The organism is Reyranella sp. CPCC 100927 (assembly GCF_007859315.1).
Taxonomy (GTDB): Bacteria; Pseudomonadota; Alphaproteobacteria; order Reyranellales; family Reyranellaceae; genus Vineibacter.
In genome coordinates, this window is the sequence record NZ_VOHA01000003.1 from 514,935 (window position 1) to 630,277 (window position 115,343).

Here is a 115,343-nt window from a genome sequence, read left to right on the forward strand (position 1 = left end):
TTGAAGCGCGGAACCTGCGCATCGCCTATGGCGATGCCACGGCGGTCTGGGACGCCTCGCTGGAGGTCGCGGAAGGCGAGATCGTATCGGTCATCGGCCCCAACGGTGCCGGCAAGACCACCCTCATCAGCGCGATCGCCGGGCTGCTGCGCTGGAATGGCGGCACGCTGCGCCTGGGAGGCGTCGATCTTGCCCGCGTGCCGGCACATCGGGTCTGTGCCCATGGCATCGCCCTGGTGCCGGAAGGACGGCGCCTGTTCACCCGCATGTCGGTCGAGGAGAACCTGGAGATCGGCTGCTACGTCCCGGCGGCGCGCGCCGCCCGGGACGCCACGCTCGAACGGGTCTATGGCCTGTTCCCGATCCTGCGGCAGAAGCGCGAGCAGATGGCCGGCCTGCTGTCGGGCGGCCAGCAGCAGATGGTCGCCATCGGCCGGGCGCTGATGGCACGTCCTCGCCTGATGTTGTTCGACGAACCGTCGCTGGGGCTGGCCCCGGCAATTGTCGACGACATGTTCGATATCGTGCGCCGGGTGCGGGAGGAGGGCGTGGCGGTCCTGCTGGTCGAGCAGAACGTGCTCAAGGCCATGGAGATCGCCGATCGTGCCTATGTCCTGGAACAGGGCCGTATCGTATCGTCCGGCGTGCCGTCCGATCTGCTGCAGCAGTCGCATATCCGCGAAGCCTATCTCGGCGTATGACCGTGGGAGGAAAGCCATGAAGGCCAATGGAAGCTACACCGTCGGCGGTGTGCGCTACCCGCGACCGTTCAAGATCCGCCGCCTGGGACATTTCGGGTTCAACCTGGGGGCTCTGGAGAAGGGCCTGGATTTCTACGGCCGGCTGCTCGGTTTTCGTGTCACCGACGAACTCGACTTCTCGAAGATCCCCGGCCTTGAGGATCAGGCGCGCAGCCTCGATGATCCGCGCCTGTTCTTCATGACGCACGGCCCGGACCATCACGCCTTGCTGCTGGCGCATCGGTCGCTGGGCGCGATGTTCGGCGATGATGCCGTATCGCGTGACGTCACGGTCAACCAGATCACCTGGCAGGTCGGCAGCATGGAGGAGGTGTTCCAGGCGGCCGACTATTTCCGCGGCAACGAGGTCGAGATTCGCCGGGTCGGCCGCGACATGCCCGGCAGCAACTGGCACACCTATATCCGTGATCCCGACGGCCACACGGTCGAACTGTACTACGGCATCGAGCAGATCGGCTGGGACGGCCGCAGCAAGCCGCACGCGATGTACGATCGCCGCTTCACCGAGGCCCCCGAGCTGCCGCAGATCGCCGAGCGAACAGAAGTGGCCGACGCTCTCGCGCGGGGTGTCGATATCCACTCGGGCTACGCCGTGCACGATATCGGGTCCGGCGATCACGTGGTTGCCGGTATCCGTCTGCCGCGGCCATTCAAGATCACGAAAATCGGTCCGATCGGCTTGTTTGTCGCCGACGTTGGCGCCGCACAGGCGTTTTATATCGACGTGATGGGCTTCATCCTGACCGAGGAGGTTACCTACAAAGGCCATCGCTGCGTGTTCCTGCGCTGCGGCACGGAGCATCACAGTCTGGCGCTCTATCCCCGCGCCCTGCGTCCGTTGCTGGGACTGAGCGAGCACACCAGCTGCATGTCGATGGGCTTTGAAGTCGGCAGCTACCAGCAGCTGCGCGATGCTGTCGCGTTTCTGGGGAAAGAGGGTGTCCGCAGCGCCGGCACGATTCCGCCGGAACTGTATCCCGGAGTCGACTACGCCGCGCACGTGCTCGATCCCGACGGACATTGCCTCATGCTCTACTATTACATGGAGCAGATCGGCTGGGACGGTAAGCCGCGGCCGGCGGCACTGCGGCGCCAGGTCCGGGGCGACTGGCCGGATGTGATCGATCCGCTGTCCGATACCTACGCCGACCAGACGTTCCAGGGGCCGCTGGGGTGATGGTGGTGGGACCGTTGCCGTTGCGGGAATGGCACGGCGAGAAGGGAGGCGGACGTGCGAGGATACCGGCGCTGTCGCGCTTTGCTCTGGGCCGGCGCTGTCCTGGTCGCCACGGTGTTCCAGGGTGCCGCCGCGCAAGAGGAGTTCCCATCGCGGACGATCCGGATCGTGCACGGCTATGATGCCGGCTCGAATCCCGATGTGATCGCGCGGCATCTGGCGCCGGCGCTGACGGCGCTGCTGGGACAGCAGGTCGCCGTCGATCCCAAGCCCGGCGCGGCCGAGCGCGTGGCGGCGGCCATGGTGGCGCGTGCGCCGGCCGACGGCCATACGCTCTACCTCATGACCGGTGGCCAGGCTGCCGTATCGGCCATCGATCCGGCACTGCCGTACGACGTGATGCGCGATTTCGCCTTCATTTCCACCGTGACCCGGTTTCCCTTCGTATTGCTGGTGGCGCCAGACTCTCGCTTCGCCACGCTGGCCGATTACCTGGCCGCAGCCCGACGCGAGCCGGGCAAGCTCAGCTACGGCAGCTCGGGCGTCGGCGGCACGCTGCACATGACGATGGAGCTGCTGTGCAGGCAGGCAGGGGTGGAATTGCTGCACGTTCCCTACAAGGGCAATCCGGCACAGCCGCTGGGCGACCTGACAGCCGGTCGTCTCGATTTGCTTGTCATCACCGTCACCGGCGCCCAACCGCTTCTGAAGGCGGACAAGGCGCGCGCCCTGGCCGTGACATCCAAGGAACGTTCCGCGCACTTTCCCGACGTGCCGACCATTGCCGAGACGGTCGCCGATTTCGATGTCATGTCGTGGCTGGGCTTCGTCGCGCCGGCTGGCGTGCCGGCACCGGTCACCGGCCGATGGGCGACGGCGATCCGGGCCGCCGCGGAAGAGCCGGCCGTGCGGGCGCGATTGGAAGACCTCGGCAACGAAGTGTATCCCGGCACGCCGGCGGCATTCCGCGCCCGCGTCGCCGCGGACATCGCCAAGTGGAAGCCGCTCACGCGCGTGCTCAGCAGTCCGTGACGGGTGGAGGTTGTGGTTATGGGTAAATACGGCATCGGACAGCCCGTCATGCGCTTCGAGGATCCGCATCTGCTGCGGGGCCAGGGGCGCTATGTCGACGACAGGAACCTCCCCGGGCAGGCCTATGCCGTCTTCCTGCGCTCACCCCACGCGCATGCCAGGATCCGATCGATCGATGTCGCGGCGGCGCAGCAGGCCCCCGGTGTCGTTGCGGTTCTGACCGGCGCCGATTACGCCGCCGATGGACTGGGCATGCCCAAGGCGACCATGCCGCGCAAGCGTCCGGATGGATCGCCGATGTTCGCACCGCAACGGCCGGCGCTGATCGTCGATCGCGTGCGCTATGTCGGTGATCCCGTGGCCATGGTGATCGCCGACTCGCTGGCACAGGCCAAGGATGCTGCTGATCTGGTCGTCGTCGACTACGAGCCCTTGCCATCGGTGACCGACACGGCCCAGGCCGTCGAGCCGGGCGCGCCGGCGGTGTGGGACGAGTGCCCCGACAACATCTCCAATGTGGTGGAGCGCGGCAACAAGGCGGCGACGGAGGCTGCGTTCCAGAAGGCGGCGCGCGTCGTCCGCCGCCGCTATGTCGTGACCCGCGTGCATGCCCAGTTCATGGAGCCGCGCGGCACCCTGGGCGTCTATGATCCTGGCGAGGATCGCCTGACGCTCTATGCCGATGTCCAGTATCCCCATCGCGTGCGCAACATGCTGGCCCAGCATGTCTTTCGCATCCCGGAGAGCAAGCTGCGCGTGATCGCAGGCGACATTGGCGGCGCCTTCGGCACCAAGGGATGGCAGTATGTCGAGCACCGCCTGACCCTGTGGGCGGCGCGCAAGTTGCGCCGGCCGGTCAAATGGACATGCGAGCGTTCCGAGGCCGTGATGGCCGACGAACACGGCCGGGACAATATCGGCGATATCGAACTGGCCCTGGACGCCGACAACACGTTCATCGGCCTGCGCCTGCACATGCTGGCCAACATCGGCGCTTATATCGGATCCGACCGCAACCTGTTGTCGCCGTTCGGCATGATCGGCACGGTCAACGGCGTCTACGCCATTCCGGCCGCCTACGTGCACATCACCGGGCTGCTGTCCAACACCAATCCCACGGCACCCTATCGCGGCGCCGGCCGGCCGGAGGCGATCTACCTGATCGAGCGCCTGATCGACGATGCGGCCCGCGAGCTGGGTATTGATCGCGTGGCATTGCGGCGCCAGAATATGTTGCCGCCGTCGGCGCTGCCGTACCAGAGCCCGCTGGGGCCGTACTACGACTGCGGCGCGTTCGAGGAAAATCTGGATATGGCGTTGTCGCTGGCCGACGTTGCCGGCTTCGCCGCTCGCCGCTCTGAATCGCGCCAGCGGGGACGCCTGCGCGGCCTGGGCATCGTTAACGCCATCGAGCAGGCAGCCGGAACCGCGCAGCCGGAATATGCCGAGATCCGCTTCAACCCCAGTGGCTCAGCCATGATGCTGATGGGCACCAAGGCCCAGGGGCAGGGGCATGAGACCATGTACAAGCAGATCCTGCACGAACGGCTCGGCATCGATCCGCACGACGTGCAGTTCATCGATGGCGATACTGATCGGGTCGCCTTCGGCATGGGTACGATGGGATCGCGATCGACCGTGCTGGGCGGCTCGGCGCTCTATCTTGCGGCCGACAAGGTGATCGAGAAGGGCAAGAAGATCGCTGCCTACATGCTTGAGGCTGCGGTCCAGGACATGGAATTCGCCGACGGCAAGTTCAAGGTCGCCGGCACCGACAAGGCGGTCGGCCTGAAACAGGTCGCCATGACGGCGTTCCAACCGGCGCGGTTGCCGCCGGGGTTCGAGGGCGGGCTGTACGAGAACGCCACCTACGTAGCGGCCAAGGATACCTTCCCCAACGGCTGCCACGTGTGCGAGGTCGAGGTCGATCCCGAGACCGGCGTCGTGAGCTTGCAGCGTTATGCCGTCGTCGACGACGTCGGCACCGTCATCAATCCGATCGGGTTGAAAGGCCAGATCCATGGCGGCGTCGCCCAGGGCGTCGGGCAGATCCTGATGGAGCAGGTCGTGTGGGATCGCGAGTCCGGGCAGCTGCTGACGGCGAGCTTCCTCGACTACGCCATGCCGCGTGCCGACTCCATGAGCGACGTCGTGATCAAGAGCAACCCCGTCCCGACGCAGTTCAACCCGCTGGGTGCCAAGGGCGCGGGCGAGGCGGGCACCGTCGGCGCCTTGCCCGTGGTGATGAATGCGATCATGGATGCGCTGGCGGAAGTCGGGGTGACGCAACTCGATATGCCAGCCACGCCCGACCGGGTCTGGCGTGCCATGCAACAGGCGAGAGCGGGCTAGCCGTCGTGACGATGGCTGTCATCCCGAGCGCAGCGAGGGATCAAGGAACGGCGCCTAGAGTGGTACTTCTTGATCGAAGCGGTTCACCGTCATCCTGAGCGCAGCGAAGGATCCTGCGGTGCTGGCTCCAGATCACCATTTGCCGGTGTTCTTCGGATGATCCAACGCAAGGTCCTTCGCTGCGCTCAGGACAACGATTCCACCAACGTATGGACTGCGTTGGATCCCTCGCTGCGCTCGGGATGACAGCTGTGCGGATGGACCGACCGGCCATCACCGCTGATAGGCGGCCTCCAGCCGCTTGGCGTGCTTGGAGCCCCACTCGGCCAGTGGCGTGAGCGCCTCGTCGAGCGAGGCGCCGAATTTGGTGATCGAGTATTCGACCTTCGGCGGGACCTGGTGGAAGATCTCGCGGCTGATGATGCCGTCGGTTTCCATCTCTCGCAGGTGCTGGATCAGCATCTTTTCGCTGATGCCGGGTATCAGTCGCTTCAGTTCGCCGAAGCGGCGCGGCTGCTGGTGGATCTCCCACAACAGTACCGCCTTCCACTTGCCGCCGATCACCGCCAGCGCCGGGCCGAGACCGCAGCTGTCCGGTTTCTGTCGCCGCATCTGCCGCTCCGCATACAGACCAAAAGGTTAGTACCTGACTTTATTGTAGGTACTTGTGAGTGATCAGGTAGTGCCTATTTTCGCCGGTAACAAGGCCATCATCCGCGCGACCGTGGCCTGGGTTCACTAGAAGACAGGGAGAAGGACATGAGGACGTCCGCGCCGTCGCAACCCGGCGGTGGCATCGCAGCCGACGATACCGTCGCGATCTCACTGCATATCAACGGTGAGCTGCGACACGTCCTGACCGACAGGCGTGCCACGCTGCTCGACACCTTGCGCGAGCGGCTGGCGCTGACCGGCACCAAGAAAGGCTGTGATCGCGGCGAATGCGGTGCCTGTACCGTGCATATCGATGGGCGTCGCGTGCTGGCGTGCCTGGCGCTGGCCGTGATGGCCGAGGGCCGCGAGGTCATCACGATCGAGGGCGTGACACCAGCCGATGGCCTGCATCCCGTGCAGGCATCGTTCATCGAGCATGATGCCTTGCAGTGCGGCTACTGCACGCCGGGGCAGGTGATGTCGGCCATCGCCTGTATCCGCGAGGGCCGCGCGACGTCCGACGACGAGATTCGCGAATTCATGAGCGGCAATCTCTGCCGCTGTTCCGCCTATCCGCAGATCGTGGCCGCCGTGCGGGCCGCCGCCGCGGGAGCCTGACATGCAGCACTTTGCGTACTCACGGGTGGCGACGCTTGCCGATGCGATCAACGCCATGCAGCAGCCAGACGCGATGGTGATCGCCGGCGGCACGGAACTGCTCAACTGGATGAAGGAGGGGATTGCCGCGCCGGCACGGCTGATCGACGTCAATGGCATTGCCGATCTGGCGCAGGTGACGGCCGACGACCGCGGCCTGCGGATCGGCGCGCTGGCCCGCCTCAGCGATGTCGCCGAACACCCGGTGGTGCGGACAGCCTATCCGGCCATCGCCCAGGCGCTGCTCGCCAGTGCGTCGCCGCAGATCCGCAATATGGCCACGATCGGCGGCAACCTGATGCAGCGCACGCGCTGCCCGTACTTCCGGGCGGAAGTCGAGGTGCCTTGCAACAAGCGACGCCCCGGCAGCGGCTGTGCGGCGATGAGCGGTAACGATCGTACCGCGGCCGTTCTGGGCGCCACGGCACAGTGCATCGCAACCCATCCGTCCGACCTCGCGGTGGCGCTGGCGGCACTCGACGCCACGGTACACGTGACGGGCGCCAGTGGGCCGCGGTCGATTCCACTGGTGTCGTTCTATCGACAACCCGACGGCACGACAGAGCGCGAAACCCGGCTCGACGCCGGTGAACTCATCACCGCCATCGAGGTGCCGGCTTCGGCGGTGGCGCGGCAGTCGCGGTATCTGAAACTGCGCGAGCGGGCTTCGTACGAGTTCGCGCTGGTTTCGGTCGCAGTCGGGCTCGACGTCGAGGAGGGGCGTATCCGTGCGGCGAGCATCGCGCTCGGCGGTGTCGCGCCCAAACCTTGGCGGTTGTGCGCGACCGAGGATGCATTGCAGCGCGTCACGCTGTCGGACGAAGCAGCGGTACGGAAAACATTGACGGCCGATTTCGCCGACGCGACGCCCGGGCGTCACAATGGCTTCAAGGTCGAGCTGGCCAAGCGTGCCGTCGTCAGGGCGCTGCAGATGGCGGGAGAGGGCGCATGAGCGGGATCGGGCAAGCGGTCAGCAGGCTGGACGGGCCGGGAAAGGTCTCGGGGCGGACGCTCTATATCGGGGATATCCCGCTGGACGATGTAACGTACGCGGTGATGGTGCCGGCAACGCGGCCGCATGCCCGGATCCGAACCATCGATCTGGCCGCCGCCACGGCGGCGCCGGGTGTGATCGGCATCTTTACGCACCACAACACACCGCGGTTCGGCCGGATCGACGTGCCGCTCAGCCAGCCGGTGATGCCGCTGCAGGATGACCGTGTCCTGTATGAAGGCCAACCGGTGGCATTGGTGGTGGCCGATACACTGGAACGCGCCACGCACGCCGCGCGGCTGGTGGCCGTCGCCTATGACGAAACGCCTTTCGATGCGGATTTTGCTGCTGACCTCAGCCGCACCGAGGTGGCGCCGGCGTTCTTCGGCATTCCGCCCGACAATGCGAAGGGTGATGTGAGCGCGGCATGGTCGGCGGCCGAGGTGCAACTGGAGGGCGTCTACCGTACGGCCGACCGCCATCACAGTGCGATGGAACCAGCGGCGACCTTGGCGATCTGGCGTGATGGAGAGCTGCGGATACACGACGCTACGCAGGGTGTCTTCGACGCCCGCGCCTGTGTCGCTCAGGCACTGCACCTGGACCCTGAGCAGGTCCGCGTCAGCAACACGTTCATCGGTGGCGGATTTGGCGGTAAGGGCTGGGGCTGGCCCTACCAGATCCTCGCTGCCATGGCAGCGAGAGAACTGGGGCGGCCCGTCAAGCTGGTGCTGACGCGGGCGCAGACCTTCACCAGCCATGGCTACCAGGCGGCAACGCACCAGACCGTGGCGCTGAGCGCGCAGCGTGACGGCACATTGAGCAGCATCCGCCACGACAGCATCGTGGCCGGTTCCTTTGCCGGAGACCATGTCGAGGGGGCGGGCTGGGACACGCACGCGCTCTATGCCAGCCCCGCGTTCAGCACGACGCATCGCCTGCGGCGGCTGCATCGCGGCAATCCGGCTGCGATGCGTGCGCCCTTCGGCGGGGTCGGTCTGGTGGCGGTCGAGATCGCCATGGACGAGCTGGCCTACAAGCTGGGCATGGATCCGCTGGCGCTGAGGCTGAAGAACCACACCGATGTCGATCCGTCGGACGGCAAGCCGTTCTCGGCCAAGAAGCTGCGCGCGTGTTACGAGATCGGCGCCCGGCGGTTCGGCTGGTCCGACCGTCGGGCCGCGCCGCGCTCGATGCGCGATGGCCGGGAGCTGGTGGGGTACGGCATGTCGAGTCTCGTCCTGCGAGCCTACCGCTTTGCCGCCAATGCACGGGTCAGCATCGATCGGGACGGCGCCGTGCGGATCGAGACCGCGACACAGGACGTCGGCCAGGGACTGAGCACGGTCATCCCTCAGATCGCTGCCGACGCGCTGGGCGTGCCGGTCGATCGCGTGAGCCTGGTGCTGGGCGATACGATCCTGCCGGTGGCGCCGTTCACCGGCGGCTCGTCGGCGACCATGAGCGTCGGGTCGGCGGTGCAGGATGCGGCGGTGAAGCTCCGGGAGCGCCTCATCGCGGCCGGCGCCAACGGGCCCGAGGGCTACGCCGGTGCGTTGGCTGCACTGAATGTCGAGAGCCTGTCGGCCGACGGCACGTGGGCGCCGGCCGATCCCGAAGCGTCACCGGCCATCTTCAGCTTCGGCGCCGTCTTCGCCGAGGTCGGCGTCGACGAGGACATCCCGATTCCGCGCGTGCGGCGGATCGTCGGCGTCTACGATGCCGGCAAGATCATGAACCCGAAGACGGCGCGCAGCCAGATGACGGGCGGTGTCGTCTGGGGCATCGGCCAGGCGCTGCTCGAGCGCTCCGAGACGGATCCGCGGTTGGGCCGCTTCGTGTCGAAGAACCTGGCGGGCTATCTCGTGCCGGTGAATGCCGATATTCCCGAGATCAACACCACCTTCGTCGAATCCTTCGATCCTCACGCCAGTCCGCTCGGCGCGCGCGGCATCGGTGAACTTGGTGCGTTGGGCGTGGCGCCGGCCATCGCCAACGCCGTCTTCCACGCGACCGGAGTACGCGTGCGCGAAGTGCCCATCCGGCCTGAGCACCTGCTGGTGGGCTGAGAGTGGGGCGCGCCTCGCCAGCTCAGGCCGAAGGCCCGACGGGTCGCCGTTTCGCCGCTTCGAACGCGGCCAGGCGCTCGGCAAACTTGCCGCCAAGGCCGGCGCTGGCGCGGGCGATGCCGACGTTGGGTGGCAAGGTCTCGAAGAAATGGCAGGCCACGCGATGGCCGTTGCCGGCATCGCGCAGCGGCGGTTCTTCAGTCTTGCAGCGTGGTTGGACATGCGGGCAGCGCGTATGGAAGCGGCAGCCTGACGGCGGATTGAGTGGGCTGGGCACGTCACCCGGCAGGATGACACGCTGCATCTCAAGCGTGGGGTCCGGCCGCGGGATCGCCGACAGCAGGGCCTGGGTGTAGGGGTGCAGCGGCTTGGCGTAGAGCGTGCGCTTGTCGGCGATCTCCACCAGCTTGCCCAGATACATCACGGCCACGCGGTCGCTGATGTGCTTCACGACGGCAAGGTCGTGGGCGATGAACAGATATGACAGGCCAAAGCGCTGCTGCAGGTTCTGCAGCAGGTTGACCACCTGGGCCTGAATCGACACGTCGAGCGCCGAGACCGGCTCGTCGCAGACGATCAGGTCGGGATTGACGGCCAGCGCGCGGGCGATGCCGATGCGCTGGCGCTGGCCGCCGGAGAACTGGTGCGGATAGCGCCTGAAGTGATCGGGGAGCAGGCCCACGACATCGAGCAGCTCCCGGACCCGCTTCGCGCGCTCCGCCTCGTCACCCAGGCCATGGACCGCCATGGGCTCGGCCAGGATCTCGCCCACCGTCATGCGCGGGTTGAGCGAGGCGTAAGGGTCCTGGAAGATGATCTGCATGTGCCGGCGCAGGCTGCGCATCGAGGCCTTATCGCGGCCGGCGATCTCCTCGCCCTTGAACCGCACGGACCCGCCGGTCATCGGCATGAGGCCGAGGATCAGGCGGCCGGTGGTGGACTTGCCGCAGCCCGATTCGCCAACCAGCGCCAAGGTCTCGCCGCGCGCGATATCGAAGCTCACGTCGTCGACGGCCCGTACGTTGCCGACCGTGCGGCTCACGATGACGCCGCGGTGAACCGGGAAGTGCTTGACCAGGCCGTCGACCTGCAACACCGGGGCCGTGGTCATGGTTTTGCTCCGGCATAGAGTTCGACAGGCGCGTTCCAGCAGGCGACGCGGTGTCCATCGGCGATGTCGCGCAAGGGTGGCGGTTCCTCGCGGCAGCGGCGGTCGGCGAAGGGACAGCGTGGCGAGAAGCGGCAGCCGGCAGGCTGCTTGTCTGGGCTGGGCACGGTACCTTCGATGGTCGCCAGGCGCTCGCGCTCGACGTCCAGGCGCGGGATCGAGCCCAGCAGGCCGACGGTGTAGGGGTGCTGCGGATCGGCGAACAGGTCGCCGACGGTGGCGCTTTCGACGATCTTGCCGGCGTACATCACCAGCACCTCATCGGCCACCTCGGCGATCACGCCGAGATCGTGGGTGATAATCAGCACCGCCATGCCCAGGCGCTGCTGCAGGTCGTGCAGCAGGTCCAGGATCTGCGCCTGGATCGTGACGTCGAGCGCCGTCGTCGGTTCGTCGGCGATCAGCAGGGCCGGCTCGCACGCCAGCGCCATGGCGATCATCACGCGCTGGCGCATGCCGCCGGACAGCCGGTGGGGAAACTCGTCGAAGCGCGCCGCCGGCGAGGGGATGCGCACAAGGTCCAGCACCTCGATCGCGCGGTCGCGGGCCGCCTTGGGCGACAGCGTCGTGTGAGCGAGAATCCCTTCGACGATCTGCCGGCCGATGGTGTGCACCGGGTTCAGCGATGTCATCGGTTCCTGGAAGATCATCGACATCTTGCTGCCGCGCAGCTGCCGGCGCTGGTCGGCCGGCAGGCGCAGCACGTCGCGGTTCTCGAACAGCACCGCCTCGCCGTCGACCTGGCCCGGCGGGCTGGGCACCAGGCCCATCACGGAGAGCGACGTCACGCTCTTGCCGCAGCCCGACTCGCCCACCAGGCCGACCGTCTTGCCGCGGTCGACCGAGAAGCTGATGCCATCGACGGCGCGGAACAAGCCGCGATCGGTGTGGAAGTAGGTCCGCAGATCGCGGACGTCGAGCAGCGGTTCGGCCATATCAAGCTCTCCGGTGCCCGTCAGAACGAATAGTCCAGGCCTTTGTAGAACGTGTTCTGGTAGAGCATGTGCGGCCGCACGCCCTTCAGCTTCTTGCTGCTGGTCGTGTACATGGCGACGTTCATCACCGGCATCCACAATTGCTGCTCCGTGATCCGTCGCTGCACCAGGCCGTAGTACTTGGCGCGGTCGGCGTCGGTCAGCGCCGCGCGGCCCAGCTTCAGCCACTCGTCGGTCTGCGCGTCCTTCCAGTTCATGCGATTGGGGGCGGGGATGTTCCTGGAGTCGAAGTAGAAATTCAGCAGGTCGCCCGACGACATGTAGGGAAACGTCACCGTCCACAGCTCATACTCCTGCTCGGCCATCTTGGCCGGTGCGATGGTCGAGTCGTAGCCGATGATCTTCCAGTCGACGCCGATCTTGCGCATATAGCCCTGGATCGCCTCGGAGACCCGGGGGAAGTAGGAGACCTGGGTGAACAGCACCTTGGGCGCCAGCTTGACGCCATCCTTCTCGCGGATGCCGTCGCTGCCCACTTTCCAGCCGGCCTCGTCGAGCAGCTTCTTGGCACGCTCGACATCCTCCTTGATCATGGTCTTGGTCGCCGGGTCGAAGTCCAAGGTTGCCGGGTCGATGAAGGTGTAGGCCGGGTCGGCATTGCCCAGCATGATGCCCTTGACGATCTCGGCCCGGTTGATGGCGATGTTCATGGCTTCGCGTACGCGCGGATCGGCCACCATCGGCCGGGTCGTCTTGTAGCCATAGTACATCAGCTGGAAGTTCGGTTTCGCTTCCTGGACCTGCAGCATCGGTGCTGCCTTGACCTGGGTGATGAACTGCAGCGGGATCTGGTGCGTGACATCGAACTGGCCGCCGATCATGGCGGCGACGCGCGCCGAATCCTCGGGAATGATCTTGATCGACAGGCGCTCGAACTTCACCGGCCCCTTGTTCTGGTACATCGAGGGGCCCCATTTGTAGGCATCGTGGCGCTTCAGCACGATCTCCGTGCGCGGCTGCCAGGACTCGAAGCACCACGGGCCGGTGCCATCGATCGCCTGCGTGCCGTAGTCCTTGCCCAGCTTGTCGACGCTCTCCTTGTTGTGGATCGCCATGGTGAAGCTGACCAGGTTCAGCATCAGATCGGCGTAGGGCTCGTTGAGCTCGTACTCGACCGTGTAGGGATCCGGTGCGCGCAGATCTTTCACGTTGCCGGCGCGCCACTTCAGGGGCGCCTTGGTCTCGGGGTCCAGCAGGCGCTTGACGCTGTAGACCACGTCGGCGGCGGTGAACTTCTTGCCGCTGCAGAACTGCACGTCGTCGCGCAGCTTGAACGTATAGAGCTTGCCGTCGGGGCTCACGGTCCAGGATTTGGCCAGGTACGGAATCACGGTCTTGCCGTCCCAGTCGAGCGCGACCAACGTATCCTGGAACATGTTGACGATGTCGGAGCTGGGCGACCAGGTGGTGCGCTGGCCATCGTAGTGCGGTGCGTCGAGCGACTTCATCATGCGCAAGGTTTGCGCCTGTGGCGTCGATGCCAGGCAGACTGAACCGGCCACGACGACCACGCTTTGCAACATCCTGCGCATTTCCACCCTCCGGCTATTGATCTCTGGTCTCTCAGAACGACAGGTCCAGGCCCTTGTAGAAAGTGTTCTGGTACAACATGTGCGGCCGGGCACCTTTGAGCTTCTTGTTGGTGACCTGGTACATGTTGGCGTTGATCACGGGGATCCACAGGAACTCGTCGGCCACGCGCTTCTGCACCAGACCGTAGTATTTGGCCCGGTCGGCGTCGCTGAGCGCGCCACGTCCGAGCTTGAGCCACGCGTCGGTCTGCGGATCCTGCCAGTTCATGCGATTGGGCGTCGGGATGTTCTTCGAATCGAAGTAGAGGTTCATCAGCTCGCCGGCGGACAGGTAGGGCACGGCGACGGTCCACAGCTCGTAGTCCTGTTCCGCCATCTTGGCCGGCGCGATGGTCGAGTCGTAGCCGACGATCCTCCAGTCGACGCCGATCTTGCGCAGGTAGCCCTGGATCGCTTCGCTGGTGCGGCCGAAATTGGCAACCTGCGTGTAGTAGACCTTGGGCGCGAGCTTGATGCCGTCCTTCTCTCGGATGCCGTCGGCGCCCATCTTCCAGCCGGCCTCGTCGAGCAGCCGCTTGGCGAGCTCGATATCCTCTTTCACGACGCTTTGGGTTTCCGGATTGAAGTCGGGTGCCGCCGGGTCGACGAACGTGATGGCGGGGACGGCGTTGCCCAGGTAGATGCCCTTGGCGATCTCGGCGCGATTGATGGCAATGCTCATGGCCTGGCGCACGCGCCGGTCGGATACCATGGGCCGGCTGATCTTGAATCCGTAATAGACCAGCTGGAACACAGGCTGGGCTTCCTGCACGAGCAGGTTGGGCGCTTTCTGGGCCTGCTGGATGAACTGCAGCGGAAACTGGTGGGTGAAATCGAACTGTCCGCCCTGCATGGCGGCGACGCGGGCGGAGTCCTCCGGCACGATCTTGATCGACAGCTTCTCGAATTTCACCGGCCCCTTGTTCTGGTACATCGACGGCCCCCAGCGGTAAGCCTCGTGCCGCTTCAGCACGATCTCGGTGCGCGGTTGCCAGGAGACAAAGCACCACGGGCCAGTGCCATCCAGACCCTTGATGCCGTAGTCCTTGCCCAGGGTCTCGACGTTTTCCTTGTTGTGGATCACGTTTGTGAACATGGTGAGCTGCAGCAGCAGCTCGGAGAACGGCTCCTTGAGTTCGTACTCGACGGTGTACGGATCCGGTGCGCGCAGTTCCTTGATATCACCGGCGCGCCAACCGAAGGGCGCCTTGATATCCGGGGACTTCAGCCGATTGAAGCTGTACACGACATCGTCGGCCGTGAGCTTCTTGCCGCTGCAGAAGGTGACGTCCTTGCGCAGTTTGAAGGTATAGAGGCGGCCGTCCTCGCTGACTTTCCAGGCTTCCGCCAGATAGGGAATCACGGTCTTGCCGTCCCAGTCGAGCGCCACCAGGGTGTCCTGCACCATGTTGACGATGTCGGCGGTCGGTGACCAGGTCGTGCGCTGCGCGTCATAGTGCGGCGCGTCCAGCGACTTCATCATGTTCAGCGTCTGGGCGTCGGCGGCCGACGCGAACCCGGCGACACCGAGCGCCACTGTCATACTCCGCAGACTCCCGCGCATCTCATCCTCCCTCAGAACGAGAAATCGAGGCCTTTGTAGAACGTGTTCTGATAGATCATGTGCGGCCGGCCGCTCTTGATGTTCTTGTTGGTCACCATGTGCATGTTGATGTTGAGGATGGGCATCCAGAGATGCTCCTCGGCCACCTTCTGCTGCACCAGGGCGTAGTACCGGGCGCGCTCCGCCTCGGAGAGCGCTGCCCGCCCCAGGCGCAGCCATTCGTCGGTCTCGGCGTCCTTCCAGTTCATCCGGTTGGGCGTCGGAACGTTCCTTGAGTCGAAATAGATGTTCATCAGGTCGCCGGCCGAGAGATAGGGCACGGTCACCGACCAGATCTCGTAGTCCTGCTCGGCCATCTTGGCGGCGGCGATGGTCGAGTCCCAGGGCTGCAGCTGCCAGTGCACGCCGATACGGCGCAGATAGCCTTGTATCGCCTCGGCGACCCGCGGCGTGTTGCCGGACTGCGTATAGTAGACCTTCGGCATCAGCTTGATGCCGTCCTTTTCACGGATGCCGTCGGCACCGACCTTCCAGCCGGCCTCGTCGAGCAGCCGCTTGGCATGCTCGATGTCCTCCTTGATCACGTCCCTGGTCCTGGGGGCGTGGTCCAGCGCGTCGGGGTCGACGAATGTAAATGCCGGATCGGCATTGCCGAGCAGGATCGCCTTGGCGATCTCGGCCCGGTTGATGGCAATGCTCATCGCCTGGCGCACGCGCCGGTCGGCCACCATCGGCCGGGTCACCTTGAAGCCGAAATAGAGCAACTGGAAATTGGGCTTGGCCTCCTGCACCCGCAGCATCGGTGCGTCCTTGGCCTGGGCGATGAACTGTGGCGGGAACTGATGCGTGATATCGAACTGCCCAGCCATCATCGCCGCCACGCGACTGGATTCTTCCGGCACGATCTTGATCGACAGCCGCTCGAACTTCACCGGCCCCTTGTTCTGGTACATCGACGGGCCCCAGCGATAGGCGTCGTGGCGTTTCAGCACGACCTCGGTGCGCGGCTGCCAGGAAACGAGGCACCACGGACCCGTGCCGTCGGCGCCCTTGACGCCATAGTCCTTGCCCAGCGCCTCGACACTGTCCTTGTTGTGAATGACGTTGGTGAACATGGTGAGCTGCAGCAGCAGCTCGGAATAGGGTTCCTCCAATTCGTAGATCACGGTGTGAGGATCGGGCGCGCGCAAATCCTTGATCTTGCCGGCGCGCCAGGCAAACGGTCCCTTCAGCGCCGGATCGGTCAGCCGCTTGAACGAAAAGATGACATCATCAGCCGTCAGCTTCTTGCCGCTGCAGAACTGCACGTCATCGCGCAGCTTGAAGGTATAGGTCTTGCCGTCGGCGCTGATCTCCCAGGATTTGGCGAGATAGGGAACCGGCGTCTTGCCGTCCCAGTCCAGTGCCACCAGCGTATCCTGGAACATGTTGACGACATCGGAGGTCGGGCCCCACGTCGTGCGCTGCGCATCGTAGTGGGGCGCATCAATCGACTTCATCATGTTCAAGGTCTGTGCTGCGCTGCCGCTGGCGATGCAGCTCGACATGAAGACAACGCCGAGACTAAGCAGGCTCCTCCTCATGATCGCCTCCCTGTGGCGATGGTGATGCGCTGGCGTCTTATGGTGACGCATCGAGCGCCTTGTAGATCATCGACGTGTAGACATGGTGCGCGCGGACGTTCTTCACCCGCTTGTTGACGACCAGCGCCAGGCCCTCGTGTACCAGGGGCACCCACAGTGCATTCTGATGCACGATCTTCTGAACCTGGGCGAAGGCATCGAAACGCGCCTTGGCATCCAGCGCGGTGACGCCGGCCTCCAGCCAGCGATCGGTCTGCGGATCCTTCCAGTTCATCCGGTTGGGTGTCGGGATGTTGGTGGAATGGAAATAGAGCCGCAATGCGTCGCCAGCGCTGGAGTAGGGGAAGGCGATCGACCAGAGGTCGTAGTCCTGCTGCGCCAGTTTGGAAAAGACGATGGTGCCATCCCACATCTGCAGCTGCAGGTCGACGCCGATCTTGCGCCAGAAGCCCTGGACTGCCTCGGCCATCTTGGGCGACCGGCCGCCCGCGAAGCCATACAGCAGCAAGGTCAGTTTCTTGCCGTCCTTGTAGCGGAAGCCGTCGCCGCTGAGTGTCCAGCCGGCCTCGTCCAGCAGGCGGCCCGCGGCAGCGGGGTCGTATGTGCCGAGGTGCGTGGACGTTGCCGGATCGAAGTCGGGCGTCTTGGGATGCAGATAGGTCGCCGCCGGCTCGCCATTGCCGAAGTAGATCGCATCGACCAGCTGCCGGCGGTCGATGGCCTGGCTGAGCGCGGTGCGTACGCGCGGGTCGGACACGTTCTCTCGACTGGCTTTGAAGCCGAAGTAGAACAGCCGCAGGTTCGCGGCCGGCCGCAGGATCTCGATCGACGGCATTTTCGCCAGCTGCGGCAGGTACTGATCGGGCATGCTGTACGTCATGTCGATCTGGCCGCTGGCCATGGCCGCCAGGCGCGCCGCTTCCTCTGGCACGATCCGCCAGACGACCCGTTCATATTTCGCCGGGCCAGGGTTCTTGTAGAGAGGCGGACCCCAGCGGTAGGCGGCGTGGCGGAGCGCCACGGTCTGGTTGCGCGGTTCCCACGACTGGAAGCAGAACGGTCCGGTGCCGTCGAAGCCCTTGACGCCGAAATCCTTGCCCAGCGCCGCCACGTTCTCGGGATTGAGCACCGTGGCCTGGAAATTGGTGAGCTGCAGCAGCAGCTCGCCGAAGGGTGCCTCGAGCTCGTACTCGACGGTGTGCGGGTCCGGTGCGCGGATGTCCTTCACTGGACCCATGCGCCAAACGAACGGCGACTTGATTTCCGGATCAAGCACGCGCTTGAAGCTGAACACGACGTCGGCGGCCGTCATCTTCCGGCCGGAGCAGAAGGTGACGTCGTCACGGAGCTTGAACGTATAGAGCTTGCCGTCCGGGCTCACGGTCCATGATTTCGCCAGCAGCGGCGTCACGGTCTTGAGATCGTAGTCGAGCCCGACCAGGGTATCGCCGATGATGAACACGATCTCGGCCGTGGCGCCGGCCGACGTGCGCGCCGGATCATAGTGCGGCGCATCGATATTGCGCAGCAGGGTCAAGGTCTGCGCCGCCGCCGGCAGGGCCAAGCATGCCGATGCGATGGCGGCGAGCAGCGATCGCATCATTGCTGCAGCCTTGGATCGAGCACGTCGCGCAGGACGTCGCCCAGCAGGTTGGCCGCTAGCACGATGACGAAGATCGCAAGGCTCGGGATGGTGGCGATGTGCGGCGCCATGAACAGGAAGTCGCGGCCTTGCGCTGCCATCATGCCCAGTTCGGCCGTCGGCGGCTGGGCGCCCATGCCGAGGAAGCCCAGCGCCGAGCCGATCAGGATGATCTGGCCGAAGCGCAAGGTCAGGAACACGAAGATGGTGGAGATGCAGTTCAGCGTCAGGTAGCGCCAGATCAGGGTGGCATCAGAGACGCCCACGGCGCGGCCGGCTTCCATGAATTCCTGGCCCATGACGCCGACGGCGGCACCGCGTGCGACGCGCGCGACATCGGGCACGGTGGCAACCACCAGCGCGATGATGACGGCCGTTAGCCCGGCCCCCGAGATCGCCGCCACGGCGAGCCCGATCAGGATCGCAGGGAACGCCAGCATGATGTCGACCAGCCGCATGATCCAGCCGTCGAGTCGGCGGTAGAAGGCGGCGAGGATGCCCAGCAATCCACCGAGGAAACCGCCGATGATGACGCCCACCAGGCCCAGCATCAGGGTGTTGCGCGTGCCGAAGATCACCCGGCTCAGAATGTCGCGCCCGGTGTTGTCGGTACCGAACCAATGGGCCTCGCTGGGCGCCTGCATCGCCTTGGAGAGATCGGTGTAGTAGGGGTCGTAGGGTGCCACCCAGGGGGCGAATACGGCGGCCAAGGCGATCGCGGTCAGCAGCACGGCGGCGGTGAGCGCCACGGGATCGCGCGCCAAGCGTCGCAGGACGCTGGCGCGGCCAGGCAGGCTGGGCTCGGTCTCGGCGGCGACGGACGATGGGGCGGGCAGGATATCGACGGTCATCCGCGCTGTACCCTCGGATCGAGATAGACGTAGAGGACATCGACGATCAGGTTGATCATCAGGAAGGCCATCGCCAGAATCATGATCGCGCCCTGGGCGGTCGGGAAATCGCTCGACACGATAGCGCCGACCGCCAGCCGCCCGACGCCGGGCCACGCGAACATGGTCTCGGTCACCACGGCGCCGCCCAGCAGGAACGCGGCCTGCAGGCCGATCAGGGTCACGACCGGAATCAGGGCGTTGCGCAGTGCGTGGTGCACGATGACCACCGTCTCACGCAGGCCCTTGGCGCGCGCCGTGCGCACGAAGTCGGCGCCCAGCACCTCCAGCACCGCCGTCCGGGTCAGCCGCGCGATCGGTCCGATCAGCACGCTGCCCAGGGTGACGGCAGGCAGTATCAGGCTGGGCAGCCCGCCGGCCCAGACCGGCCCCGTGCGACCGGTGAACGGCAGCAGCGCCATCTTGAAGCCGACGTACTGGATCAGGATCAGGCCGATGAAGAACACCGGCATGGAAACGCCGGCGACGGAGAACGCCATAATGATGCGGTCGGTGATGCTGCCGCGCTTGACGGCGGCCAACGTGCCCAGCGCCAGGCCACAGGGCACCGCCATCAGCATGGCGCCCAGCATCAGCTCGACCGTGGGGCCGATCGTGTGGCCGAGCTCCTCGATCACCATCTTGTTGGAGATGATGGAGCGGCCGAGATCGCCCTGTATCACGCGGCCGATATAGTCGACGAACTGGATGGGAATGGGACGGTCGAGGCCGAGTTCAAGGCGGATGGCGGCGATCGTTTCGGCCTTGGCGTCGGGGCCGGCGATGATCATGGCGGGGTCGGCAGGCACGACCTGCAGCAGGCAGAAACAGAGGAAGAGCACGCCGAGCAGGGCGGGAACAGAAATCAGCAGACGGTGAAGGATCTGTCGTCCCATGCATCGTCCTCCGGCATTCTCTACCAGGAGGACAAGCAGCCCCGTTCACGCCGAAGCGTGGCGCCCGTCCACCCCTGGCCGGCCGTTGCGCATGTCGTCACGCGCGGCCTTGTCATCGTAGCCGATGTGGGAGTCGTTGCTCCCAAGCGTTTCCTCACCTGTCGTCACGCTTACAGCTTTCGCGGGACGAGTCAAACATGCGGCGTTTCGCGATACGGGATCGGATGACGAATCCATGTGGCGCCAATAACAGGGCAGCGTTCACGGGTCGGTGACTAACCTGCAGCGACACGTGGCAGAGGACATTGGCCGGCGAGAATCCGGGCGCTCAGTACTTCCAAGGTCACACGCTGGGACATCGCGGCGCGTTGCAGAAGCCGGAAAGCCTCGGCTTCGCCAACCTGTGCTTGGTTCATCACCTGCAGCACGGCGGAGAAGAGAATGCGACGCGACTTCAAGCGCTCCTCAGCCGACGCCAGCTTGCGGCGCATGGCCTGGATCAGCGCGAACCGATGCAGGGCGATGGCCAGCGATGAATAGACGCCGGTCGAACGAATCGGCTTCATCAGGTAAGCCGACGGTTCGCGCGCCAGCATCGATTCGAGCCGCCCCGGTGTTTCGGATCCGATCAGCGCCACCGACGGCAGGTTGATTTCCGGTGGTGCTTCCTCGGGACCGCCGGCGTATCCGGCATCGGCATCGAAGAAAAAGATGTCGACGCCGTCCCACGGCGGCGCTGGCGCCGTTTCGAGAGCCGTCACTTTGAGGCCCAGCACGTCGAGCTGGGTGGCCAGGACCGTCCGGTCGCGGCCAGGACAGTGCTCGATCAGCGCGTGCAGCCCGCGAAACGATGCCAGGTGACGCCGCCTCATTTGACGAGCCGCAAGGGACTGCCGGGCCGGGCGCCGCCGCGCGCATTGCGCGTCAGGTCGTCGAGATCGAGCCAGGTCAGGTACGGATCCGGCTTCACGGCCGACGGCGCCGTGTCGAGGATGTCGAACGTGAAGCCGGTCCGCGACCGCGCCAGCCTGGGTGTCAGGTAGCAGTGATTGTTTTCCGGATCGATCTTCACCGGTCCCTGCGGCGCGTTCAGTTCGTCCTTGTAGACGGCCGCGCGCACGGCCTGCACATCGGTCGAGCCGGCACGTCGGATCGCGCGCGCCAGCAGGATGCCGCACAGGTAGGATGCCTCGGCATCGACGGACGGCAGATTGCTGCTGCCGAACATCTCGCGATAGCGCCGCACGAAGGTGCGATTCTCCGGTGTGTCGATGCTCGCGAAATAGACCGACGATGTGATGTGCCCGACCGACGCACGCGGACCGATCAGGCGCAGTTCCGGTTCGCACAGGCTGCAGCTCAGGATGGGCGGCCGCGGCGCATCACGATGGGCGCCATGCGATTGCGCACGATAGAGTTCGCGATGAAAGCGATAGCTCGCTTCACCGACCAGGGTGTTGAAGATGATGGGCGGCTTGCGTTCGATGATCTCGCTCACGACGTGGCTGATTTCAGGATCGCCCAGCGCGACAAGCCGCTTGGCGATGATCGTGCCGCCGGCCGCCGACACGATCTCCTGCAGGACGCGGTTGGTTTCCCACGTCCACAGGTAGTTGGCACCCACGCAGTAGACGCTGGTTCCCAGTGTTTCGATCATGTAGCGCGCCAGCGGCACGATGTGCTGGTTGGGGGCGGCGCCGACATAGATCACGTTGTCGCTGTTCTCGAAGCCTTCGTAGCGGGCCGAGTGCCACAGCAAGCGGTCGTACCGCTCGACCAGCGGCAGCACCTGCTTGCGCGACGCTGACGTGTAGCAGCCGACGATATGACGAACCGCCTTGTCGCGGATCAGGAGTTCGCAATGTTCCTGGTAGACCTCGAGCTCACCGCCGGGATCGAACACCAGGGGCGTGAACTGAAAGTCGAACTCGGCGCTGGCATTCACCTGCTCGACGGCAAGCGTCAGGCCGTTCAGCATCTCGCGCCCCACCAGTCCGTAAGGACCGGTGAGCGAGTAGAGAACACCGATATGGACAGTCTCGCGCCGACGTTTCGCCATCGTGCTCCACCCCGCGGGCAGCGTCGCAGCGATGGACGGCAGGCGTCAAGGCGCATTGCGACAGATGCATTGCTCAGCCGTGACAAACGGATTGACAGCCCAGACAGCGGATATGACTATCGCCGTGCATTGATCAAGGAACGTCGCCGCGCGCGGGACAAGAGTGTCCATCATCGCGTGTTCGCGGCGCCACAGACAGCAGACATGCGAGGCTGAGAGGCCTCGATCGGCAACAGAGCCTGGAGGTCCCGCAAGGTGCCTTCGGGTCTCTGTTGCTTGGCGTCTGGGCGTGAGGGGGAAACAGAATGCCGGTCAGATTGCCCAGCATCGAGCAGCTCGACGCGATCTCGCGCTCGTTCGGGTTGGCGCTCAGCGACGATGACCTGGGATCCTTTCGCGACCTCATGCGCGGGCCGATTGCCTCCTACGCCCGGCTCGACGAACTGGTCGAGCCGAAGCTCGCGGTAAAGTATCCGCGGGGACCCGGATACAGGCCGTCCGCCGCGGAGAATCCATTCAACGCCTGGTACTGGAAGACCGACATCGCGGGAGCGCCGTCGGGCCTGCTGGCTGGCAAGCGCGTCGCCATCAAGGACAACATCTGCGTTGCCGGCGTGCCGATGATGAACGGCTCGCAGCTTCTGGAAGGCTACGTGCCGGAGATCGACGCCACGGTCGTTACCCGCATCCTGGACGCCGGCGGCACGATCGCGGGCAAAGCCGCGTGCGAAGATCTTTGCTTTTCAGGCGCCAGTCACACCTGCGCCACGGGCGCGATCCGCAATCCGCACAACGTCAAACACAGCGCCGGCGGCTCGTCGGGCGGCAGTGCGGCGGTCGTGGCGGCGGGCGACGTGCCGATGGCATTGGGGGGTGATCAGGGTGGCTCCATCCGGACGCCGTCGAGTTGGTGCGGGATCTATGGCCTGAAACCGACCTGGGGCCTGGTGCCGACCACCGGATCGATGCCGATTTCCTATTCGATCGACCATTGCGGGCCGATGGGGGCCACGACCGAGGATGTTGCGCGGTTGCTGAGCGTGATTGCCGGTCACGATGGCTACGATCCGCGCACGCAGCTGGCGCGTACGGACGATTATCTCGGCGCGCTGGGCAAGGGGGCTGCCGGTTTGCGGATCGGCATCATGAAACAGGGCTTCGGCCACCCCGAAAGCGATCCCGAGGTCGATCGCATGGTGCGAGGCGCCATCGAAACGTTGGCCGGTGCGGGGGCGACGCTCAGCGAGGTCTCGATCCCCGTGCATTACGACGGACCGCATATCTGGAGCGGGATCATCCTGGAAGGCGCCGCCGAGATGATGCTGAAGGGCTACGGTGTCGGCAACAACGTGGCGGCGTATTATCCGTTGTCGATGCAGGAGGCTTTCGCTCGCGGCATGGCCTCGCGCATCAACGACGCCTCGGAGACGGTGAAGCTGGTGTTGCTGCTGGGGGAGTACCTCCACCGGCATTATCACAATCGCTACCACTCCAAGGCACAGAACTTGCGTGTGCTGTTGCGCGACGCCTACGACCAGGCGCTGCGCGATGTCGACATTCTGGCCATGCCCACGATTCCTTTCACCGCGACTCTCATCCCGGAACCGGACTGTCCGCGCGACGTCTACATCGATCGCGCGCTCAATATGCAGGCCAACACCTGTCCATTCGATGTCAGCGGCCATCCCGCGTTTACGATACCGTGTGGCCGGAAGGACGGCTTGCCGGTGGGACTGATGCTGGTCGGACGTCATTTCGAGGAGAGCCGGCTGATCCAGGCCGCGGCGGCGTTCGAGCGCAGCCATGGCCGCCGGTAGGGCGCACCGAATGAAGCAGGACGAGGACACGATGAGTGCTGACAACCTCCATTATCTTGAGCTGGTCGATGTCGCGCGACGTATCCGCAGCGGCGCCGTGTCGCCGGTCGCGTTGACCCGGGCCCTGCTGGCACGGATCGAGAGGCTCGACGGCAACCTCAAGAGCTATGCCACGGTGACGGCAGATCTTGCGGTCAAGCAGGCGCAGCAGGCGGAAGCCGAGATCGCGCGCGGCGTCTATCGTGGCCCGCTGCACGGCGTGCCGATCGCCGTGAAGGACCTCTGCTATACCAAGGGTGTCCCCACGGCGGCTGGCATGGCCATCCATGCCGCGTTCAAACCCGACCACGATTCGACCGTGGTCGAACGGCTGGCGGCGGCAGGGGCCGTCCTGCTGGGTAAGCTGCAGCTGACCGAAGGTGCCTTCGCCGACCACCACCCGTCCATCACGCCGCCGGTCAATCCGTGGGACAAGGACCATTGGTCGGGCGCGTCGTCGAGCGGATCGGGTGTGGCGACGGCGGCCGGCCTCTGCTTCGCCTCCCTTGGCTCCGACACCGGCGGTTCGATCCGGTTTCCGTCGGCAGCCAATGGTGTGACGGGGCTCAAGCCGACCTGGGGACGGGTGAGCCGCTACGGCGTCTTCGCACTGGCGGATTCGCTGGATCACATCGGCCCGATGACACGCAGCGCGGCGGATGCCGCTGCCATTCTGAGTGTCATTGCCGGTGCCGACGCCAACGATCCGACAGCCCGGCAGGAGGCGGTCCCCAACTATCTCGCCGGGCTCGAACGGGGCATCCGCGGCGTGCGGGTCGGGGTCGATCGCAGTCTCAATACGACCGGCGTCGACAAGGACATGGTGAAGGTGGTCGATGACGCCGTCGCGGTGCTGCAGAGCCTCGGCGCCGAGATCCGCGACGTGGCGTTTCCGTCGCCCGATGCCGTGGTGAAGGTCTGGGTGCCGCTGTGCGCGGTCGAGACCGCCGTGGCGCACGAAGCCACGTTCCCAGCGCAGGCCGACCAGTACGGCCCGGCGCTGCGCGGCCTCATCGAGGCCGGCCGCTCCCTGTCAGCTTTCGATCTGGACAAGATCCTGATCACGCGCGAGGCCTTCCGGGGGCGGGTCGCGGCGTTCTTCCAGGACGTCGACCTGCTGGTGATTCCGGCCCAGTACGCCGCGTCGCCGACCACGGCGACGATGGCCACGCTCGGCCAGGACGAGGGGGCGATCGAGAAGCTGCTGCGCTTCACCGCGCCGTTCGACATGACAGGCAGCCCGACGATCACCTTGCCCGGCGGCTTCACCGCCAAGGGCTTGCCGATCGCCTTCCAGCTGGTGTCGCGGCACATGGAAGAGGATCTGCTGCTGCGCGCCGGGCATGCCTACCAGCTGGCCACCGACTGGCACAAACGCCGGCCGCCGATGTGATGCGGTTCAACCCGGGACATTCGCCATGAGCATCAACGCCTGGATTTCACAGTCGATCATGAACCGCCGCGGCGAAGCGCGCGGCAAGGTCGGAGAAACACACCAGCTGACCGAGGAGCGGCAGGCTGAGTTCCACTTCACGATCGGCCCTTACTCGCAGCCGGTCATGACGGTGAATCCGGGCGATCGGATTGTCGTCGAGACACGCGATGCCTTCAGCGGCCGCATCAAGACCGAGGCTGACAAGCCCAGCGAGAAGATCAGGATGCCGTTCGCCAACCCGCAGAACGGACCGATCATGATCGCGGGCGCCGAGCCCGGCGATGCGCTGGCCGTGCACATCGAGGCGATGGCGCCGCGCGGCGAGCAGCCGCGCGGAACCTGCGCGCTCATTCCCGAATTCGGCGCGCTGACGGGGACGTACTACACGGCGACCCTCAATCAGCCATTGCCGGAAATCGTGCGCAAGATCCTGGTGGACGAGAAGACGGTCCACTGGAGCGACAAGGTGAAGTTGCCCTACAAGCCGCATATCGGCACCCTGAGCTGCTCGCCCGAGATCGATTCCATCAGTTCGCTGACGCCCGACAACCATGGCGGCAACATGGACCTGCCGGACATGGGGCCGGGCACCGTGACGTACCTGCCGGTGCGGGTGCCCGGTGCGCGCCTGTTCATCGGCGACGCCCATGCCTGCCAGGGTGACGGTGAGGTGTGTGGCGTTGCGGTCGAGCACGCCAGCCTCACCACCATCCGCGTCGACGTCGTCAAGAAGTGGACGATCGAGTGGCCACGCCTGGAGACCGATGAGCAGATCATGGCCATCGGCAGCGCGCGACCGCTGGAGGATGCAACCCGTATCGCCTATCGCGAGCTGATTCGCTGGATGGCGGCCGATTACGGCTTCGACCAGCTCGACGCCTACATGATGCTGAGCCAGTGCGGCAAGGTCCGGCTCGGCAACTTCGTCGATCCGAAATACACGGTCGGCGCCGGTGTGCTGAAGAAATACCTGCCGGCGGGGGCATAACGCCACGCGCCGGCCAACCTCGTGGGGCTGAGGAGGAGGTGACTATGGGCAAGACGAAGCGAACAGGGGTGCTGTGTAGCACGGCCATTGCCGCATCACTGGCGATGGTGGCGGCACCGGCGATGGCGCAACAGCCGATCAAGGTCGGCCTGCTGGAGGATGTCTCCGGCGACATCGCCCTGATGGGTAAGCCGAAGCTCAACGGATCGCAGCTGGCGGCGGAGGAGATCAACAAGGCCGGCGGCATCATGGGGCGCAAGATCGAGCTGATCCATCTCGACCCCCAGATGGACAATGCGCGCTACCAGGAATTCGCCCGCCGCCTGTTGCAGCGCGACAAGGTCGACGTGCTGATCGGCGGCATCACCAGCGCCTCGCGCGAGGCCGTGCGTCCGATCGTCAACCGCACCGATGTGCCGTACTTCTATACCAACCAGTACGAAGGCGGCGTGTGCGATGCCAGCACGATCAGCATCGGCGCCGTGCCCGAGCAGCAGTTCTCGACGCTTATTCCGTGGATGGTCGAGACGTTCGGCAAGAAGGTCTACACCATCGCTGCCGACTATAATTTCGGGCAGATCTCGGCCGAGTGGACGCGCGATCTGATGAAAAAGCTGGGCGGCCAGGTGGTGGGCGAGGAGTTCATTCCCCTGGGCGTCTCGCAGTTCGGCCAGACCATCCAGAACATCCAGCGGGCCAACCCGGACTGGATCATGACTCTGAATGTCGGCGCCTCGCAGGATTCCTTCTTCGAACAGGCGGCCGCGGCGAAGCTGACCATCCCGATGGGCAGCTCGATCAAGGTCATGCTGGGCTTCGAGCACAAGCGCTTCCCGCCGCCGGCCCTGGCCAAGATGCATGCCACGGCCAACTGGTTCGAGGAGATCGACACGCCGGCGGCCAACGATTTCAAGAAGCGGTGGCGGGCGAAGTTCCCCAACGAGACCTACATCAACGACATGGGCTACAACGCCTATACCGCGCTCTACATGTACAAGGGGCTGGTCGAGAAGGCGAAGTCGACCAAGAAGGCCGATCTGCGCAAGGTCATCGCCACCGGCGAGGCTTGCATCGATGCGCCTGAAGGCAAGATCTGCATCGACCCGAAGAGCCAGCACACCTCGCATCACATGCGGCTGATCGGCGTCAACCCCGATCACTCGGTGCGGGTGATCAAGGATTTCGGTCTCATCAAGCCGTACTGGTTGGGTGACATCGGCTGCGACCTGACCAAGAAGGATCCCAAGGAGCAGTACACGCCCACCAGCCTGCCGAAGAAGTGACGTGTATCTCCCTCTCCCCGCTCTCGCGGGGAGAGGGGTGACTAGCCGGATCCACCATGTTCGCTGAAATCTTCTCGATCGCGTTTCAGTTCGCTGACGTTTTTGCCTTCCTGATCCTCGCTGCGGCCGGCCTTGCCATCATTTTCGGCATGATGGGCATCATCAACATGGCCCACGGCGAGTTCATCACCTGCGGCATCTACGTCACGGTCATCTGCGTGCAGCACGGCGTGCCACTGCCGCTGGCGCAGCTGATCGGCGCGCTGTCGGCCGGCATGGTCGGCATCGTGCTGGAGCGCACCATCATCCGGCACCTTTATCACCGGCCGCTCGACTCCATCCTGGCGACCTGGGGCATCAGCCTGATGGTGACGCAGGGCATGCTGATCGTGCTCGGCTCGAGCTGGCAGGGCATCGGCACGCCGCTGGGCAGCTTCGCGGTGGGCGGCTACACGTTCTCGACCTATCGTCTGGTGCTGTTCGGCGCCGCGGTAGGCGTGCTTGTTGGGCTGTACCTGATCTACATGCGCACCAATTATGGCGTCATGGCGCGCGCGACGATGCAGAATGCCGAGATGGCCCGCGCCCTGGGTGTGCGCACGCAGCGCATGTATGCCGTCAGCTTCGGCCTGGGTGCGGCGCTCGCCGGTCTGTGCGGCGCGCTCTATGCACCGACCATGACGCTGATACCGACCATGGGCATCACCTTCATCATCGAGTCTTTCGTGACCGTCGTCGTGGGCGGCGCCAACGTGCTGCTGGGGACGGCGCCTGCCGGCATTCTGCTGGGCGTGGTGCGTACCATCCTCAATGCGTGGTACGGCCAGATCGCCGGCCAGATCGGCCTGCTGATCACGGTCATCATTGTCATCCGCATGCTGCCCGAAGGCGTGTCCGGCTGGCTGTCGCGCCGGGGAGGCTAGGACGCACGCATGGCGCCGATCGTGAATACGCTCAACGGACCGCAGACACTGGGCAACGGACGCTTCTTCTGGACCGGTTTCGCACTGGTTCTGATGATCGCCCTGGGTTACCCGGCGCTGTCGGATCCTTACGATGTCGGCAACATCGCCTATCTGCTGCTATCGACCTTCACGGCGCTCGGCCTGTCCCTGATGTGGGGCTACGCCGGCATGTTTTCCTTCGGCCAGACCGCGTTCTTCGGCGTCGCCGGCTACACCTATGGCGTGATCTCGATCAATCTGGGCGCGACCGGTGGGTTGACCTTCCTGTGCCTGCTCGGCGGCATTGCCGTGGCAGCCCTGTTCGCGGCATTGCTGGGTTACTTCCTGATCTACGGCCGGGTGGGCGGCGTCTTCTTCGGCATCGTGACGTTCGCCACGACCCTGGCGCTGGCGGCCTTCTTCGGCCAGACGGCGGGGCCGGAATGGGCCATCGGCAAGGCGCGCTTCAACGGGTTCAACGGCATGATCGGCATGCCGGCGCTGGAACTGCCGTGGTTCGACGAGAACATCACGCTGGAAGGCAACGCGCTCTATTATTTCGTGCTGGTCCTGCTGCTGGTGATCTATCTCGGCCTGCGCATCCTGGTGAACAGCCGCTTCGGCAATGTGCTGGTGGCGATCCGCGAGGATCCACTGCGGACCGAACTGCTGGGCTATGACGTGCGCAAATACCAGCTGGTGACCTTCGTCATCGGCAGTTCCCTGGCCGCCCTCAGCGGTGGGCTCTACACGGCGTGGGGCCAGTTCATCCCGCCGGCGTCGATGGGATTGCCGGCGGCGGCCATGCCGATCATCTGGGTTGCCTTCAGCGGCCGGCAGGACCTCACCGCGACCCTTGTCGGCACCTTCCTGCTGCTGCTGGTGTTCCAGACCATCACCGTCTACAGCCAGCAATACGCCCTGATCCTCATGGGCTTCCTGCTGCTGGTCACGGTCCTGCTGATCCCATCGGGCTTCGTGATCGGCGTCGGCCGCCTGCTGGGCCGGCTGGGACGAGGGGCTGCGTCGTGACGGCAATCCTGGAGACGCGCCAGCTGAACAAGCGCTTTGGCGGCCTGTCTGCCGTGGCCGACGTGAGCATTGCGGTGGCCACCGGCGAGATCCATTGCCTGATCGGCCCCAATGGCGCCGGCAAGAGCACGCTGTTCAAGCTGATCGCCGGAACCTATGCCCCGTCCCAGGGCGAGGTCCTGTTCCGCGGCGAGAACGTGACGCACCGCAAACCTTATGAGCGGGTCGGGCGCGGCATGAGCATCAAGCTGCAGGTGCCCAGCGTGTTCCGCGACCTGCCGGTGGCCCAGAACCTGGAGATCTCCCTGCAGCGAACCTTGTCTGGGCCGGCCATGGAAACGGAGAAGGGGCGGCTGCTGGAGTTCCTGCAGTTGAAGGACGATGCCGACAGGCCGGCCGGTGTTCTGGCTCATGGCCAGCAGCAATGGCTGGAGATCGGCATGGCGCTGGCCCTCAAACCCGCGCTGCTGCTGCTGGATGAACCGACGGCGGGAATGTCGCCACAGGAGACCGAGCGCACCGGTGATATGATCAAGAGCCTGAACGCGCAGGGCATGACGGTGCTGGTCGTCGAGCATGACATGACCTTTGTGCGCCAGATCGCGCAGCAGGTCACGGTCCTGCATCTGGGGCGCGTCTTCGCCCAGGGCAACATCGATGCAGTGATTGCCGATCCGCGCGTCGAGGAGATCTACCTGGGTAAGGGCCATGGTCACTGACGCCGTCCTCCAGGTCGTCGACCTGAAAGCAGGCTACGGCAGCACGCCGGTGCTGCGTGGCATCGACATGAAGATCCACAAGGGCGAGATCGTCAGCCTGATCGGCCGCAACGGCGTGGGGAAGACCACCACGATGCGATGCCTCATCGGGCTCTTGCCGGCGACGTCAGGGGAAATCCGCTTCCAGGGCGCACCGATCACCGAGTTGCCGGCCGATGCCCGCGCGCGGTTGGGGATCGGCTACATTCCGCAGGGTCGCCAGGTCTTTCCCCGCATGACGGTCGAGGAAAATCTGTGGGTGAGCCGCCTGGTGGGTCGTGGTGATGGCCGTCGGCTCACCGATCTCGTCTACCAACACTTCCCGATCCTGAAAGAGCGGCGTCGACAATCGGCCGGGACGCTGAGCGGCGGTGAGCAGCAGCAGTTGGCCATTGGCCGAGCCATGGTCGGCAATCCATTGTTGATGCTGTTGGATGAACCGTCCGAGGGCATTCAGCCGTCGATCGTCCAGATGATCTGCGAGGTCCTGCGCTCGATACGCGATCAACTGGGAACGACCATTCTGTTCGTGGAGCAGAATCTCGATACCATCATGGCGATCAGCGAACGTTGCTATGTGGCGGACAAAGGGAGCATCATCGCCGAGATCGACCGCGATCAATTGCAAACGCGCGATGCCGTTCGCCAGCATCTTCTGATTTGAAGACTGAGCGCCGTGAGGCTGTTGCGCGAAACGAGAATGAGGGAGACGATCCATGGACCTGAATCTCAAGGGGCTCAACGCGCTGGTCACCGGCGGCACGAAGGGCATCGGCCGGGCGATCGCCAATCTGTTCGCCAGCGAAGGCAGCAACGTCTCGATCTGCGGCCGCGGTGCCGAGGCGGTTGATCAGGCGGTCAAGGATCTGGGCGCCAAGCGCGTCAAGGTTCACGGGCAGGCGCTTGATGTCGCTGACCCGGCGATGCTGAAGGCGTGGGTCGAAGGCTCGGCGGCGGCGCTGGGCGGCATCGACATCCTGATCTGCAACGTCAGCGCGCTGGCCGTCGGCGACACCCCCGACAGCTGGGAGAAATCGTACCGTACCGACATGATGCATACGGTCAATGCCGTGTCGGCGGCGTTGCCGCATCTTGAGAAATCCAAGGCCGCGTCGATCGCCATCGTGTCGAGCGTTTCAGGCTTCGAGGTCGATTTCGCGGCCGGTTCCTACGGCGCGACCAAGGCGGCGCTGATCCACTACGCCAAGGGGCTGAGCCAGCAGCTGGCGGCCAAGAACATCCGCGTCAACGCCGTGTCGCCCGGTAACACGTACTTCGATGGCGGCATCTGGCAGAACATCGAGAAGGGGATGCCGGACCTCTTCAAGTCGACGCTGTCGGTCAACCCGTCAGGCCGTTTTGGTACTGCCGAGGAAGTCGCCTATGGCGTGGTGATGATCTCAAGCCCGCTGGCCAGCCGCATCTCCGGCACCAACCTGGTGATCGACGGCGCGCTGACGAAGGCGGTGTAACAGTATCTTCCCTTCCCCACGTGCAGCGTGGGGGAAGGTGGCCGAAGGCCGGATGGGGAGCCGACGTGTCTCAGTTGCCAAGACCACGTTGGCTCCCCTCCGCCCCTTCGGGGCACCTCCCCACTGCGTGGGGAGGGATTTTTCTGAGCGCGCTCCCGGCGAGAACTAGAGTGTCGCCTCCAGCCGGGTGTTGATCGGCAGCTCCGCCACGGACGCATTGTCCGGCAGTGACAGCAGGAAGCTCACGGTGTGCGCGATGGTTTCGGGCTTCATGCGGCCAGCCGATGGCGTGACGCCGGGCAGGCCGGCGATGAGCTCGGTGTCCACCGCGCCGGGACACAGCGCGGTGACCCGCACGCCGTCATCCCAGCCGGCAAACTTCGCGGCATGGCTCATCGCCACCACGGCATGCTTGGTCATGGCGTAGCCCACCGACGAGGAGGCATCGCGGTAGCGCTTGCCGTCGGTCGAGGCGATGTTGATCACGCGACCGTGGCCTGCCTTGCGCAGATACGGCAGGGCCAGCCGCAACAGCCGGAACGGCGCCATGACGTTGACGGTCCACATCTCGCTCAGCGCCGCCTCATCACCGTCATCGAAGCGGATCATGCGCAGGACGCCGGCATTGTTGATCAGGCCGTCAATGCGGCCGAAGCGGGCAACGCTGTCGTCGATCCAGGCCTGTGCCGTCGCGGGATCGCCGGCGTCGAAGCGCGCCGTCATCACGCGCGTCGCGTCGTGTAGGTTGATCGCCGATGGCGTGCGCGCGCCGAGCGACAGGTTGTAGCCGTCGGCATAGAGGCGCTGCGCGATGGCGGCACCGATCCCGCGCGCGGCGCCCGAGATCATGATGACGCGGCCGGTCGCCGCGATCAGGGCATCGCTCATCAGAACAGCCCCTGGTAGACGCCGCCGTCGTTCACGATGTTCTGGCCGGTCATGAATCCCGCCTGGGCGCTGCAGATATAGGCGATGAGATCGCCGCACTCGCTGGGATCGGCAAAGCGGCCGGCCGGGCAGGTCTTCAGGCGGTCCTCGACGATCGCCTCGTAGGTGGTGTTGCCGCGCTGGGCGTGGCCGTGCAGGTTGGTGTGCAGGGCATCGGTGTCGAACAGCCCGGGGCACACGGTGTTGATGGTCACGTTGTGCGCGATCAGCTCGCGCACCATCGAGGCGACCGCCCCGGACAAGGCCAGACGCGCCGCGTGGCTGTGGGCAAAGCCGACCTGCGGGAACTTGATGAAGCTCACCGACATGTTGACGATGCGGCCGAATTTGCGGGCGCACATCCCCGGCACGACAGCCTGGATGAACTGCACTGAAGACAGGAAGTGCACATCGAGCCAGCGCTGCCACTCTTCCTTGGGCCAGGTCCGGAAGTCGCCCGGTACCTGGCGCACGCCCGGGTTGTTCACCAGGATGTCGGGCTCGGGGCAGGCGGCCAGCGCTGCCTCGCGGCCGGCGTCGGTGTTGACGTCGGCCGCCACCGCCCTGACCGGCATATCAGTCTCGCGGCGCAAATCTTCCGCCGTGCGCGCCAGCGTCTCTTCCGTGCGGGCGATCAGCGTCACCGCCGCGCCTTCGCGTGCCAGCGAGAACGCCGCCGCACGCCCCAGGCCGCGGCTGGCGGCGCACACGATGGCCTTGCGGCCGCGAAGTCCAAGATCCATGGGTTTGCTGTGTTCCTTTGCCCTTCCCCCGACGGGGCAGGGCTGTGGCATACGGTACGGAGCGCCGGTGTTTGTTTACCTTCCCCCGCTTGCGGGGGAAGGTGGCGCGTAGCGCCGGATGGGGGGCGCTTCAACGGAAATGGTGTTCGCCATTAAACGTTGAACCGTTACTACAACCCCCATCCGCCCTTCGGGCACCTTCCCCCGCAAGCGGGGGAAGGTAAAAGACGTAACGAACTCTCTTACTCCGCCGCGACGGCCGACGGTGTCTCGGCCGGTGCGAATGAGCCGGCCAGAAGCCGCGGCGGCACGCGGAAGCGGCCGGCGATGTCCTTGAGCTGCTCGCGCTCGGTGATGATCTCGGCACGATGGCCGCTCACCAGCACCGTGGCCGGCAGCAGCTGGGCGTTGTAGCGTGCGGCGCAGGACTCGGTGTAGCCGCCGGCGTCGAGGAAGGCGACATAGTCGCCGCGTGCCAGCGGCGCCATCTTGCGATGGGCGCCGACCTCGTCGGAGTTGCACAGCGGGCCGACTAGATCGACGGTTTCCGTCGCCGCCCGATCGGCGCCGACGACCGGCACGGCGTGATAGTACCAGTTCAGCGCCGCCGCCCAGGACAGGTGGTTGGTGGACAGGTCCATGTTCACCCACGTCTTGCGCGCGCCCTCCTTGACGGCGCCGACCTGGCCGATGGCGATGCCGGCGGGCCCGGAGAGCGCGCGGCCCGGCTCGAGCCGCAGCTTGGGCAGCGGCAGGCCATGCTTCTTGGCCTCGTCCTTGATCGCCGCGCAGCACAGCCGGGCGTAGTCCTGCGCGGTGGGGGCGGAGTCATCATCGAGCTGGTCGCGCGGGCCGGTGCCGTACCATTTGCCGAAGGTCCAGCCGCCGCCGATATCGATGGTGGGCGGCGTCCAGCCCGCATTGTCGCGCAGGTAGGCCGACCAGGTCAGCATCTCGCCGGCCATGACGGCAAAGCTCTTGGGATCGTTCGACATGCGGCTGAGATGGAAATGGGTCTCCTTCAGCCGGATGTGCGGCATGCCCTGCGCCCGCTTGATGATGGCGGCCGTCTGCTCGCGGCTCATGCCCCACTTGGTGCTGTCGCTCTGCTCCTTGAGCGTGCCGGGGCCGTGCATGGCAACGCCGGTGAGCTTGGCCAGCGGCTCGAGGTCGAGCTTCAGGCGGATGCCGATATCGGCATTCGTGCCCAGTCGCTTGCAGACCGCGTCGATGCGATCGAGTTCGTCCATGGCGTCGATGTTGATGCAGAGCCCGTTCTGCACCGCCATCTCGAGTTCTTCGGTCTGCTTGTTCGAGCCGTTGAGCACCAGGGTCTTGGGATTGGTGCCGGCAAGCAGCGCGAGATACATCTCATTGACGCCGAAGCAGTCACCGCCGGCGCCTTCCTGGTTCATGATATGGCGGATGGCGAGCCCATTGCTCGACTTGTTGGCGAAGAGGATTTCGACATCCGGGTAGTGGGCACGGAAGGCGTCGCGGAACTGCCGGTAGGTATAGCGGAACTGCGATTCGGAGATGATGAACAGCGGCGTGCCGAAGCGGTCGGCGAGATCCTTGGCATCGCAATCCTCGACCCACAGATTGCCGTTGGGGCCGATGCCGTAGAATTCGCCGTAGTTCACCTTGTATTTGCGGGGCGTGAGCTGGACGGGCATGGTTTCCTCCCTTCAGGCGGCGACGGATGAACGGGCGGCAGCGGACTCGCCCGCCAGCAACCCGAGTTCGACCAGGCCGCGGCGCAGGCCGGCCAGCGGCTCGCCGGCGAGTGGCTGCAGCGGCGGGCGTAGTCGACCGCCCGGCAGGCCCATCATGTCCATGGCGGCCTTGGTCGCCGGGTAGAGCGTGCGTCCGCCCGTGGTGAACAGCGTCGTGAGGCGAACGCCGATCTCCTGCAGGCGGCGCGCATCGTCGAGTCGGCCATCGCGTGCGGCATAGAACAGGTCGAGGCAGCCCGGCGCCCACATGTTGGGGAAGCAGTCGATGACGCCGTCGGCGCCGGCCTGCACGGCGGGCACGCCGAACACCGACGAGGGGCCACAGAACACGCGCAGGCGGTCCTGCACGGCGATCGCGGTGGCGTAGTAGTTGTTCCAGTCGCCCGAGCTTTCCTTGACGGCGACGATGCGGTCGAGGTCGGCCAGGCGCCGCACCAGCGCTGGGCTCAGCGCGTTCACGGCATTGCCGGGGATGTTATAGAGCATCACCGGGCCGTCCACGCCGCGCGAGACCGCTTCGTAGTGGGCGAAGATCTCGTCATCCGTGAGCTTTACGAAGTAGGGCGGCAGGACCAGGCCGCCGTCGCAGCCTGCGTCATGCGCCGCCCGGGTCAGCGCGATCGTGTCGTGAACGCCGATGGCGCCGGTGCCGGCAATGACGAAGCCGCGGCCGGCCATCGCCTTGACGCCGAGCCTGAAGAGGGTGCGGCGCTCGTCCATGGACATGGCCCAGAACTCGCCGGTGCAGCCGCCGATCACGATGCCCGTGGCGCCCTTGGCCATCAGGATGTCGATGTTCTGCTTCAGCAGGTTCTCATCGATTGCGCCGCGATCGTCAAACGGCGTCACGATCGCCGGGATCGGGCCCCACCAGTTCACGCTGTTACGATCCATGACCGTCGTGCTCCGCATGTTGAAGGGTTAGGCGACGCGACCCGGTGCCGCCGTCGCAGCGATCGGCTCCAGGTCGGTGTTGAGCCGGTGGCCGGTTCCGGCATGGAAGAAATGAAGCTTGTTGCTGTTGAGCGTGAGGCGCACGGCGTCGCCCGCTTTCAGGCGGATGTCGGGCCCGACCCGGCCCACCATCTTGTGGCCGCTGAGGTCGTAGAACACGATGCTTTCGTGGCCGGTCGGCTCGACCACCTTGGCGATCGCCGGCAAGCCATCGGCCGTCAATCCGACATCCTCGGGGCGGACACCCAGGGTTATCGCCGTGTCGCCGGCTGCGAGCGCCTCCTCGCGCACGAGATGACGCGGCAGACTGAGCGAGAGCGAGCCGGACTCGAACAGCAGGCGGGCGGACTCCGCTCGCAGCGTTCCGCTGATGAAGTTCATGGCCGGCGTGCCGATGAAGCCGGCGACCACGGCGTTGACCGGGCGATGGTAGATCTCGTGCGGCGTGTCGCACTGCTGCAGGGTGCCCTTGTCGAGCACGGCGATGCGGTCCGACATGGTCATCGCCTCGAGCTGGTCGTGCGTGACATAGACCATCGTCTTGCCGATGCGCTGGTGCAGCTCGATCAGCTCGGCGCGCATGTGGGCGCGCAGCTTGGCATCGAGGTTCGACAGCGGTTCGTCGAGCAGGAAGGCGGCCGGATTGCGCACCAGGGCGCGGCCCAGCGCCACGCGCTGCTGCTGGCCGCCGGAGAGCTGGCGCGGCTTGCGGTCGAGCAGCGGCTCGATCTGCAGCAGCGCCGCGGCGCGCTGGACCTGCTGGCGGCGCTCGGCGCGCGCAACGCCGCGCTTTTTCAGCGGGTATTCGATGTTCTGCGCCACCGTCATGTGCGGGTAGAGCGCGTAGGACTGGAACACCATGGCGATATCGCGCTTGCCGGGCGGCAAGTCGTTCACCACCCGGTCGCCGACGCTGATGGTGCCGCTGGTCGGGTGCTCCAGGCCGGCCAGCATGCGCAGCGTCGTGGTCTTGCCGCAGCCCGAGGGCCCCAGCAGGCTGACGAACTCGCCGGCGGCGATATGCAGGTTGAAGTCCTCGATGGCCACGAAGCTGCCGAAGGCCTTGTGGATGTGCTCGAAGGTCACGCTTGCCATGGCACCACTCAACCCTTGACGCCGCCGGCGCCGAAGCCGCGGGTCAGATGCTTTTGCAGGAAGGCGAAGACGATGATGATCGGCACGCTCATCATCACCGAGGCGGCCATCAGCAGCGACCACTCGATGTGGAACGACGTCACCAGCATGTTGATGACGCCTGTCGTGAGCGTGCGCGCGGTGTCCTGATTCACCAGGACCAGGGCGAAGAGATATTCATTCCACGCCAGGATGAAGGTGAACACCGCGGTCGAGATGATGCCGGGCAGCGCCTGCGGCAGGATCACGTCGACGAACGCCCCCATGCGCGAGGCACCGTCGACCATGGCGGCCGCCTCGAGGTCCTGCGGGATGCCGGCCATGAACGAGCGCAGCAGCCACAGCGCGAAGGGCAGCGCGAAGGTCGTGTAGGCGATCGTCAGGCTGAACAGCGTGTTGGCGACGCCGACCTCGACCAGCAGCAGGTAGAGCGGGATGACCAGCACGACTGATGGCAGCAGGTAGGTGAACAGCACCAGCTGTGCCAACCGCTCGCGGCCGGGATAGGCGAAGCGCGTCAGGCTGTGGGCGCCCAGCAGCGCCACGACGATCACGACCACGGTCGTGCCGACAGCCACCACCACCGAATTCGCGAAGTAGGTGGGGAAGCGCGTCTCGCGCAGCAGGCGCCGGTAGTGCTCGAACGTGATCTCGCCGGGCAGCAGGCTGGGCGGGATGCGGAACAGTTCGGTCTGCGGCTTCAGTGAGGTCACGATGGTCCACAGCAGCGGGAAGGCGACCAGCCCGACGACCGTCCAGGCGAAAAGGTTGAACAGGAAGCGCCGCATCGCTCAGTTCTCCGCCGTCCGGCCGGTGCGGAAATAGAGGACCATGAAGCCCAGCATCACGATCATCATCAGGACCGCGACGGCCGAGGCGCCGCCCATTTCGTTGAGCGCAAAGGCCTGCTTGTAGACCAGCAGCGGCAGGGTCATGGTCGATGTCACCGGGCCACCGCCGGTCATCAGGTAGATCAGGTCGAATTCCTTGAAGTCCCAGATCGCGCGCAGCAGGATCACGATGAACAGCACCTCGCGCAGCTGCGGCAGGGTGATGTCGGTGAAGCGAGCCCAGCGACCGGCGCCATCCATGGTGGCGGCTTCGTAGAGGTGGTCGGGGATGGTTTGCAGGCGCGCCAGCACGCTGATGACGACAAACGGAAAATACTTCCAGGCGCCGACCAGGATCACGCTGATCATCGCGTTGGGCATGCGGCCGAGCCAGTCGAGCGGCATCGACAACAGGCCGGTCCACATCATGGCGTGGTTCAGGATGCCGTAGAGGTCGTTGAACAGCCAGCGCCAGACCAGGACAGCGACCACCGTCGACATGAAGTAGGGGAACAGGATCAGGCTGCGCGCCAGCGAACGGAACACGATGTTCTGGTGCAGCAGCAGCGCCAGCGCGACGCCGGCCACCAGCTGCAGGACCAGCGTGCCTGCCGTCCAGATCAGGTTGACGCCGAGCGCGTTCCAGAACTCGCCCGACGCCAGCAGATCGGCATAGTTGCCCAGCCCGACCCAGCGCCCCTTCAAGGTCGGCGTGTAGATCGAGAACAGGCTGAGATAGATTGCCGACACCAAGGGATAGACGATCACGGCACAGAAGATCAGCACCGTCGGCGCGATCAGCAGCGCGCCGAGCAAGCCGTATCGGGTCGAGAGCTTCAGGCCCTGCTCGGCAGGCCGTGGCAGGGCTTCGACCGCCGTCATAGCTTCAGCCCTTGACGATCTTTTCGATGCGTTGCGCCGTTTCGCCGACGATCTTCTTCGGATCCTCGTTGTTGAGGCACACGCGCTGGACCATCTCGGCGATGACGGCGCTGTTGACGACCTCGCCGGCCTTCGCGTTGGGCTTGTGCTTGGCCGACTCGAAGCCGAGATTGAAGCCGCCGGCCGACGCTGCGGCCATGATCTTCACTTCGTTGGCGTATTTGGCGATGATCGGGTTGTCCTGGTACTTGGGATCATCGGCAATGGTCTTCAGCACCGGCAGGACGTGTCCCGGCGCGGCATGGAGCTGCTTGATGTAGCCTTCAGGCGCGTAGATGTGAGCGGCGAACTTCTTGGTCGCCCCCATGTCCTTGGCCGCCTTGGGAATGAACATGCTGGGGAAGTCGTTGAAGGTCCATGACGGCACGCTGGCCGAGATCGACGGATAGGTCGTGCAGGTGATCGAGTCCTTGATCGACGGATTCTGCGCGTTGACGTTGGCCAGCACGCGGCCAGTGTAGATGCCGGTCGCCGTCGCGCCGGACACAAAGGCCGTCAGACTCTCGCCCCAGGAATAGCTGGTGGCGCCGGGCGGGCAGAGCTCGCGCATGGATTTGTAGAATTCCAGCGCGTTGAGCGTCTCGGGACTGTCGATCGCCACCTGCAAGTCGGGGGTAAAGACCTGACCCCCTGCCAAATGGATGAAGCAGATGAAGATCAGCGTGGTCATGCTGTTGCGCGCATAGGGCAACGGTGCGCCGTAGATGCCGCCGCCTTGCATCTTGCGCGCGGCGGTGCGCAGCTCGTCCCACGTCTTGGGTGCCTCGGCGATGCCGGCCTTTTTCATCAGGTCGGTGCGTAGCCACAGCGAGTTGGCGGCGGTACCGCCGATGCCGGCGCCGGCGAAGACGCCGGGTTCGACCTCGTAGATGCGGTTGGCACCAGGGTAGAACTTCTCCGGCCCGACCATCTGGATCACGTCGTTGAAGGGTTCCAGCAGACCGCTGCGCCAGTAGTTGCCAACGGCGAACGAGGGCAGGTGCGTCACGATGTTGGGCACCTGGCCACTGGCAAAGGCGGCCGCCAACTGAGCCGCGTAGGTCTCGTCAGAGGTCGGCTCGAAGACGACCTTGATGCCGGGGTTGGCTGCCTCGAAGGTTTCGATCTGCAGCTTGTAGGCGGCGAGTTGCGCCGGGACGGACTGTGGCGACCACCAGCGCAGGGTCACGGCGCCCTGGGCCGAGGTCGCCCGCGACAGGGCGCCCGCCGTCAATGCCCCGCCCGTGACGGCCAGTGCCGACCGGCGGGTCAGGCCTGTGGGGCTGTTATTGAGGTTCCTGATCGTCATCCGTATCCTCCCGTTTGTATTTTTCTGAACATTCGTGCGGAATTATCAAAAGCATGGAGGTGCTTTGCAAGAGGATTTGTCCGTCCCAGGCGGGTCGCAAGGGACTGCCGAATGGCATTTGTTTGTCTGTAATATATTGATATTATTGAATATAATGAGATCAATTAATCTGAGGTCAACTCGAAAAATAAACAGGTGAATTGATCGTGGCTGTATCATATGCGAACATATGTGCGGAAAATGACCCGCTATCCGAGGCTGGCTTGTTCAAGGCACAATCACCAACCCTGGTGAGTAGAGAAGACAGGCGCATGTCCGACGTTGCTGTTTCAGACCAAGAAAGTGGTGATTACGTCAGTTCACTGGCCCGTGGCCTTGAGGTGATCCGGGCGTTCACGCGCTCCAAGCCCAGCATGACATTGAGCGAAGTGGCCGACCGCACCGACATGCATCGGGCCGCGGCCCGTCGGTTCCTGCTGACCCTGGTGCGGGAGGGCTACGTCGAGACCGATGGCAAATATTTCCGCCTTCGCGCGAAGATCCTGGAACTGGGCTTCTCGGCGCTGGCGTCGATGGACCTTTGGGAGATTGCCCAACCGGTCCTGAACGACCTGTCGGAGCGGCTGTCGGAATCCTGCTTTGCAGCGGTCCTTGACGGTACATCGGCCGTCTACGTGGCGCGTGCCGCGTCGAAGCGGGTGATGAATGTCGGCATCAATGTTGGCAACCGTGCGCCGGCGCACGCCGTCTCCACCGGGCGCGTATTGCTGTCGGGCCTCTCCGAGCAGGAACTCGACGACTACATCGCCAATGCCAAGCTCGAGAAGTTCACGCCCAACACGGTAACCTCGAAGGTCAAGCTGCGCGGCATCATCGAGGAGACGCGCCGCCTGGGTTGGTCGATCGTCGACCAGGAACTGGAGATCGGCCTGCGCGCCATCTCGGTGCCGATCCGCGACCGCGCCGGCAACGTCAGGGCGGCGCTGAATGTGTGCTGCCCCTCGGCGCGCGTCACGCCCGAGGAGATGCGCACCCGCGTGCTGAGCGAACTGATGGAAGCCGCCCAGCGCATCTCTCTGGCGCTGCCGGGTTAGGATTTTTCGGACCGCGGGCGTCCACGCCCGCATTCGCTTACAGCGAAGCGAAGAGCGAAGTCGGTCGGCGCGTCGCGCCGATGCGCGCGTGGACGCGCGCGGTCCGAAACGGGTTCATCCGAACCGGTCGGCTGAATAGTCGGTGATCGACATCTCCGGCGCACGGCCCAGCATGGCGTCGGCGACCAGGCGGGCGGTCAGCGGGCCGAGCGTGTAGCCGGCATCGCCCGGAATGGCGAAGAACAGCCCCGGGATGCCGGCGACGTCGCCGACCACGGGCCTGCCGTCGACACTGGTGTTGACGCCGGCCCAGGTGCGGATCAGGCGCAGGGCACCGATCTGCGGCACCACGTGCTGAGCGAGACTCAGGCTGCCGATCAGGCTCTCGATCTCGACGGTCGGATGCGCGTCGGGGCCGACGAGCGTCGCCGGCCAACCGCCGCCAATCACGACCTGGCCGGCGGCCAGCTGCTTCAGCGTGATCTGGCGGTCGGCATGTTGCACCATGTGCTTGATGAACGGCTGCGTGGCCTCGGTAATGTTCATGTGCAGCGGCTCGGCGCGTACCGGCATCGGCCGGCCCAACAGTGCCGACAGCGCACCGGCGCCGGCGCCAGCCGCGATCACGACGCGACCGGCCAGTATGGATCCGGCCGTCGTGTCGATGGCGAAGCCGGCGGCGCTGCGCACAAGCCCTGTCACGCGCGTCTCGGTGCGGTGCACGACGCCCAGCGCCAGCGCCTGGCGGCGCACGGCCTGGTTGGCAAGCAGCGGATTGATCTTGCCTTCGGTGGGGCAGAGCTCGGCGCCGACGATGGTCGGACCAAGATAGGGTGCAACGCGTTCGAGCGCGCTGCGGTCGAGCATGTCGACTTCGAGGCCCAGCTGCCGCTCGCGCCGGCACTTGGCGGCGAGGAAGTCGTACTGCTCGCGGCTCTCCGCCACCATCAGGCCGCCAGTGACGGCAAGCTCGATGTCCTCATCCAGGCGTACGGCGATGCGGCGCCAGTGCTCAACCGCGCGCGGATAGAAGGGCAGTGTCTGCTCGAAGCCCGGCACCATCTCGGGGTAGAGCCGCATGAAGCGGCTCTGCATCTGCACATGCAGGCCGCCGGCGTTGGCGATGGTGCCGGCATGGCGGCCATCGTCGAGCACGGCGACTTCGGCGCCTTCCTCGGCCAGGAACCATGCCAGGCACATGCCCACGATGCCGCCGCCGATGATGACGGTACCGATGTCCTTCGGCAGGGGCAGACGATGATCGGCCGTCATGGCGGCGGCGCCGACGCGGCGCGCACGAGATCCTTGATCGCCACAGGCTTGGCTGGTGCGCGCGGCGCGAAGAAAGCGTGCGCGTCGATCGGGCGTCCCCGGCGCTCGGCCAGCAGCGATGCGAGCAGGGGCGCGCAATAGCGACCCTGGCAGCGACCCATGCCCAGGCGTGTGCGGCGCTTGATTTCGCCGATATCAGGCGTGCCGTCGGCCATCGCTGCCTCGATCGCACCGAGCGGCACTTCTTCGCAACGGCAGATGAGGGTATCGGGCTGCGCCAGCTCGGTGTTCCAGCGCGGCGCGGCAAAAAGCTGCCAGAGCGCGGCCTGGAAGTCGCGATGCTGCGCGAGCCGGGCGCGCGCGGCCGCCACCTCGTGTGTCACGGCCGGTGGCAAGGAACGCCCCAGCGCCCGTGCCGCATCGGCGCCGGCGATCCATCCTTCCTCGCACGCGGCCTTGGCGCCACCCAGCCCGCAGCAATCGCCGACACCGTAGACGCCGGTGACGCTCGTCTCGCATTGCGCGTTGCGCGCGGTGACGAGATGGCCGCGCGTGGCGTCGAAGTCGTGACGGCAGCCGAGCGCCAGCAACAGTTCGTTCGATGGCATGAAGCCGTAACCCATCAGCACGACGTCGACGACGATGTCCCGTTCCGGCGACAGGGTTCTGTGCGCGCGCCGGCCCAAGGTTGCGCGCAGTGCGCCATCGTACGGCTCTACGCGCACCAGCCCGCGGCCGCTAAGGACAGGAATGCCCCGACGCCTGAGGGCAACAGTCATGCGCGCGCCCTGCCAGGCGAGGCGAGGCGCGTGGCGCAGCATGCGCAACACTGTCCCGGCCTGCCGCACGCCGACGGCTTCGGCCAGCTCGGCGACGGCAACCACCGTCGCGCCGGCGCGTGCGAGTTCGAGCGCGATCTGCAGATTGAGCGGGCCGTTGCCGCAGATCAGGATGCGGCGGCCGGCCAGCACGCCGTCGGTCTTCAGCAAGGTCTGCGCCGCCCCCGTCGTCATGACGCCGGGCAGCGTCCAGCCCGGAACCGGCAGGCCGCGCTCATAGGCGCCGGCGGCGACGATCAGGCGTCGAGGCTGGAACACCAGGGAGCCTTGCGGCGTCGTGGCGCCGATCGTCATCGGCGCAAAGGCGCCCCAGGCCTCGGCATTGCAGAGGATCTCGACGCCGGCGCGGCGGGCACGGGCGACGAGCCGTTGGCCTTCGTCGACCTGGGCATCGGCGACGGCGTCGCGTGGACGGCCTTCGGCGGGCTGCTTGTAGTATTGGCCGCCGGACTGCGCGCGCTCGTCAAGCAGCACCACGCCGGCGCCTGCTTCAGCGGCAGCGATGGCGGCCGACAAGCCTCCGGCACCGCCGCCGATCACGAGCACGTCCGGCTTTCGGACGGCGAGATCGGCGATTGTGATCGGTGCCAGGCTGTCGCTGTGCGCCGGCAGACGGCCGGGGAATGTCTGGCGCCGCACCGCATGCTGGCCGGTCACCTTGGTCATACAGGCGCGCCGATTGTCCGTCTCGTCCACGCGCACCAGGCAGTCGTGGCAGACGCCCATGCCGCAGAACAGGCCGCGCGAGCCGCCGCCCTTGGTGTCGCGAAACGAGTGGATGCCGGCTGCTGTCAACGCCGCGGCCAGGGACTCGCCTGAACGTGCGGCAAGGGCCTGTCCCTCGACGTCGAGAAGGATTTCATCGAGGGCGCCGCCGTTGGCCAACCGGAGGGTCACAAGTCGCTCGCCTTTCAGATAAAAATGCACGAATGTTCGATATACGAACGACAGATGGCTGTTTTTCCTCAGTGATTACTGGTCAATTCCGTCTGATCGGTCCGAAGATAGACACAAGATCATTGATATAAAACATCATTTCTCTTTTGGCAAAATCCGTACAAAAGTTATCATATCGCACAAAACGGAGGGGTGGCGCTGCGAATGACGGGGATTGGCGGATGAAAATCATGCGGATTGCCGTGTACCGGGTCGACTTGCCGCTGCGCGAGGGGACCTATAGCTGGTCCAGCGGCAAGTCGATCACGACCTATGATTCAACGATCGTCCGGATGGAGACCGACGCCGGCTTGATCGGATACGGCGAAGTCTGCCCGCTGGGGCCCGCCTACCTGCCGGCCTATGCTGCCGGCGTACGCAGTGGACTGGGCGAACTCGCACCACACCTGCTGGGCCAGGACCCGAGGCAGATCGGTGTCATCCACCGCGTGATGGACGAGCGTCTGAAGGGGCACGCCTACGTCAAGTCGGCGCTCGACATGGCGTGTTGGGATCTGCTGGGCCAAGCCGCCGGCGTGCCGGTCTCGACCCTGCTGGGCGGCTGCCAGGGCGCGGCCGTGAAGGTCTATCGCGCCATCTCGCAGGATACGCCCGAACGCATGGTGGAGCGGGTGGCGCTCTATCGGGCCGAGGGATTCCGCCATTTCCAGATCAAGGTCGGTGGCGATCCGGACCTCGATATCGCGCGCATACGCGCCGTTGCTGCACGGCTTGAACCGGGTGAAGTGCTGGTCGCCGACGCCAACACGAGCTGGCTGTCGCACCAGGCCGCGCGCGTCGTGCACGCCATCGACGACATCGATCTGTATCTCGAGCAACCGTGCCAGGACTACGGTGCGTGCCTCGATATCAGGCGGCGCACGCGCCGTCCCTTTATCCTCGATGAGAGCATCGACGGTATCACCGCTTTGCTGCGCGCCCATCGCGATCAGGCGATGGATGTCGTCAACATCAAGCTGAGCAAGGTCGGCGGCCTGCACGTGGCCCGCCAGATGCGAGACCTGTGCGTTGCCATGGGCATCGCCATGACCATCGAGGACAGTGGTGGCGGCGACATCGCGACCGCCGCGATTGCGCATCTCGCCCATTCGACGCCCGAGGCGTTGCGCTTCAGCGCCAGCGACGTCAACGGCTACATCACCGTCCGTCTTGCCGATGATGGGCCGTACCATGACCGTGGTTGGATGAAAGCGCCCGCTGCGCCTGGTCTTGGCGTGACAGTACGCCCCGATGCCCTGGGAAAACCGGTGTTTGTCGTTCGTTGAGCGTTGCCGGCACAGCGTGTTCAGCTGAAAAATCAACGTCAGGTCATACGCTCTTCTTCTCGGGCCCGGATTGCGGTGCATCGCCGTTTTGTTCGTCGGCCGAAGTGGTGCCTGGCACATACTATGCATGTGACAGAAGGCAGAACGGCCTGCATAGTGCCGCGTGGCGCGGGTTGAGTGCGAGATTGTCCAGGTCGAGTGCGTCCGGGGCCTTCAATGTTCCATTGTGCGGAGAAGACAACTGGCCCTGATGTGCCAGGCGTTGTGAGTGCACGCTTGGGTTTCGTCATCACGGCGCGTGGCGTGACATTTGTGTGGTCGCCGTGGGAATTGGGGATCACTGCAGTCTTCGCCAAAAACTGGCCTCAAAGGCGAATCATTGTCTTCGCGGAACTTCTTTCACAGCGCCGACGTTATCGCCGCGCTCCTTCGCTCCAGTCACAAATTCGCTACAGCATGCAGGGCAGGTTGGAACATCACGCCGCGCACATCCATTTTTCGCCGCTCGTCAGAGACGGCGAGGAGAGGTGCTCAAACAGACTTCACAGTTCGGCCACAGACTTCGGTCACGTGTTGGTCGTCGGATCGATACCCCGGCGTCGCGCTGGGCCGGCGTCGTGGGCTGGCATGACGCGTCGATTTGCGGACACACGACATGCGCATACGCAGGGAGCGCGCCGCAGCACGGCACTATGGGAACGATATGAGTCTTGGTCGTCTGGTTCCAATGCTTCTCGGGGCGAGCTGCCTGATGCTTTCGGCATGCGGGCTGCCCGACCTTCTCAATCAGTCCTCGCGCCCGGCGGTCAAGCCGGCCTCGACGCGTACGGCTGCGGCCGCGGCACGCAAGCCGCACGCCGAGAGTGGCAGTGCCGCCGGGCAGTCGTCGGCGAGTTCGGCCAGCCCGAAGGAACCCGAGAGCCCCAGCGCCCCGGCGGCGCGTCCGCAGCTGATCGGGCTGGGAGAAGAAGAAGTCCGCGCAAAATTAGGTGCGCCAACAACGGAGGAAGAGCGTCCACCCGGCAAGATATGGCGATATCGAAGGGGAGGATGCACCGTGAACCTTTCACTGTATCCGGATGTCCAGACCAGGAAATTCGGAACGCTGACCTATGAGGTGAAGAGCGATGACGACACCGATGAAGGAAAGCGAAACTGCCTGGCCGACCTACAGTCCCGCATCCAGGCCCGATGAGGCGGTGCGGCCCGGCGATCGCGTCAGGCTGGTATTTGTCGACGATGACGACAACTATCGCGAGGTCGCTGGCGCCGAGCTTGTCGACCACGGTTTCGACGTGGTGGCGCTGGCGGATGGCACAGCAATGCTGGACTATCTGTCGGGGGGCGGTTACGGCGACGTCATCGTGCTCGACTGGAATCTGCCGACGACGCCCGGCATCGACCTGTTGCCCAAGCTGCAGCGTCGAGGCATTCACCTGCCGATCGTCTTCCTGACCGGCCAGTCGTCGCGGGCGCATGAGAACCTCGCGCTCGAGCGGGGCGCCCTGGACTTTGTCGACAAGTCCCGTGGCGTCGGCATTCTCGCCAAACGCATCCGGCTCATCGTTGATGCTGGAAAGCAGCCGCAGGAGATGCAGGCCGAGGAGATCCAGCAGTGTGGCCGGCTGGTCTTGCGGCCTCGGGTGAGCCGCGCGTATTGGAACGATGTCGATGTCAACCTGACGCTGACCGAGTTCAATATTGTTCGTCTATTGGCATCGAGTGTCGGCGAATACGTGACGTATCGATCAGTTTATGATTGCATGCATCACGTCGGGTTCATCGCCGGGAGCGGCGAAGATGGCTACAGAACCAACGTCCGTTCTTCAATCAAACGGATACGAAACAAGTTCCGGGCCATCGACTCTGGCTTCGGCGAAATCGAGAACTTCCCTTCCTTCGGTTATCGCTGGGGCCGCGCCATCACGCCATCCGCCTGAATCCGTGTCGGGGGCGCGCCGCCTGGGCGCGTCCCTGACACTCAAGCTGATCGCCATTGTCGGTATCTTCGTCACGCTGCCGATCGTTCTCTACGGCCAGTTCGAAAGCGCCGATCGACAGACCCGTGATCTGGTCACCCGCAGTATCCAGGATCGCAGCCGGCTGATCGCACAGGCCATCACGCCAGTGCTGGCGCAGATGGCCGCGCCGTCCCAGGATGTGCTCAACGGCGAGCTCCAGAAGTATGGTGCCGACGGCACGATCCTGAAGCTGATGCTGCAGCCGGCAGCCGGGCAGGGCCAGGAGCGCGCGTTCTACTACGTCGCCTCGGCGCCCAAGGTTGCCTCGGGCCAGGTCGGAACCGAACTTGACGAGCTGGCCCAGCGCGGCATTCTCAAGCGCCTGTCGGAGTCCTGCATCTGGGATTCGCAGGGCGAGATCCGTTATCGCCAGCCCGACGGCACGGTCGAGATCCTGACGTCGCTGATTCCGATCAAGACACCGGCCGGGTGCTGGGTCTTGATTTCGACGCATGCCACATCGGAGTTCCTCAGCACGTCGATCGGCCGGCCATACTGGCAGACGCGCGAGGTGCGGGTTGCTGCCTTGATCTATCTTGTGTTGGCCCTGGTCGCCGTGCTGGTGGCAGTGAGCATTCGCCGCAGCTTGCGCCGGTTTCGCGATGTCGCGCATGAGATCCGCCAGGGCCGGATAGGCGAATATGCCTTCACCAACCGCAACGTCGTGCCGGAACTGGCCAGTGTGGCGCGGGATTTCGATCGGCTGGTCCTGGATTTGCGACGTGTCGCGCGCGACATGCGCCAGACGGCAGAGGACAACGCTCATGCCTTCAAGACACCGCTGGCGACGATACAGTCGGCGATCGAGCCGATTCGCCGGCGCCTGGCACCGGACGACGAGCGTGCGCAGCGGGCGCTTGTCATCATCGATTCCTCGATCGATCGCCTCAAGGCCATGGTCAACGCCGCGCAGCGGCTGGATATCAACACCGCCGACCTGATCGACGCCCCGCGCCGGCGCATCGACCTGACCCAGCTTGTCGGCGACACACTGGTGCACTATCGCGAGACGCTGGCCGGCCGCCAGATCCGCCTTGTTCGTCGCCTCGACGACAAGGTGATGGTACGCGCCGGCGCCGGCATGCTCGAAGTCGTGCTGCAGAACGTCTTCGACAACGCCGTCAGCTTCTCTGATGCCGGCACCACGATCATCGTGACATTGACGGCAGCGGAAGAGACCGCCGAACTGCGGGTCGAGGACGAGGGACCTGGTATCACAGCGGATAAGATCGATCGCATTTTCGAACGCTACTTCTCGTCACGGCCCAAGGTGGTGGAGCCGGTTCAAGCCCTCGCATCAGGCCAGACGGCAGCGCATGCCGGCCTCGGCCTATGGATCGTGCGACGCAATGTCGAGGCGCTGGGCGGTCGCGTCACCGCGTCCAATCGCATGGGTGGCGGCCTGTGCATCCGGATCACGCTGCCCTGCAACGGAACAGCTTGAAGGTCGCACTGACGCGGCGGGAAGATCGCGCCACGCCTGCCACCTGTTGTAGTCTTTGCACACGGTGGACCACAGGATGATCACTGGTCGCGGCAAGGGGGCGATCCTAATTCTTTGTGCACCACAGCAATCGTTGACCGGGAAGTGCACATGGATATCGTCGCCGATCTTGCCCGGTTCCGTGTTCAAGGCTCGGCGCTTATTCACCCTGTGATCCTGTCGGGTGGTTCGGGGACGCGCCTGTGGCCGCTGTCGCGCGCAGCCTATCCCAAGCAGCTGCTACCCTTGATGAGCGAGCGCACCATGCTGCAGGAGACGGCATTGCGCGGCCTGAGCGATGTCGGCTTCGCGGCGCCCGTGGTGATCTGTAACGACGAGCATCGCTTCTTGATCGACGAGCAGCTGCGCCAGGTCAGCGTGGTGCCGCAACAGGTGATCCTCGAGCCGGTGGCACGCAACACCGGGCCGGCCGTTGCCGTGGCGGCGCTGTGGCTGATCGCGCGCGATCCCGACGCATTGCTGCTGGTGCAGCCGTCCGATCATGTCATCGGCTCGGTGGCGCGTTTCCACGAGGCCGTTGCGCGTGGTGCCGGCGCGGCGCAGGCCGGCAAGCTGGTGACCTTCGGCATCAAGCCTGATCGCCCCGATACCGGCTACGGCTACATCCAGATCGGTGCCGCCGTCGACGGCGCCGATGGCGTCTTTGTCGTCGATCGCTTTGTCGAGAAGCCCGATCGGCCGACGGCCGAGCGTTTCGTCGAAAGCGACGTCTTTTCGTGGAACAGCGGCATCTTCCTGTTGAGCGCCCGCCATTTCCTGGAGGACCTCGGTCGCCTCAACCCTGGAATGCTGGCGGCCTGCGAACGCGCCGTTCACAGCGGGGTGGAGGATCTCGGCTTCTTCCGGCTCGACGCCTCGGCACTGGCGCAGGCACCGTCGCTGTCGATCGATCGTGCGGTGATGGAGCACACCGACCGCGCCGCCGTGGTGCCCGTCGACATGGCGTGGAGCGACCTGGGCTCTTGGCGCGCCTTGCAGGAACTGGGCGATCACGATGCCGACGGCAACGTGGTGCACGGCGACGTGATGCTCGATCGGGTGCGCAACTCCTACATTCGCACCGACGGCAAGCTGGTAGCGGCGATCGATCTTGATGACGTCGTCGTCGTGTGCACCGACGATGCGGTCCTGGTGGCGCAGGCCGGATCGGCGGCCGAAGTCTCCGGCATCGTCGAGCGGCTGCGGCGCAGCAATCGGCCGGAGCCGATCCAGCACGCCACGACGCATCGACCCTGGGGATACTACCGTACCGTCGATGCCGGCGACCGGTTCCAGGTGAAGCGCATCATGGTCAAGCCGGGCGCCAAGCTCAGCCTGCAGATGCACTTCCATCGGGCCGAGCATTGGGTCGTGGTGCAGGGGACAGCCATGGTCCAGCGTGGCGACGAGCGAACGCTCGTGCGCGAGAACGAGTCGATCTACATCCCGATCGGCACCGAGCATCGCCTGGAGAACCCCGGCAAACTGCCGTTGCACCTGATCGAAGTGCAGTCGGGGCCATATCTCGGCGAAGATGACATCGTGCGGATCGCAGACAATTACGGTCGCACGTGAGGCTTCGAGGATAAAGGGTTGGGGCGTTTGCAAGAGGGTCCGGGCGGCGCGCGATCGTCGGCTTGGCCGGCTGCTTTCATGGCTTTTCCGTGGCCGCTCAACGCCCTCGTTTTGGTCACAACATCGGTGTGCGCTTTGTTGTTACAGAAAAAGGCGTACCACGTGCGATTGCTGGGAGGCGTCTGTCGCCTGCAGTGTCGACGAACAACAAACGAAGGTGATGATATGGCCAACGTCAGGATCGTTAAATCGATTCAGCGTCGTGGCCTGGTTGGGGCGATGGCCGCGATCGCGACCGGTGTCGCTGGCATGCGCGGAGCCCTGGCCCAGGTCTCCGGCTCGCCGCCGCCAGGTGGCGCGCCAGGCGCGACGATCGACCGGTCTTCGGACTACAAGCTGGGCGGCGGCGACCGCATGCGCATCATCGTCTACGGTCAAGCAAACCTGACGGGCGAGTATGCGCTGGATGGCGGCGGGGTACTGTCGTTCCCCCTGATCGGCCAGGTCCAGGCCATGGGCATGACACCCGGTCAGCTCGAACGGACGATCGTGTCGCGGCTGCATCCTGACTACCTCAAGAACCCGAGCGTCAGCGTCGAAGTAATGACGCGCCGGCCGTTCTACATCGTCGGTGAGGTCCGCAATCCCGGCAGCTACCCCTACGTCGCCGGTATGACCGTCATCAACGCCATCGCGCTGGCCGGCGGGTTCACCTACCGGGCGCGCGAGAGTTCGTTCTACATCAAGCGCAACGACAAGAGTGGCCAGTCGAGCCGACTCGACGCCAATCAGGAAACGCCCGTTCAACCCGGCGATGTCGTCATGGTCAGGGAGCGATATTTCTGATGGCGCAGCTTCCCGATCGGGTCCGCGGACGACGACGTGCCGTCGTCGCGCGCGAGCGCGTTGTTCCCTTCGAGCCGGTGCAGTATGCGCCGCCGGAACGGGAGCAGGATTTTCTCGAGACACTGCGCCGCCTGTGGCGGCACAAGTGGCTCATCCTCGGATGTGCGATCGTGCTGGGTGGCACGGCGACGGCCGTCACCTTGTCGCTGTCGTCGTTTTACGTGGCCGAGTCGCGCGTCCAGGTCGGCATCCAGGCGCCGCGCTACCTGAATGTCGAGGCGATCATCACGGACGCCAATCCCGATCAGGAGCGCGTCCAGAATGAAGGGTTCGTCATTCTGTCGCGTGACATCGCCAAGCAGGTCATCGACCGGCTGAAGCTGGTGGACAACCCCGAGTTCAATTACGAGCTGCAGCCGCCGTCCCGGTGGGCGCGCTATACCGACATCGGGCAGTTCGTGCCGGCGTCCTGGCTCGCATGGTTCAAGGGATCGGATGCCAAGCCCGAGGACAAGCAGCCGGTGATCGATGCCGCCGCGGCCCGCGAGAGCCACATGATCGACATGGTGCTGTCGCGGATCGATGTGTCGGTGCTGAGCCGCTCGCACGTGCTGAGCATCAAGGTCGAATCGCAGAACCCGCAGACCGCCGCGGCGATTTCCAACGCGCTGGCCGACCTCTATCTGGAGTACCAGCGCCAGGACAAGATCAAGGCCGCCGAACGCGTCGAGAAATTCCTCAACACGCGGATCGCCGAGTTGCGTGCGCAGGTTCGCAAATCGGACCAGGCCGTCGAGGAATACCGCAAGCGCTATGGGCTGTACAAAAGCGGTCAAAGTGCCGGCGTCACGTCCCAGCAGCTTACCGAGCTGAATTCGCAGCTCATCGCCGCGCAGACCGCCAAGGCCGAGGCGGAGACACGGCTGCGCGAGGCGCAGGCTTTGCGTAAGGGCGGCATGGGCGGCGAGAGCGTACCCGAAGTGTTGCGTTCGCCGCTGGTGGCGGCATTGAAGCAGCAGCAGGCCGATGCGGAACGCAAGGCCGCCGAGCTCAACGCGGCCTATGGTCCGCGCCATCCGCTGATCATCAATGCGCGCTCGGAGATCGGCAACATCCAGGCGCGCGTCGCGGCCGAGGTCGCCAAGGTCATTGATGGCCTGGCGCGCGAAGCCAAGACCGCCGAAGCCCGCTACGAAGCCCTGGCGGCGAATTTCGAGCAGCTCAAGGGCCAGATGGGCAACGTCAACGAACGGGCAATCGAGCTCGATGCGTTGGAGCGTGACGCCACGGTGAACCGCAATCTGCTCGAGGCCATGCTGAACCGGGCCAAGCAGACGATCGGCCTCGAAGAGATCCAGCAAGCCAACGCCAAGCTGGTGTCGCCGGCCTCGGCTCCCAGCAGGCCATCCTACCCACCCAAGCCGCTGCTGATTTTCCTCGGCACGATCGGCGGCCTGCTGGTCGGCTCGGCGGTCGCCCTGATGCGCGAAGGCGCCGACCGGACCTTCCGGCGGTCCGACCAGATCGTGACGGCGACGGGCCTGCCGGTACTCGCGATGGTGCCGCAGCTGGGCGGCGGTACGCCGCCGCAGGTCCATGTTCTGCGCAAGCCGACATCGCCCTACAGCGAAGCGCTGCGACGGCTTCATATCGGCCTGGAACTGTCGGAAACGGCCGAGTCGCCCAAGACGATCCTGTTCACCTCGGCGACGCCGGGTGAGGGCAAGTCGGTCATGGTGGCGTCCCTGGGCCGGCTGCTGGCCAGCAACGGCAAGCGTATCCTCCTGGTTGATGGCGATTGGCGCTGCCCCAAGCTGCATCAGTTGTTCCGCTGCTCCAACCGCAACGGCCTGGCCGGCCTGCTGGCCAGCGAAACCGCGGCGATCGATGATTTCGTTCATCACGACGCGCTCTCGGGTGTCGACCTGATCACGGCGGGCGAGTGGACGCCGCAGGCGACGCATCTGCTGACGTCGGAGCGCATGCGCATCGTGCTGGATGCCTTGGCGCCGGACTACGATCACATCATCCTCGATACGCCGCCGGTCTTGGTCGGTGCCGAAGTGCTGGCGTTCTCGCGCATGGTGGAGAAAGTCGTGTTTGTCGTGCGCTGGGGCCACACGCCACGCGAGGCGTCCCTGGAAGGGCTGAAACAGATTGTCGAGGCTCAGGCCGATGTGGCCGGCGTGGTGATGTCGCGTGTCATCTCCAAGCAGTACCGGCAGTACTCTTATGGGTATGCCAACTATGAGTACTCGCGGCCCGTGATGGCGCGGATCGGGTAATGGCGCATGCAATCGCGCGATGTCCTGTTCGTAACGCAATACTATCGCCCGGAGCTGATCGGCTCGGGCCCATTCAGCGCTGATCTGGCCGAGTGGCTGGTGGGCTGCGGCCGCCAGGTGACGGTCCTGACGGGATTGCCGCACTATCCGGCGTCCGAGGTGTTTCCGGCATATCGCGACCGCCGCGGCATGCGCGAAGAGTGCAACGGCGTGACCGTGGAACGGCTCGGCGCCTGGATCCCGCGGCGGCGTTCGGCGGTCGCCCGCATCGCCGGGGAGGCGTGGTTCCTGATGTACGGCGCCTTTGCGCTGGCGACCGGACGGGTCGCCCGCCATGGCGTCGTGCTGTCGCTGTGCCCATCGATTCTGAGCGTTGCGCTGGGCGCCATGGCGCGTCTGCGCCATGGCCGAACGGTCGCCATCGTGCACGACATTCAGTCGGGACTGGCCAGCGGGTTGGGCATGGTCGGCCGCGGGTGGCTGGCGCGTGTCATGCGGTCCTGCGAACGTGTCGTGCTCAACCGCGCCGACCTGGTGGTGGTGCTGTCACAGGAGATGGCCGACGAACTGCGCCGCATCGGCGTTACGGCACCTGTCGAGGTGGTTCCGATCTGGGTCGACACCGATCAGGTTCGCCCCTTGCCGGCGCGCAACGATGGCCGCCTGACCGTGCTCTACAGCGGCAACCTCGGCAAGAAGCAGGGCCTGGGACAGGTGATCGACCTGGCGAGCGTCCTGCAGGCGCGGCGGCCCGAGATCGACATCGTGCTGCGCGGCAACGGCAACCAGGCCGACGACCTGCGCCGTCAGATTGCGGAGCGCGATCTGACCAACACCCGCCTGACGGCGCTGCTGCCGGACGGCGGTCTGAGCGAAGGCTTGGCCGAAGGCGACATCCATCTGGTGCCGCAGGACCCGGAGGCGGCGGCTTTTGCCGTGCCGTCCAAGGTGTTCAACATCATGGCCGCCGGTCGTCCCTTTGTCGCGACGGCGCACCCCGGAAGCCTGCTGTGGCGCCTGCGCCATCGCAGCGGCGCGTTCATCTGCGTGCCGCCCAATGATCCCGAGGCGTTTGCCGACGCCGTGCAGCAGCTCGCCGATGACGCCGCGCTGCGCCATGCACTGGGGGAGCGCGGCCGGCAGTTTGTCGAGCGAAACCTGGCCAAGCGGAAGGTGCTGGGCGACTTCGTCACGCGCCTCGATGTGCTCTGTGCCCGCGCCTAGCGACAAGACGATCCACCACATCCTGGTCCTCGAGCCTGATACCGAAGGGCATCCGCGGGAGTGGCTCGAGCATCTCGTGGCGTTCGCTGCGGTGCCACAGCGACGCCTGACCCTGTCCCTCGTCGTTGCGCCCGAGATGGGCGATCACCTCACCGCCAGCCTGCCATCCGGGCTTGATGGCAAGGTGCGTATCGTGGCCCTGCGGCCGTACGAGAGGTGGCTGTGCACGCGCCGCTTTCTGACGCTCGCGGCCTTCGCCCGATGGTGGGTCATGCGCCGCTACCTGCGACGCACAGGCGCCCAGGCCGGCCATTTCCTGTCGTTCGATCACATGTGCCTGCCGCTGGCATTGGGGCTGGGCATGGGCGGCCGGCCCGTATCGGGGATCCTGTTCCGGCCGTCCGTGCACTACGCGGACTGGACCGTGGGCCGCGCCAGTCGAGGCGAAAAGCTGCGCGACCTGCGCAAGGTCCTGCTGTACCGCCTGACCTTGCTGAACCGCAGCGTGCGGACCGTCCTGTCGCTGGATCCGTATTTTCCCGATCATGCCCGAGGCCGCTACCGGCACGGCGACAAGGTGCAGGCGATACCTGATCCGGCCTACCCGCAGGCAAACGAATCGCCTTCAACAACGGCGCGCAGTTCCGCCAATCACGTCGGCTTTGTGCTGTTCGGCTATTTGACCGAGCGCAAGGGGCTGCTGGTATTGCTGGATGCCCTGAGCCTGGTCGATCCGGTCGTGGCGTCGCGGATTGCCATCACCATTGCCGGCCGGATCGAGCCCGCCCTGCATGATCGCGTCCAGGAACGGGTGCAGCGGATCCGCGCGCAACGGCCGGACCTGGTGCTGCGCCTGGATGACCGTTGGCTGCCGGCCGACGAACTCGACGCGCTGGTCGCCGGCAGCCAGGTCGTTCTGGCACCGTACCAGCGGTTCGTCGGCTCCAGCGGGGTGTTGCTGTGGGCGGCGCAGGCGGGGCTGCCGCTGCTGACCCAGGATTACGGGTTGCTCGGCCGCTTGGTGCGTGATCACAAATTGGGTCTGACCACCGACACGATGGATCCAGCCAGTCTCGCCGCCAGTATCGAGCGAATGGTCACGACGGGACCACACACGTTTGTCGATCCGGTGGCGGCGCGCTCGTTCGTGCGGAGTCGCACACCGGACGCATTTGCATCGGCCGTGGTGCGTAGCCTGCAATGTGGCGAACACGCGGCGGAAAGCGCCCTGTAACGCTGCGATCGGCGCGATCAAACGCCCTAACTTGATCACAAGACCGCGGCTGCCGCGATATGGAGAATCGCGATTAGTCACGCACGTCATCCTGTGCTGCTCCACCCCCTCGGAACGGATGACGTGCGGCAGCATTGCGTCAAAGCCGATGTGCGCGAAAGCACCGGAGTGAGGCGATTTACATGAGAAGCCGTAGTTCGTTGTCGGCCGTGTCCATAGCCGTTTCGGAGGTGCCTCCGTCGGACGCTGCCGAGTTGTCCGCGGCGCCCGCGTTGTCGAACCGGTTGCTGTCGCGGCCGCGTAAGACGGTGTCAGCAGCGATCGTGACACGCCTGCTCATGGCGAGCGATGGCGTCATTGTTCTGCTTGCCGGCGTGGCTGCCGTGCAGGCCACCACCGCCAGCGACGCGTTGGATTGGAACGTGATCGGCTTCATGGTTGTCTTGGGTGCAGTGCTGGCGATCAACTGCCTCCACCTCCTGGGCGCCTACAGGTTCACCAAGCTCGACCGGCTGATCGGCACGATGGCGACGGTGGGACTGGGGTGGGTGCTGACGCTGGGTACGGTCACGCTGATTGCGGTCGTGGCCGGGGCATTGACCACGCCGAAGCAGCCTTGGCTGATGGTGTGGTTCGCCGCTGGCCTGTCGCTGCTGCTGGCGAGCCGGCTGGTGCTGAACCTGCTGCTCGTTCGCTGGAAGCGCGAGGGCAGGCTCGGCGAACGCGTCGCCGTGCTGGGCACAGGGCCGATTGCGCGGCGCCTGTTGATGCAGCTCAACGGACGCTCGGGCGCCGCTGTTCATATCGCCGGCATCTATGACGATCAGCGCGACGATCCGGCGGCGGACGGAATTGCGCCAGCCATGCGCTGCCTGGGCCATCCGATCGCGGGCAATGTCGATGACCTGGTCGACGACATCCGGCGGCTGGGCATCACGACAGTGATCGTGGCATTGCCGCTGTCGGCCGACCTGCGTCTGGCCGCTGCGCTGAACAAGCTCAGCCTGGTGCCGGTCGATGTCCGGCTTTGCCCTGACGATTTCGGCCTGCAGCTCGGTGCGGTCGACGTCAGTCACGTCGGCGGCATGACCTTGATCAATGTGATGGACCGGCCGTTGCGCGACTGGCGCTGGGTCGCCAAGGAAATCGAGGATCGCGTGCTGGCGGCGGCGATCCTGGCATTGATCTCGCCGCTGATGCTGGTGGTCGCGGCGTTGATCAAGCTCGACAGTCCGGGACCGGTGTTCTTCCGGCAGAAGCGGTATGGCTTCAACAATCGACTGATCGAGGTCTTCAAATTTCGCACCATGTACGTTGCGGTGCAGGACGCCAATGCCGAGCAGCTGACGCGCCGCAATGATCCGCGTGTGACGCGCATCGGCGCCTTCCTGCGGCGCACCAGCATCGATGAGCTGCCGCAGTTCTTCAATGTGCTGCGTGGCGAGATGTCGATCGTCGGTCCCAGGCCGCACGCGCTGGCGGCGAAAGCAGGCCGGCTGCTCTACCAGGACGCCGTCCGGTACTACGATTCGCGGCATCGAATGAAGCCCGGCATCACCGGCTGGGCTCAGATCAACGGCTGGCGTGGCGAGACGGATACCGTCGAGCAGATTCGCAAACGCGTCGAACACGATCTCTACTATATCGAGAACTGGTCCATTGGCCTTGACCTCAAGATCATACTGCGTACCGCCTTCGGTGGATTTACCGGTCGATATGCATACTGACGCCGGTCGACCTGCCAACGGTGCGCGCGTGCCACGATGCCTGTGGCTGACGCTGGCCGATCCTGAGCCACGCTACAACGGCCAGTTCGTGTACTCCGGCGGACTGATCGATGCCGTCGCGCAGAGCGGCACCGAGGTGGAAGTGCTCGGCCTCAGTCGTCCTGATTCGCCGGGACCGGACGGCCGTGATCCACGGATCATCTGGCGGCTGGTGCAGCACCGTCCGCTGTCACACTGGGGCAGCCTGACGTCGCCGCTGCCGCACATCGCCTACCGCTGCCGGACCGCTGAGATGCGGCGGCTCCTGGACGATCTGCTGGCCCAGGATTGGGACGGCATCGTGTTCGATGGCTTGTCGGTCGGCTGGGCATTGACACCGGTACAGCAGCACTATGCGCGTCGCCGGAAACGGCCGCGGCTGATCTACGTGTCGCACAATCACGAAGAAAGCCTGCGGGCTCAGATCGCCGAACGCCAAGGCTGGTTCCTGAAGCGGCAGGCGGTACGTCTGGACGCCCTCAAGGTATCGCGCCTGGAACGCGGCCTGGTCGATGCCGTCGACCTGGTCACCGCCATCACGCCGGAGGACCGCCGGCTGTACCGGGTGCGGCAGCCCTCCAAGCCGATCGAGGTGCTGACGCCGGGCTACGAGGGACGGCGCGTGACGGGGCGGCAGATCACGGCGGACTTGCCGCGGCGCGCGATCATCGTCGGCAGTTACGACTGGATCGCCAAGCGCATGAACCTCGAGGACTTCGTCAGCGTGGCCGATCCGCTGTTCGCCGCCCGCGGTGCCGAACTGGCGGTGATCGGCAGCGCCGAGGAGTCGTTTCTCGACCGGCTGCGTAAGAGCGCGGTCGCGACGACGTTCACGGGTACGGTGCCCGACGTGACCGGCTACATGGACCAAGCGCGGATCGCCATCGTGCCTGAGCTCAGCGGCGGCGGCTTCAAGCTCAAGGTGCTCGAATACGTCTTCAACCGGCTGCCGATCTTCGGGTTGAACGGTTCCGTCGCGGGCGTGCCCCTGCGTCCCGATGACGGCATCCGCCTGTTCGACGATCATGCCGCACTGGCGCGCGGCGTGCTGGATGCGATGGACGATATCGACCAGCTGAACCAGATCCAGCAGCGAGCGTTCGTCGCCTGCGGCGACAAATTCGATTGGGCCAGCCGTGGCAGGCAGCTGCGGTCCGCCCTGGCCGGGTCATGAGCGAGCAGTACAGGGAACAGCCGCTCGGCTGGTACGACACGACACTCGTCGTGATCTTTCTGCTCGGCCTCTATCTGAACGTCTCCCTGATGATCACGCCGACAATTCCGCTGACCTGCGCGCCGTCGGGGTTCGCCGGCCTGCTGTTGCTGTGGCGTCGGCGCGATCAGATCAATCCGGTCCATCTCGGCGGGCTGCTGGCCGTGGTCGCGCTGTACCTCGGATCAATCCTGTCGGCGACCAACTACGGTTTCCTCAGCAAACGCTTTACCGGATTGCTGCAGCTGACCTATTCCCTGGTCATTTGCTATGCGTTCTTCGTGACGATGGTGCATGCCGAACGCCGGCAGATCGCACGGATCCTGCTGACGTTCTGTCTGGCGATCGCCGTTGGATGCCTGCTGGAGCAGTACGCCGGCCTGCGTGCGATCAGTGATGCGGTGCGGGCGCGCATCTATGATGGCGGCATCGTATACGACGCCGACCTGCGTGACGAACTGCTGTATGGCCGCGTGCGGCCCAAGCTGTTCACATCGGAGCCGTCTGCCGTCACCTTCACGTTCACCCATTTCAGCTTCACGTGGCTGGTGGTCAGCACCTGGCGATGGAAGCTCATCGTGTATGTCGCCCTGATGGGGATGGGCCTGGTGCTGATGCCAGGGCCGACACTGCTGCTGATGCTGATGCTGGCGGTGCCTTATCTGATCTTCCTTGGCGGCAAGGGGGGTACCGCCGGGTCGGCAACGCGCATGATCACGGGCCTTGCCGTGTCGTTCATCCTGGTGGGGATCGCTCTGGTGGTCGGCAGCTCGCTGTTCGCCGAACGAATCGCGGAGTACTCCAGCGGCAAGGACGCCAGCTTCTTCTATCGTGTCATCGGGCCGATGCTCGTGGCGCTGGAGGTTTTCAAGCGCTATCCCTGGGCCGGCAGCGGACTGACCGGCGAGCCCTTCATCACCGACCTGGTCCTGACCGTGTTCATGAATGCCGACGGCTTCCAATCGGCATGGCGCATTTCCAAGGTCAGCGAGGTGCTGACCAACTATTTCTGGCTGCACTGGATCTATCTCGGCCTGGTCTGGGGCACGGTGACTTTGGTCGGCGTCTGCGTCTGGCTGCGCGTGCTGGGGGTGCCCAGTCTGCTGTATTGCGGTGCTGTCTGGGTGATCCTCGGACAGGCCGGCGGCGCCTATGTCGGTCCGAAGACCTGGTCGGTCCTGCTGATTGCAGCGGCCAGCGCCATCCTATCACGTCGCGATCAATCGGCCGGCGCTCGCATCGGCCAGCGTCCCCTTGTGCAAGGGACAGGTGTCCTGCGGCCAAGACCCGTGGGGCTGTAGATACTCGCGAGACAAGAGAGCCTGTGCGATGCCGTGTCGAAGCAGAGGCGGGAAACGGACGGCCTGCTGGGCATTGCTGGCATGGCTGGCGATCGGCTGGACGTTTGTCGCGGTCGCGAAACCCGACAACGTGGTGAACAACGGCGGTTTCGAACAAGGCGAAGCCGGCTGGCAGTGGCAGCAATGGCTGGGCCGGGCGCTGCCCGGCTACATCGACCGCGACGACGTGCGGGAAGGGCGCGCGTCGTTCAGGTTCCACGAGGACGGCATCAACCACGAATTGTGGATGGCCGTCGAAGCTCGAATTGAAACCGGCCGTGACTATGAACTGTCGCTGTCGTTGAAGCCGGACCGCATGCCGGAGCGTGCCGCGCGCGTCCGGCTGCTGGTTGACGGGCACGGGTGGTACGGCAGCGCCACGGGAGAGGTTGAACTGGTCCAGACCGGCGGTACGCATGCCTGGCGAACCTACGCGGTCCCCATTGCCGCATCGGCGCTGGGCAACGCGAAGAAGGTGACGATCTTCATCTATCACGGTCAGCCCAGCCGCGGCTCGCTGGGCGTTGACGCCGTGTCGCTGAAGCCCGCGGCGCCGAGTCGTGCCCCGGCGCCGGCGCCGGGCGCGCCCGCGCCGTCGAAAGCCGTCACGTATTCGTCCTCGAATCCGGCGGTGCTGGTCGAACAGACCGATGCCCGGGTCGCCATTCAGGCTGAGCCGGATCGCGCGCTCTACCGTGTGGGGGCCTTGCCCCGTATCACGATCCGCGCCGCGTCGGTGCCGGATACGCTGCTGACCTACCGCGTCGTCGACGGCTTCGGGCAGGTGCTTTCACACAAGACCGCCACCGGCGCGGCCGCCGACGTTCCGTTGCCGGCGGGTCATGGCTACTACGAGATCATCGCCGTTCTGACCAAGGATGGTCAGGCATTGGCCGAGGCACGCCGCAGCATCGGCGTGCTGCCGCCGCCGGCCAAGCCGGTGCGCGACGAGCCGTTCGGGCTATGGATCCAGGGGCGCGAGTACTACCCGGAGCTGGGGGTGCGCTGGGCGCGCGAGTACATCGACTGGAACGTGTACCGCGTCGAGGGTGACAAGTACCTCGCTGAACGCGCCGAAACCTTCAAGTGGTACCGGGCGAACAACATTCGGGTGCTGGCCTATCCGGCAAGCCATCCGAACGAAATCTCACGCGAGGTGATTGCCGATACGCCCGAAGCATGGCGCGCCGAGGAAGAATGGTGGACCAAGATCGTGCAGACGCTGGGCCGCCATGTCGACGCCTGGGCCGTGGTCAACGAACCGATACGCGGGCACTGGAAGGGCAGTGACGCGCTGATCGTACGCTACTGGACCCTCATGCGCCGGATCGTCGATCGCTACGATACCGGCAAGCCGCTGATCGGCCCATCGCTCAGTCCCAATTCGGCAGGCCCGGTGGAGCAGTACCGCGATCTCCTGAATATGGGCTTCGGCAAGCTGATCGATGCGGTGGAGATGCACACCTATATCACCAGTCCGGAGGACAATGACTGGGAGGGCCATACGCGGCGCATTCGGGAGATGACCAAGGCGGCGACCGGCAGGGATCTGCCGGTGTGGAGCACGGAGCACGGCTCCAGCGCCACGTACCAGGGTGAATTGTTGCAGGCGCAGCACCTGATGCGGTCGTGGCTCGAGGCCAAGAAGATCGGCTATCCCGTCGTGATCTGGCACATGTTCAGCCATCCCCAGGGGACCGACATGCGCGAAGTGCAGTTCGGCATCTTCCGCAACCGCAGTGCCGGGGAGGGGCCACCGCAACCGCGGCCGGCGGCGGTCGCCTTTGGCGTTATGACCCGGCAGCTCGCGGGCGCCATCTACAAGCGCACGGCCGACTATTTCGGCCCGTCCGTCAGGGCCTACGTCTTCGAACGCGACGGCAAGGCCATGATGGCGCTGTGGACCACGAGCCAGAAGACCTACGACGTGACCGTGTCGGTCGGCGACGAGACGGCGGTGACGTCGACAGGATTGTTCGGCCGTACGACGCCGCTTGCCGCGCAGGGCGGCCTGGTACGGGTCACGGTCGATCGCAATCCGCAATTCATCGGTCCGCTGCCTGACTTTCACCTGCGCGCCGAGCCGATCGCGCGACTGGACAAGACGATCGACGTCCTGCCAGGCGCTTCGTCTGATGCGACGCTGATGCTGGTCAACCCGGGACCGGCAGCGGCCCGCTTTCGGGTCGAGTGGCTGCCGTCCGACGGCTGGCAGTTCGCGATGTCCGAGCAGGAATGGACGCTCAAGCCACACGAACGCAAGAGCGTTTCCCTGACGGCAACGGCATCGCACCGCCTGCCCATCGGTCAGTACCAGGTCTATGCCCGGGTATCGCGCGACGGGCAGCCTGTCACGACAGTGGCGGTGCAGGCCACCGTGCTGCCGCAGGTCCGCATCACCAAGGTCGAGCCGCGCGTGATCGATGGCCGCCCCGTTGTCGCCGGAACACTGCGTCGGATCGATCCCAAGCTTGACCAGGCGACCGTACGGCTGGAGGGAAGCCGTGCCGTCGGTACGGTCGCGTTTGGCGGCAGTGACGAGGCGGCCTTTGCCGTGCCGGTCGACAATCCGGCGCCCGATCGCCTGAGCGATCTCAAGGTGGCGGTGCTAGGGGCGGACAACAAGGTCCAGATGGAGGAGGGCGTTCGCCTCAGTTTCATCGCCGCTGGTCATGTGAAGGAGAAGCCGGCCATCGACGGCGACCTCGGCGATTGGCCGGGCATCGCCGGCGGCGGTGCGCTGGCGCTGCAGTGGCGTTGGGATGAACAGAATCTCTATCTCGCCGTGCGTGTTCGGGATGCGACGCACATGCAGGGTCAGTCTCCCACCGAAATGTGGAAGGACGACAGTGTCCAGATCGGCCTGGCGCCCGGCCAACCCGACCAACTGGTGCGCGGCTTCCTGCCCGGCCTGCAGGAAACCGACATGATGGAGCTGGACGTGGGGCTTCGCCCGTCGGGAGCGTCAGTCTATCGCCACGCGACGCTGAACAAGCACCTCGCGCCGATGGGCGTCGTCGATCCCAAGCTGATACGACGTGCGGTTCGCCACCAGGCGGGCATCACCACCTACGAGCTGCAAATCCCGGTGGAACAGGCTGGCTTCAAGCCGCTGCGGGCGGGGCAGGTATTGCGGGTCAGCCTGCTGGTGAACGGCAACGACGGCCAGGGGCGCCGGACCACCGAGTGGTTCGGCGGAATCAAGGAGGCCAAGGATCCGAACCTGTTCGGTCACCTGATCCTCGTGCCGTGACGGCCGCCGATGCCGGACAAGAAAGGGGCGCGCCATGGACGGCGCGCCCGGAACGCGATTGAGCTGACGTCAGGCCGCAGCAGTCTGCTGTCGGTCCGCGCGTGAGGCGAGATACCATCGCCAGGTTTCGGCAAGGCCTTGTTCAAGCGAGGTGGACGCCTGCCACCCCAATGCCGCCAGGCGGGAGACATCCATGACCTTGCGCGGCGTGCCATCCGGCCGGCTATGGTCGTACCGGATGCTGCCTTGGAAGCCCACGGTACGGCATACCAGTGTGGCGAGATCCGCAATCGAGATCTCGACGCCAGTTCCGAGGTTGACGATCCCCTCGTCGCTGTAGTGCTGCATCAGGAAGATCAGTCCGTCGGCGGCATCGTCGACGTACAGGAATTCCCGCAGCGCACGGCCGGTGCCCCAGACTTCCATGGCCTCGGCGCGCTGAAGCTTCGCCGCGTGCGCCTTGGCCAGCAGCGCCGGCAGCACGTGGCTCTGCAGCAGGTCGAAGTTGTCGCCCGGTCCGTAGAGATTGGTCGGCATGGCCGCGATGAAGTCGCAGCCATATTGGCGCCGGTAGGCCTGGCACATCTTGATGCCGGCGATCTTGGCGATGGCATACCACTCGTTGGTCGGTTCCAGCGGCGCGGTCAGCAGCGAGTCCTCCGGGATCGGCTGCGGCGCCATGCGTGGATAGATGCAGGACGAACCCAGGAACATCAGTTTTTCGACGCGATGCCGATGCGCCAGGTCGATCACGTTGGTCTGGATCATCAGGTTGTCGCCGATGAACTCGGCCGGGCGCGTGTCGTTGGCGTGGATGCCGCCGACCTTGGCAGCGGCCAGGAAGATCGCCTGTGGCTTGGTCTCGTGCATGAAGCGGTCGACCTGGGCGCGGTCGCGCAGGTCAACGCTTTCACGTGGCGCAACGAGGATCTCGCACGACTCGCGCTCAAGCCGTCGAACGATGGCGCTGCCGACCAGCCCGCGGTGGCCCGCGACCCAGACGCGCTTACTGCGCAGCGCGTAGCAGGGGCTCGTGGGCATGGTTGCCTCCCATCCGCATGGTTGCACGATCGGCATCGACCATCTCGGCGACGAGCTGCTCGAAGCTCGTGCGGTGGTGCCAGCCAAGCTTCTGCTGCGCCTTGGCCGGGTCGCCCAGCAGCAGGTCGACTTCCGTCGGCCGCTGGTAGGCAGCGTCGATGGCAACCAGTACCTCACCACTGCGTCGGCAACAACCGGTCTCGTCAATCCCCGTGCCGCGCCACACGATCGATCGGCCGATGTGGCGGAACGCCAATTCGACGAATTCGCGTACCGTATGGGTCTGGCCGGTGGCCAGCACGTAATCGTCCGGCTTGTCCTGCTGGAGGATCAACCACATGCCTTCGACATAATCGCGCGCATGGCCCCAGTCCCGCTTGGCGTCGAGGTTGCCGAGATAGAGCCGGCGCTGGCGTCCGGCCTCGATCGCGGCCACGGCGCGCGTGATCTTGCGGGTGACGAACGTCTCGCCGCGGATCGGCGATTCGTGATTGAACAGGATGCCGTTGGACGCATGCATGCCGTAGGCTTCACGGTAGTTCACCGTGATCCAGTAGGCGTAAAGCTTGGCGACGGCGTAAGGGCTGCGCGGGTAGAACGGAGTCGACTCGCGCTGCGGCGTCTCCTGCACCTTGCCGAACAGCTCCGAGGTCGAGGCCTGGTAGAAGCGCACGCGATCTTCCATCTTGAGGATGCGGATCGCCTCCAGCAGGCGCAGCGTCCCCAGTGCGTCGGTGTTGGCGGTGTACTCCGGCGTCTCGAAGCTGACCTGGACGTGGCTCTGTGCCGCCAGATTGTAGATCTCGGTCGGCTGCACCTCGTTGAGCAGCCGGATGAGGGCCGCGCCATCGGTCATGTCGCCGTAGTGGAGGAACAACCGCACGCCGATTTCATGACGATCGCGATAGAGGTAGTCGATGCGGTCGGTGTTGATGGAAGAAGAACGGCGCTTGATGCCGTGTACGATGTAGCCGCGCGCCAACAGGAAGTCGGCGAGATAGGCGCCGTCCTGCCCGGTGATGCCGGTGATCAAAGCAACCTTGTCGGACATAATCTTACCCTTCGACTATAGGATCTTCGCGTCGTCCCTGTCGGAGCTTCCTCCCCGCGGCCCCTTGCATGGCCTCGATCGCTGTTCGCGGCGTTGAACGCGCCGTCTCACGGGAACGCTATTTTTTCGGCAACCACGTCCCACGAATACGAAGCCAAGGTGTGTTGCTGTCCCTCCGTGCCCATGCGGGCCAGGCGGTCGGGATCGGCACAGGCGTCGAGGATGGCGTCAGCCAGCAACCCGGGATCGGCATGGTCGACCAGGAAACCGTAGCGGCCGTTGGCAACGATCTCGGGCAGGCCATGCCGGCGTAGTCCCAGCACGGGCGCGCGCGAGACCAGTGCCTCGAGATAGACCTGGCCCCAGGGGTCGTTGAGCATCGGCTGCACCAGCAGCGTCGCCTGGTGATAGAGCCGCTGCAGCTCTTCCCAGGGCAGCTGGGTGTGGAACGTGATGGCCGTATTGCGGGGCACGAGCGGGCGGCTCTGTGGATCACCGATGACGGTCAGGGTCAGGTCAGGGCGCATGGCTTGCGCTCGCAGGAACGCATCGATCAGCAGTACGCCGCCCTTGGCGCGGAAATAGTGCTTGGCGACGAACAGCAGCGAGGGCCGCGCATAGTCCTTGGAACCGAAATAGGGGGCGATCCGGCCCATGCCGGAGCCGACGGCTGTGACCCGATCCGGCGGCACGCCGTAGTGATCGATGAGGTTGTCGCGCACATAGGTGCCGAACGTGAAGATGTGCTCCAGACCGGCCAACGACTGGCGTTCGAGCTGCTCATAAGCATCGAGTGCGCGGCGCGGATAGCGCGCCGCCTCGATGTGATGCTCGCGCGCCAGCGCCCAGCTGTGATCGCAATAGAGGTAGTGCTTGACCCCGCGCGCGACATCGATGGCCGGCAAGTCCATCGTGCCGGTGTGCAGGACATGGCGAACACCCAGTTGGGCCGCTGCGTCGGCCACCTGTGCCGCCAGCCGGCGGCGCGCCAGTTCGCTGCGCAGGATCTGCTCGCCGCTGATCGGCCGTCCGCGCCCTGTAATAATATTGCCCGCCGCGACCTGAAGTTTGCCGGCCTTGCCGAGATGGGGGTGAATGCCTTCGACGCCGATGCCAAGCCGCTGCAATCCGTCAGCGACATTCTTGGGGGCGCCGGACCAGGTACGCGGGTTGAGAGGATCGCCGAAAACGGAGGTCAGTGCGACACGGTCGAAGCGCTGCACCTTGGCCGGGCGCGCGTGCGCATCCTGTGTCGGGTTGACCATCGCTGCCGTCACGCCGTCGTCCTTCGCTGCAGCACGCGGGGTGCCGGGAGCGGCATGGAACCATCGTATCCTGCATGACGGCTAGTGATCATGGTGTGGCGGTCATCTCGATTGCGGCGGCTCTGCGGCATCACGGTGCCGGGCCCTGAGACGGCCAGCGCATCATGCAGAACCACAGATTGATCGCGGCCATGCGCGGGCCAGTGACACGTGTGATCAGCTTTACCGAGATGTCGAAGAATAGGCGGAAAATCGGCCATTCCTAGCGGGTTAAGGGCCACGTCACAGAAGGTGGTGAAGCACAGATTGGTCACATGCTGTTGTCGTGGAGGCGGTCGATACTGTCAGTGCCCTGCAGCCGATCCTTGTCGGCGGGAGTGATGCCATAGAAAACGGTGACACGGTGGAGCAGCGTGTGGATGACGGTGCACGGGACGATCGCGACCTGATCTTCTTCTGCCCGGACGTGACGGACGCCACGACCATCAAGCGCGTGCGCCAATTCCAGGACCAGGGTTATCCGGTCACGGTATTCGGCTTTCGCCGCGAGCGCTACAATCGCGACTACGCACCGTCGTGGCCTTACGTGCCGCTGGGCGCCACGAGCGACGGCCGCTATGGTCAACGCTTGCGCGCTTTGCTGGGCGCGTTGCCTGCGATCATCGCCAACCGCCTGCGATTGGCACGCGCGTCAGTCTTCTATGCGCGCAATATCGACCAACTGATTCTGACCCTGTTCGCCCGCCTGCTGTCGTGGTCGCGTGCGCCCATCGTCTATGAAGTGCTGGACATCCCGCCGATCCTGACGGGTCATGGCATGCAATCCCGGCTGCTGCGGGCTATCGAGCGCTTGTGCCTCAAGCGGATTCGCCTGCTGGTGGTATCGTCGCCCGGTTTCCATCGTCACTATTTCGAGGCCATCCAGAACTATGGTGGCCCCTGGTTCCTGCTGGAGAACAAGCTGCACCCGTCGATCCGGCAGGCGCCGACACTGCCGCCGGAGGGGCGCGCCGTGGCCCGGGCGCGCCGCGCCGAGCGGCGCTGGGTGGTGGGCTACTACGGCCTCATCCGCGGCGATGACACGTTTGAGCTGATGACACGGCTGGCCGAGCGGCTGCGCGATCGGGTTGTCTTCAAGTTCCGCGGCGTGCTGACGACGGTCGACGAGGGCAAATTCCGCGACGCGCTCGAGCGCCATGAGAATATGATCTATGGCGGCCCTTACGTGCCGCACCAGGATCTTGGCCGCCTGTATGGCGATGTCGATTTCGCATGGGCGCTGGACCTCGAGCATGTCGACCACAACTCGCGCTGGCTGTTGCCTTGCCGGTTCTACGAGGCGGGCTTCTTTGGCGTGCCCTGCCTGGCCGTGCGCGGCTTCGAGGCGGGCGAGCGTGTCGAGCAGCTTGAGATCGGTTGGATCTTCCGCGAACCGCTGGAGGATGCCCTGGTCCGCTTCTTTGAAACACTCGATCCGGCGGACTATGAGGCACGCCGCGAGCGCCTCGAGGCGATACCGGAACGTGAGTTCGTCGCTGGCGAGGATATTGCCGCGCTGTGCACCTGGTTCGGCGACCGCAAGCCGGCTGCCGGCGACCCGGCCGCTGACAGCGAGCCTTCTGATCCAGGTTTGACCCTGACGCGGCACGCGGCCGCGATCTCCCGGAGCGTGGGCACGTGGACCGGATCTCCCAAGCAGCGGCATGTGCAAGGCCCGACGCCGTAGAACACGAATTTCGGTTGGGCCCGGCCCGGCAGTTGGGCATCATCCGCCCCGGTTCTGACCGCCGGGGGAAGCGTCATGTTGTATGTTCCTGTCGAGCAGCTGCGCCGGCAGTGCGTGGAAGTCCTGCAAGCCTGGGGAATGAGCGCCGAGCATGCGGCGATCACAGCCGACATTCTGGCCGAGACCGATCTGCGCGGCGTAGAATCGCACGGTATCTCGATGCTGCCGGTCTATGACGGCATGCGGATCAAGAAGCTGAACATGCGGCCTGATATCCGCATCGTGCGCGACACGCCGGTGGCGGCGCTGATCGATGCCGACAATGCGCTGGGCCATGTACCATCGAAGATGGCCGTGGACCTGGCGATCGACAAGGCACAGCGCATGGGCATTGCCGTCGTGACGGTGAGGCGCTCGGCGCATTTCGGCGCCGCCGGCTGCTACACCGACATGATCGCACGGGCCGGCCTGGTCGGTATCGCCACGACATCCGCCCGCGGTATTGCGATGGTGCCGACCTTCGGCACCGAGCCGGTGTTCGGCACCAACCCCATTTCGGTGGCGGCGCCCGCGGGCCGGCATCCGCCGTTCAACCTCGACATGGCGACGACGCCGGTGGCCGTGAACAAGCTCAAGGTCTATTGGCTCAAGGGCAAGGAGCTGCCGGAGGGCTGGGCTTACGATGCGCAGGGCAAGCCGGAGCGCAACGCCGAGCGTGCCTTCCAGACGCGGCGCATGGCGCCGCTGGGCGGCACGCGCGAAGCCGGCGGCCACAAGGGTTACGGACTGGCGATGGCGGTCAGCATCCTGTCGGCGACGTTGGCAGGCACGCCGTTCCAGCCGCTGCGTATCCAGCGCGAGGGCGCCGATACACCTGATAATATCGGCCACTTCTTCCTGGCGATCGATCCCAAGCTGTTTCGCGACGAGGGCGATTTCGAGCGTGATCTGGATGAGATGATCGACCACCTGCACGGCCAGACGCCGGCCGATCCGGCGCAGCCGGTGCTGGTGCCGGGCGATCCCGAATACGCCGAGCGCGCGGCGCGCCTGAAGAGCGGCGTGCCAATCCCCGAGACACTGGCTGCACAGCTCAAGGACGTCTGCCGGCAATCGAACGCGGCATACGTGTTGGAGGATTAGCGCTGCGGACGCGCGTGGTTGCTGCGACCTCCTTGTCATCCCGAGCACAGCGAGGGATCCAGGGGCTTGGCTGGCAGGAGCGCTTCATGACTGAGGGGCGCAGGCGGTCTCGGGCCAGCGCGGCGAGTGACAGGGGACGCCTGGTCCTATAGTAGCCCAGGACTGAGTAGGCAGACGGAGCCTTTTCTTGCAGGCATCTGACGTTTCGCGTGCGGTGGCTGCGGCTACGTCGACCGCGTCAGCGCTTGGCCTGGCAGCCGATGACGCAATCGTTCTCCAGAACGCGAACAAGCTCACCGTGCACCTCCTGCCCTGCGACGCCCTTGCCCGGGTCGCGCCCTTGGCGCACCAGGTGGCGCAGTTCGAGATCGAGCTTGCCGGGCGGCTTGCCGAGACCGGGAGCCCTGCAGCTGCTCTCGAACCTCGGGTTCCGCGGCGCGTCTACGAGCGCGACGGCTTCGCGGTTACGCTTTGGACCTACTACGCGTCAGTGACGCCAGACGTCGCGCCAGCCGATTACGCGAATGCGCTATCGCGTCTGCACATCGGCATGCGGAAGATCGAGATCACGGCGCCGCATTTCACGGACCGAGTCGCGGAAGCCGAGCAACTCGTGGTGAACCATCACCAGACGCCTGAACTCGCCGACGTGGACCGGGCGTTTCTCATCGGCATGTTGAAGAGCCTCAGACGAACGATCGTCGATCGCGGCGCTGCGGAGCAGTTGCTCCACGGCGAGCCGCACCCGGGCAATGTGCTGAGCACGACGTTCGGGCCGCTGTTCATCGACCTCGAGACCTGTTGCCGTGGGCCGATCGAGTTCGACCTGGCTCACGTGCCTGAGGCGGTCATCGAGCACTATCCGGGCGTTGATCAGGTGCTGCTGGGCGAGTGCCGCGCCCTCGTTCTTGCGATGGTCGCAGCGTGGCGGTGGGACGCGGGCGACCAGTTCCCGAACGGCCGACTTTGGGCCCAACGATTCATCCGCACCCTACGCAAGGGTGCACCGTGGCCATCGCTCGATGCAATGACACGGCGCTTCGCTGGGTCGTAGGCTGGAGCGGTTCACGTTTTGATAGAAGCGGAGAGGCCTGATCGGCCGCCGCTGTCATCCTGAGCGAAGCGAAGGATCCTGCGGTGTTGGTATAACCGCTGTCGGCGCTGATGATCACCAGCGCCGACGCTCTTTGAGCGATCCACCGCAAGGTCCTTCGCTGCGCTCAGGACGACGGCAATGGCGATTCCATCACACGATGAACCGCTCTAGATCCCTCGCTGGGCTCGGGATGACAGCATCTCCGATCAGGCCGCCAGCCAGCCGCCGTCGACCGGCAATTCGATACCGGTCACGAACGAGGCGTCGCTGCTCGCCAGATAGATGATCGCGGCCGCGATCTCCTCGGGCTTGCCGAACCGCCCCATGGCATGCCGAGCCTGCGAGCGGGCTGCCGCAGCGTTGGCATCGGGGGCCCGGTTGAGCGAGCGGCGCAGGAGCGGTGTCTCGGTTGCGCCGGGCAGCACGGTGTTGCAGCGCACGCCCTGGTCGACATAGTCGAGTGCCACGGCCTTGGTCAGCGCCACCACGGCACCTTTCGACGTGACGTACGAGGCGTTGTTGCGACCGCCGGCGCGCGCCAGTTGCGAGGCGATGGTGACGATGGCGCCGTGCTTCTGGGCTGTCATCGGCCGCAGGCACTCGCGGATCCACAGGAACGTGCCGGTGGCGTTGACCGCCATCACCTCGTTCCAGTGCGCCAGCGTGGTCTCCAGGGCCGGCTTGCCCAGCGAGATCCCGGCGGCGGTGACCAGGATATCGACACGGCCCCAGGCTGCCACGGTGTCGTCGACCGTGCGACGCGCCAGCTCTTCGTCCAGCACGTCACCGGCCACACTGCGGCAGTGGCCCTCACCGAGGGCGTGGGTGAGCGCGGCGAGCGCCGCTGCGTCGCGATCGACGGCCACGATGCGCGCGCCTTCGCGCACCGCGAGCTCGGCGGTGGCCCGGCCGATGCCGGACGCTGCGCCCGTGAGAACGGCAACCTGACCTGCAAGCTTCATCGCAACCTCCCATGCGGGCGGCAGTCTAGGCGAGGGGCGGGGGATCGGCTATCACGGCAGCATGAACGTCTCGCCGATCGCCAATCCGCTGCTCGCCGCCGTCGCACCGTCGCCCATTGCCGAAACCAAGGGCTGGGTGCTGGGCCGGCAGTTTCCGGCCGACAAGCCCCTGATCGATCTTGCCCAGGCAGTGCCCGGCCACCCGCCGCCCGAGGATTTGCGCGAGCATCTCGCCGGCGTTCTGCGCGATCCCACCAAGCACGGCTACACGCCGATCCTGGGCGTCGCCGAATTGCGCGAGCGCTATGCCGCCCATCAGTCGGCGTTCTATGGCGTGCCGATCGCGGCCGGCGAAGTCGGCATCACCGCGGGCTGTAACCAGGCCTTCTGCCTCGCCATGATGGCGCTCGCCAAGCCGGGCGACCAGGTGATCCTGCCGCGACCGCACTACTTCAACCACGACATGTGGTTGCGCATGCTGGGCATCGAGCCGGTGTCGCTCGACTTCCGTCCGGGTTCGGGCGCCGTGCCCGATGCCGAGGACGCTGCGGCGCTGATCACCGAGCGTACGCGCGCCATCGTGCTGGTGACGCCCAACAACCCGACCGGCGCGGTGTATCCGCCACAAACCATCGAGGCGATCTACCGGTTGGCGCAGCAGCGCGGCATCGCACTGGTGCTCGACGAGACCTACAAGGATTTTCTGCCAGCCGGCGTGCGCCCGCATGCGTTGTTCAACGATCCCGACTGGAAGCGCACGCTGGTGCACCTCTACAGCTTCTCCAAGGTCTTCGCGCTGACGGGTTATCGCTGCGGTGCCGTCACGTGCGCGGCGCCCCTGATGGCGGAGATCGAGAAGGCGATGGACTGCGTCTCGATCTGCCCGCCGCGCCTGGCGCAGGAGGCGGCGCTCTATGGTCTGGCGCACCTGGGGCCGTGGGCCCGTGGCAACACCGAGGCGTTGGCGAGGCGCGCCGCACTGTTCCGCGACGGGCTGGCGCGATCGAACCGCTGGCGGCTGGTTAGCCTCGGTGCCTACTTCGCCTACGTCGAGCATCCCTACGACGGCCGCCCGTCGGCGGAGGTCTCGAAATGGCTGGCCGACGCGCACAATCTGCTGACCATTCCGGGTTCGATGTTCGGCGCCGGCCAGGACCGCTTCATCCGCTTCGCTTTCGCCAATGTCGGCGATGCCATGGTGCCGCCGATCTTCGAGCGCCTGGAGCGCGCGACGTAAAGATCTCGCTGTCATCCCGAGCGCAGCGAGGGATCTTTTGATGCAAGTGCACCATGTCCGAAAGATCCCTCGCTGCGCTCGGCATGACAGCAGCAGAAGATTCCGGAGGAAAGCATGCCCCACATCACCTGCAGCGACGGCATCAGGCTCCACTACGAAGAGGCCGGCGAGGGCACGCCGATCGTGTTCGTGCATGAGTACGCCGGCGATTGGCGTGCCTGGGAGCCGCAGATGCGGTTCTTCGCGCGCCGCCATCGTTGCGTCACCTATTCGTTCCGTGGCTACACACCATCGGACATTCCTGGCGATCCGGCAAAATACGGCCAAGACCGCGTCGTCGATGACGTTCGCGATGTGCTCGATGGCCTGAAGATCGACAAGGCACACATCGTCGGCCTGTCGATGGGTGGCTTCGCCGCGGCCCACTTCGCGCGCCGCTATCCCGATCGGGCGCTGTCGGCCTGTATCTGCGGCTGTGGTTTTGGCGCCGAGAAGCACCTGCACCCGCAGTTCCAGGCCGAGGCGAAAGCCAACGCCGAGCGCATTCGCGCCGAGGGACAAGCCGCGTTCGCCGACAGCTACGCCCAGGGCGCCAGCCGCCAACGTCATCGCCAGAAGGATCCGCGCGGCTTCGCCGAGTTCGTCGAGCACCTGCGGCAGCACGATGCCGTCGGCGCCGCGCACACCATGCAGGAGTATCAGGGCAAGCGGCCGTCGCTCTATGATTTCGAGGTGGAGTGGGCGGCTTGCGCGGTGCCGGCGCTGATCATCGCCGGCGACGAGGACGACAACGTGCTGCAGCCCAGCCTCTGGCTCAAGCGCGCGATGGCGAACGCCGGGCTCCTGGTGATGCCCAAGACCGGCCACACCGTGAATCTCGAGGAGCCGGAAGCCTTCAACCGCGCCCTGTGGGACTTCATCGTCCAGGTCGAAGCGGGCAAGTGGACGCCACGCCAGGCGGGCGCGGGCGGTGGGATGTTTCGTTAGTCCTGGGAGCGCGGGCGTCCCGCCCGCTCATGTCAGGACGACGTGTACGGGCGAAAGCAAAGCTTTCGCCGAAGATGCGGGCGAGACGCCCGCGCTCCCAGGGAAGCCTACGCCACGCCCACCGGCTGGGCCACGAGCACCGGCTGCAGCAGCGGCGTCACACGCCAGCCGCCGCCCTCGCGATCGAACGCCAGTGGCATCGCGTTGGCGGTCAGTTCGACCGGCAGGTCGACGTCGAGCGCGCCGCACAGCACGCGCAGCACGCCGCCGTGGCTCACCAGCAGCGGCAGCGGCCCGGGAACCAGCATCTCGGCGATGCCGCTGAGCGTGCGTTCGATGAAGCCCATCATCGTCTCGCCGTTGGCCGGGTCGACGCGCCAGTCCAACCCCTCGCTGCTGGTGCCGATCAGGTCGCCGAAATAGCGCTCGCGTAAGGCACGGTGCACCGTTACGGGCTTGCCGGAAATGCAGGCAACACGCCCGGCCGTCAGCCAGGCGCGCGCCATGTCGCTGGCGTAGATGAGATCGAACGGGACCTTCTGCAGCGCTCCTGCGGCGCCATCGGCGTCACAGAAGCCTTCTTCGCACAGCGGAATGTCGGGGTGCTGGTAGATGCGGCCCATGTTGCCGGCCGTGCGGCCGTGCCGCAGGAACAGGAAGTGGTCGCGGCCGACGATCAGGCCAGTGGCGCGGGCAGCGGCGCGCAGCGCCAGCTGACCGGCGTTGTTTTCAAGCGAGGCGGTGGTGCTCATGCCGGAACCTCCTAGCCTGAAACGGCTGCCGCCGCATCACCCTTGCAAGCGCTTGGCCACTTCCTCGAGCATCACTTCCGTGGCACCGCCGCCGATGGACTGCACCCGGGCATCGCGGGCCATGCGCTCGATGGCGGTCTCGCGGATGTAGCTCATGCCGCCGTGGAACTGCTGGCAGGTGTACATCACCTCGTTGACCAGTTCGCCGCACAGTGCCTTCACCATCGACACCTCGCGCACGCACTCGCGGCCCTGGGCGTCGAGCCAGCCGGTGTGGTGGACCAGCTGCTTGGCCGCCGCCACCCGCGCCGCCAGCATCGAGAGCCGCTGGCGGATCACCTGCTTGTCCCACAGCGGGGCGCCGAACGCCTTGCGGTCCATGACGTAGCGGAGCGTCAGCGCCAATGCCGTCTCGGCCTCGAGCGTCGCCTGGGCGCCCAGCACCAGCCGCTCGTTCTGGAAGTTCTTCATCACCGCGTAGAAGCCGCGGTGCTCCTCGCCCAGCAGGTTTTCCACCGGCACGCGCACGTCCTGGAACACCAGCTCGGCCGTATCCGAGGACAGCCAGCCGGTCTTCTTCAGCGCGCGCCCGACCGAGAAGCCCGGCGTGCCCTTCTCGACGATGAACATCGAGATGCCGGCCGAGCCGCGTGCCGCAGGATCGGTCTTGGCGGCGACGAAATACACGTCGGCCAGCACGCCGTTGGTGATGAACATCTTGGTGCCGTTCAGCACGTAGTGCCCGCCATCGCGCCGGGCCGTGGTGCGGATGCCTTTGACGTCGGAACCGGCGCCCGGCTCGGTGACGGCAACGGCGCAGATTTTGCGGCCGGCGACGACGTCGGGCATGTAGCGCGCAATCTGATCGGGTGTGCCGGCGTTCATCAGGTGGGGCGAGGCCATGTCGGTATGGACCAGCACGGTGATGCCGAAACCGCCGAAAGTGGAACGGCCCATTTCCTCGGCCAGAACCACGCTGCCCAGCGAGTCCATGGCGCTGCCGCCATACTGCTCGGGATAGCGGATGCCGAGAAAGCCCAGCTCGCCCATGCGCCGCAGGACGTCGCGCGGCACGCTGCCGTCCTCTTCCCAGGCATCGGCGTGGGGCTTGACCTCCTCGTCGACGAAGCGGCGCAACTGGTCGCGCAGCATGTCGTGCTCTTCGCGAAAGAACGGGGAGGGCAGGGAATTGGCGAGCATGGATCGTTTCTCTTTGCGGTATGGCGCACGGGCCTATCTTGACGGCAGAGACCGGATGTCGCCAGCTTCACGTCATGGCGCTGACGGCGGGAGGATGGCGTGGCTGGCCTGTGGTTCGAGGAATTCAAGGAAGGGATGACCTTCGATCACCCCTGGACGCGCACGGTGACGGAAATGGACAACGTGCTGTTCAGCACGCTGACCATGAACGTGCAACCGCTGCATCTGGACGAGGAGTTCGCGTCCAAGACCGAGTTCGGCCAGCGCATCGTCAACAGCCTGTTCACCCTGGGTCTGATGATCGGTATTTCGGTCAACGATACGACCTTGGGAACAACGGTAGCCAACCTGGGGATGACCGACACGCGCTTCCCGCGGCCGGTGTTCCACGGCGATACCTTGCGGGTACAGACCAAGGTGGTGTCGCTGCGCGACAGCAAGTCCCGCCCCAATGCCGGCATCATCGAGTTCGAGCACCGCGCCTTCAACCAGAACGGCGAGGAAGTCGCCTACTGCCGCCGCCAGGCCCTGATGCGCCGCAAGCCGGCGTGATCCCCTCCCCACGAAGTGGGGAGGTGCCCCGAAGGGGCGGAGGGGAGCCGACGAGATCTCGGTAACTGAGACCACGTCGGCTCCCCTTCCGGCCTTCGGCCACCTTCCCCGCAAGCGGGGAAGGAATGATTCTCACACCGGCACCGTGCCCTCGACGATCACGCGGTGCATGCGCCGGCGGGCGCCTTCGGGGTAGTCGGCGTTGGCCTTGTGCATGGTGCAGCGATTGTCCCAGACCACGATGTCGCCCTGCTGCCAGCGATGGCGATACTGGTACTGCGGCTGGATGGCGTGCGCGATCAGCGCATCGAGCAGGGCATCGCTCTCAGCCCGTTCCAGACCGGCGACCTGTTCCATGCGGTTGGGGTTGAGGTAGAGCGCCTTGCGGCCGGTTTCCGGGTGTGTGCGGACGAGGGGATGGGTTACCGCCGGCATGCGCGCCATGTCGGTGTCGGTACGCTTGGCGACCCGCGTGCCCTTGCGGCTCGAGTCGTACGTGTGGATCGCGCTCAGGCCCGCGATGCGATCCTTCATCGCTGCCGGCAGGCGGTCGTACGCCGCGTACATGTTGGTGAACTGCGTGTCGCCGCCGGTCGCCGGTACGTCGATGCCATACAGCATGGTGAGCGCGCAGGGCACGGCCTTGTAGCTGTCGTCGGTGTGCCAGTGGGCGCCGACGACCAGCTTCTTGCCGTCCCCCAGGGTGTCGCGATCCTCGCTCGACAGCACCAGGATCTCATCGCAGTCGGGATGCGTCGCCGCCGGCGTGATCTGCTTCATCGGTGTGCCGAAGACGCGCATGGCATCGCGGTAGGGCAGGGGCGCCAGCGCCTGCCCTCGAATGCACAGCACGAGATGGTCCAGGAGTGCCCGGCGCAGATCGCCTGCCGTCGTCGTGTCGGGCGGCTGGTTAAGGTCGATGCCCTCGACGGCGGCGGCCATGTGACCACCCAGCGAGGTCAGCGAGAGCGACATGACGGGCTCCCTGATGGGAAAGCGGCACTGGAGACTATAGCCACGGTGTCACCTGGTCCAACCAGCCACCGGTGGCACGGGCTGCTGCGGTCGAAGCGTCGGCGCGATCTGGCTCATCGCGAAGCAGGAAAACCAAGAAGTTTCAGCGCATTGCCGAGAAAAATGATGCCCGCGGATGACCAAGGTTTCCCTGGAGTGAGCCGGGAACATTCACTAAATTAGTGAGTGACGGCTCGTTTTTTCATAGGGGTTTTCGGTTCATGCCACAGATGCCGGCGGCACGTCTCACGGACATGCATATTTGTCCGATGGTTACAGGCGTCGTGCCGCATGTCGGTGGTCCGGTCCTGCCCACCTGTTCACCCAACGTGCTGACCGGCAAGCTGCCGCAGGCGCGGGTGACCGATCAGGCCTTGTGCGTGGGTCCGATCGACATCCTGGTGAAAGGATCGCCAACCGTCCTGGTGAACAAGCTGCCGGCGGTGCGGATTATCGTCGACACGACGGCCCATGGCGGCATGGTCGTGATGGGCTGTTTCACTGTCTGGATCGGTGATGGCGGCGCTGGTGGTAGTGCCGGCAGTGCCGGGCCGGCGGCGGCGCTCCTGGATAAGATCGCGCAGGGCAAGTCGGGTATCAAGATTGAGGGCACGCCGGAGTTCCAACAGAAGACTCTCGCGGCGCTGGGGCGGCTGGCGCAGACGCCGACGGGCCTGGGCCTGCTGCAGCAGCTCGACGCCAGCGGCAAGAACGTCACCATCAAGGAAACGGCCGCCGGTAACACAGAAAACGCCGCCAACTTCGGTAACGGTCTCTATGACAAGGCCAATGGTCGGCCCGGCCCGGGCACCGACTCGACCGTGCTCTGGAACCCGAACAAGGATACGCTGGGAAGCGGCACCGAACCCTGGCAGACCCGCGATCCGGCTATCGGCCTTGGCCATGAACTCAACCACTCGTACCACGACGCGTATGGTACGACGAATGGCGATACATCCTCGTATACGGGGCTGGACGGCAACACTTACAGTGCCCCGGGCTACGAGCAGCAGGCAGTTGGATTCGGTCCCTATCAGAATGATCCGTACACCGAGAACAAGCTGCGCCAGGATTTCAACGACCTGGGCGTGAGCACCAAGGGCAAAGAAGCACAGCGGCCGCGCTACTAAACGGTCGTGGGCACGCCGGACGGAGATGACAATATGCTGATCGCCAAGATCGTCGCGGTGACGATGACTGCCATCACGATCGACTACCAGGTCGTGAATCAGCGCGCCTCGGACCTCTACGTGTTCGCGACGTTGTTCGACACCGCACCCAGTGGGGCACAAAGCGATGACCCGACGCTGGCGTATGTCGGCAAGGACAGTGAAGGCCGCACGGTGGTGGGCAAGTTCCTGGTCTCCGTGCCGCATGGCATGAAGGTCGAGGTGGCCGAGGTTCCCTACCTGGTGAAGCTCGCGCCGGGGCAGGTCGTGACAGGGCGGATGGTCGTGCCGCTGCCGCTGACCCTGCGCCATCCCTATCTGCAGGCATCGACTGATGCACCGCTCGCCAGCCCCGTCCACCAACTGGTGGTGCGCCTGGGCGTTCTTGATGCCGCGACGTTTCCCGACAAGGCCGCCGTCGTCAGCCCGGTCAAGGGCAAGGACGACGCCTTCATCTGCGACTACGGCTTCGGTCTGCAGCTGCAGGAATTCTTCGATGCCACGGTAGACCTCGGACAGCAGGGCGCGCCATCGCGCCTGTAGGCGATGCTGATACGGACTGTCATCCCGAGCGCAGCGAGGGATCTTTTGAAAATGGCGTGTGATGCATCAAAAGATCCCTCGCTGCGCTCGGGATGACAGCAGGCAGCGAACCACCCAGCACTACGCCCGGTGCTTCACCAGGTTCCATGCCAGGTCGGCCATGCCGCGGGCGCGGTTGCCGTACTTGGTCGCCGTGGTTGACGAGGCGTTGCCGTCCAGGCCGCGCTTGTAGACGCCCTGCACGATGCCGGCGAGGCGGAACAGCGAGAAGGCCATGTAGAAGTCCCAGTGCGGGATGTCCTTGCGGCCGGTACGCGATGCGTAAGCGGCGAGGTAGTCCTTTTCACTGGGGACACCCAGCACGGCCAGGTCCTTGCCGGCGTAGCCGCCGGTGGCGCCGTAGCCTGGACCGAAATGATAGGTCATGCAGTTGTAGGCGAGATCGGCCAGCGGATGGCCCAGCGTGCTCAGCTCCCAATCCAGCACGGCGATGATGCGCGGTTCGGTCGGGTGCACGATGGTATTGCCCAGCCGGTAATCGCCGTGACTGATGCGCGTTTCGTCGCCCGGCGGAATGTTGGCCGGCATCCACTTCTTCAGCAGCTCCATCGACTCGATGTCTTCGGTGCGCGCCAGGTCATACTGGCTGGTCCAGCGCGCGATCTGGCGCTCGATGTACTGGCCCTCGCGGCCGAAATCGCCCAACCCCACGGCCTTGTGGTCGACGTTGTGCAGGCGGGCCAGCACGTCGTTCATCGAATCGGCGATCTTGCCGCGATCGGCTGGCGAGACGTCGGGCATCAGCGGGTCGGCGAGGATGCGGCCGGGCAGGAACTCCATGATGTAGAAGTCGACGCCGAGCACGCTCGCGTCCTGGCACAGCGCATAGGCCTTGGGCACGGGTACGTCGGTATGGTCGCCCAGCGCCTTGATCACCTTGTACTCGCGGTCGACCTGGTGGGCCGAGGGCAGCAGCTTGCCGGGCGGCTTCTTGCGCAGGACGTAGCGGCGCCCGCCGCCGTCGCTCAGCAGGAAGGTCGGGTTGGACTGGCCGCCCTCGAACTGCAGCACCGTGAGCGGGGCTTTGAAGCCCTCGACATGATCCTTCATGAAGGCGGCGAGCTTGGCCTCGTCGAAGACGTGGGCCGGCCGTACCGGTGTGAGGTTGTCGGGCAGGTCGCTCATGGGCGTTTCCAACTCTCGTTCGGACGCAATAAACGCCTGTTTACCGCCCGACGCCCGCGCCGTCGACGGTCCCGTTCGGGCCATTTCGGACCGCGGCTGCCTCGGACCGGCCGCGACATGACGAATATCCAGAACGTTTCCGCCGAACTTATTCGGCTTTCTTCCGGCCCGCATCCGTTCCAGAGTGGGGCGTCACGGCCTAGCGGGAGGATCCTATGACCAAGCCGAACGGCGTGCACCACCTGGCGATCACCACCGCCGACATCAAGACGCAGATCGCCTTCTTCAGCGACGTGCTGGGCACCGAGCTGGTGGCGCTCTACTGGATGCACGGCGTCAAGGGGGCCTGGCACGGTTTCGTGAAACTCAACGATCACTGCTCGATCGCCTTCGTGCAAACGCCCGACATTCCCAAGATCGAGCGGCAGCTCGGCGTCACGCATTCCGGCAATCCCGGCGGTCCCTGCGCCGGCGGCGCCATGCAGCACCTGGCGATGAACTGCACCAGCGACGAGGAACTGATGGCGCTGCGCGATCGCATCCGGTCGCGCGGCGTCAACGTGTTCGGGCCGATCGATCACGGCTTCTGCAAGTCGATCTACTTCGCCGGACCGGAGAACCTCAGCCTCGAGATCTCGACCTCGCGCGCGGCCATCGATGCGCGGGCCTGGATCGACCCCGAGGTGGTCAAGCTGGCCGGTATCTCCGAACTGGAGCTGGCGCGCTACAAGTCGCCGGCGCGCTATGACGGCGAGCGGGGCAGCGTGCCGCAACCGCCGATGGACCCGGCCAAGCCGCACATGGTCTATCCCGGGCCGCGCTACGAGCAAATGCTGGCAACGCCGGACGACGAATACACGCGCCAGCGCAGCGAAACCACGCCGCCGGTGAAGGTGGCGTAAACCCCACTCCGCCCACGCAGCGGCTGTCGGATTCACACATTGTCACTGCGATTGAACCGCGAGAAACACGATCATTCCTGGGAGCGCGGGCGTCCCGCCCGCTCATGTCGGGCGAAAGCAAAGCTTTCGCCTTGATGCGGGCGGGACGCCCGCGCTCCCAGGGCTCGCTTTGCTCGCAATGACAGCGAAATCGCGATGAGATGTGTGAATGCGACAGCCGCTGTGCGGGCGGAGAGGGGTGCTCGCGGCAAACGCGTTGCAGCTTATCGCCGCTCCGCGGCGGATCCCACCAGCCGCAGCGCCAGCGTGGCGTAGCGGTCGGCGATGGTCTGTGGGTTGTGCGGGCCGCTGGCCCGGTACCAGCCTGCAACGGCGGTACACATCGTCGCGATGGCGCGGGTGGCTTCGGCGGGATGCGGGCAATCGAACTGGCCGCTGCGGCAGCCATCGGCGATGACGGTCTTGAAGATGTCCGAAACGCGGTCGTGCAGGGCGACGACGCTGGCGCGGTCATCGGCCGAGAGACTGCGCAATTCGCTGGTGCCGATGAAGGACTCGGTCTGCCGTTCGGTGTGCAGCCGCACATAGGCACGCACGATCGCGGCCAGCCTTGCGGCCGGCGTGTCACTGGCGGTATCGCGTGCCGTTTCCAGGATCGCGATCAAGTCCTCGGTCACGCTCACCATGATGTGGCGCAGCAGGTCGGCCTTGGACGGAAAGTAGTAGTACGCGGCCGAGATGCTCATGTCGGCGCGGGCGGCGATGTCGCGCATGGAGGTGCCGTGGAAGCCCTGTGCGGCGAAGGATTCCAGCGCCGCCGCCAGCACACTCTCGCGACCGCCGGCACTATCCTTGCCGGCCTGTACCTCGCGGTCGCGGAGTTTCGCGATCGGCATGTCCTGTTCCTAGGCCGCCCGGCGTATCGGCGACCGGCGACCAATACCATGACGCAGCAATTGGCCCGAATAGGTGCCGGTCTGCTGATCGTCGCGGATCGTGACCTCGCCGTTCACCAGCACATAGCGATAACCCCGGGCGCGCTGCACCCGCCGCCATTCGCCGCCCGGCAAGTCGTGCACGATCTCGTCGGGCATGACCTCGAGCTTGTCGTAGTCGTAGACGACGATGTCGGCCGGTGCGCCCTTGCGCAGCACACCGCGGCCTTCGAAGCCGGCGACTTGGGCAGGCAGGGCGGAGAGGCGCCAATGGGCTTCTTCGAGCGAGATCATGCCGTGCTGGCGCACGACCTTGCACAGCGTTTCGGTTGGATATCGGCCGGCCGTGAGGAATTTGGTGTGTGCACCGCCGTCGGAAACACCGAACAGCACATAGGGATCATCGACGATCTCCCGGAGGTGCTCGATCTTGCCGTTGGGCGGCGCGGCGAAGAACTCGGTCTTGAGATCCTCTTCGACCGCCATGTCGAGCATGACGTCGACCGGATGCTTGCCCATCTTCTGCCCGGCATGGGCAAGCGTATGGTCAAGCCATGGCTTGTTCTTCTCCGTTTGCGGTCCCACGATCACGATGTCGGGCAGGGGGCCGGTGGCCGTCTTGGGCATGTTGTCGCGCAGCACCTGCCGGCGCGCCGGGTCGGCCAGCTTCTGTTTGCGCTCGGCCAAGGTGCCGGTGGTGGCGTCGCACCATGCCTGCGCGTCGTCGAACAGGTTCCAGTTCTCGAACGTGAAGGTGAAGCCGGCGTCAGTGGTCAGCCCCTGGCCGACGACACGGATGCCGCGTTCGCGGCAGCTCTTCAGCCACTCCAGCACGCGGCGATGAATCTCCGGCCGGTGGTCGAAGGCCTGCACCACGTTCATGATCATCGGCCGGCCGCTGATCTCGGCCATCTCTTCGTAGAAGCGCTGGTCGCGCGCATTGTCGCCGGAGACCAGCAGCATCTGCATGAAGCCCTGGTTGCGCCGCCGCAGAACGTCGGCCAGGGCGCGGCAGGTGTCATCGTGCATCACGTCGGTCGGCATCGGGCTGCCGTCGAAGTCGCGCTGCACGCAGGCCGGGCCTGACGGCAGCATGCGCTGTGCCGACCAGCCGCAGCCGCCGGCGTCCATCGCCTCGTCCAGCAGCCGGCAGATCTCGGCGTGCTGCGCGTCGGTCGGCCGGACGCCGGCCTTGGCGGCCTCGAAGCCCAGCACCCAGATCAGCAGCGGCGCGATCGGCACGTAAGGCAGGATGTTCATTGCCTTGGGCGTGCGCTCGACGCTGTCGAGGAACTCGGGGAACGTCACCCAGTCCCACGGCATGCCCTCCTGCATCGACGCCATGGGAATCGCCTCGACGCGGGTCATGGTCATCATGGCGCGTTCGCGCATCTCCGGCCGCACGGGCGCAAACCCGAAGCCGCAATTGCCGATCGCGACCGACGTGATGCCATGCCAGCCCGACAGGGTGCAGTAGGGATCCCAGAAGAGCTGCGCATCATAGTGCGTGTGCAGGTCGACGAAGCCGGGCGCCACGATCAGACCATCGGCATCGATGACCTCGCGGGCATCCGCCGGGTCGATACGGCCGATTTCGGCGATGACGCCGTCGCGGATCGCGATGTCGCCGCGAAACCGCGGCAGGCGCGCGCCGTCGATGATGGTGCCGTTGCGGATGACCCGATCATAGCGTGCCATGGTGCTTCCTCCAGATTTGAACGAACGTTCGATAAAAACATCAATCATGTCAAGTCCGCCGATCGGATGATGTTTTTGGACGCCATCGCCGTCACGATGGCGCCCGCACGCTTTGCCACCGTTGAGGCGAGCCGATGGATTTCACGGTCAGCGATCTTCGAGACCAGCCGCAGCTCCTGGATACCGTCGCCGAGCGCATCTGGCGGGCATGGTGGGAGCCCGAAGGGCATCGGCTGGACCACCTCACGGACCGGCTGCGGGAGGCGCTGGACGACAATCCCATCCCGTTCGTGCTGGTCGCTCACCGTGACGGCCGCTATCTCGGCTCGACGGTGTGCATCGAGTCCGACCTGGCCGAGCGTCCGCAATATTCACCCTGGATCGCCGCGGTGTGGGTGGACCAGCAGCATCGGCTCAAGGCCGTGGGCAGGACCCTGGTGCGCGAAGCGATGCGAGCGTGCTTCAGGCTCGGCTTCGAGCGCGTCTATCTGTGCTCGGTGGCCGAGCGCCGCAACTTCTACACCCAACAGGGTTGGGTTCCGATTGAGGAGAATGTCGGACCCGACGCGCAGACGGTCTATGTCTGCGAGGCCAGCGCGTTCGGCGGCACCGCCTGAATCAGGCGAACGCGCGCAAGACCTCGGCGAGCGGCGCGTCCGACAGGCTCGCCAGATGCAGATCTGCCGCCGACAGATCGAGCGCCCGGGTCATCGGGTTGGGCACGGCGATGCAGAACAGTCCGGCTGCCTTGGCGGCGGCAATGCCGTTGGGCGAATCCTCGATAGCGATCGCCTGGCCAGGCGTTCGTGCGAGCCGCTTCAGGGCAAGCCGGTACAGATCCGGCGCTGGCTTCACATGGTCGACCTCGTCGCCGCAGGCCGTGTGGCTGAACGACGCGTGCAGGCCGAGGCGGTGCAGATGCCCGTGGACCCAGTCGCGATGGGACGTCGAAGCGACGGCCAGCGACAGGCCCGCACCATGGGCGTCGCCGATCCACTGCAGAACGCCAGGTCTCGGCTGTTGCTGCGCGATCAGTGCCAGGTGCTGTGCGCGGCGACGAGCCCGGATGGCGACCCGGACGACGCTGCGGCCGATCGATCGCTCGAGATGATCATAGGGATCAAAGGCCACACCCGCGGTGCCGATGCAGCGGCTCCACCACTCGGGCGCCAGTGTCGTACCGTGAAGCGTGAATTCCTCGCACCACGACTCGAACTCCGGCGTCTCGGTATCGAGGATGGTGCCGTCGAAATCGAAGATCAGCGCGCTGATGGCCACGGTACGGCCCCTGGTGCCCGGCGTGTCAGTTCACCTGGCGGTCCTTGCCCTCCCAGTAGGGTTTGCGCAGTTCGCGCTTGAGGATCTTGCCGGTGGGGTTGCGCGGCAGCGCCTCGACGAAGTCGACCGACTTGGGCAGCTTGTAGCCGGCGATGCGCTCGCGCGCCCAGGCGATCAGGTCGGCCGGGGTAACGCCGGCGTCCGCCTTCTTCACCACGACCGCCTTGACCGCTTCGCCCCAGCGTTCGTCCGGTACCCCGATCACGGCGACGTCGGCCACGGCCGGATGGCCGAACAGGGCGCTCTCGACCTCGGCAGGGTAGATGTTCTCGCCGCCGCTCACGATCATGTCCTTCACGCGATCGTAGATATAGAGATAGCCCTTGTCGTCGAGATAGCCGGCGTCGCCGGTGAACAGCCAGCCGTCACGCATGGCCCGTGCGCTGGCCTCCGGCAGCTTCCAGTAACCCTTCATCACCTGCGGCGAGCGAATGGCGATCTCACCCACCTGACTGGGCGCGCAGTCCGTGCCGTCATCGCCGACGATGCGCAGCGCCACACCCTCATGGGCATACCCGCACGACAACAGCTTCCTGGGATCGTCGGGGTCGTGGTCCGCCGGGGGCAGCAGGGTCACGGCGCCGCTGCTCTCGGTCAGGCCGTAGACCTGCTGGAAACCGCACGGAAATATCTTCAACGCCTGGCGCAGCAGATCGGACGGGATCGGCGCGGCGCCATAGACGATCAGCTCAAGGCTGGAGAGGTCGGTCTCGCGGATCTGCGGCGTCTGCACCAGGAACAGGATGATGGCCGGCACGAACAGCGCCACCGCGATGCGCTGTTCCTGGACCAGGTTGAGGATCTCCAGCGGCACCACCTCGCGCACGATGTCGTTGGTGCAGCCGGCGTACAGGCCTGCCAGCGCCCATCCGGCGCCGCCGATATGGAACATCGGCAGCACCACCAGATTGCGCACGCCGGGGCCCATCCGCCACACCGGCGTCCAGCTGGGCAGCAGGTGCAGCAGGTTGCGGTTGGTGAGCTGGGCGCCCTTGGGCAGGCCGGTGGTGCCCGACGTGTAGAACTGCACGGCGACGTCATCAGCGGCGATGGCCAGCAGCGGGTCGCTGTCGGCCTGCCGGTCGCGCCAGCGCGCGAAGGGCTCGAAGTCCGGGTGAGTGCCGTTCAGCGCGATGATGGTGTGCACGCGGGTGAGCTGGCCGCGGATCTTGTCGATGACCGGGAAGTACTCCTCGCCGACCACCAGGATCTCGGCCTCGGCGTCGTTGATGATGTGCTGGATCTCAGGCGGCGCCAGGCGCCAGTTGACCGACACCATGACGGCGTTGGCCTTGGCGCAGCCGAAGAACAGTTCGAAGAAGCGGGCCTCGCTCTTGTCGAGATGGGCGACCCGGCCTTGCGGTTTGAGCCCGGCGGCGACCAGCCCGTTGGCCACCTGGCTGGCGCGGCGGTCCAGGGTGGCGTAGTCGACCGCCTCGCCGCGGTACACCAGGGCCGTCGTCCCGCCCTGTTGCCGGGCATGGTTGCGGACGATATCGGCGATCGATGTCGCGGGCATTGTCACGGACTTCCTCCGGTTTCTTAAGGTACTTGGTTGACATTCTAACAAGCGCTTGCCGCCCCCGCCACGGCGCCAGTGGTCGCAATATGGACCAAATATGTCGCTATCACAGGCAGTTGGCGGCAGGTCCTGATGGTAAATCAGCCGCTTCGCAGGTACATTCCTGGAATGTTGCATAGATTGTTCGGCAAGCGGAGCAGGGCGGGATCGCCTGCCGCCGAGCGACGCCCTCGCGCGCCGTCGGATTGCCGTGTCTATGCCATTGGCGACATCCACGGCCGCCTCGATCTGCTCCAGGCGTTGCACGAGCAGATCGCCGCTGACTGCCGGGCGCGCCCGCACGAGGGCAGCGATACGATCGTCTATCTCGGTGACTACGTGGATCGGGGTCCCAGCAGCCGCGAGGTCATCGACTGCCTGCTGGACGCGCCGTTGCCGGGCTTCGCGGCGATCCACCTGATGGGCAATCACGAAGAGGCGATGCTGCGGTTTCTCGACGACGTCGAGGCCGGCCCAGCCTGGGTCAGCTTCGGCGGCGAGGCGACCTTGCTCAGCTACGGCGTGCGTCGCACGCCCAACACGCTGGGGCGGCAACGCTTCGAGGATATGCGCCGACAGTTCGCGGCCAAGATACCCGAGCGCCATGTGGGGTTCCTGCGCGGCCTGCGACTGTCCTACGAGTCCGGCGACTACTTCTTCGCCCACGCGGGCGTGCGGCCAGGGGTGGCGATCTCGGCCCAGCAGCCGCAGGACCTGCTGTGGATCCGCAACGCGTTTCTGTCGAGCGACGTCGACCATGGCAAGGTGGTCGTTCATGGCCATACGCCGACCGATGCTCCGGAGATACGGCACAACCGTATCGGCATCGATACCTGCGCCTTCGCCAGCGGCGTGCTGACCTGCCTTGTCCTGGAGGGCGATGATCGCCGGTTTCTGGCCACCGGCTCTGCCGACTGGTCGCAGCACGTGGCGGCCCAGTAGATGCGGTTTCCAAACAACACCCAAATTGTGATCGTACGAGGGGATTGATGCCAAAACGGATTCTTGTGACCGGCGGCGCCGGCTTCCTGGGCTCGCATCTGTGCGAGCGGTTGCTGAACGACGGCCACGATGTGCTGTGCGTCGACAACTATTTCACCGGCACCAAGCGCAATCTCGTGCCGCTGCTGGACCACCCGCATTTCGAGGTGATGCGCCACGACGTGACGTTCCCGCTCTATGTCGAGGTCGACGAGATCTACAACCTCGCGTGCCCGGCCTCGCCGATCCACTATCAGCACGATCCGGTGCAGACCACCAAGACCAGCGTGCATGGCGCCATCAACATGCTGGGGTTGGCCAAGCGCACGCGGGCCAAGATCTTCCAGTCGTCGACCAGCGAAGTGTATGGCGATCCCGACGTGCACCCGCAGCCCGAGAGCTATCGCGGCAACGTCAATCCGATCGGCCCGCGCGCCTGTTACGACGAAGGCAAGCGCTGCGCCGAGACGCTGTTCTTCGACTACCACCGCCAGCACAAGCTGCGCATCCGCGTGGCGCGCATCTTCAACACCTATGGTCCGCGCATGCATCCCAATGACGGGCGCGTGGTGTCCAACTTCATCGTCCAGGCCCTGAAGAACCAGCCGATCACCATCTACGGCAACGGCCAGCAGACGCGCTCGTTCTGCTATGTCGATGACCTGATCGAAGGTTTCATCCGCCTGATGGGCGCGCCGGACTCGGTGACGGGGCCGGTCAATCTCGGCAATCCCGGCGAGTTCACCATCCGCGAGCTGGCTGAGAAGGTGATCAAGCTGACCAACTCCAAGTCCAAGCTGATCAAGAAGCCGCTGCCGGTCGACGATCCGCTGCAGCGCCAGCCCGACATCCGGTTGGCCAAGAAGGTCCTGAAGTGGCAGCCCAAGGTGAAGCTGGACCAGGGCCTCGGCAAGACCATCACCTATTTCGACCATCTGTTGTCGGCAGGCGTGCCGTACTGATTGTTTCGGCCCGCGGCGGTCACCGCCGCGGGTCGGAAGGGCAAGCCCGGTGCCGACGCGACCGGGCCTGCTGCGCCTGGACACCCCATATCAAGGGTGAAAAACCAGGAGCACCCGAATGCACAAAAGTAGACTCGGAAACATCGTCATCGACTGCCGGACCGACGACCTGCTCACGGAGGCACGGTTCTGGAGCGCGGCATTGGGCTGCCCGTTGCCTCGGGACATCGACGGCTCCAGCCATTTCATCCAGCTCGAAACCAAGCCCGGTGACGTGCAGATCGTCATCCAGCGGGTCGGCCACGAACCGCGTGCCCATATCGACGTCGAAACCGACTCTATCGCTGCGGAAGTCGCACGCCTGGAGCGGTTGGGCGCGACGGTGATCTCCCGCAAGCCGGACTGGACAGTCATGCAGGCCCCGAGCGGCCACCGTTTTTGCGTGGGGAGTCCCTATCGCGGTGGCTTCGAGCAGGACGCCAACACCTGGACGCGATGGCTTCGCGGCATGCCCAGGATATTCATTCTGTTTCCTCGACTCGGCTGAGGATCAGCGTCGGCACGCGGGCCCGTTGATCGCGCAGCGTGAAGACCCGGGTACCGGGTCGGCGGCCGCGGCGCATCTCGGCGACGGCGATGCCGGCGGCCGTCAGCCGGGCATGCGTTGCGGCAAGGTCGGGTGTCCGCCAGGAAAGTCCCCACAGCTCATCCGGTGCATCCGTCACGCCGCCTTTCAGAAGATGTGAGATCTCGACCACGAGATCGCCGCAGCGAAAGAAGAGCAGGCGCAAGCCCCAGTCCGGGTTGGCGCGATCGAGCCGCAGATCGAGTGTCAGCCGGCCGCCGTACAAGGCAACGGCGCGATCCGGGTTCTGGGTGTGAATGACGACGTGGTCCAGCCGCGTGATCGTGGCGCCGGCACTCTCGACGGCGTGAGCAGGCGCAGGGGGACGCTGCACCAGGGACAAATGGACGCCGTGCGTCGCCTCGCGCGCCAGTGCCGCCATCGGGGCGACGCTGGTCTCGCCGGTGGCGCGGTGATGCAGGGCCAGCGGCGCCAGATCGGCTGAGGGAAGGCCGCGGCGGCCGGCCATCCGGCGTGCCTCGTCGAGGTCGGCCACGGCGAAAGCGATGCCCGCGATGCCTTCGCCGACGACGTTCAGACGAGCATCGATCCAGTCGCCCATCGGACCGGACCCGTGGCGGGCGACGACCGCCAGCGACATGTTGGCAAGTTGGAACCAGGCGTGGCGGGCGCCATCGGCCGTGCCGCTCCAATCGTACGGCCGGCCCAGCAGCGTTTCGTAGATGGCCACGGTGGCATCGAGGTCCCGGGTTGCCAGGACAATGTGGTCAAGCCCGTGGATCATCGCGCGCTGACCTTGCTTCCTTGACTCTATCCCACCCGCGCGGTGCGCGGGCTCCCGGCGGGCGCCAGCGTCGATAGCAAGCGCTGCGCCGCGGCGTATTCGTCCTTCAGCCGGCGGCACAGGGCAGCGGCTTCGGGAATGTCGGTGATGTTGCCGACACCGTGACCGGCTGTCCACAGATCCTTCCAGCGCTTCTTGGACTCCTGCGCCGAGACGATCTTGCCGGGAAGGGTGGTGCGCAGCACGTCGAGATCGATGCCGGCCGCGAGCAGGCTGGGCAGCAGCCAGTTGGCCGGCGCGCCATCGATCGAGGCGCTGAAGAAGACGTCAGGCGCGCGCGTGTCGAGGATCATCTGCTTGTGTCCGGCCACGGCGGCGGCCTCGCGCGTGGCGATGAAGCGCGTGCCGATATAGGCCAGGTCGGCACCCATCGCCTGCGCGGCCAGCACATCGCGACCGGTCGTCATGCCGCCGGCCAGCACGATGGCGAAATCGTCACCCAGCTGGCGCACTTCGTTGACCAGCGCGAAGGGATTGATCGTGCCGGTATGGCCGCCGGCGCCGCCGCAGACGGCAATCACGCCGTCGGCGCCGCCCTCCAGCGCCTTTTCGGCGTGCCGCTGGTTGGCGATATCGTGCAGCGCCACGCCGCCCCAGCCATGGATGCGCTTGAACGCATCGCCCGGGGCACCCTTGGATGTCAGCACCACCGGCACCTTGAAGCGCTCGACGAGGTCGAGATCGCCGGCGTAGCGCGGGTTCGACGGATGCACCACCAGGTTGACCGCGTAGGGTGCGATGATGCGGCCGCCGGCCTCGGCGCGCAGGCGCTCGATGCCGCGTTGCATGTCGATCAGCCACTGCTCGAGCTCTTCGCGGGTGCGCGTGCCGTGGGCGGGGAAGCTGCCCATGATGCCCTCGGCGCAGCAGGCCAGCGCCAGATTGGGATTGGAGACCAGGAACATCGGCGCCGCGATCGCCGGTATCGCCATCTGGTCGAGAACCTTCAGCACCGCCGCTCTGCCCATGACCAGCTCCTAGACGTCGCCGATCTGCGGCGTGGTGGATGTGACGCCCTGCGCCTGCAGGTGCGCGATGTCGTCCGCCGACAGGCCGAGCAGATCGCGCAAGACCGCCTCGGTGTGCTGCCCCAGGTCAGGCGCGGCGCGTTGCAGCATCACGCCGCCGCCGTCGAGCGCATAGGGCAGGCCCTTGGCCAAATCGCCGTCCTGTGTCCATGCCAAGCTCACGCCGGCCAATGCCTTGTCGGCGATCAGGTGCGTGCCGTCGTTCGAGGGCGCGGCGGGAATGCCGGCAGCCAGCAGCGACGCGACGGCGGCATCGGCGCTGCGCGCGGCGATCCACGCCGGGAGTGCCTCGCGCAGGGGCGCGGACAGCGCGCCGATCAGGGCACCACAACGGGCGGCAGCGGCGTCATCGGCGACGGTGACGGCGATCCACCGTCCGTCCTGGCTGCGCCAGCAATCCTGCAGAACCACGCCGCCTTCGGCGTTGCCGGCGCGGCGTGCGTCGTGCCGCGCCGGATCGGCGGAGGCGGCGAGGATTTCTTCGCCGATGAGGAACGAGGCCACCTCGCGCTGCGAGAAATCGAGGAAGGCGCCGCAGCCGGTGCGCCGCGCTTCCATGATCGCCGCGATGACGACACCGGTCGCGAACAGCGACACCACCTGGTCGGGGTAATTCACATCCATACCGCTGATGCGCGGTTCCTCGCCGTCATAGCCGGTCAGTGCGGCGATGCCGCTGGTGGCATCCAGGGTCGAGCCGAACGAAACGTTCATGCGCTCGGGCCCGGTGTCGCCCTGACTCGAGATCGCCGCCAGCACGATGCGCGGGTTGATCGCGCGCAGCGCGGCGTAGTCGAGGCCGAAGCGGTCGAGCACGCCACGGCGGAAATTCTCGATCACCACGTCGCATTGCGCCACCAGCGCGCGGGCCAGCCGCTGGCCCTCGGGCGTTTTCAGGTCGAGCGCGACGCCGCGCTTGTTGCGGTTGGTGAAGCGGAACAGCGGTGAGCGGTTCCACCAGCCCGGCGTGTCGTCAGGCTTGCCCAGGACCCGGAATGGATCGGGGTAGGTACCCGACTCGATCTTGATCACGTCGGCGCCGAGGTCGGCGAGCATCGCCGATGTATTGGCGCCGGCGGTCAGCAATCCGAAATCAAGTACGCGAACACCGGCCAAAGGCTGCGTCATGTATGTTACTCCGCCGCGCGGGCCGGCGTGTCGGCCAGCCCAGGCGCTGCATGCGGTGCGAACGAGCGGCCGTTCCACTGCACGGGCAACTGCGGCAGCCGCAACGGTCCCAGCGTGGGGTGACTGAGATCGGCGAGGAAGCCGCGGGCGGTGTACTGCTCGGTTTCCAGCAGCTCGGCGGGTGTGAAGACCGGACCGAAGGGCACACCGCGCGCCTGGGCTTGGCCCTGGATATCCTGACGTGTGCGGGCGGCGAACCACGGCGCCATGATCGCATACAGCGCGCCGACATGCTGGCGCCGGCCGGTGCGGGTGGCGAACTTTGGATCGGCCAGCCGCGGATCGCCGATCAGATCGCGCAGCGGCGGCCACTGGCTGACGGTGAAGACGACGGCGACATAACCATCGGCGCAGCGGACGACCTGGAACTCGGATTGTCCGCCTTCGCGGCCCGGCGAGCGGCCGGCGGCGTGGGTACCCGACGTTGCCTTCCAGTTCACCCATTGGGCGACTTCGGCCAGCGATACCCGCACCGACGGCGCGACGCGGCTCTGGCTGCGGGCTGCCAAGGCCGCACTGAGACCGGTGAAGGCCGTGAGGCCGGCAGCATAGGAGATCTGGTGGCCGCCCAGCCGCAGCGGTTGGCGGTCGGGCTCGCCGACCATGTGCAGCAGTCCGGCCAACGCGGCGATCGTGAATTCGCTGACCGGCCCGGGGTGCGCCATGCCGGCAGCGAAGGCCGCGATTTCAATCGGGGTCGCCCGTGTGTGGCGCAGGGCCTCGGCGTTGCGGCCGGGTGTTTCGAAGACGACAGCGTCGGCCTTGCCGGCCAGAGTCAGGGCTCGGGCGATGCCAGGTGCCGACTCCAGGTCGAGCACGACGGAGTGCTTGCCTGTGTTGAGATACTGAAACAGCGCGCTGCGCTCGACGTTCGGTCCGTGCGGCAGCAGCGGCGGCAGCCGGCGCACGAGGTCGCCGGCCGGCGGCTCGATCTTGATGACCGTGGCACCGAGATCGGCGGCAATCCGCGTCGCCAACGACGTTGCCAGCCGCAGGCAGCTGGGCACGTCGGTGTCGTTCACCTCGATGACGGTGAACCGCGACAAGGGTCTGGGGGCGTCCGCGTTCATGATCTCCATGCCGGCGACAAAGGCGCATCGTCCGCCTATCGTGGGTGGTGCGTCCCGTCAACGACAAGGCCGCAGCGGACGCCGGCATATCACGTATGTAATGGTGATTCAGTACGGGCGCCGACGGCGACGCGCCAGGGCTGCCGGGAGAGCGGGCGTCTCGAAGCAGAGCTCTCGCCAGAGGCCCGCGCTCCCGGAGTGACGTCAGTTGCGTCCGTAGTTGTCCTCGAAGCGCACGATATCGTCCTCGCCGAGGTAGCTGCCGGACTGTACCTCGATCAGGTGCAGCGGCTCCTCGCCCGGGTTTTCCAGCCGATGGCGGGCGCCCAGCGGGATGTAGGTCGACTGGTTCTCGTACAGCTCGAACATGTCGTTGCCGCGTGTGACGCGCGCGACGCCACGCACCACCACCCAGTGCTCGGCGCGCTTGTGGTGCATCTGCAGGCTGAGCGCGCGACCGGGCAGCACCGAGATGTGTTTGACCTGGTGACGATCACCCAAGCCGATGGTCTCGTAGTAGCCCCACGGCCGGAAGACCTTCAGGTGCATGCTCGATTCGCTGCGGCCGGCCGCCTTCAGCTTCTCGACGATGCGCTTGACGTCCTGGCTGCGGTTGCGGGGTGTCACCAGCACGGCATCGGCGGTGGCCACGACCACCAGGTCCTCGATGCCCAGCGCCGCAACCATCACGCCGTCGTCGCCGCGCAGGTAGCAACCGTGCACGTCTTCCGACACGACGTCGCCGACCGCGACGTTGCCGTCATCGTCCGGTGTCGAATCCGAGTGCAGGGCTTCCCACGAGCCGACATCGCTCCAGCCCATGTCGACGGGCACTACGGCGGCACGATCGGTGTGCTCCATCACCGCGTAGTCGATCGACTTGCTGGGCGAGCGCTCGAAGGCGACCGCGTCGAGGCGGGTGAAATCGAGATCGCGCCGCGCCTCGTCGAGGGCGGCCTTGCAGGCATCGAGCATTGCCGGCTCGAACCGCTTCAACTCGGCCAGGTAGAGATCGGCGCGCATCAGGAAGATGCCGCCATTCCAGTAATGATCGCCGCCGTCGACGAACTGCTGGGCGCGTGCCGCATCGGGTTTTTCGATGAAGCGCGCCACGGCATGCACGCCCGGCACGCCGTCCAGCGCCGCACCGATCTGGATATAGCCGTAGCCGGTTTCAGGCGAAGTGGGGCGGATGCCCAGCGTGACAAGGTGGCCGCGCACGGCGGCGGCCAGCCCGGCATCGATGGCGGTACTGAACGCCTTGGGTTTGCGGATCGAGGCGTCCGACGGCAGCACCAGCAGCGGCCGCTTGGCATCACCCGTAGCGGCCAGCAGCGCACCTGCGGCCACGGCCGGCGCGGTGTTGCGGGCCATCGGTTCGATCACCGTTGCCGCCGCCTCGATGCCGATCTGGCGCAGCTGTTCGGCCACCATGAAGCGGTGCTCGACGTTGCAGACCACGATCGGCGGCAGGAAGCGGCTGGGGTCGGCGACGCGCGTGGCGGTCTGCTGCAACAGCGATCGCTCGCCGGTGAGCGGCAGGAACTGCTTGGGATACGCCTCGCGCGAGAGCGGCCAGAGCCGCGTGCCCGAGCCGCCGGACAAGATGATCGGTTGGATCAATGCAGTATTCGCCATTATGACGTCACCCTACCGCTATGCGTGGTGCGCGATTGACGCGCGAATCCTGGCCCGAGGCCATTTCGTCATGAATCCAGCGGTAGGTTTTTTCCATGCCGTCTTCCAGGCGCACCGAGGGCGCCCAGTTCAGGACCTTCTTGATCAACGTATTGTCGCTGTTGCGGCCGCGCACGCCCTTGGGCGCGTCGAGCTTGTAGCGGCGCTTCAGCGTCACGCCGGCCAGCTTCTCGACGATGTCGACCAGCCGGTTGATGCTGACCAGTTCGTCACTGCCGACATTGATCGGCTCGATGAAGTCGCTGTCGGTCAGACGCGTGGTGCCGATCAGGCAATCGTCGATATACATGAACGACCGCGTCTGCTCGCCGTCGCCCCAGATCTCGATCTCGTGCCGGCCCGATGCCTTGGCCTCGATCACCTTGCGGCAGATCGCCGCCGGTGCCTTCTCGCGACCGCCGTCGTAGGTGCCGTGCGGCCCGTAGACGTTGTGGTAGCGCGCGATGCGTGTCTTCAGGCCGTAGTCCTCGCGGTAGTGACGGCACATGCGCTCGCTGAACAGTTTCTCCCAGCCGTAGCCGTCTTCCGGCATGGCAGGGTAGGCGTCCTCTTCCTTCAGCGCCGTGACATTGGCATCGGTCTGCTTGTCGGCGGCGTAGACGCAGGCTGACGAGGAAAAGAAAAATCGTTCGGCGCCATATTCCTTGGCCGCCATCAGCATGTGGGTGTTGATCAGCACCGACAGCATGCACTCGGCTTTGTGCGTTTCGATGAAGCCCATGCCCCCCATGTCGGCGGCGAGGTTATAGATCGTCCGGGCATCACGGCTGGCTTGTTGCGCCGCTTCGCGCTGGCTCACATCGAGCGACAGGCTCTCGACACCGGAATGTGTCTGGTACCATTCGTCCAGCGGCTTGCTGTCGACGGCACGAAGCTTGGTGTGACCGAGTGTCTGCTGGAGATAGCCGACCAGATGGCCACCGATGAAGCCCCCCGCACCGGTGACGACAACCAAATCATCCTTGGACATTCACAAGCTCGCAAAAAAATGGCCTGAAAAAGCGGCTCGATTATATAGATTTTCCAGGTATTTGCTAAGAGTTTGCGGTCTGCACGGCGGTGCTCGCGACCCCGGGTCTGCGGGAATTCAAGTCCGCTGTGGCGTAAAAGTGGCTCCGGACACGGCCGATGCTATGGGGTGCACGCTACGTCCGCATGACATCGGCGTGCGCTGCCGCCAGGATCGTCTCGAACCGGGCGCCGATGCGCTGGACGTCGAATGTGCGCTCGGCATAGGCCCGTCCATTGCCACCCAGCCGTGCCCGTCGCGTGGGGTCGGCGATCAAATCGCGGGCAGCAGCAACAAAACCGGTGGCGTCATCGGGCCCCACGACCACGCCGGCCTCTTGCCGGTCGATGGTGCGGGCCGCCAGGTTTTCAGGCGGCATCGCGACCAGCAGCGGCTTGGCGGCACAGAGATACGTGAGGACCTTGGACGGCACCGAATAGATGCCGGCTTCCGGTTCCAGGATGGCCAGCAGCACGTCGGCGGCCCCCAGCATGTCGGGGACCCGGTCGAACGGCTGGAACGGCAGCAGGTGCAGATTGTTCAGCCCGGCCTTGCGCTCGGCGAGCCAGGACGCCCCCAGTCCTTCGGACACCACGACGACGGCGACGCTGGGATTGTCGCGATGCGCCTCGGCGATGGCCAGCAGCAGGCCCGGGTTGTGCTTGAGGCCCAGGGTGCCGGAGTAGAGCAGGACGGTCTTGTCGTGCAGGCCGTGTTCGCGGGCGAAGGCGTTGTCCTTGGCCCGCAGCGGCAGTTCGTCCAGCGGCGACCAGTTCTCCACCGTGGTCATGCGCCTGTCGGGGACGCCCGTGGACTGCAGCAGGGGCTTGAAGTCATCGGTGATCGGCACGACCTGGTTGCTGCGCCGAAGCAGACCGCCTTCGAGGCGGCGATAGAGCCACGCGGCCGGCGCGCCCAGGGGGCCCAGCTTCTGTCCCAGGAGGCGGGCCACCGCCTCGGCGTAGATGTCCTGGACCCAGAACACGAAGCCGACGCCATGAGCGCGGCACCAGCGTTGCGGCATGACCAGGGCAATCGGCGGCGTGTTGCTCATGAGTGCAACGTCGGGCCGGAAGGCGGCGAGCTCGCGCTGTAGCAGGTGCCCGTAGCGTCGCTCCTGCCACAGGCGTTTGATGTAGCTGTACTTGGCGAACGGTTCACCGGGATCGATCGCGGCGACCTCGAAGCCCTCCGGATCGCCCGCCTGGCGCTGCAGGGCGCCGCGCGGTGTCTGGAACACCGCCGAGAACAGGTGACGCACGTGGTGTCCACGGCGCGCCAATTCGCGGGCGAGCTGGACCTGGAACGGGTGACCGGAATAGTCGTGCAGGAGAATGCGCATGCGCCGGGAATGATGACCAGGAACTACCTTGTCCTACACGCGTGCCGGCGGCAAGCCGCCCGATGAAGTCGGCGCTTCATGGTGTGCAGAAGGGGAAGGTCAGTATGCGTTCTTGCCGCGCAGGACGGTGAACACCGTCATCAGCACGATCTTGAGGTCGAGGAACAGCGACCAGTTCTCGATATAGTAGAGGTCGTGATCGACGCGACGCTGGATCTTTTCGATCGTATCGGTTTCGCCCCGCCAGCCGTTGACCTGCGCCCATCCGGTAAGGCCGGGTTTGACCCGGTGACGGCCGGCGTACTCCGCCACGGCCTCCTCGAACAGGATATTGTCGGCCTTGGTGCCGATCGTATGCGGACGCGGGCCGACCACCGACATCACGCCCGACAGGACGTTGAAGATCTGCGGCAGTTCGTCGATCGAGGTCCGGCGGATGAAGCGGCCGACGCGCGTGACGCGCGGGTCATCCTGTGTCGCCTGGCGCATCGCTGTTTCGCGCGACGCCTCGACGTACATGCTGCGAAACTTCCAGACGTCAATGCGTTGGTTGTTGAAGCCGTAGCGGGTCTGGCGGAACAGGATCGGGCCCTTGCTGTCGAGCTTCACGGCGAGGGCGGTCAGCAGCATGACCGGCGAGAACGCCACCAGCATCAATAGCCCGAGCGTGATGTCCTCGAGCCGCTTGAGCATCAGCTTTTCCGCCGACAGCGGGCGGTCGAAGACGTTCAGGACCGGCACCGAGCCCAGGTCGCTGTAGGAGCAGTGCGCCAGGCTGAAGCCGATCATGTCGGGCGCCAGCCGGATGTCGATCGGCAGCTCCCACAGCTTCTTCAGCACCTTCATGACCCGCAACTCCGCCGCCCAGGGCAGGGCCACGACGATCTGATCCAGCGAATGCTCACGGGCGTAGGCGATCAGGTCGTCAACCGTACCGCGGACAGGGATTCCGTCGACGGGGGCGATCGGGCGTACGGCGCGCTCGTCCCAGATGCCGACGATATGCCAGTCGTTGCTGGCCTGCTGGCGCAGATGCTCGATCAGGCGCCGGCCGTGCGGACCAGCGCCGACCACGGCGAGATTGCGGGTCAGCCGGCCGGTCTCGATCCAACGGCTCAGCAGCGCGAAAACCACGAAGCGAACGGCAATGAAGCCGCCCAGGCTCCAGAAATACCAGAGGATGGACCAGCTGCGCGGGAAGTTGTTGGAGACCTTGGCAGCGAACGCTGCCAGCAGCAGAACGGCGACGACGCCTGTCCAGCCCAGCGCCACCCGTCCCATCTGGCCGGGAACGTTCGACAGGGTGCGGATCGTATACAGTCCCAGCGCCGCGAAGACGTTGCCGACCAGCAACGCACTGGCGGCCATGGCCAGCAGATACTGGCTTTCGAACAGCCAGAAATGCTCGGGCTGCCACGCCATGATGGCAATCCACGCCGTCGCCGCTGGTACCGCCATGTCCATCAGGCGGATCGCCCACAGCAATTTCTTCTCGAGCAGGACCTTCGACCGATCCATGGCGATTTTTCCAAAACGCGAGCATCACCATCCCACTGCCGCTCGGCAGCCGGAGACAACAAGCTCGCGACCATCGTCAACCCCTCCTGCAATATACCGGCGGGGGCGGTGGCCGTCAAATGACCAAGGCTGAAGTTACATATCAAGTTTCCATTTTTATGATTTAAAATCATATGATTAACGACATTCATGGAGTAATTGCATAAACTTAGTATTCAAAGCTTTTACGCAAAAATCAGCGTGAACACTTGATCAGAAGCAGTTTGCGCAAACCCTGTGACACTTTCCGTGCTATGCCCCTGGGGCCAGGACGAACGCGGATGCTGGACCAGATCACCCCTGTCATTCTCACCTATAACGAGGCCCCCAATATCGGTCGCAACCTGGAGCGGCTGGCGTGGGCGCGCGAGGTCGTCGTCGTTGACAGCGGCAGCGAGGACGATACCGCAGCCATCGTCGGGCGGTTCCCCAATGCGCGGCTGGTCGTCCGTCCGTTTGACAGTCACGGCCAGCAGTGGACCTTTGCCGTCCAGCAGACCGGGATCGAGACGCCCTGGGTCCTGCGGCTGGACGCCGACTACATTGTACCTGATGGCACCATCGCGGAGATCGCGCGCCTGGCGCCAGGGCCGGATATGGGCGGTTATCGCGTGATCTTTGACTACTGTATCGACGGCCGGCGCCTGCGTGGCTCGCTCTATCCCAGCCAGCCGATCCTGTTCCGTCGCGACAGCGTGCAATTCGTACAGGACGGCCACACCGAAAAGGCGCTGGTGAGCCGCGCGGTGGGCGTGCTGACAGGCCATGTCGACCATGACGACCGCAAACGTCTGGATCGCTGGCTGGTATCGCAGTTCCGCTACCAGAGCCGCGAAGTCGACAAGCTCACCACCACACCGTGGGCCCAGCTCACCTGGGGTGATCGCGTGCGGCTGACCCGCGTGTTGGGACCACCCCTGGTCCTGCTTTATTGCCTTTTCGGCCGTGGCCTCATTCTCGATGGCTGGGCTGGCTGGTATTATGCCTTCCAGCGCATGACGGCCGACCTGATCCTTTCCATGCTCCTGATCCAGCGCGACCTTGCAGGCGGCGCGACCAAATCCTAGTGCACCCAGCATGACCTATATTCTCGGCCTCAATGCCTTTCATGCCGATTCGGCCGCTTGCCTGGTCAAGGACGGCGAACTCATTGCCGCGGCGGAGGAAGAACGCTTCCGCCGCATCAAGCACTGGGGCGGCTTTCCCAGCGAGGCGATTCGCTACTGCCTGAAGGAAGCCGGCATCGGGCTCGATGCGGTGGGGCATGTCGCCATCAACCGCGACAGCCGTGCCAGCCTGTGGCGCAAGGTGGCGTACGTCGTGGCCCGCCGTCCCAGCCTGGACATGGTGATGAGCCGCGTGCGCAACCGCCAGCAGTGGGGCGATCTGAAGGCCCAGCTCGCCGGCGCTCTGCCGGAGATGACCTTCAAGGGCGAATTCCACCAGGTCGAACACCACCTCTGCCATCTGGCGTCGGCCTTCCTGGTCTCGCCGTACGATAAGGCCGTGGCGGTGTCGGTCGACGGCTTCGGGGATTTCGCCAGCGCCTCGTGGGGCGTCGGCGAGGGCAACCGGCTCACCATCGATGGCCGGGTTCATTTCCCGCATTCCCTGGGGATCTTCTACGAAGGCATCACGCAGTTCATCGGCTTTCCGCACTACGGCGACGAGTACAAGGTCATGGGCCTGGCCCCCTACGGCGAGCCGGCCTACGCCAAAGAGATGGAACAGCTGGTCCATCTGAAGAATGACGGCAGCTTCGCGCTCAACCTGCGCTACTACACGCACGCCAAGGAGGGCTCGAAGTACGAGGTCCGCGACGGCATGCCGTCGGGCGGCCGCATCTGGTCGCCGGCAATGGCCGAGTTGCTGGGACCGGCGCGCGGCAAGGACGATGCACTGGAGCAACGCCACAAGGATCTCGCGCGCTCGGCGCAGGGCATGTACGAGAATGCCTTCTTCAATCTGTTGGGCGCGCTGCACCGCAAGTACGGCCTGGACACCGTCGTGTTGTCCGGCGGCTGTGCCTACAACTCGGTAGCCAACGGCAAGATCTACGAACGTTCGCCGTTCAAGCACTGCTACATCCAGTCGGCCGGTGGCGATGCCGGCGGTGCCATCGGCGCTGCCTTCCAGGTCTGGCACACCTTGCCCGAAGGCAGCAGCGCCAAGCGCAGCTTCGTGATGGACCACGCCTATTGGGGGCCGTGGGCGACGGCGGACGAGATCGCCGCCGCCATCGCCGCGCGCCAGGCCGATATCGACGCCGCCAACTGTGTCGTCGAGGCGATCGCGGACGAAGGCGAGCTCTGCCGGCGCACGGCTACGGCCATCGCCGAAGGCAAGGTGATCGGCTGGTTCCAGGGACGGCTGGAGTGGGGGCCCCGCGCGCTCGGCAACCGCTCGATCCTGGCCGATCCGCGGCGCGCCGACATGAAGGATATCCTGAACCTCAAGATCAAGCGCCGCGAGTCGTTCCGTCCCTTCGCGCCGTCGATCCTGCGCGAGGCGGTGCCCGACTGGTTCGAGACCGACGACGATGTGCCGTTCATGATGCAGGTCTTTCGCATCCGGCCGGCGCGCCGTGCCTCGATCCCGGCGGTGACGCACGTCGACGGCTCGGGCCGCCTGCAGACCGTGACGACCAAGGGCAATGCCCGCTATCACCGGCTGATCGCGGCGTTCGGCGATCTCACCGGCGTGCCCATCGTGCTCAACACCAGTTTCAACGAGAACGAGCCCGTGGTCTGCAAGCCGGAGGAGGCACTGGACTGCTTCCTGCGCACCAAGATGGACGTGCTGGTGCTGGGCGACACCATGATCACGCGCCGCGACTGATTGGTTTTGGGCCGCGTGCATCCACGCGCGCCTCGGCGTGTCAGCACGCACAATCTTTCGCGCTTCGCGTCATTGTGCGCGCGTGCGCGCGTGGACGCGCGCGATCCAAAAAAGCCTTGGTGCTCCCGCGCATACCCCGTGATCCTCAGGTAGTGTTGCGCCAGGCGCACGCTTCGCTGGGGGTGGCTCATGGGTCGGTTTCTGTCCAATCAGCTTCGCATCCTGCTGGCCGGCCTGTTGGCCATCTTGCCACTGGTGCTCACCATCGGCGGCACGGTGTGGGTCGGTGCCTTGCTGTTCGAATGGGCAGGACCAGGAAGCGCCTTCGGCGGCGTCCTGGCCCGGATCGGCCTCGCCTTCGTGCCCAGTCCGATCGCGGCCTATCTGATCGGCTTCACGGTGATCGTGCTGTTCCTCTATGCGTTCGGCTTGCTGGTCAGCTCCCAAGTCAAAAGCGGAGTCGTTGCCTTCATCGGACGAATCATGGAGCGCGCGCCTGTGATCGGCGCCGTCTATAGCCTGGTCAGCCGTTTCCTGGGCGCGTTCGGCAAGCAGGGAACCGCCGATACCAGCGCCATGGCGCCCGTGTGGTGCTACTTCGGCGGACCGGGTGGCGTGGCGGTGCTGGCGTTGCTGTCGGCGCCCGAGGCGGTCGATCTCGGCGGTCGGTCCTACCTTGCCGTGCTGGTACCCACCGCGCCGGTACCCATCGGCGGCGGCTTGCTGTTCGTGCCGTCCGAATGGGTGGTGCCGGCGACGGTCGGTGCCGAGGCACTGACCAGCATCTATGTGTCGATGGGCATGACGGCACCGCAGTTCCTGGCCGGTCGTCCTGCCACCACCTGACTCGCAGCGAGGGTTCATCGCCATGACCGACTTTCCGACATGCCTGTTCATCGTCACCGTCGAGGTCGACGCCGAGATCGAAGCGGACTGGAACCACTGGTACGACACGGTTCATCTGCCTGACGCCCTGGCCTGTCCGGGCGTGCTGCGTGGCCGGCGTTACGTGTCGGCGGGCGACGGAAGCGAACTGGATCGTGGCGCCGGCCGGACGGTGGCACGCAAGGTCTACACCACGGTCTATGAACTGTCCGGGCCCGAGGCGCTGCAGACGCCGGCGTTCCAGGCAATGCGCGGCTGGTACCAGTTCGCACCGCGCGTCGTGTCGCGCTCGCAGGTCTTCACGGCAGTGCCGCCGGCACAGTAGAACCTCACGGCAGTTTTATCGCCGGCGATGGTACCGCGTCACTATATGGGTCGGCCGGTATGACACCGGCAGAACGGACAAGACAAACCATGAGTATCATCACGCCCATCGCCCTTGCGCTCGCGGTCGTCACCGCCCCGGCCTGGGCCCAGGCACCGAACCCGGCAGCGCCGCCCGCCGATCTGGCACGGTGTGAAAACCTTCACGCACTCTTCACGCGCTACAGCAACACCGGCGGCGAGAGTCGCTCGGGCAGCGCGTTCGATGGGATCGAGGCCAACAAGGCGTTGGCGAATTGCCGCCGCGGCAACACACAAGCCGGCATCCCGGTATTGGAGCGCCTGCTGCGCTCGCAGGGTTTCAAGGTCTGAACGCCGCGCGTCACCCGGAACGCCGCGACACTTTGGTCACTGAGTTTCTCTCCCGCCGCCCGCGACAAATCTCATGAGCGGGACCGTTGCAGCACGGTTTCAGCAAACAAATATGGGCGGCGATCCGCCGTGAGACGCTGCGTCTTCCATGTGCAACCTCATCGCAAGGCAAGCGTCGCAAATCAGCGACGAAACCGCGCGGTGCATTGCAGCACCTGACCCAGGCGCACACATCGGCGGCAATGGTGTCCCGGTTTTGTGAGGCGTTTATGTACCGTCATTTAGGTGTCATGGCGTTTGGCGCGGCGATGGGGCTGGCGGGTTTGACTGCACCGCCTGTGGTGGCGCAGGACGCGGCCGTACAATCCGACGACAGGGCGTACTGCAACAGCCTCTCCCGCAGGTACCTGCGGTATATGCCGGAGCGCTCCTATGGCTCGAGCATGGGGTCCAGTCCCAGTACGGAAGTCAGTGTGGCGTTGACGATGTGCAATGATGGTCGCGCCGCCCAGGCCATCCCAGTGATCGAGAAAGCGCTACGCGCCAACGGACTTGCCGTGCCGGAACGGTCGATTGGAACACGCGGTCAGTAGTACAAGTCAGCGACGGGCAAACCAGCCATGAGACGGCGAAGCTCGTCGCCGTGACCTGCTTGGCGTAGAGTCCGGGCGCGTCACATGCGCAAGCATGCGGCGCGCCCGTTTCTGCGGAGTTTCCATGTCGGTCGCAGTGTCCCCGTCGGTCGGGCGCGATGCCCGCGTCATCAGCGTTATCGGCATTGCCCATGGGCTCAGCCACTTCTACCAGCTGGCGCTCGCCACCCTGCTGATCGTCGTGATGCCGGACTTCGGTATGACCTATGCCGAGGTCGGGATTCTCGGTGCGATCTACTACGGCATCTCCGGCGTGGCGCAGACCATGGCCGGCTTCGCGGTCGACCGCTTCGGTGCGCGCCCGGCGCTGGCCTTCGGCCTGCTGGCCGCGGCCGCCGCCTTCGCGCTGATCGCGGGCCTCGCCACGAGCTTCTGGACGCTGGTGCCCATGGTGGCGCTGGCCGGTATCGGCAACTGCGTCTTTCATCCCGCCGACTTCGCGATCCTGAATGCCTCGGTGCACGTCAACCGCCTGGGCCGCGCCTATAGCGCGCACGGGCTGGGCGGTACCCTGGGCTGGGTGCCGGCGGCACCGGTGATCTATTTCCTGGCGCATGCCTGGGGCTGGCAGGCCGCGGCGCTGATCTCGGCCGCCGCCGGCGTGCTGGTAGCCGCGATCGTGGCGGGGCAGGGCAGCGTCATGGTCGATCACCGCGTGGCCCGCGTCAGTACGCAGAAGAGCTCGGTGCGCGGCGAGGTGTCCTCGCTGCTGACGGCGCCGATTCTGATCTGCATGCTCTATTTCGCCTTCATCGCCATCACGGTGGTCGGTATCCAGCAGTTTGCCGTGCCGGCGCTGCGCGAGATGTTCCCGATCGGACTGGAGGCCGCGGCGGCGGCGCTGACGGCGTTGTTGATCGGTTCGGCGGTCGGCGTCGTGATCGGCGGCTGGATTGCCGATCGGGCAACGCGCCATGACACGATCGCGGCGGTCGGCCTGTTCATTGCCGGCGCGCTCACGGCACTGATCGCCACCGGCGGCGTGCCGACGTGGCTGGTGCTGCCGCTGATGGCATTGAGCGGCGTTGCCAGTGGGATGACCGGCCCATCGCGCGACATGATCGTGCGCGGTGCCACCCCGCCGGGCGCGTCGGGCAAGGTATTCGGCTTCGTCTACTCCGGCCTGGATATCGGCTCGATGGTCGGGCCGCCGGTGTTCGGTTGGCTGATGGACCACCACCTGCCGCACGCCATCTTCTGGGGCGCGTTTGCGATCTATATGTTGAATGTGCTGACGGTGCTGCAGATCCGTCGCTTCGCCCGCGTACCCGCCGCAGCGTAGCGGTCTACAATCCGACCGCGCGAAGGGTGGCCATCGGCGCTATCGCGCCGATGCGGACGGGACGTCCGTGCTCGCTGGAAGCAAATGGCATGCGGCGGCGTGCTGCCGGCCGACATCACGCATGAGCGGCACCTGTTGCCGGCAGCGCGGTTCGGCAAGAGCGCAGCGCTGGTGGAAGGCACAGCCGGGTGGCGGCGCCAGCGGCGAGGGCAGCTCGCCGTCGATCGGCTTGAAGGACGTGACCACGTCCTCCGTCAGCGTGAGCTGCGGTACGCTTTGCAGCAGCGCCTGGGTATAGGGATGCTGCGGATGGGTGTAGATCGCATCGGCAGGCCCGATCTCGACGATCCGGCCCAGGTACATGATGGCGACCCGGTCCGAGACGTGGCGCACGACGCCCAGATGGTGGCTGATGAAGACCATCGTCAGCGCGAGCTCATGGCGCAGCGCGAGGAACAGGTTCAGCACCTGCGCCTGGATGGATACGTCGAGCGACGCCACCGGCTCATCGCAGACCAGGACATCGGGCTGCATGGCGAGCGCGCGGGCGATGGCGATGCGCTGGCGCTGGCCGCCCGAGAACTGGTGCGGATAGCGCTGCGCGGCATCGGCCGCGAGGCCGACCTTGCGCAGCCAGCCGGCGACATAAGCGGGTGCCGCCGCCCGGCTCACCAGGCGATGCACGATGGGGCCCTCGGCCAGCGCATCGCCCACGCGCATGCGCGGGTCGAGCGAGGCGTAGGGGTCCTGGAAGATCATCTGCACGCGCGTCGTGCGTTTGCGCGCCGGCCGGCGTCCCGCCATCACGGGCGCGCCCTCGATGGCGACCGCACCGGCTGTCGGCGGCAGGATGCCGGCGATCATGCGGCCCAGGGTGCTCTTGCCGCAGCCCGACTCACCCACCAGGCCCAGCACCTCGCCACGCACCAGCTCGAGCGATACGTCCTGGACCGCGCGCACAGCCCGCGTCTCGACCGCGCCACCCAGCACGCCCGCGATGTGATCGCCCAGCGACAGCTGCGGGTCGAAATGCTTGCTGACCGACGTCACGGTGATGAAGGGCGCGTTCATGGCGCCGGCTCCGCGAGGGGATGATGGCAGCGCCAGCCGCGGGTGCCTGCCAGTGTCGTTTCCGGAGCGACCTGGCAGGCCACGTCGGCCCGCGCGCAGCGCGGATGAAAGGCGCATCCTGCCGGCAGAGCGGCCAAGGTCGGCGGCAGTCCCGGGATCTGCTGCAGCGTCTGTCCCGGAGCGGCGCGCGACGGCAGCGAATCCAGCAGCCCGCCGGTGTAGGGATGGCGCGGTGCGCGCAACACCGTCGCGGTCGGGCCCTGTTCGACGATGCGCCCGGCGTACATCACCAGGATGCGGCTGGCCAGCGCCGACACCACGGCGAGGTCGTGGCTGATCCAGATCAGTGCCGTGCCGAGATCACGCACCAGTGCCTTCATCTCGGCCAGGATCTGGGCCTGGATCGATACGTCGAGCGCCGTCGTCGGTTCATCAGCCACGATCACGTCGGGCCGGTTCAGCAGCGCCACCGCGATCGCCACGCGCTGGCGCATGCCGCCGGAGAACTGATGCGGGTAGGCATCCAGCCGGCGTGCCGCATCCGGTATGCCGACGCGGGTCAATACGTCGGCAGCGCGGGCGCGGCCGGCGCGCGCCGAAACACGCTCGTGTGCGCCCAGTGCCAGCTGCATCTGCGCGGCGATGGTGAGCACCGGGTTCAGCGTGGTCATCGGATCCTGGAACACCATTGCCAACCGCCGTCCGCGCAGGTCGCGCAGCGCCGCCGGCGGCAGGCCGATCAGCTCCTGGTCATGCAGGCGGATGGAGCCCGCCACGATGCGCCCCGGCGGATCGATCAGGCCCAGCAGCGAGTAGCCGGTGACGCTCTTGCCCGATCCCGATTCACCGACCAGGCCCAGGATCTCGCCGGCGCTGAGATCAAAGGAGACGCCGTCGACCGCCTTCAACACGCCGGCGCGCGTGAAGAAATGCGTCGCCAGATCCCGCACGCGAAGCAGGGGCGCGCTCATGGATTGACCTCCCTGTCATCCCGAGTGCAGCGAGAGATCTCCTGAAAGCGGCGTCTCCTATCGTAGGAGATCCCTCGCTGCGCTCGGGATGACAAGCCCACGCTCATCGCTTGAGTCGCGGGTTGAGCTGGTCGCGGATCTGGTCGCCCACCAGGTTGATGGCGACGATCAGGACGATCAGCGCGATGCCGGGATAGATCGAGATCCAATAGCGGCCCGACAGCAGATACTGAAAACCGTTGGCGATCAGCATGCCCAGCGATGGTTCGGTCACCGGCAGGCCCAATCCGAGGAACGACAGCGTCGCCTCCAGCGCGATTGAATTCGCCACCTGCACCGTGGCCACGACGATCAGCGGCGGCAGGCAGTTGGGCAGGATGTGGCGGAACAGCACCAAGCGCGCTGGCAGCGGCGTCGACAGCGCCGCTTCGACATAGTCCTTGGCCCGCTCGGTGGCGGCGGCGCCGTGCGCGGTGCGCGCGAAATAGGCGTACTGTGCCGCCGCCAGCGCCGTGATCATCTGCAGGTGGCCCTGGCCCAGCATCGCCGACAATACCAGCGCCAGCAGGATCGCCGGGAACGACAGCTGCAGGTCGACGAAGCGCATGATCAGCATCTCGGTGCGGCCGCCGGCGAAGGCCGCCAATGCGCCCATCGTGGCGCCGACGATGAAGGCCACGGCGCCGGCGGCGATGCCGATCAGCACCGATATGCGCAGGCCGTAGAGGATCGCCGACAGCAGGTCGCGGCCCTGGGCGTCGGTGCCCAGCCAATGGACGTAGCCGCCGCTGCCCACCGTCCCTGGCGGCCGCCGCGCATCGGCCAGCACCAGCTTGGCGAGGTTGTAAGGATCCTGCGGCGTGATCAGCGGCGCCAGGATCGCCAGCACCGCGATGGCGATGATGACGACCAGCGCCGCCACCGCGATGCGGTTGTCGCGGAACTCGACCCACAGCCGGAAGAGCGGGGTGTCCCGATTCATGGGAGATTGTTTCCGTGCCGATTGGGCCGGTCTGTCATCCCGAGCGCAGCGAGGGATCTTCCGCGAGTAGCGTACTGTGCGCCTTTCGCAGGAGATCCCTCGCTGTGCTCGGGATGACAGTCTGAGCGAGCCATCATCATCATCGCCGCGCCCGGATGCGCGGATCGAGCGCCGCGTAGGCGATGTCGATCAGGAAGTTGATGGCGATGAACAGGAACGCCACCAGCATCAGGTAGGCGACCATGACCGGGCGATCCAGGCTCTGGATCGACTCGATGATCAGCTTACCCAGGCCCGGCCAGGAGAAAATCGTCTCGGTGACGACGGCGAACGCCAAGGTGGAACCGAACTCGAGGCCGAACACCGTCACGATCGGAATCGATATCAGCGGCAGCACGTGGTGGCGCAGGATGGTCCATTCCGACTGGCCCGACGCGCGGGCGAACTTCACGGTGTCGGTCAGTATGATCTCGCGCGTGCCGGCGCGCGCCAGCCGCATCATCATCGCCAGCTTGAACAGCGACAGGTTGATCGCCGGCAGCAGCAGGTGCTGCAGCCCATCCCAGGTCAGGAAACTCCATTCGACGCCGAACACGCTCAGCGTCTCGCCGCGGCCGCCGGCCGGCAGCCAGCCCAGGGTCACGGCGAACACCAGGATCAGGACCAGGCCGATCCAGAAGGTCGGCACCGAGAAGCCGAGGATCGACAGGCCCATCAGCAGGCGTGCCACCCGACTGTCGGGGCGGTAGCCCGCGAACATGCCCAGCGGCACGCCCAGCACGGTTGCGCCGATCACGGCCGCCAGGGTGAGTTCGAGCGTCGCTGGCAGCCGCGACAGGATCAGGTCGAGCACCGGCATGTTGAAGACGAACGAGCGGCCGAAATCGCCCTGTGCCAGCCGGCCAAGGAAGGCCAGATACTGTTGCCACAGCGGCTGGTCCAACCCATAGCGGGCGATGGTGTCGAGGCGGATCTGCTGCGTGGCGTCGGGCGAGATCAGCACGTCGATGGGATTGCCGATGGCGAACACGCCGGCAAAGACCAGCCCGGCGATCACCACCAGCACCACGATGGCCTGCAGAAAGCGCTGAATCAGGAAGCCGAGCATGGGGGTCGGGTCCTTTTCGGACCGCGCGCGTCCACGCGCGCCTCGGCGCGCCAGCGCCGATAGTCGTCCGCTCTTCGCCTCGCTGCGAGCGAATGCGCGCGTGGACGCGCGCGGTCCGAAAAAGAACAGCCGATCATGGCCTACGGCCAGTCCTCCTCGATGATGGTGCGTGTCTCGGCGACGGCGACCTGCCACAGCGCCAGCACCTCGTCGTCCGGACGCTCGTAGCGGCCATGGAAGTTACCGTCGCCGATCAAGGCGCGCACCTCCGCCGGGTTTGCCGTCTGCAACCGTCTCATGTCGACCGCGGGCTTGGCTGCCTCCGGTGGTTTCACGCCCGGCACGCGGGTCCAGGGAAAGTTCTCCATCCAGCTGGCGTGCGATGCGGCGGGATCGATTTCCAACACTTTGGCCCAGGTCTTCGGCGCGTTCCACCAGTTGTGCAGCTTGATGCGGGCATCGCGGCGGTGCACCATCCATTCCTTGAAGAAGCCCTGGATCGGGCTGTTGCCGCCGTGGCCGTTCACGACCACGACGCGACGGAAGCCGGACCGGTACAGGCTTTCCAGGATGTCCTCGATCAGCGCCACGTAGGTCGACAGCCGCAGGGTCACGGTGCCCGGAAAATCGGCAAAATACGGCGTCAAGCCGAACGGCACCGCCGGGTAGACCGGCACGCCGAGCGGTTCCGCCGCGTCCACCGCCACCTTCTCCGACAGGATCATGTCGACGCACAGGCTGAGATAGGCGTGCTGTTCCACGCTGCCGATCGGCAGCACGCAGCGGTCGTCGCGCTGCACGCGCGCCTCGACCTGCATCCAGTTCATGTCGGCGATTCGCATGGGCTTCCTCGTGCCGATCCCGGATGGTGACGGGGATGGCGAGCGGCACTTGACCAAGGGCTGCAAGTATCGTCAAGTTCCATATGGAACTAATTGGGGCGGGGGATGGCGGCAAGTCCGCAAAAGCGATCGACAGGCGTTGTGGCCCGGTTTCCGGCGACCAAGGCGCCGGCCCTGCATCCGGTCATCGCCGTAAAGCTATGGGAGAACCCGTGCTGGTTCTCGTTCCGCATCAACTACCTTGCGCTGCAGTTCAACGTTCCCATCTACGGCTGGATCGAGCGCCGCTACGGCCTGATGCGGCCGGAGTATGTCGTGCTCTATTCGCTGTTCCTGAAGGACGGCATCACGGCCAACGACATCTGCCAGTCCTCGGGCTTTCCCAAGAACACGCTCAGCCGCGCGATCCAGAAGCTGCTGCGCCGCCGCCTGATCCGCCGCGCCGCCGATCCGCTTGACCGGCGCCGTTACGGTCTGCGGTTGACCGCCGAAGGGCGGCGTATCGTCGATGAAACCCTGCCGGCGATGCTGGAGCGCGAGCGCCAGATGCTGGCCAATCTTAACCAAGACGAGCAGCAGGTGTTGACCGAACTGCTCGCACGCCTGGTCCTGGACTCACCGACATGGCCGGCGCACGTCGAACAGGAGGACTCACCATGACGATCTACGGACGCACCCTTGCCGCGGCGCTGGTGGCGGCGACTTGTCTGACGCTGGCGCCGACGCCGTCGATGGCGCAGACGCTCACCATCGGCGTGCGCGCCGGCCCCGAGTCGATCGACCCGCATTTTACCGCCACCGGCACGCATGCCGAGGCGCTGAAGCACGTGTTCGATACCCTGGTATGGTCGGGTGACGGCCTGGAGCTGGAGCCGCGGCTGGCGTTGAGCTGGAAGGCGCTCGATGCCACGACCTGGGAATTCAAGCTGCGTCCGGGCGTGAAGTTCCACGACGGCTCGGACTTCACGGCCGAGGATGTGAAGTTCTCGATCGAGCGCATCCCGATGGTGGCCGGTCCCAATCCGACGACGATCTATGTGCGCCGGGTCAAGGAAACCAAGATTGTCGATGCGCACACGGTCCACATCATCACCGACGGGCCGGCGCCCAGCCTGCCCAACGACTTCATCCGCCTGTTCATCGTCTCGCACAAGGCGGCGGCCGGCCTGACCAAGGAGACCGCCAACGAGGCGTTCAACACCGGCAAGGCCGCCGTCGGCACCGGGCCCTACAAGTTCGTGTCGTGGACGCCCAAGGAACAGCTGGTGCTCGAGCGCTTCGACGGTTTCTGGGGACCCAAGGAGCCGTGGCAGCGTCACGTGCGCAAGGAGATCGCCAACGATGCCGCGCGCGTGGCCCAGCTGAAGGCAGGCCAGGTCGACCTGATCGTGCGGGCGCCGGCGTCCGATGTGCCGACCCTGGAGCGCGACTCCAAGCTTTCCGTGGTGAAGGTCGACACGGTCTATATCTTCAACATGGAGCTCGACCTGCGCGACAAGCCGGCCCAGGTCACGGCCAAGGACGGCTCGCCGCTCGACAAGAACCCGCTGCAGAACCCCAAGGTGCGCGAGGCGCTCGACCTCGCGATCGATCGCAAGGCGCTGGCCGAGATCGCGATGGAGGGGTTGGGCAAGCCGCAGAACCAACTCGTGACGCCCGGCGTCTTCGGCTACAGCAAGAAGGTGCCTGAATCGAAGTACGATCCGGCGCGTGCCAAGCAGTTGCTGGCCGAGGCAGGCTACGCCAACGGCTTCAAGGTGACGCTGAGCTTCACCAGCGACCGGCTGCCCGGCGACCGGCAGGTCGGCACGTCGATTGCGCAGATGCTGGCTGCGATCGGTATCGATGCCCAGGCCAATGCGCAGCCGGGCGCCGTGTTCTTCCCGGCGCGCACGCGCGGCGATTTTTCGATGGCGATGTCGGGTTGGGGCACACTGACCGGCGAGGCGCACTACACGCTCTCGTCGGTGGCGCACTCGAATGACAAAGAGAAGCGCATGGGCGCCTTCAACGTGCTGGGCTACAAGAACCCGGAGCTCGACAAGGTCCTGCAGGACGCCGCCGTCGAGATGGACGACGCCAAGCGTCGCGCCTTGCTGGAACGCGCCAACGAGATCGTCGCCGTCGACCGTCCGCGGCTGTCGATCGTGTCGGTCGGCTCGGCCTGGGCCATGCAGAAAGCCAAGGTCACGATCAAGCCGCGCGTCGATGAGGACACGCTGGCCATGAACATCCGACCGGCCGCGAAGTAGGAACCTGCCCACGTAGTAGGACTGTCATCCCGAGCGCAGCGAGGGATCTTTTGATGCAGGCGCACCCGTGCGCCACGTGCAGAAGATCCCTCGCTGCGCTCGGGATGACAGCTGAAAAAGGAACGCAATATCATGTCTCTTCCGGCGATCGCGATTCACGGCGGCTGCGGCACGTTGGCCGCCAACCTTCAGAGCGAGGCGGACTGGGCGCAGACGCGCGCGCATCTGGAAGCAGCGCTGCGCGCCGGATGGAAGATCCTCACAGCGGGAGGATCGGCGCTCGATGCGGTCGAGGCCGCCGTCGTGGTTCTGGAGGACAGTCCGCACTTCAACGCTGGCCACGGTGCCGCCCTGACCGAACAGTCGGTCCACGAGCTCGATGCTTCCATCATGGACGGCGCCACGCTGGCAGCGGGCGGCGTCTGCACGGTGCGCGCCATTCGCAACCCGATCCGCGCCGCGCGCGCCGTGATGGACCAGTCCGATTGCGTGCTGCTGTCCGGCGATGCCGCTGATGCCTTTGCCCGGTCGAAGGGGTTGCCGACTGTCGCCAACGGCTACTTCACCACTGAGCGCCGTGTACAGGCCCTGGCGTCGCTGAAGGCACGCGCGGCGCGCGGCACCATCGGGCTGGCGTCGGAAGCGGAGCGCCACGGTACGGTCGGCGCCGTGGCGCTGGACCGCCAGGGCGACCTGGCGGCGGCTACCTCCACCGGCGGCTTCAACAACAAGCCGGCCGGGCGGGTCGGCGACACGCCCATCGTGGGCGCCGGGACCTACGCCCGCAACGGTGTCTGCGCAGTGTCGTGCACCGGCCAGGGTGAAGTCTTCATGCGCCGCGTTGCTGCCTACGACGTTGCCGCGCGGATGTCCTATGGCGGTCAGACCTTGCGCCAGGCCACCGATACGCTGGTGTTCGACGTGATGTCCGGCCACAAGATCGGTGCCGGCCTGATCGCGATCGATGCCTTCGGCCAGGTGTGCGCGCCGTTCAACACCTTGGGCATGGCGCGCGGCTGGATCGGTACCGACGGCGTGCTGAACGTCGCCACGCACAAGGACGTCCTGCGCATGGAACGCGCATGAGTGTCGCGGCAGACGAACCGATCCTGATCTGGGGCGCCGGCGCGATCGGCGGCACCTTGGGCGCCTATTGGGCGCGCGCCGGCGTACCGGTGCTGCTGGTCGACATCGTGCCCGAGCATGTCGCGGCCTGCCGCACGTCGGGCCTTGCCATCGAAGGGCCCGTCGATACCTTCACGCAGGTCGTGCCGGCCGTCACGCCCGATGCATTGACCGGCACGTACAGACGCATCGTGCTGGCCGTGAAGGCACATGCGACCGAAGCGGCGCTGGTACGCCTGTCCCCGCACCTGGCGCCCGACGGTTACGTGCTGTCGGCACAAAACGGCCTCAACGAGCTGGCCATCAGCGCCGGGGTCGGCGCCGCCCGCACCATGGGCTGCTTCGTCAATTTCGGCGCCGACTGGCTGGGGCCCGGCCGCATCCTGTTCGGCAATCGCGCGGCTGTCGTGGTCGGCGAGATCGACGGCACCGTGCGTGAGCGCACGCGGGCAATGCATGCGCTGCTGCAGCGCTTCGAGCCGGATGCCGTGTTGACCGACAACATCTGGGGCTACCTCTGGGGCAAACTCGCCTACGGCGCGATGCTGTTCGCCACCGCGCTCACGAACGACTCGATGGCCGACAACTTTGCCGCCCCCGATCGCTTCGCCGTGTTCGATCGGCTCGGCCGTGAGGTCATGCTGGTGGCCGCCGCGCGCGGGATAGCGCCGGTGGGTTTCAACGGCTTCGATCCCGGCGCGTTTGCGCCGCAGGCCTCGGCCGCGCAGTCGCGCGCCAGCATTGCGGCGCTCGCCGAATTCAACCGCCACACCGCCAAGACCCATTCCGGCATCTGGCGCGATCTGGCGGTGCGCAGGCGAAAGACCGAGGTCGACCCGCAGATCGGCATCATCGCCCGGCTGGGCGCCGAGGCTGGCGTCGATACGCCGGCGATCCGCGCGCTGGTCGATCTGATCCACGACGTGGAGGAGGGGCGCCTGACGCAGTCCGCCGATACCATGC

Annotated in this window: 101 protein-coding genes (3 of these 101 running past the window's edge); 55 read left to right on the forward strand and 46 right to left on the reverse strand. The window is 65.7% G+C overall.

What is annotated here, in order from left to right; translation table 11 throughout:
* Positions 1–4 carry the final stretch of a branched-chain amino acid ABC transporter ATP-binding protein/permease gene (locus FQU96_RS11775; protein WP_146541350.1) on the forward strand. The gene continues 1,781 nt to the left of window position 1, outside the view, so the window shows 4 of its 1,785 coding nt (coding positions 1,782–1,785); its start codon lies beyond the left edge, outside the window; the stop codon is at positions 2–4.
* Positions 1–701 carry the 3' portion of an ABC transporter ATP-binding protein gene (locus tag FQU96_RS11780; protein WP_146541352.1) on the forward strand. Its footprint begins 7 nt before the window's first position, so the window shows 701 of its 708 coding nt (coding positions 8–708); the start codon falls outside the window, past its left edge; it ends in the stop codon at positions 699–701. The genes FQU96_RS11775 and FQU96_RS11780 overlap by 11 nt, the downstream gene beginning before the upstream one ends.
* 16 nt (positions 702–717) lie before the next feature.
* Positions 718–1,938: a VOC family protein gene (locus FQU96_RS11785; RefSeq protein ID WP_146541354.1), complete on the forward strand. Its 1,221-nt coding sequence runs from the start codon at positions 718–720 to the stop codon at positions 1,936–1,938.
* Between the two features lie 54 nt (positions 1,939–1,992).
* A complete protein-coding gene (locus FQU96_RS11790; RefSeq protein ID WP_146541356.1) occupies positions 1,993–2,970 on the forward strand; it encodes a tripartite tricarboxylate transporter substrate binding protein in 978 nt (325 codons plus the stop codon).
* An 18-nt stretch (positions 2,971–2,988) separates the two neighbouring features.
* A complete protein-coding gene (locus FQU96_RS11795; protein ID WP_146541358.1) occupies positions 2,989–5,322 on the forward strand; it encodes a xanthine dehydrogenase family protein molybdopterin-binding subunit in 2,334 nt (777 codons plus the stop codon).
* A gap of 273 nt (positions 5,323–5,595) precedes the next feature.
* Here the strand turns inward: FQU96_RS11795 and FQU96_RS11800 are convergent, their stop codons facing one another.
* Positions 5,596–5,934, reverse strand: a complete 339-nt coding sequence (locus FQU96_RS11800; protein WP_146541360.1) for a helix-turn-helix domain-containing protein — start codon at positions 5,932–5,934, stop codon at positions 5,596–5,598.
* A gap of 147 nt (positions 5,935–6,081) precedes the next feature.
* Here FQU96_RS11800 and FQU96_RS11805 point away from each other — a divergent pair, with 147 nt between their 5' ends.
* Genes FQU96_RS11805 through FQU96_RS11815 form a run of 3 tightly spaced genes read left to right on the forward strand, consistent with a single transcriptional unit; the run spans position 6,082 to position 9,696 of the window.
* Positions 6,082–6,594: a (2Fe-2S)-binding protein gene (locus tag FQU96_RS11805; protein ID WP_146541362.1), complete on the forward strand. Its 513-nt coding sequence runs from the start codon at positions 6,082–6,084 to the stop codon at positions 6,592–6,594.
* A 1-nt stretch (position 6,595) separates the two neighbouring features.
* The gene (locus FQU96_RS11810) at positions 6,596–7,585 is read left to right on the forward strand and encodes a xanthine dehydrogenase family protein subunit M (RefSeq protein WP_146541363.1); all 990 of its coding nucleotides are present in this window, start codon (positions 6,596–6,598) and stop codon (positions 7,583–7,585) included.
* Positions 7,582–9,696, forward strand: coding sequence for a xanthine dehydrogenase family protein molybdopterin-binding subunit (locus tag FQU96_RS11815; protein WP_146541365.1), 2,115 nt, complete (start codon positions 7,582–7,584; stop codon positions 9,694–9,696). The genes FQU96_RS11810 and FQU96_RS11815 overlap by 4 nt, the downstream gene beginning before the upstream one ends.
* Positions 9,697–9,718: 22 nt before the next feature.
* Here the strand turns inward: FQU96_RS11815 and FQU96_RS11820 are convergent, their stop codons facing one another.
* The 10 genes from FQU96_RS11820 to FQU96_RS11865 form a co-directional block, all read right to left on the reverse strand.
* Positions 9,719–10,807 carry an ABC transporter ATP-binding protein gene (locus FQU96_RS11820; RefSeq protein ID WP_146541367.1) on the reverse strand — a complete coding sequence of 363 codons (1,089 nt, stop codon included), beginning with the start codon at positions 10,805–10,807 and terminating at the stop codon, positions 9,719–9,721.
* Positions 10,804–11,799, reverse strand: coding sequence for an ABC transporter ATP-binding protein (locus FQU96_RS11825; protein ID WP_146541369.1), 996 nt, complete (start codon positions 11,797–11,799; stop codon positions 10,804–10,806). The genes FQU96_RS11820 and FQU96_RS11825 overlap by 4 nt, the downstream gene beginning before the upstream one ends.
* A gap of 20 nt (positions 11,800–11,819) precedes the next feature.
* Entirely contained in the window at positions 11,820–13,391 is a 1,572-nt protein-coding gene (locus tag FQU96_RS11830; RefSeq protein ID WP_146541371.1) for an ABC transporter substrate-binding protein, read from the reverse strand.
* A gap of 31 nt (positions 13,392–13,422) precedes the next feature.
* A complete protein-coding gene (locus FQU96_RS11835) occupies positions 13,423–14,973 on the reverse strand; it encodes an ABC transporter substrate-binding protein (RefSeq protein ID WP_178130459.1) in 1,551 nt (516 codons plus the stop codon).
* A gap of 32 nt (positions 14,974–15,005) precedes the next feature.
* Positions 15,006–16,577, reverse strand: a complete 1,572-nt coding sequence (locus FQU96_RS11840) for an ABC transporter substrate-binding protein (RefSeq protein WP_178130460.1) — start codon at positions 16,575–16,577, stop codon at positions 15,006–15,008.
* A gap of 37 nt (positions 16,578–16,614) precedes the next feature.
* Entirely contained in the window at positions 16,615–18,180 is a 1,566-nt protein-coding gene (locus FQU96_RS11845) for an ABC transporter substrate-binding protein (RefSeq protein ID WP_218574688.1), read from the reverse strand.
* Positions 18,177–19,070, reverse strand: a complete 894-nt coding sequence (locus FQU96_RS11850) for an ABC transporter permease (protein WP_146541377.1) — start codon at positions 19,068–19,070, stop codon at positions 18,177–18,179. The genes FQU96_RS11845 and FQU96_RS11850 overlap by 4 nt, the downstream gene beginning before the upstream one ends.
* Positions 19,067–20,005 (reverse strand): ABC transporter permease, encoded by a 939-nt coding sequence (locus FQU96_RS11855; RefSeq protein ID WP_146541379.1) that lies wholly within the window; start codon positions 20,003–20,005, stop codon positions 19,067–19,069. The genes FQU96_RS11850 and FQU96_RS11855 overlap by 4 nt, the downstream gene beginning before the upstream one ends.
* A gap of 275 nt (positions 20,006–20,280) precedes the next feature.
* Positions 20,281–20,877, reverse strand: a complete 597-nt coding sequence (locus FQU96_RS11860) for an ANTAR domain-containing response regulator (protein WP_146541381.1) — start codon at positions 20,875–20,877, stop codon at positions 20,281–20,283.
* Positions 20,874–22,064, reverse strand: a complete 1,191-nt coding sequence (locus FQU96_RS11865) for a transporter substrate-binding domain-containing protein (protein ID WP_146541383.1) — start codon at positions 22,062–22,064, stop codon at positions 20,874–20,876. The genes FQU96_RS11860 and FQU96_RS11865 overlap by 4 nt, the downstream gene beginning before the upstream one ends.
* 305 nt (positions 22,065–22,369) lie before the next feature.
* Here FQU96_RS11865 and FQU96_RS11870 point away from each other — a divergent pair, with 305 nt between their 5' ends.
* From FQU96_RS11870 to FQU96_RS11910, 9 genes are read left to right on the forward strand one after another with little or no spacing between them, the layout of a single operon-like run.
* On the forward strand, positions 22,370–23,881 hold the full coding sequence (locus tag FQU96_RS11870) for an amidase (RefSeq protein ID WP_146541385.1): 1,512 nt from the start codon (positions 22,370–22,372) through the stop codon (positions 23,879–23,881).
* Between the two features lie 31 nt (positions 23,882–23,912).
* Entirely contained in the window at positions 23,913–25,313 is a 1,401-nt protein-coding gene (locus FQU96_RS11875) for an amidase (RefSeq protein ID WP_146541387.1), read from the forward strand.
* A 25-nt stretch (positions 25,314–25,338) separates the two neighbouring features.
* Positions 25,339–26,343, forward strand: a complete 1,005-nt coding sequence (locus tag FQU96_RS11880; protein ID WP_146541389.1) for an acetamidase/formamidase family protein — start codon at positions 25,339–25,341, stop codon at positions 26,341–26,343.
* A 44-nt stretch (positions 26,344–26,387) separates the two neighbouring features.
* Positions 26,388–27,626: an urea ABC transporter substrate-binding protein gene (locus FQU96_RS11885; protein ID WP_146541391.1), complete on the forward strand. Its 1,239-nt coding sequence runs from the start codon at positions 26,388–26,390 to the stop codon at positions 27,624–27,626.
* A gap of 56 nt (positions 27,627–27,682) precedes the next feature.
* The gene (locus tag FQU96_RS11890) at positions 27,683–28,549 is read left to right on the forward strand and encodes a branched-chain amino acid ABC transporter permease (protein WP_146541393.1); all 867 of its coding nucleotides are present in this window, start codon (positions 27,683–27,685) and stop codon (positions 28,547–28,549) included.
* Between the two features lie 9 nt (positions 28,550–28,558).
* Positions 28,559–29,602, forward strand: a complete 1,044-nt coding sequence (locus FQU96_RS11895) for an ABC transporter permease (protein WP_146541395.1) — start codon at positions 28,559–28,561, stop codon at positions 29,600–29,602.
* Positions 29,599–30,321 (forward strand): ABC transporter ATP-binding protein, encoded by a 723-nt coding sequence (locus FQU96_RS11900; protein WP_146541397.1) that lies wholly within the window; start codon positions 29,599–29,601, stop codon positions 30,319–30,321. The genes FQU96_RS11895 and FQU96_RS11900 overlap by 4 nt, the downstream gene beginning before the upstream one ends.
* Positions 30,311–31,024 carry an ABC transporter ATP-binding protein gene (locus FQU96_RS11905; protein WP_146541645.1) on the forward strand — a complete coding sequence of 238 codons (714 nt, stop codon included), beginning with the start codon at positions 30,311–30,313 and terminating at the stop codon, positions 31,022–31,024. Before FQU96_RS11900 ends, FQU96_RS11905 begins: the two co-directional genes overlap by 11 nt.
* Before the next feature lie 52 nt (positions 31,025–31,076).
* Entirely contained in the window at positions 31,077–31,832 is a 756-nt protein-coding gene (locus FQU96_RS11910) for an SDR family NAD(P)-dependent oxidoreductase (RefSeq protein WP_146541399.1), read from the forward strand.
* Positions 31,833–31,997: 165 nt separating this feature from the next.
* Here FQU96_RS11910 and FQU96_RS11915 read toward each other — a convergent pair whose 3' ends face one another.
* The 8 genes from FQU96_RS11915 to FQU96_RS11950 form a co-directional block, all read right to left on the reverse strand.
* The gene (locus tag FQU96_RS11915) at positions 31,998–32,720 is read right to left on the reverse strand and encodes an SDR family NAD(P)-dependent oxidoreductase (RefSeq protein WP_146541401.1); all 723 of its coding nucleotides are present in this window, start codon (positions 32,718–32,720) and stop codon (positions 31,998–32,000) included.
* Positions 32,720–33,502 carry an SDR family oxidoreductase gene (locus FQU96_RS11920; protein WP_146541404.1) on the reverse strand — a complete coding sequence of 261 codons (783 nt, stop codon included), beginning with the start codon at positions 33,500–33,502 and terminating at the stop codon, positions 32,720–32,722. The genes FQU96_RS11915 and FQU96_RS11920 overlap by 1 nt, the downstream gene beginning before the upstream one ends.
* Before the next feature lie 242 nt (positions 33,503–33,744).
* Positions 33,745–35,178 (reverse strand): alanine racemase, encoded by a 1,434-nt coding sequence (locus FQU96_RS11925; protein ID WP_146541406.1) that lies wholly within the window; start codon positions 35,176–35,178, stop codon positions 33,745–33,747.
* Positions 35,179–35,190: 12 nt separating this feature from the next.
* Positions 35,191–36,132 (reverse strand): dihydrodipicolinate synthase family protein, encoded by a 942-nt coding sequence (locus FQU96_RS11930; RefSeq protein ID WP_178130461.1) that lies wholly within the window; start codon positions 36,130–36,132, stop codon positions 35,191–35,193.
* A 27-nt stretch (positions 36,133–36,159) separates the two neighbouring features.
* Positions 36,160–37,287, reverse strand: a complete 1,128-nt coding sequence (locus FQU96_RS11935; protein WP_146541410.1) for an ABC transporter ATP-binding protein — start codon at positions 37,285–37,287, stop codon at positions 36,160–36,162.
* A gap of 8 nt (positions 37,288–37,295) precedes the next feature.
* Complete coding sequence (locus FQU96_RS11940; protein ID WP_146541412.1) at positions 37,296–38,114, reverse strand: carbohydrate ABC transporter permease; 819 nt, start codon at positions 38,112–38,114, stop codon at positions 37,296–37,298.
* Between the two features lie 3 nt (positions 38,115–38,117).
* On the reverse strand, positions 38,118–39,038 hold the full coding sequence (locus FQU96_RS11945; RefSeq protein WP_146541414.1) for a carbohydrate ABC transporter permease: 921 nt from the start codon (positions 39,036–39,038) through the stop codon (positions 38,118–38,120).
* Positions 39,039–39,042: 4 nt separating this feature from the next.
* Entirely contained in the window at positions 39,043–40,386 is a 1,344-nt protein-coding gene (locus FQU96_RS11950) for an ABC transporter substrate-binding protein (RefSeq protein ID WP_146541416.1), read from the reverse strand.
* A gap of 311 nt (positions 40,387–40,697) precedes the next feature.
* Between FQU96_RS11950 and FQU96_RS11955 the strand changes: the two genes are divergently transcribed.
* On the forward strand, positions 40,698–41,480 hold the full coding sequence (locus FQU96_RS11955; protein ID WP_146541418.1) for an IclR family transcriptional regulator C-terminal domain-containing protein: 783 nt from the start codon (positions 40,698–40,700) through the stop codon (positions 41,478–41,480).
* A gap of 114 nt (positions 41,481–41,594) precedes the next feature.
* On the opposite strand, the gene FQU96_RS11960 is transcribed toward FQU96_RS11955, so the two are convergent.
* Both FQU96_RS11960 and FQU96_RS11965 read right to left on the reverse strand, forming a co-directional pair.
* Positions 41,595–42,752, reverse strand: a complete 1,158-nt coding sequence (locus tag FQU96_RS11960; RefSeq protein WP_146541420.1) for an FAD-binding oxidoreductase — start codon at positions 42,750–42,752, stop codon at positions 41,595–41,597.
* Entirely contained in the window at positions 42,749–44,488 is a 1,740-nt protein-coding gene (locus tag FQU96_RS11965) for an FAD-dependent oxidoreductase (protein WP_146541421.1), read from the reverse strand. The genes FQU96_RS11960 and FQU96_RS11965 overlap by 4 nt, the downstream gene beginning before the upstream one ends.
* A 230-nt stretch (positions 44,489–44,718) precedes the next feature.
* On the opposite strand from FQU96_RS11965, the gene FQU96_RS11970 reads away from it, so the two are divergent.
* The 13 genes from FQU96_RS11970 to FQU96_RS12030 all read left to right on the forward strand — a co-directional run bounded on the left by FQU96_RS11970 (position 44,719) and on the right by FQU96_RS12030 (position 64,053).
* Positions 44,719–45,813, forward strand: a complete 1,095-nt coding sequence (locus tag FQU96_RS11970; RefSeq protein ID WP_370461365.1) for a cis-3-hydroxy-L-proline dehydratase — start codon at positions 44,719–44,721, stop codon at positions 45,811–45,813.
* Between the two features lie 703 nt (positions 45,814–46,516).
* Complete coding sequence (locus FQU96_RS11975) at positions 46,517–47,008, forward strand: hypothetical protein (RefSeq protein ID WP_146541425.1); 492 nt, start codon at positions 46,517–46,519, stop codon at positions 47,006–47,008.
* Complete coding sequence (locus FQU96_RS11980) at positions 46,941–47,753, forward strand: response regulator transcription factor (RefSeq protein WP_146541427.1); 813 nt, start codon at positions 46,941–46,943, stop codon at positions 47,751–47,753. The genes FQU96_RS11975 and FQU96_RS11980 overlap by 68 nt, the downstream gene beginning before the upstream one ends.
* 4 nt (positions 47,754–47,757) lie before the next feature.
* Positions 47,758–49,278: a HAMP domain-containing sensor histidine kinase gene (locus FQU96_RS11985; protein WP_178130462.1), complete on the forward strand. Its 1,521-nt coding sequence runs from the start codon at positions 47,758–47,760 to the stop codon at positions 49,276–49,278.
* A 150-nt stretch (positions 49,279–49,428) separates the two neighbouring features.
* Positions 49,429–50,892 (forward strand): mannose-1-phosphate guanylyltransferase/mannose-6-phosphate isomerase, encoded by a 1,464-nt coding sequence (locus FQU96_RS11990; protein WP_146541431.1) that lies wholly within the window; start codon positions 49,429–49,431, stop codon positions 50,890–50,892.
* Between the two features lie 279 nt (positions 50,893–51,171).
* On the forward strand, positions 51,172–51,738 hold the full coding sequence (locus tag FQU96_RS11995; protein WP_178130463.1) for a polysaccharide biosynthesis/export family protein: 567 nt from the start codon (positions 51,172–51,174) through the stop codon (positions 51,736–51,738).
* The gene (locus FQU96_RS12000) at positions 51,738–54,023 is read left to right on the forward strand and encodes a polysaccharide biosynthesis tyrosine autokinase (RefSeq protein ID WP_146541435.1); all 2,286 of its coding nucleotides are present in this window, start codon (positions 51,738–51,740) and stop codon (positions 54,021–54,023) included. Before FQU96_RS11995 ends, FQU96_RS12000 begins: the two co-directional genes overlap by 1 nt.
* A 6-nt stretch (positions 54,024–54,029) precedes the next feature.
* Positions 54,030–55,247, forward strand: a complete 1,218-nt coding sequence (locus tag FQU96_RS12005; protein ID WP_146541437.1) for a glycosyltransferase — start codon at positions 54,030–54,032, stop codon at positions 55,245–55,247.
* Positions 55,234–56,481: a glycosyltransferase gene (locus FQU96_RS12010; RefSeq protein ID WP_178130464.1), complete on the forward strand. Its 1,248-nt coding sequence runs from the start codon at positions 55,234–55,236 to the stop codon at positions 56,479–56,481. The genes FQU96_RS12005 and FQU96_RS12010 overlap by 14 nt, the downstream gene beginning before the upstream one ends.
* 323 nt (positions 56,482–56,804) lie before the next feature.
* On the forward strand, positions 56,805–58,208 hold the full coding sequence (locus tag FQU96_RS12015; protein WP_178130465.1) for an undecaprenyl-phosphate glucose phosphotransferase: 1,404 nt from the start codon (positions 56,805–56,807) through the stop codon (positions 58,206–58,208).
* The gene (locus FQU96_RS12020; RefSeq protein WP_146541443.1) at positions 58,198–59,421 is read left to right on the forward strand and encodes a glycosyltransferase; all 1,224 of its coding nucleotides are present in this window, start codon (positions 58,198–58,200) and stop codon (positions 59,419–59,421) included. The genes FQU96_RS12015 and FQU96_RS12020 overlap by 11 nt, the downstream gene beginning before the upstream one ends.
* On the forward strand, positions 59,418–60,761 hold the full coding sequence (locus tag FQU96_RS12025; protein WP_146541445.1) for a hypothetical protein: 1,344 nt from the start codon (positions 59,418–59,420) through the stop codon (positions 60,759–60,761). The genes FQU96_RS12020 and FQU96_RS12025 overlap by 4 nt, the downstream gene beginning before the upstream one ends.
* A complete protein-coding gene (locus tag FQU96_RS12030) occupies positions 60,730–64,053 on the forward strand; it encodes a hypothetical protein (RefSeq protein ID WP_146541447.1) in 3,324 nt (1,107 codons plus the stop codon). The genes FQU96_RS12025 and FQU96_RS12030 overlap by 32 nt, the downstream gene beginning before the upstream one ends.
* A 69-nt stretch (positions 64,054–64,122) precedes the next feature.
* On the opposite strand, the gene FQU96_RS12035 is transcribed toward FQU96_RS12030, so the two are convergent.
* From FQU96_RS12035 to FQU96_RS12045, 3 genes are all read right to left on the reverse strand, one after another.
* Entirely contained in the window at positions 64,123–65,094 is a 972-nt protein-coding gene (locus tag FQU96_RS12035; RefSeq protein ID WP_304623178.1) for a GDP-L-fucose synthase, read from the reverse strand.
* On the reverse strand, positions 65,060–66,145 hold the full coding sequence (gene gmd, locus FQU96_RS12040) for a GDP-mannose 4,6-dehydratase (RefSeq protein ID WP_146541449.1): 1,086 nt from the start codon (positions 66,143–66,145) through the stop codon (positions 65,060–65,062). The genes FQU96_RS12035 and gmd overlap by 35 nt, the downstream gene beginning before the upstream one ends.
* Before the next feature lie 107 nt (positions 66,146–66,252).
* A complete protein-coding gene (locus FQU96_RS12045) occupies positions 66,253–67,422 on the reverse strand; it encodes a glycosyltransferase family 4 protein (RefSeq protein ID WP_146541451.1) in 1,170 nt (389 codons plus the stop codon).
* A gap of 403 nt (positions 67,423–67,825) precedes the next feature.
* On the opposite strand from FQU96_RS12045, the gene FQU96_RS12050 reads away from it, so the two are divergent.
* The 3 genes from FQU96_RS12050 (at position 67,826) to FQU96_RS12060 (ending at position 71,333) form a co-directional block, all read left to right on the forward strand.
* Complete coding sequence (locus tag FQU96_RS12050) at positions 67,826–69,136, forward strand: glycosyltransferase (RefSeq protein WP_178130466.1); 1,311 nt, start codon at positions 67,826–67,828, stop codon at positions 69,134–69,136.
* A 75-nt stretch (positions 69,137–69,211) separates the two neighbouring features.
* The gene (locus FQU96_RS12055) at positions 69,212–70,279 is read left to right on the forward strand and encodes an Ldh family oxidoreductase (protein ID WP_146541455.1); all 1,068 of its coding nucleotides are present in this window, start codon (positions 69,212–69,214) and stop codon (positions 70,277–70,279) included.
* Between the two features lie 187 nt (positions 70,280–70,466).
* The gene (locus FQU96_RS12060; protein WP_146541457.1) at positions 70,467–71,333 is read left to right on the forward strand and encodes a phosphotransferase family protein; all 867 of its coding nucleotides are present in this window, start codon (positions 70,467–70,469) and stop codon (positions 71,331–71,333) included.
* Positions 71,334–71,581: 248 nt separating this feature from the next.
* Here the strand turns inward: FQU96_RS12060 and FQU96_RS12065 are convergent, their stop codons facing one another.
* Positions 71,582–72,337, reverse strand: a complete 756-nt coding sequence (locus FQU96_RS12065) for an SDR family NAD(P)-dependent oxidoreductase (RefSeq protein WP_146541459.1) — start codon at positions 72,335–72,337, stop codon at positions 71,582–71,584.
* Positions 72,338–72,398: 61 nt separating this feature from the next.
* On the opposite strand from FQU96_RS12065, the gene FQU96_RS12070 reads away from it, so the two are divergent.
* On the forward strand, positions 72,399–73,574 hold the full coding sequence (locus FQU96_RS12070; RefSeq protein ID WP_146541461.1) for an aminotransferase: 1,176 nt from the start codon (positions 72,399–72,401) through the stop codon (positions 73,572–73,574).
* A 114-nt stretch (positions 73,575–73,688) separates the two neighbouring features.
* Positions 73,689–74,561 carry an alpha/beta fold hydrolase gene (locus tag FQU96_RS12075; RefSeq protein ID WP_146541463.1) on the forward strand — a complete coding sequence of 291 codons (873 nt, stop codon included), beginning with the start codon at positions 73,689–73,691 and terminating at the stop codon, positions 74,559–74,561.
* Between the two features lie 107 nt (positions 74,562–74,668).
* On the opposite strand, the gene FQU96_RS12080 is transcribed toward FQU96_RS12075, so the two are convergent.
* A complete protein-coding gene (locus FQU96_RS12080; protein ID WP_146541465.1) occupies positions 74,669–75,313 on the reverse strand; it encodes a histidine phosphatase family protein in 645 nt (214 codons plus the stop codon).
* A 36-nt stretch (positions 75,314–75,349) separates the two neighbouring features.
* Entirely contained in the window at positions 75,350–76,513 is a 1,164-nt protein-coding gene (locus FQU96_RS12085) for an acyl-CoA dehydrogenase family protein (RefSeq protein WP_146541467.1), read from the reverse strand.
* Between the two features lie 99 nt (positions 76,514–76,612).
* Here FQU96_RS12085 and FQU96_RS12090 point away from each other — a divergent pair, with 99 nt between their 5' ends.
* Positions 76,613–77,065 carry a MaoC family dehydratase gene (locus tag FQU96_RS12090; protein ID WP_146541469.1) on the forward strand — a complete coding sequence of 151 codons (453 nt, stop codon included), beginning with the start codon at positions 76,613–76,615 and terminating at the stop codon, positions 77,063–77,065.
* 132 nt (positions 77,066–77,197) lie between these two features.
* Here FQU96_RS12090 and FQU96_RS12095 read toward each other — a convergent pair whose 3' ends face one another.
* Positions 77,198–78,040 carry a TauD/TfdA family dioxygenase gene (locus FQU96_RS12095; RefSeq protein ID WP_146541472.1) on the reverse strand — a complete coding sequence of 281 codons (843 nt, stop codon included), beginning with the start codon at positions 78,038–78,040 and terminating at the stop codon, positions 77,198–77,200.
* 308 nt (positions 78,041–78,348) lie between these two features.
* Here FQU96_RS12095 and FQU96_RS42175 point away from each other — a divergent pair, with 308 nt between their 5' ends.
* A complete protein-coding gene (locus tag FQU96_RS42175; protein WP_255467995.1) occupies positions 78,349–79,209 on the forward strand; it encodes a M91 family zinc metallopeptidase in 861 nt (286 codons plus the stop codon).
* Positions 79,210–79,242: 33 nt separating this feature from the next.
* Entirely contained in the window at positions 79,243–79,791 is a 549-nt protein-coding gene (locus FQU96_RS12105; RefSeq protein WP_146541474.1) for a hypothetical protein, read from the forward strand.
* Positions 79,792–79,911: 120 nt separating this feature from the next.
* Here the strand turns inward: FQU96_RS12105 and FQU96_RS12110 are convergent, their stop codons facing one another.
* Positions 79,912–80,976, reverse strand: a complete 1,065-nt coding sequence (locus FQU96_RS12110; RefSeq protein ID WP_146541476.1) for a phosphotransferase — start codon at positions 80,974–80,976, stop codon at positions 79,912–79,914.
* Positions 80,977–81,191: 215 nt separating this feature from the next.
* Here FQU96_RS12110 and FQU96_RS12115 point away from each other — a divergent pair, with 215 nt between their 5' ends.
* Positions 81,192–81,878, forward strand: coding sequence for a VOC family protein (locus FQU96_RS12115; RefSeq protein WP_146541478.1), 687 nt, complete (start codon positions 81,192–81,194; stop codon positions 81,876–81,878).
* A gap of 263 nt (positions 81,879–82,141) precedes the next feature.
* Here FQU96_RS12115 and FQU96_RS12120 read toward each other — a convergent pair whose 3' ends face one another.
* Positions 82,142–82,774 (reverse strand): TetR/AcrR family transcriptional regulator, encoded by a 633-nt coding sequence (locus FQU96_RS12120; RefSeq protein WP_146541479.1) that lies wholly within the window; start codon positions 82,772–82,774, stop codon positions 82,142–82,144.
* A 9-nt stretch (positions 82,775–82,783) separates the two neighbouring features.
* Positions 82,784–84,511, reverse strand: coding sequence for an amidohydrolase family protein (locus tag FQU96_RS12125; protein WP_146541481.1), 1,728 nt, complete (start codon positions 84,509–84,511; stop codon positions 82,784–82,786).
* 134 nt (positions 84,512–84,645) lie between these two features.
* On the opposite strand from FQU96_RS12125, the gene FQU96_RS12130 reads away from it, so the two are divergent.
* Positions 84,646–85,128, forward strand: a complete 483-nt coding sequence (locus FQU96_RS12130) for a GNAT family N-acetyltransferase (RefSeq protein ID WP_146541483.1) — start codon at positions 84,646–84,648, stop codon at positions 85,126–85,128.
* A gap of 1 nt (position 85,129) precedes the next feature.
* Here FQU96_RS12130 and FQU96_RS12135 read toward each other — a convergent pair whose 3' ends face one another.
* Together FQU96_RS12135 and FQU96_RS12140 are read right to left on the reverse strand one after the other, a co-directional pair.
* On the reverse strand, positions 85,130–85,789 hold the full coding sequence (locus FQU96_RS12135; protein WP_218574689.1) for an HAD family phosphatase: 660 nt from the start codon (positions 85,787–85,789) through the stop codon (positions 85,130–85,132).
* Between the two features lie 25 nt (positions 85,790–85,814).
* Positions 85,815–87,368 carry a long-chain-fatty-acid--CoA ligase gene (locus FQU96_RS12140; protein WP_146541648.1) on the reverse strand — a complete coding sequence of 518 codons (1,554 nt, stop codon included), beginning with the start codon at positions 87,366–87,368 and terminating at the stop codon, positions 85,815–85,817.
* Positions 87,369–87,539: 171 nt separating this feature from the next.
* Here FQU96_RS12140 and FQU96_RS12145 point away from each other — a divergent pair, with 171 nt between their 5' ends.
* The 3 genes from FQU96_RS12145 (at position 87,540) to FQU96_RS12155 (ending at position 89,900) form a co-directional block, all read left to right on the forward strand.
* The gene (locus FQU96_RS12145) at positions 87,540–88,352 is read left to right on the forward strand and encodes a metallophosphoesterase family protein (RefSeq protein WP_146541485.1); all 813 of its coding nucleotides are present in this window, start codon (positions 87,540–87,542) and stop codon (positions 88,350–88,352) included.
* 47 nt (positions 88,353–88,399) lie between these two features.
* On the forward strand, positions 88,400–89,353 hold the full coding sequence (locus FQU96_RS12150; RefSeq protein WP_146541487.1) for a UDP-glucuronic acid decarboxylase family protein: 954 nt from the start codon (positions 88,400–88,402) through the stop codon (positions 89,351–89,353).
* A 118-nt stretch (positions 89,354–89,471) separates the two neighbouring features.
* The gene (locus FQU96_RS12155; RefSeq protein ID WP_146541489.1) at positions 89,472–89,900 is read left to right on the forward strand and encodes a VOC family protein; all 429 of its coding nucleotides are present in this window, start codon (positions 89,472–89,474) and stop codon (positions 89,898–89,900) included.
* Here the strand turns inward: FQU96_RS12155 and FQU96_RS12160 are convergent.
* From FQU96_RS12160 to FQU96_RS12195, 8 genes are all read right to left on the reverse strand, one after another.
* Positions 89,875–90,723, reverse strand: coding sequence for a VOC family protein (locus FQU96_RS12160; protein ID WP_146541491.1), 849 nt, complete (start codon positions 90,721–90,723; stop codon positions 89,875–89,877). The genes FQU96_RS12155 and FQU96_RS12160 overlap by 26 nt on opposite strands.
* Positions 90,724–90,749: 26 nt before the next feature.
* Entirely contained in the window at positions 90,750–91,751 is a 1,002-nt protein-coding gene (locus FQU96_RS12165; protein ID WP_146541493.1) for a nitronate monooxygenase family protein, read from the reverse strand.
* Positions 91,752–91,760: 9 nt separating this feature from the next.
* Positions 91,761–92,939, reverse strand: coding sequence for a CaiB/BaiF CoA-transferase family protein (locus FQU96_RS12170; RefSeq protein ID WP_146541494.1), 1,179 nt, complete (start codon positions 92,937–92,939; stop codon positions 91,761–91,763).
* 5 nt (positions 92,940–92,944) lie between these two features.
* The gene (locus tag FQU96_RS12175; RefSeq protein WP_178130468.1) at positions 92,945–94,069 is read right to left on the reverse strand and encodes a CoA transferase; all 1,125 of its coding nucleotides are present in this window, start codon (positions 94,067–94,069) and stop codon (positions 92,945–92,947) included.
* Positions 94,070–94,273: 204 nt separating this feature from the next.
* Positions 94,274–95,707, reverse strand: a complete 1,434-nt coding sequence (locus FQU96_RS12180) for a mannose-1-phosphate guanylyltransferase/mannose-6-phosphate isomerase (protein ID WP_146541498.1) — start codon at positions 95,705–95,707, stop codon at positions 94,274–94,276.
* 7 nt (positions 95,708–95,714) lie between these two features.
* Complete coding sequence (locus FQU96_RS12185; RefSeq protein ID WP_146541500.1) at positions 95,715–96,737, reverse strand: NAD-dependent epimerase/dehydratase family protein; 1,023 nt, start codon at positions 96,735–96,737, stop codon at positions 95,715–95,717.
* Between the two features lie 175 nt (positions 96,738–96,912).
* On the reverse strand, positions 96,913–98,118 hold the full coding sequence (locus tag FQU96_RS12190) for a glycosyltransferase family 4 protein (RefSeq protein ID WP_146541502.1): 1,206 nt from the start codon (positions 98,116–98,118) through the stop codon (positions 96,913–96,915).
* 99 nt (positions 98,119–98,217) lie between these two features.
* On the reverse strand, positions 98,218–99,636 hold the full coding sequence (locus FQU96_RS12195; RefSeq protein WP_146541503.1) for an undecaprenyl-phosphate glucose phosphotransferase: 1,419 nt from the start codon (positions 99,634–99,636) through the stop codon (positions 98,218–98,220).
* 320 nt (positions 99,637–99,956) lie between these two features.
* Between FQU96_RS12195 and FQU96_RS12200 the strand changes: the two genes are divergently transcribed.
* The 7 genes from FQU96_RS12200 (at position 99,957) to FQU96_RS12230 (ending at position 106,029) form a co-directional block, all read left to right on the forward strand.
* Entirely contained in the window at positions 99,957–100,742 is a 786-nt protein-coding gene (locus FQU96_RS12200) for a glycosyltransferase family 2 protein (protein WP_146541505.1), read from the forward strand.
* A gap of 10 nt (positions 100,743–100,752) precedes the next feature.
* Complete coding sequence (locus FQU96_RS12205) at positions 100,753–102,513, forward strand: carbamoyltransferase C-terminal domain-containing protein (protein ID WP_146541507.1); 1,761 nt, start codon at positions 100,753–100,755, stop codon at positions 102,511–102,513.
* 189 nt (positions 102,514–102,702) lie between these two features.
* Positions 102,703–103,359: a DUF502 domain-containing protein gene (locus tag FQU96_RS12210; protein ID WP_146541509.1), complete on the forward strand. Its 657-nt coding sequence runs from the start codon at positions 102,703–102,705 to the stop codon at positions 103,357–103,359.
* Positions 103,360–103,381: 22 nt separating this feature from the next.
* Positions 103,382–103,723 carry a DUF4286 family protein gene (locus FQU96_RS12215; RefSeq protein WP_146541511.1) on the forward strand — a complete coding sequence of 114 codons (342 nt, stop codon included), beginning with the start codon at positions 103,382–103,384 and terminating at the stop codon, positions 103,721–103,723.
* Between the two features lie 89 nt (positions 103,724–103,812).
* A complete protein-coding gene (locus tag FQU96_RS12220) occupies positions 103,813–104,094 on the forward strand; it encodes a hypothetical protein (RefSeq protein WP_146541513.1) in 282 nt (93 codons plus the stop codon).
* Positions 104,095–104,180: 86 nt separating this feature from the next.
* The gene (locus FQU96_RS12225) at positions 104,181–104,687 is read left to right on the forward strand and encodes a hypothetical protein (RefSeq protein WP_146541515.1); all 507 of its coding nucleotides are present in this window, start codon (positions 104,181–104,183) and stop codon (positions 104,685–104,687) included.
* A gap of 124 nt (positions 104,688–104,811) precedes the next feature.
* Positions 104,812–106,029, forward strand: coding sequence for an MFS transporter (locus tag FQU96_RS12230; RefSeq protein WP_178130469.1), 1,218 nt, complete (start codon positions 104,812–104,814; stop codon positions 106,027–106,029).
* Between the two features lie 39 nt (positions 106,030–106,068).
* Here the strand turns inward: FQU96_RS12230 and FQU96_RS12235 are convergent, their stop codons facing one another.
* The 5 genes from FQU96_RS12235 to FQU96_RS12255 all read right to left on the reverse strand — a co-directional run bounded on the left by FQU96_RS12235 (position 106,069) and on the right by FQU96_RS12255 (position 111,003).
* On the reverse strand, positions 106,069–107,100 hold the full coding sequence (locus FQU96_RS12235; protein ID WP_146541519.1) for an ABC transporter ATP-binding protein: 1,032 nt from the start codon (positions 107,098–107,100) through the stop codon (positions 106,069–106,071).
* Positions 107,097–108,071 (reverse strand): ABC transporter ATP-binding protein, encoded by a 975-nt coding sequence (locus tag FQU96_RS12240; protein ID WP_146541521.1) that lies wholly within the window; start codon positions 108,069–108,071, stop codon positions 107,097–107,099. Before FQU96_RS12240 ends, FQU96_RS12235 begins: the two co-directional genes overlap by 4 nt.
* A 103-nt stretch (positions 108,072–108,174) precedes the next feature.
* A complete protein-coding gene (locus FQU96_RS12245) occupies positions 108,175–109,053 on the reverse strand; it encodes an ABC transporter permease (protein WP_146541523.1) in 879 nt (292 codons plus the stop codon).
* Positions 109,054–109,192: 139 nt separating this feature from the next.
* The gene (locus FQU96_RS12250) at positions 109,193–110,161 is read right to left on the reverse strand and encodes an ABC transporter permease (protein WP_146541525.1); all 969 of its coding nucleotides are present in this window, start codon (positions 110,159–110,161) and stop codon (positions 109,193–109,195) included.
* Positions 110,162–110,301: 140 nt separating this feature from the next.
* Positions 110,302–111,003 carry a creatininase family protein gene (locus tag FQU96_RS12255; protein ID WP_146541527.1) on the reverse strand — a complete coding sequence of 234 codons (702 nt, stop codon included), beginning with the start codon at positions 111,001–111,003 and terminating at the stop codon, positions 110,302–110,304.
* A gap of 141 nt (positions 111,004–111,144) precedes the next feature.
* Here FQU96_RS12255 and FQU96_RS12260 point away from each other — a divergent pair, with 141 nt between their 5' ends.
* From FQU96_RS12260 to FQU96_RS12275, 4 genes are all read left to right on the forward strand, one after another.
* Positions 111,145–111,663, forward strand: a complete 519-nt coding sequence (locus FQU96_RS12260; RefSeq protein WP_255467999.1) for a MarR family winged helix-turn-helix transcriptional regulator — start codon at positions 111,145–111,147, stop codon at positions 111,661–111,663.
* Positions 111,660–113,255 (forward strand): ABC transporter substrate-binding protein, encoded by a 1,596-nt coding sequence (locus tag FQU96_RS12265; RefSeq protein WP_146541531.1) that lies wholly within the window; start codon positions 111,660–111,662, stop codon positions 113,253–113,255. The genes FQU96_RS12260 and FQU96_RS12265 overlap by 4 nt, the downstream gene beginning before the upstream one ends.
* A gap of 132 nt (positions 113,256–113,387) precedes the next feature.
* On the forward strand, positions 113,388–114,341 hold the full coding sequence (locus FQU96_RS12270; protein ID WP_146541533.1) for an isoaspartyl peptidase/L-asparaginase family protein: 954 nt from the start codon (positions 113,388–113,390) through the stop codon (positions 114,339–114,341).
* A protein-coding gene (locus tag FQU96_RS12275) for a ketopantoate reductase family protein (RefSeq protein ID WP_146541534.1) crosses the window boundary here: on the forward strand, positions 114,338–115,343 show its 5' portion. Its footprint extends 53 nt past the window's final position; only the first 1,006 of its 1,059 coding nucleotides appear in the window; it begins with the start codon at positions 114,338–114,340; its stop codon lies off the right edge, out of view. Before FQU96_RS12270 ends, FQU96_RS12275 begins: the two co-directional genes overlap by 4 nt.

Excerpts from the sequence above, each read along its gene's own strand:
- FQU96_RS11785 (WP_146541354.1), top strand. The coding sequence starts at position 718 with ATGAAGGCCAATGGAAGCTACACCGTCGGCGGTGTGCGCTACCCGCGA.
- FQU96_RS11795 (WP_146541358.1), top strand. The coding sequence starts at position 2,989 with ATGGGTAAATACGGCATCGGACAGCCCGTCATGCGCTTCGAGGATCCG.
- FQU96_RS11800 (WP_146541360.1), bottom strand. The coding sequence starts at position 5,934 with ATGCGGCGACAGAAACCGGACAGCTGCGGTCTCGGCCCGGCGCTGGCG.
- FQU96_RS11805 (WP_146541362.1), top strand. The coding sequence starts at position 6,082 with ATGAGGACGTCCGCGCCGTCGCAACCCGGCGGTGGCATCGCAGCCGAC.
- FQU96_RS11810 (WP_146541363.1), top strand. The coding sequence starts at position 6,596 with ATGCAGCACTTTGCGTACTCACGGGTGGCGACGCTTGCCGATGCGATC.
- FQU96_RS11815 (WP_146541365.1), top strand. The coding sequence starts at position 7,582 with ATGAGCGGGATCGGGCAAGCGGTCAGCAGGCTGGACGGGCCGGGAAAG.
- FQU96_RS11820 (WP_146541367.1), bottom strand. The coding sequence starts at position 10,807 with ATGACCACGGCCCCGGTGTTGCAGGTCGACGGCCTGGTCAAGCACTTC.
- FQU96_RS11825 (WP_146541369.1), bottom strand. The coding sequence starts at position 11,799 with ATGGCCGAACCGCTGCTCGACGTCCGCGATCTGCGGACCTACTTCCAC.
- FQU96_RS11830 (WP_146541371.1), bottom strand. The coding sequence starts at position 13,391 with ATGCGCAGGATGTTGCAAAGCGTGGTCGTCGTGGCCGGTTCAGTCTGC.
- FQU96_RS11835 (WP_178130459.1), bottom strand. The coding sequence starts at position 14,973 with ATGACAGTGGCGCTCGGTGTCGCCGGGTTCGCGTCGGCCGCCGACGCC.
- FQU96_RS11840 (WP_178130460.1), bottom strand. The coding sequence starts at position 16,577 with ATGAGGAGGAGCCTGCTTAGTCTCGGCGTTGTCTTCATGTCGAGCTGC.
- FQU96_RS11845 (WP_218574688.1), bottom strand. The coding sequence starts at position 18,180 with ATGATGCGATCGCTGCTCGCCGCCATCGCATCGGCATGCTTGGCCCTG.
- FQU96_RS11850 (WP_146541377.1), bottom strand. The coding sequence starts at position 19,070 with ATGACCGTCGATATCCTGCCCGCCCCATCGTCCGTCGCCGCCGAGACC.
- FQU96_RS11855 (WP_146541379.1), bottom strand. The coding sequence starts at position 20,005 with ATGGGACGACAGATCCTTCACCGTCTGCTGATTTCTGTTCCCGCCCTG.
- FQU96_RS11860 (WP_146541381.1), bottom strand. The coding sequence starts at position 20,877 with ATGAGGCGGCGTCACCTGGCATCGTTTCGCGGGCTGCACGCGCTGATC.
- FQU96_RS11865 (WP_146541383.1), bottom strand. The coding sequence starts at position 22,064 with ATGGCGAAACGTCGGCGCGAGACTGTCCATATCGGTGTTCTCTACTCG.
- FQU96_RS11870 (WP_146541385.1), top strand. The coding sequence starts at position 22,370 with ATGCCGGTCAGATTGCCCAGCATCGAGCAGCTCGACGCGATCTCGCGC.
- FQU96_RS11875 (WP_146541387.1), top strand. The coding sequence starts at position 23,913 with ATGAGTGCTGACAACCTCCATTATCTTGAGCTGGTCGATGTCGCGCGA.
- FQU96_RS11880 (WP_146541389.1), top strand. The coding sequence starts at position 25,339 with ATGAGCATCAACGCCTGGATTTCACAGTCGATCATGAACCGCCGCGGC.
- FQU96_RS11885 (WP_146541391.1), top strand. The coding sequence starts at position 26,388 with ATGGGCAAGACGAAGCGAACAGGGGTGCTGTGTAGCACGGCCATTGCC.
- FQU96_RS11890 (WP_146541393.1), top strand. The coding sequence starts at position 27,683 with ATGTTCGCTGAAATCTTCTCGATCGCGTTTCAGTTCGCTGACGTTTTT.
- FQU96_RS11895 (WP_146541395.1), top strand. The coding sequence starts at position 28,559 with ATGGCGCCGATCGTGAATACGCTCAACGGACCGCAGACACTGGGCAAC.
- FQU96_RS11905 (WP_146541645.1), top strand. The coding sequence starts at position 30,311 with ATGGTCACTGACGCCGTCCTCCAGGTCGTCGACCTGAAAGCAGGCTAC.
- FQU96_RS11910 (WP_146541399.1), top strand. The coding sequence starts at position 31,077 with ATGGACCTGAATCTCAAGGGGCTCAACGCGCTGGTCACCGGCGGCACG.
- FQU96_RS11915 (WP_146541401.1), bottom strand. The coding sequence starts at position 32,720 with ATGAGCGATGCCCTGATCGCGGCGACCGGCCGCGTCATCATGATCTCG.
- FQU96_RS11920 (WP_146541404.1), bottom strand. The coding sequence starts at position 33,502 with ATGGATCTTGGACTTCGCGGCCGCAAGGCCATCGTGTGCGCCGCCAGC.
- FQU96_RS11925 (WP_146541406.1), bottom strand. The coding sequence starts at position 35,178 with ATGCCCGTCCAGCTCACGCCCCGCAAATACAAGGTGAACTACGGCGAA.
- FQU96_RS11930 (WP_178130461.1), bottom strand. The coding sequence starts at position 36,132 with ATGGATCGTAACAGCGTGAACTGGTGGGGCCCGATCCCGGCGATCGTG.
- FQU96_RS11935 (WP_146541410.1), bottom strand. The coding sequence starts at position 37,287 with ATGGCAAGCGTGACCTTCGAGCACATCCACAAGGCCTTCGGCAGCTTC.
- FQU96_RS11940 (WP_146541412.1), bottom strand. The coding sequence starts at position 38,114 with ATGCGGCGCTTCCTGTTCAACCTTTTCGCCTGGACGGTCGTCGGGCTG.
- FQU96_RS11945 (WP_146541414.1), bottom strand. The coding sequence starts at position 39,038 with ATGACGGCGGTCGAAGCCCTGCCACGGCCTGCCGAGCAGGGCCTGAAG.
- FQU96_RS11950 (WP_146541416.1), bottom strand. The coding sequence starts at position 40,386 with ATGACGATCAGGAACCTCAATAACAGCCCCACAGGCCTGACCCGCCGG.
- FQU96_RS11955 (WP_146541418.1), top strand. The coding sequence starts at position 40,698 with ATGTCCGACGTTGCTGTTTCAGACCAAGAAAGTGGTGATTACGTCAGT.
- FQU96_RS11960 (WP_146541420.1), bottom strand. The coding sequence starts at position 42,752 with ATGACGGCCGATCATCGTCTGCCCCTGCCGAAGGACATCGGTACCGTC.
- FQU96_RS11970 (WP_370461365.1), top strand. The coding sequence starts at position 44,719 with ATGCGGATTGCCGTGTACCGGGTCGACTTGCCGCTGCGCGAGGGGACC.
- FQU96_RS11975 (WP_146541425.1), top strand. The coding sequence starts at position 46,517 with ATGAGTCTTGGTCGTCTGGTTCCAATGCTTCTCGGGGCGAGCTGCCTG.
- FQU96_RS11980 (WP_146541427.1), top strand. The coding sequence starts at position 46,941 with ATGACGACACCGATGAAGGAAAGCGAAACTGCCTGGCCGACCTACAGT.
- FQU96_RS11990 (WP_146541431.1), top strand. The coding sequence starts at position 49,429 with ATGGATATCGTCGCCGATCTTGCCCGGTTCCGTGTTCAAGGCTCGGCG.
- FQU96_RS11995 (WP_178130463.1), top strand. The coding sequence starts at position 51,172 with ATGGCCGCGATCGCGACCGGTGTCGCTGGCATGCGCGGAGCCCTGGCC.
- FQU96_RS12000 (WP_146541435.1), top strand. The coding sequence starts at position 51,738 with ATGGCGCAGCTTCCCGATCGGGTCCGCGGACGACGACGTGCCGTCGTC.
- FQU96_RS12005 (WP_146541437.1), top strand. The coding sequence starts at position 54,030 with ATGCAATCGCGCGATGTCCTGTTCGTAACGCAATACTATCGCCCGGAG.
- FQU96_RS12020 (WP_146541443.1), top strand. The coding sequence starts at position 58,198 with ATGCATACTGACGCCGGTCGACCTGCCAACGGTGCGCGCGTGCCACGA.
- FQU96_RS12025 (WP_146541445.1), top strand. The coding sequence starts at position 59,418 with ATGAGCGAGCAGTACAGGGAACAGCCGCTCGGCTGGTACGACACGACA.
- FQU96_RS12035 (WP_304623178.1), bottom strand. The coding sequence starts at position 65,094 with ATGCCCACGAGCCCCTGCTACGCGCTGCGCAGTAAGCGCGTCTGGGTC.
- gmd (WP_146541449.1), bottom strand. The coding sequence starts at position 66,145 with ATGTCCGACAAGGTTGCTTTGATCACCGGCATCACCGGGCAGGACGGC.
- FQU96_RS12055 (WP_146541455.1), top strand. The coding sequence starts at position 69,212 with ATGTTGTATGTTCCTGTCGAGCAGCTGCGCCGGCAGTGCGTGGAAGTC.
- FQU96_RS12065 (WP_146541459.1), bottom strand. The coding sequence starts at position 72,337 with ATGAAGCTTGCAGGTCAGGTTGCCGTTCTCACGGGCGCAGCGTCCGGC.
- FQU96_RS12070 (WP_146541461.1), top strand. The coding sequence starts at position 72,399 with ATGAACGTCTCGCCGATCGCCAATCCGCTGCTCGCCGCCGTCGCACCG.
- FQU96_RS12075 (WP_146541463.1), top strand. The coding sequence starts at position 73,689 with ATGCCCCACATCACCTGCAGCGACGGCATCAGGCTCCACTACGAAGAG.
- FQU96_RS12080 (WP_146541465.1), bottom strand. The coding sequence starts at position 75,313 with ATGAGCACCACCGCCTCGCTTGAAAACAACGCCGGTCAGCTGGCGCTG.
- FQU96_RS12085 (WP_146541467.1), bottom strand. The coding sequence starts at position 76,513 with ATGCTCGCCAATTCCCTGCCCTCCCCGTTCTTTCGCGAAGAGCACGAC.
- FQU96_RS12095 (WP_146541472.1), bottom strand. The coding sequence starts at position 78,040 with ATGTCGCTCTCGCTGACCTCGCTGGGTGGTCACATGGCCGCCGCCGTC.
- FQU96_RS42175 (WP_255467995.1), top strand. The coding sequence starts at position 78,349 with ATGGTTACAGGCGTCGTGCCGCATGTCGGTGGTCCGGTCCTGCCCACC.
- FQU96_RS12105 (WP_146541474.1), top strand. The coding sequence starts at position 79,243 with ATGCTGATCGCCAAGATCGTCGCGGTGACGATGACTGCCATCACGATC.
- FQU96_RS12110 (WP_146541476.1), bottom strand. The coding sequence starts at position 80,976 with ATGAGCGACCTGCCCGACAACCTCACACCGGTACGGCCGGCCCACGTC.
- FQU96_RS12115 (WP_146541478.1), top strand. The coding sequence starts at position 81,192 with ATGACCAAGCCGAACGGCGTGCACCACCTGGCGATCACCACCGCCGAC.
- FQU96_RS12120 (WP_146541479.1), bottom strand. The coding sequence starts at position 82,774 with ATGCCGATCGCGAAACTCCGCGACCGCGAGGTACAGGCCGGCAAGGAT.
- FQU96_RS12125 (WP_146541481.1), bottom strand. The coding sequence starts at position 84,511 with ATGGCACGCTATGATCGGGTCATCCGCAACGGCACCATCATCGACGGC.
- FQU96_RS12130 (WP_146541483.1), top strand. The coding sequence starts at position 84,646 with ATGGATTTCACGGTCAGCGATCTTCGAGACCAGCCGCAGCTCCTGGAT.
- FQU96_RS12140 (WP_146541648.1), bottom strand. The coding sequence starts at position 87,368 with ATGCCCGCGACATCGATCGCCGATATCGTCCGCAACCATGCCCGGCAA.
- FQU96_RS12145 (WP_146541485.1), top strand. The coding sequence starts at position 87,540 with ATGTTGCATAGATTGTTCGGCAAGCGGAGCAGGGCGGGATCGCCTGCC.
- FQU96_RS12150 (WP_146541487.1), top strand. The coding sequence starts at position 88,400 with ATGCCAAAACGGATTCTTGTGACCGGCGGCGCCGGCTTCCTGGGCTCG.
- FQU96_RS12155 (WP_146541489.1), top strand. The coding sequence starts at position 89,472 with ATGCACAAAAGTAGACTCGGAAACATCGTCATCGACTGCCGGACCGAC.
- FQU96_RS12160 (WP_146541491.1), bottom strand. The coding sequence starts at position 90,723 with ATGATCCACGGGCTTGACCACATTGTCCTGGCAACCCGGGACCTCGAT.
- FQU96_RS12165 (WP_146541493.1), bottom strand. The coding sequence starts at position 91,751 with ATGGGCAGAGCGGCGGTGCTGAAGGTTCTCGACCAGATGGCGATACCG.
- FQU96_RS12170 (WP_146541494.1), bottom strand. The coding sequence starts at position 92,939 with ATGACGCAGCCTTTGGCCGGTGTTCGCGTACTTGATTTCGGATTGCTG.
- FQU96_RS12175 (WP_178130468.1), bottom strand. The coding sequence starts at position 94,069 with ATGAACGCGGACGCCCCCAGACCCTTGTCGCGGTTCACCGTCATCGAG.
- FQU96_RS12180 (WP_146541498.1), bottom strand. The coding sequence starts at position 95,707 with ATGGCGAATACTGCATTGATCCAACCGATCATCTTGTCCGGCGGCTCG.
- FQU96_RS12185 (WP_146541500.1), bottom strand. The coding sequence starts at position 96,737 with ATGTCCAAGGATGATTTGGTTGTCGTCACCGGTGCGGGGGGCTTCATC.
- FQU96_RS12190 (WP_146541502.1), bottom strand. The coding sequence starts at position 98,118 with ATGCGCATTCTCCTGCACGACTATTCCGGTCACCCGTTCCAGGTCCAG.
- FQU96_RS12195 (WP_146541503.1), bottom strand. The coding sequence starts at position 99,636 with ATGGATCGGTCGAAGGTCCTGCTCGAGAAGAAATTGCTGTGGGCGATC.
- FQU96_RS12200 (WP_146541505.1), top strand. The coding sequence starts at position 99,957 with ATGCTGGACCAGATCACCCCTGTCATTCTCACCTATAACGAGGCCCCC.
- FQU96_RS12205 (WP_146541507.1), top strand. The coding sequence starts at position 100,753 with ATGACCTATATTCTCGGCCTCAATGCCTTTCATGCCGATTCGGCCGCT.
- FQU96_RS12210 (WP_146541509.1), top strand. The coding sequence starts at position 102,703 with ATGGGTCGGTTTCTGTCCAATCAGCTTCGCATCCTGCTGGCCGGCCTG.
- FQU96_RS12215 (WP_146541511.1), top strand. The coding sequence starts at position 103,382 with ATGACCGACTTTCCGACATGCCTGTTCATCGTCACCGTCGAGGTCGAC.
- FQU96_RS12220 (WP_146541513.1), top strand. The coding sequence starts at position 103,813 with ATGAGTATCATCACGCCCATCGCCCTTGCGCTCGCGGTCGTCACCGCC.
- FQU96_RS12230 (WP_178130469.1), top strand. The coding sequence starts at position 104,812 with ATGTCGGTCGCAGTGTCCCCGTCGGTCGGGCGCGATGCCCGCGTCATC.
- FQU96_RS12235 (WP_146541519.1), bottom strand. The coding sequence starts at position 107,100 with ATGAACGCGCCCTTCATCACCGTGACGTCGGTCAGCAAGCATTTCGAC.
- FQU96_RS12240 (WP_146541521.1), bottom strand. The coding sequence starts at position 108,071 with ATGAGCGCGCCCCTGCTTCGCGTGCGGGATCTGGCGACGCATTTCTTC.
- FQU96_RS12245 (WP_146541523.1), bottom strand. The coding sequence starts at position 109,053 with ATGAATCGGGACACCCCGCTCTTCCGGCTGTGGGTCGAGTTCCGCGAC.
- FQU96_RS12250 (WP_146541525.1), bottom strand. The coding sequence starts at position 110,161 with ATGCTCGGCTTCCTGATTCAGCGCTTTCTGCAGGCCATCGTGGTGCTG.
- FQU96_RS12255 (WP_146541527.1), bottom strand. The coding sequence starts at position 111,003 with ATGCGAATCGCCGACATGAACTGGATGCAGGTCGAGGCGCGCGTGCAG.
- FQU96_RS12265 (WP_146541531.1), top strand. The coding sequence starts at position 111,660 with ATGACGATCTACGGACGCACCCTTGCCGCGGCGCTGGTGGCGGCGACT.
- FQU96_RS12270 (WP_146541533.1), top strand. The coding sequence starts at position 113,388 with ATGTCTCTTCCGGCGATCGCGATTCACGGCGGCTGCGGCACGTTGGCC.